The organism is Rhizobium sp. YAF28 (assembly GCF_052113285.1).
GTDB lineage: Bacteria > Pseudomonadota > Alphaproteobacteria > Rhizobiales > Rhizobiaceae > Rhizobium.
The window spans coordinates 607,063-721,453 of the sequence record NZ_JBFRCX010000001.1 but is presented as its reverse complement, the minus strand read 5'-3'; the positions used below and the strand labels follow the sequence as shown (position 1 = coordinate 721,453).

Annotated in this window: 101 protein-coding genes, 1 pseudogene and 1 riboswitch (1 of these 103 cut by a window edge); of the genes and pseudogenes, 54 read left to right on the top strand and 48 right to left on the bottom strand. The window is 61.4% G+C overall.

The window, feature by feature from the left end; translation table 11 throughout:
- From sufD to AB4Z13_RS03715, 5 genes are all read right to left on the bottom strand, one after another.
- A protein-coding gene (sufD, locus tag AB4Z13_RS03735) for a Fe-S cluster assembly protein SufD (RefSeq protein WP_442205848.1) crosses the window boundary here: on the bottom strand, positions 1-870 show its 5' portion. The gene continues 405 nt to the left of window position 1, outside the view; only the first 870 of its 1,275 coding nucleotides appear in the window; the start codon lies at positions 868-870; its stop codon lies off the left edge, out of view.
- A 23-nt stretch (positions 871-893) separates the two neighbouring features.
- Entirely contained in the window at positions 894-1,649 is a 756-nt protein-coding gene (gene sufC / locus AB4Z13_RS03730) for a Fe-S cluster assembly ATPase SufC (RefSeq protein ID WP_439015074.1), read from the bottom strand.
- Between the two features lie 80 nt (positions 1,650-1,729).
- On the bottom strand, positions 1,730-1,975 hold the full coding sequence (locus AB4Z13_RS03725; RefSeq protein ID WP_439015075.1) for a hypothetical protein: 246 nt from the start codon (positions 1,973-1,975) through the stop codon (positions 1,730-1,732).
- A 1-nt stretch (position 1,976) separates the two neighbouring features.
- On the bottom strand, positions 1,977-3,446 hold the full coding sequence (sufB, locus tag AB4Z13_RS03720) for a Fe-S cluster assembly protein SufB (protein ID WP_310388190.1): 1,470 nt from the start codon (positions 3,444-3,446) through the stop codon (positions 1,977-1,979).
- Between the two features lie 141 nt (positions 3,447-3,587).
- Positions 3,588-4,754: a cysteine desulfurase family protein gene (locus AB4Z13_RS03715; protein WP_442205847.1), complete on the bottom strand. Its 1,167-nt coding sequence runs from the start codon at positions 4,752-4,754 to the stop codon at positions 3,588-3,590.
- Between the two features lie 217 nt (positions 4,755-4,971).
- Between AB4Z13_RS03715 and AB4Z13_RS03710 the strand changes: the two genes are divergently transcribed.
- Positions 4,972-5,649 (top strand): alpha/beta hydrolase, encoded by a 678-nt coding sequence (locus AB4Z13_RS03710; RefSeq protein ID WP_113325620.1) that lies wholly within the window; start codon positions 4,972-4,974, stop codon positions 5,647-5,649.
- Here the strand turns inward: AB4Z13_RS03710 and AB4Z13_RS03705 are convergent.
- Positions 5,642-6,169, bottom strand: a complete 528-nt coding sequence (locus AB4Z13_RS03705) for a GNAT family N-acetyltransferase (RefSeq protein WP_442205846.1) — start codon at positions 6,167-6,169, stop codon at positions 5,642-5,644. The genes AB4Z13_RS03710 and AB4Z13_RS03705 overlap by 8 nt on opposite strands.
- Complete coding sequence (locus AB4Z13_RS03700) at positions 6,166-7,290, bottom strand: anhydro-N-acetylmuramic acid kinase (protein WP_442205845.1); 1,125 nt, start codon at positions 7,288-7,290, stop codon at positions 6,166-6,168. The genes AB4Z13_RS03705 and AB4Z13_RS03700 overlap by 4 nt, the downstream gene beginning before the upstream one ends.
- A 121-nt stretch (positions 7,291-7,411) precedes the next feature.
- On the opposite strand from AB4Z13_RS03700, the gene tyrS reads away from it, so the two are divergent.
- On the top strand, positions 7,412-8,668 hold the full coding sequence (gene tyrS, locus AB4Z13_RS03695; RefSeq protein WP_442205844.1) for a tyrosine--tRNA ligase: 1,257 nt from the start codon (positions 7,412-7,414) through the stop codon (positions 8,666-8,668).
- 60 nt (positions 8,669-8,728) lie between these two features.
- On the opposite strand, the gene AB4Z13_RS03690 is transcribed toward tyrS, so the two are convergent.
- Together AB4Z13_RS03690 and AB4Z13_RS03685 are read right to left on the bottom strand one after the other, a co-directional pair.
- The gene (locus AB4Z13_RS03690; protein WP_442205843.1) at positions 8,729-9,211 is read right to left on the bottom strand and encodes a GNAT family N-acetyltransferase; all 483 of its coding nucleotides are present in this window, start codon (positions 9,209-9,211) and stop codon (positions 8,729-8,731) included.
- Between the two features lie 34 nt (positions 9,212-9,245).
- The gene (locus AB4Z13_RS03685) at positions 9,246-12,638 is read right to left on the bottom strand and encodes a hypothetical protein (protein ID WP_442205842.1); all 3,393 of its coding nucleotides are present in this window, start codon (positions 12,636-12,638) and stop codon (positions 9,246-9,248) included.
- 119 nt (positions 12,639-12,757) lie between these two features.
- Between AB4Z13_RS03685 and AB4Z13_RS03680 the strand changes: the two genes are divergently transcribed.
- The 5 genes from AB4Z13_RS03680 (at position 12,758) to AB4Z13_RS03660 (ending at position 17,563) form a co-directional block, all read left to right on the top strand.
- A complete protein-coding gene (locus AB4Z13_RS03680) occupies positions 12,758-13,231 on the top strand; it encodes a peroxiredoxin (protein ID WP_439015082.1) in 474 nt (157 codons plus the stop codon).
- Positions 13,228-14,046 carry a ferritin-like domain-containing protein gene (locus AB4Z13_RS03675; protein WP_442205841.1) on the top strand — a complete coding sequence of 273 codons (819 nt, stop codon included), beginning with the start codon at positions 13,228-13,230 and terminating at the stop codon, positions 14,044-14,046. Before AB4Z13_RS03680 ends, AB4Z13_RS03675 begins: the two co-directional genes overlap by 4 nt.
- Positions 14,047-14,152: 106 nt before the next feature.
- Entirely contained in the window at positions 14,153-15,475 is a 1,323-nt protein-coding gene (locus AB4Z13_RS03670; protein ID WP_442205840.1) for a peptidoglycan DD-metalloendopeptidase family protein, read from the top strand.
- 98 nt (positions 15,476-15,573) lie between these two features.
- Positions 15,574-17,133 (top strand): DEAD/DEAH box helicase, encoded by a 1,560-nt coding sequence (locus tag AB4Z13_RS03665; protein WP_442205839.1) that lies wholly within the window; start codon positions 15,574-15,576, stop codon positions 17,131-17,133.
- A gap of 7 nt (positions 17,134-17,140) precedes the next feature.
- Positions 17,141-17,563: an NUDIX domain-containing protein gene (locus tag AB4Z13_RS03660; RefSeq protein ID WP_113321787.1), complete on the top strand. Its 423-nt coding sequence runs from the start codon at positions 17,141-17,143 to the stop codon at positions 17,561-17,563.
- On the opposite strand, the gene AB4Z13_RS03655 is transcribed toward AB4Z13_RS03660, so the two are convergent.
- Positions 17,564-17,881, bottom strand: a complete 318-nt coding sequence (locus AB4Z13_RS03655; protein ID WP_113321788.1) for a TfoX/Sxy family protein — start codon at positions 17,879-17,881, stop codon at positions 17,564-17,566. It lies immediately after the preceding gene.
- A gap of 29 nt (positions 17,882-17,910) precedes the next feature.
- On the bottom strand, positions 17,911-18,405 hold the full coding sequence (locus AB4Z13_RS03650) for a flavin reductase family protein (RefSeq protein WP_113185176.1): 495 nt from the start codon (positions 18,403-18,405) through the stop codon (positions 17,911-17,913).
- Positions 18,406-18,577: 172 nt separating this feature from the next.
- Between AB4Z13_RS03650 and AB4Z13_RS03645 the strand changes: the two genes are divergently transcribed.
- From AB4Z13_RS03645 to purB, 5 genes are all read left to right on the top strand, one after another.
- The gene (locus tag AB4Z13_RS03645; RefSeq protein WP_442205838.1) at positions 18,578-19,660 is read left to right on the top strand and encodes an ABC transporter substrate-binding protein; all 1,083 of its coding nucleotides are present in this window, start codon (positions 18,578-18,580) and stop codon (positions 19,658-19,660) included.
- A 57-nt stretch (positions 19,661-19,717) separates the two neighbouring features.
- Positions 19,718-20,395, top strand: a complete 678-nt coding sequence (gene rpe / locus AB4Z13_RS03640) for a ribulose-phosphate 3-epimerase (RefSeq protein WP_113321791.1) — start codon at positions 19,718-19,720, stop codon at positions 20,393-20,395.
- Positions 20,395-21,123 carry a DUF2259 domain-containing protein gene (locus tag AB4Z13_RS03635; protein ID WP_442205837.1) on the top strand — a complete coding sequence of 243 codons (729 nt, stop codon included), beginning with the start codon at positions 20,395-20,397 and terminating at the stop codon, positions 21,121-21,123. Before rpe ends, AB4Z13_RS03635 begins: the two co-directional genes overlap by 1 nt.
- A 2-nt stretch (positions 21,124-21,125) precedes the next feature.
- Positions 21,126-21,611 (top strand): hypothetical protein, encoded by a 486-nt coding sequence (locus tag AB4Z13_RS03630; RefSeq protein ID WP_310388224.1) that lies wholly within the window; start codon positions 21,126-21,128, stop codon positions 21,609-21,611.
- A gap of 62 nt (positions 21,612-21,673) precedes the next feature.
- Complete coding sequence (gene purB, locus AB4Z13_RS03625; protein ID WP_025668863.1) at positions 21,674-22,981, top strand: adenylosuccinate lyase; 1,308 nt, start codon at positions 21,674-21,676, stop codon at positions 22,979-22,981.
- Between the two features lie 45 nt (positions 22,982-23,026).
- Here the strand turns inward: purB and AB4Z13_RS03620 are convergent, their stop codons facing one another.
- Together AB4Z13_RS03620 and AB4Z13_RS03615 are read right to left on the bottom strand one after the other, a co-directional pair.
- Positions 23,027-23,488, bottom strand: coding sequence for a low affinity iron permease family protein (locus AB4Z13_RS03620; protein WP_442205921.1), 462 nt, complete (start codon positions 23,486-23,488; stop codon positions 23,027-23,029).
- 123 nt (positions 23,489-23,611) lie between these two features.
- Positions 23,612-24,415, bottom strand: coding sequence for a DUF2189 domain-containing protein (locus AB4Z13_RS03615; protein ID WP_442205836.1), 804 nt, complete (start codon positions 24,413-24,415; stop codon positions 23,612-23,614).
- A gap of 160 nt (positions 24,416-24,575) precedes the next feature.
- On the opposite strand from AB4Z13_RS03615, the gene AB4Z13_RS03610 reads away from it, so the two are divergent.
- From AB4Z13_RS03610 to AB4Z13_RS03580, 7 genes are all read left to right on the top strand, one after another.
- Positions 24,576-25,130, top strand: a complete 555-nt coding sequence (locus AB4Z13_RS03610) for an RBBP9/YdeN family alpha/beta hydrolase (RefSeq protein ID WP_007826223.1) — start codon at positions 24,576-24,578, stop codon at positions 25,128-25,130.
- A gap of 107 nt (positions 25,131-25,237) precedes the next feature.
- Positions 25,238-27,538 carry a putative bifunctional diguanylate cyclase/phosphodiesterase gene (locus AB4Z13_RS03605; RefSeq protein ID WP_442205835.1) on the top strand — a complete coding sequence of 767 codons (2,301 nt, stop codon included), beginning with the start codon at positions 25,238-25,240 and terminating at the stop codon, positions 27,536-27,538.
- A 231-nt stretch (positions 27,539-27,769) separates the two neighbouring features.
- Positions 27,770-28,534 carry a phosphoribosylaminoimidazolesuccinocarboxamide synthase gene (gene purC / locus AB4Z13_RS03600; RefSeq protein ID WP_007826228.1) on the top strand — a complete coding sequence of 255 codons (765 nt, stop codon included), beginning with the start codon at positions 27,770-27,772 and terminating at the stop codon, positions 28,532-28,534.
- A 15-nt stretch (positions 28,535-28,549) separates the two neighbouring features.
- Positions 28,550-28,792: a phosphoribosylformylglycinamidine synthase subunit PurS gene (gene purS / locus AB4Z13_RS03595; RefSeq protein ID WP_007826230.1), complete on the top strand. Its 243-nt coding sequence runs from the start codon at positions 28,550-28,552 to the stop codon at positions 28,790-28,792.
- 44 nt (positions 28,793-28,836) lie between these two features.
- Positions 28,837-29,388: an RNA 2'-phosphotransferase gene (locus AB4Z13_RS03590; RefSeq protein WP_442205834.1), complete on the top strand. Its 552-nt coding sequence runs from the start codon at positions 28,837-28,839 to the stop codon at positions 29,386-29,388.
- Positions 29,385-30,056 (top strand): phosphoribosylformylglycinamidine synthase subunit PurQ, encoded by a 672-nt coding sequence (gene purQ / locus AB4Z13_RS03585; protein WP_113321797.1) that lies wholly within the window; start codon positions 29,385-29,387, stop codon positions 30,054-30,056. The genes AB4Z13_RS03590 and purQ overlap by 4 nt, the downstream gene beginning before the upstream one ends.
- Before the next feature lie 23 nt (positions 30,057-30,079).
- Entirely contained in the window at positions 30,080-30,484 is a 405-nt protein-coding gene (locus AB4Z13_RS03580) for a hypothetical protein (RefSeq protein WP_113321798.1), read from the top strand.
- 8 nt (positions 30,485-30,492) lie between these two features.
- On the opposite strand, the gene AB4Z13_RS03575 is transcribed toward AB4Z13_RS03580, so the two are convergent.
- A complete protein-coding gene (locus AB4Z13_RS03575; protein WP_439015091.1) occupies positions 30,493-30,747 on the bottom strand; it encodes a DUF1127 domain-containing protein in 255 nt (84 codons plus the stop codon).
- Between the two features lie 80 nt (positions 30,748-30,827).
- Between AB4Z13_RS03575 and AB4Z13_RS03570 the strand changes: the two genes are divergently transcribed.
- The 4 genes from AB4Z13_RS03570 to AB4Z13_RS03555 all read left to right on the top strand — a co-directional run bounded on the left by AB4Z13_RS03570 (position 30,828) and on the right by AB4Z13_RS03555 (position 35,673).
- The gene (locus AB4Z13_RS03570; RefSeq protein WP_113321800.1) at positions 30,828-32,246 is read left to right on the top strand and encodes an aminotransferase-like domain-containing protein; all 1,419 of its coding nucleotides are present in this window, start codon (positions 30,828-30,830) and stop codon (positions 32,244-32,246) included.
- 125 nt (positions 32,247-32,371) lie between these two features.
- Entirely contained in the window at positions 32,372-32,944 is a 573-nt protein-coding gene (locus AB4Z13_RS03565; protein WP_113321801.1) for an acyloxyacyl hydrolase, read from the top strand.
- Between the two features lie 241 nt (positions 32,945-33,185).
- On the top strand, positions 33,186-35,420 hold the full coding sequence (purL, locus tag AB4Z13_RS03560) for a phosphoribosylformylglycinamidine synthase subunit PurL (RefSeq protein ID WP_442205833.1): 2,235 nt from the start codon (positions 33,186-33,188) through the stop codon (positions 35,418-35,420).
- Positions 35,421-35,439: 19 nt separating this feature from the next.
- Positions 35,440-35,673, top strand: coding sequence for a BolA/IbaG family iron-sulfur metabolism protein (locus AB4Z13_RS03555; protein ID WP_007826248.1), 234 nt, complete (start codon positions 35,440-35,442; stop codon positions 35,671-35,673).
- Positions 35,674-35,810: 137 nt separating this feature from the next.
- Here AB4Z13_RS03555 and AB4Z13_RS03550 read toward each other — a convergent pair whose 3' ends face one another.
- Positions 35,811-36,956, bottom strand: a complete 1,146-nt coding sequence (locus AB4Z13_RS03550; RefSeq protein ID WP_442205832.1) for a hypothetical protein — start codon at positions 36,954-36,956, stop codon at positions 35,811-35,813.
- 165 nt (positions 36,957-37,121) lie between these two features.
- Between AB4Z13_RS03550 and AB4Z13_RS03545 the strand changes: the two genes are divergently transcribed.
- The 5 genes from AB4Z13_RS03545 to hisC all read left to right on the top strand — a co-directional run bounded on the left by AB4Z13_RS03545 (position 37,122) and on the right by hisC (position 41,883).
- Positions 37,122-37,352, top strand: coding sequence for a hypothetical protein (locus tag AB4Z13_RS03545; RefSeq protein ID WP_442205831.1), 231 nt, complete (start codon positions 37,122-37,124; stop codon positions 37,350-37,352).
- Positions 37,353-37,657: 305 nt separating this feature from the next.
- On the top strand, positions 37,658-37,996 hold the full coding sequence (gene grxD / locus AB4Z13_RS03540) for a Grx4 family monothiol glutaredoxin (protein ID WP_007826252.1): 339 nt from the start codon (positions 37,658-37,660) through the stop codon (positions 37,994-37,996).
- 137 nt (positions 37,997-38,133) lie between these two features.
- The gene (locus tag AB4Z13_RS03535) at positions 38,134-39,381 is read left to right on the top strand and encodes a multidrug effflux MFS transporter (RefSeq protein WP_442205920.1); all 1,248 of its coding nucleotides are present in this window, start codon (positions 38,134-38,136) and stop codon (positions 39,379-39,381) included.
- A 130-nt stretch (positions 39,382-39,511) separates the two neighbouring features.
- A complete protein-coding gene (locus tag AB4Z13_RS03530; RefSeq protein WP_113324731.1) occupies positions 39,512-40,792 on the top strand; it encodes a multidrug effflux MFS transporter in 1,281 nt (426 codons plus the stop codon).
- 32 nt (positions 40,793-40,824) lie between these two features.
- Positions 40,825-41,883: a histidinol-phosphate transaminase gene (gene hisC / locus AB4Z13_RS03525; protein ID WP_442205830.1), complete on the top strand. Its 1,059-nt coding sequence runs from the start codon at positions 40,825-40,827 to the stop codon at positions 41,881-41,883.
- Between the two features lie 8 nt (positions 41,884-41,891).
- On the opposite strand, the gene AB4Z13_RS03520 is transcribed toward hisC, so the two are convergent.
- The 6 genes from AB4Z13_RS03520 to AB4Z13_RS03495 all read right to left on the bottom strand — a co-directional run bounded on the left by AB4Z13_RS03520 (position 41,892) and on the right by AB4Z13_RS03495 (position 46,880).
- Positions 41,892-42,716, bottom strand: coding sequence for an inositol monophosphatase family protein (locus tag AB4Z13_RS03520; RefSeq protein WP_310388255.1), 825 nt, complete (start codon positions 42,714-42,716; stop codon positions 41,892-41,894).
- A gap of 17 nt (positions 42,717-42,733) precedes the next feature.
- Positions 42,734-43,564: an inositol monophosphatase family protein gene (locus AB4Z13_RS03515; RefSeq protein ID WP_442205829.1), complete on the bottom strand. Its 831-nt coding sequence runs from the start codon at positions 43,562-43,564 to the stop codon at positions 42,734-42,736.
- 44 nt (positions 43,565-43,608) lie between these two features.
- Positions 43,609-44,475: a tRNA 2-thiocytidine(32) synthetase TtcA gene (ttcA, locus tag AB4Z13_RS03510; protein WP_310388258.1), complete on the bottom strand. Its 867-nt coding sequence runs from the start codon at positions 44,473-44,475 to the stop codon at positions 43,609-43,611.
- Positions 44,476-44,534: 59 nt separating this feature from the next.
- Entirely contained in the window at positions 44,535-45,464 is a 930-nt protein-coding gene (locus AB4Z13_RS03505) for a glutaminase (RefSeq protein WP_439017204.1), read from the bottom strand.
- Positions 45,465-45,534: 70 nt separating this feature from the next.
- Positions 45,535-46,152, bottom strand: coding sequence for a 30S ribosomal protein S4 (gene rpsD / locus AB4Z13_RS03500; protein ID WP_113324725.1), 618 nt, complete (start codon positions 46,150-46,152; stop codon positions 45,535-45,537).
- A gap of 197 nt (positions 46,153-46,349) precedes the next feature.
- Positions 46,350-46,880 carry a MarR family winged helix-turn-helix transcriptional regulator gene (locus AB4Z13_RS03495; RefSeq protein ID WP_442205828.1) on the bottom strand — a complete coding sequence of 177 codons (531 nt, stop codon included), beginning with the start codon at positions 46,878-46,880 and terminating at the stop codon, positions 46,350-46,352.
- A gap of 100 nt (positions 46,881-46,980) precedes the next feature.
- Here AB4Z13_RS03495 and AB4Z13_RS03490 point away from each other — a divergent pair, with 100 nt between their 5' ends.
- Positions 46,981-47,316, top strand: coding sequence for a cupin domain-containing protein (locus tag AB4Z13_RS03490; protein ID WP_113184648.1), 336 nt, complete (start codon positions 46,981-46,983; stop codon positions 47,314-47,316).
- A gap of 6 nt (positions 47,317-47,322) precedes the next feature.
- On the opposite strand, the gene AB4Z13_RS03485 is transcribed toward AB4Z13_RS03490, so the two are convergent.
- The 6 genes from AB4Z13_RS03485 to AB4Z13_RS03460 all read right to left on the bottom strand — a co-directional run bounded on the left by AB4Z13_RS03485 (position 47,323) and on the right by AB4Z13_RS03460 (position 54,580).
- Positions 47,323-48,837 (bottom strand): helicase HerA domain-containing protein, encoded by a 1,515-nt coding sequence (locus AB4Z13_RS03485; protein ID WP_439015098.1) that lies wholly within the window; start codon positions 48,835-48,837, stop codon positions 47,323-47,325.
- A gap of 109 nt (positions 48,838-48,946) precedes the next feature.
- The gene (locus AB4Z13_RS03480) at positions 48,947-50,122 is read right to left on the bottom strand and encodes an MFS transporter (protein ID WP_442205827.1); all 1,176 of its coding nucleotides are present in this window, start codon (positions 50,120-50,122) and stop codon (positions 48,947-48,949) included.
- A 97-nt stretch (positions 50,123-50,219) separates the two neighbouring features.
- Entirely contained in the window at positions 50,220-51,020 is an 801-nt protein-coding gene (gene murI / locus AB4Z13_RS03475) for a glutamate racemase (RefSeq protein ID WP_439015100.1), read from the bottom strand.
- Positions 51,001-51,831: an RNA methyltransferase gene (locus AB4Z13_RS03470; protein WP_439015101.1), complete on the bottom strand. Its 831-nt coding sequence runs from the start codon at positions 51,829-51,831 to the stop codon at positions 51,001-51,003. Before AB4Z13_RS03470 ends, murI begins: the two co-directional genes overlap by 20 nt.
- Positions 51,832-51,847: 16 nt before the next feature.
- Positions 51,848-53,884, bottom strand: coding sequence for an FUSC family protein (locus AB4Z13_RS03465; RefSeq protein ID WP_439015102.1), 2,037 nt, complete (start codon positions 53,882-53,884; stop codon positions 51,848-51,850).
- Between the two features lie 153 nt (positions 53,885-54,037).
- Positions 54,038-54,580 carry a hypothetical protein gene (locus AB4Z13_RS03460; protein ID WP_439015103.1) on the bottom strand — a complete coding sequence of 181 codons (543 nt, stop codon included), beginning with the start codon at positions 54,578-54,580 and terminating at the stop codon, positions 54,038-54,040.
- 189 nt (positions 54,581-54,769) lie between these two features.
- Between AB4Z13_RS03460 and AB4Z13_RS03455 the strand changes: the two genes are divergently transcribed.
- Both AB4Z13_RS03455 and AB4Z13_RS03450 read left to right on the top strand, forming a co-directional pair.
- Positions 54,770-55,981 (top strand): NADP-dependent isocitrate dehydrogenase, encoded by a 1,212-nt coding sequence (locus AB4Z13_RS03455; RefSeq protein ID WP_439015104.1) that lies wholly within the window; start codon positions 54,770-54,772, stop codon positions 55,979-55,981.
- Positions 55,982-56,529: 548 nt separating this feature from the next.
- The gene (locus AB4Z13_RS03450; RefSeq protein WP_113322769.1) at positions 56,530-57,159 is read left to right on the top strand and encodes a glutathione S-transferase family protein; all 630 of its coding nucleotides are present in this window, start codon (positions 56,530-56,532) and stop codon (positions 57,157-57,159) included.
- A gap of 124 nt (positions 57,160-57,283) precedes the next feature.
- Here the strand turns inward: AB4Z13_RS03450 and AB4Z13_RS03445 are convergent, their stop codons facing one another.
- The 3 genes from AB4Z13_RS03445 to recA all read right to left on the bottom strand — a co-directional run bounded on the left by AB4Z13_RS03445 (position 57,284) and on the right by recA (position 62,280).
- Positions 57,284-58,135 (bottom strand): AraC family transcriptional regulator, encoded by an 852-nt coding sequence (locus AB4Z13_RS03445; protein ID WP_442205826.1) that lies wholly within the window; start codon positions 58,133-58,135, stop codon positions 57,284-57,286.
- Positions 58,136-58,380: 245 nt separating this feature from the next.
- Positions 58,381-61,035 carry an alanine--tRNA ligase gene (gene alaS / locus AB4Z13_RS03440; RefSeq protein WP_113322766.1) on the bottom strand — a complete coding sequence of 885 codons (2,655 nt, stop codon included), beginning with the start codon at positions 61,033-61,035 and terminating at the stop codon, positions 58,381-58,383.
- 153 nt (positions 61,036-61,188) lie between these two features.
- On the bottom strand, positions 61,189-62,280 hold the full coding sequence (recA, locus tag AB4Z13_RS03435; RefSeq protein ID WP_113322764.1) for a recombinase RecA: 1,092 nt from the start codon (positions 62,278-62,280) through the stop codon (positions 61,189-61,191).
- Positions 62,281-62,509: 229 nt separating this feature from the next.
- Between recA and AB4Z13_RS03430 the strand changes: the two genes are divergently transcribed.
- Both AB4Z13_RS03430 and AB4Z13_RS03425 read left to right on the top strand, forming a co-directional pair.
- Positions 62,510-63,454 carry a carbohydrate kinase family protein gene (locus AB4Z13_RS03430; protein ID WP_310388286.1) on the top strand — a complete coding sequence of 315 codons (945 nt, stop codon included), beginning with the start codon at positions 62,510-62,512 and terminating at the stop codon, positions 63,452-63,454.
- A 30-nt stretch (positions 63,455-63,484) separates the two neighbouring features.
- Positions 63,485-64,411 carry a pseudouridine-5'-phosphate glycosidase gene (locus AB4Z13_RS03425; protein WP_007826295.1) on the top strand — a complete coding sequence of 309 codons (927 nt, stop codon included), beginning with the start codon at positions 63,485-63,487 and terminating at the stop codon, positions 64,409-64,411.
- 79 nt (positions 64,412-64,490) lie between these two features.
- Here AB4Z13_RS03425 and cckA read toward each other — a convergent pair whose 3' ends face one another.
- Positions 64,491-67,094, bottom strand: a complete 2,604-nt coding sequence (gene cckA, locus AB4Z13_RS03420) for a cell cycle histidine kinase CckA (protein WP_442205825.1) — start codon at positions 67,092-67,094, stop codon at positions 64,491-64,493.
- A 303-nt stretch (positions 67,095-67,397) separates the two neighbouring features.
- Here cckA and AB4Z13_RS03415 point away from each other — a divergent pair, with 303 nt between their 5' ends.
- Complete coding sequence (locus AB4Z13_RS03415; RefSeq protein WP_442205824.1) at positions 67,398-68,516, top strand: flagellar biosynthetic protein FliO; 1,119 nt, start codon at positions 67,398-67,400, stop codon at positions 68,514-68,516.
- 94 nt (positions 68,517-68,610) lie between these two features.
- Here AB4Z13_RS03415 and dksA read toward each other — a convergent pair whose 3' ends face one another.
- Positions 68,611-69,030: an RNA polymerase-binding protein DksA gene (dksA, locus tag AB4Z13_RS03410; RefSeq protein WP_007826301.1), complete on the bottom strand. Its 420-nt coding sequence runs from the start codon at positions 69,028-69,030 to the stop codon at positions 68,611-68,613.
- 277 nt (positions 69,031-69,307) lie between these two features.
- Here dksA and AB4Z13_RS03405 point away from each other — a divergent pair, with 277 nt between their 5' ends.
- The 5 genes and pseudogenes from AB4Z13_RS03405 to AB4Z13_RS03385 all read left to right on the top strand — a co-directional run.
- Positions 69,308-69,802 (top strand): SixA phosphatase family protein, encoded by a 495-nt coding sequence (locus tag AB4Z13_RS03405; protein ID WP_442205823.1) that lies wholly within the window; start codon positions 69,308-69,310, stop codon positions 69,800-69,802.
- A gap of 72 nt (positions 69,803-69,874) precedes the next feature.
- The gene (locus AB4Z13_RS03400) at positions 69,875-71,350 is read left to right on the top strand and encodes a YcjX family protein (RefSeq protein ID WP_439015109.1); all 1,476 of its coding nucleotides are present in this window, start codon (positions 69,875-69,877) and stop codon (positions 71,348-71,350) included.
- Positions 71,347-72,426, top strand: a complete 1,080-nt coding sequence (locus tag AB4Z13_RS03395; RefSeq protein WP_442205822.1) for a YcjF family protein — start codon at positions 71,347-71,349, stop codon at positions 72,424-72,426. Before AB4Z13_RS03400 ends, AB4Z13_RS03395 begins: the two co-directional genes overlap by 4 nt.
- Positions 72,427-72,637: 211 nt before the next feature.
- A complete protein-coding gene (locus AB4Z13_RS03390; protein WP_037102691.1) occupies positions 72,638-73,189 on the top strand; it encodes a hypothetical protein in 552 nt (183 codons plus the stop codon).
- A 293-nt stretch (positions 73,190-73,482) separates the two neighbouring features.
- Positions 73,483-73,695, top strand: a pseudogene (locus tag AB4Z13_RS03385) (hypothetical protein); the annotation flags it as partial.
- Positions 73,696-73,788: 93 nt separating this feature from the next.
- Here AB4Z13_RS03385 and folK read toward each other — a convergent pair.
- From folK to folP, 3 genes are all read right to left on the bottom strand, one after another.
- Positions 73,789-74,316, bottom strand: a complete 528-nt coding sequence (folK, locus tag AB4Z13_RS03380; protein WP_442205821.1) for a 2-amino-4-hydroxy-6-hydroxymethyldihydropteridine diphosphokinase — start codon at positions 74,314-74,316, stop codon at positions 73,789-73,791.
- Positions 74,297-74,665, bottom strand: a complete 369-nt coding sequence (gene folB, locus AB4Z13_RS03375) for a dihydroneopterin aldolase (RefSeq protein ID WP_113325672.1) — start codon at positions 74,663-74,665, stop codon at positions 74,297-74,299. The genes folK and folB overlap by 20 nt, the downstream gene beginning before the upstream one ends.
- A 139-nt stretch (positions 74,666-74,804) precedes the next feature.
- The gene (folP, locus tag AB4Z13_RS03370; protein ID WP_442205820.1) at positions 74,805-75,698 is read right to left on the bottom strand and encodes a dihydropteroate synthase; all 894 of its coding nucleotides are present in this window, start codon (positions 75,696-75,698) and stop codon (positions 74,805-74,807) included.
- Between the two features lie 102 nt (positions 75,699-75,800).
- Here folP and AB4Z13_RS03365 point away from each other — a divergent pair, with 102 nt between their 5' ends.
- Entirely contained in the window at positions 75,801-76,430 is a 630-nt protein-coding gene (locus AB4Z13_RS03365) for a DUF922 domain-containing Zn-dependent protease (RefSeq protein WP_442205819.1), read from the top strand.
- Between the two features lie 298 nt (positions 76,431-76,728).
- On the opposite strand, the gene AB4Z13_RS03360 is transcribed toward AB4Z13_RS03365, so the two are convergent.
- On the bottom strand, positions 76,729-77,049 hold the full coding sequence (locus tag AB4Z13_RS03360; protein ID WP_113325670.1) for a 2Fe-2S iron-sulfur cluster-binding protein: 321 nt from the start codon (positions 77,047-77,049) through the stop codon (positions 76,729-76,731).
- 310 nt (positions 77,050-77,359) lie between these two features.
- The gene (locus AB4Z13_RS03355) at positions 77,360-77,731 is read right to left on the bottom strand and encodes an Hpt domain-containing protein (RefSeq protein WP_113325671.1); all 372 of its coding nucleotides are present in this window, start codon (positions 77,729-77,731) and stop codon (positions 77,360-77,362) included.
- A gap of 463 nt (positions 77,732-78,194) precedes the next feature.
- On the opposite strand from AB4Z13_RS03355, the gene AB4Z13_RS03350 reads away from it, so the two are divergent.
- Positions 78,195-85,160: a hypothetical protein gene (locus AB4Z13_RS03350; protein ID WP_442205818.1), complete on the top strand. Its 6,966-nt coding sequence runs from the start codon at positions 78,195-78,197 to the stop codon at positions 85,158-85,160.
- A 180-nt stretch (positions 85,161-85,340) separates the two neighbouring features.
- Positions 85,341-86,207, top strand: a complete 867-nt coding sequence (locus AB4Z13_RS03345) for a D-alanyl-D-alanine carboxypeptidase family protein (protein ID WP_113325370.1) — start codon at positions 85,341-85,343, stop codon at positions 86,205-86,207.
- A 78-nt stretch (positions 86,208-86,285) separates the two neighbouring features.
- On the opposite strand, the gene AB4Z13_RS03340 is transcribed toward AB4Z13_RS03345, so the two are convergent.
- From AB4Z13_RS03340 to AB4Z13_RS03325, 4 genes are read right to left on the bottom strand one after another with little or no spacing between them, the layout of a single operon-like run.
- On the bottom strand, positions 86,286-86,900 hold the full coding sequence (locus AB4Z13_RS03340) for an ABC-type transport auxiliary lipoprotein family protein (RefSeq protein ID WP_007826825.1): 615 nt from the start codon (positions 86,898-86,900) through the stop codon (positions 86,286-86,288).
- Positions 86,901-86,923: 23 nt separating this feature from the next.
- Positions 86,924-88,294, bottom strand: a complete 1,371-nt coding sequence (locus tag AB4Z13_RS03335) for an MlaD family protein (protein WP_442205817.1) — start codon at positions 88,292-88,294, stop codon at positions 86,924-86,926.
- 9 nt (positions 88,295-88,303) lie between these two features.
- On the bottom strand, positions 88,304-89,155 hold the full coding sequence (locus tag AB4Z13_RS03330) for an ABC transporter ATP-binding protein (protein WP_113325372.1): 852 nt from the start codon (positions 89,153-89,155) through the stop codon (positions 88,304-88,306).
- A gap of 1 nt (position 89,156) precedes the next feature.
- Positions 89,157-90,326: an ABC transporter permease gene (locus AB4Z13_RS03325; protein WP_439017205.1), complete on the bottom strand. Its 1,170-nt coding sequence runs from the start codon at positions 90,324-90,326 to the stop codon at positions 89,157-89,159.
- 101 nt (positions 90,327-90,427) lie between these two features.
- Between AB4Z13_RS03325 and dgcA the strand changes: the two genes are divergently transcribed.
- Complete coding sequence (dgcA, locus tag AB4Z13_RS03320) at positions 90,428-91,411, top strand: N-acetyl-D-Glu racemase DgcA (protein ID WP_442205816.1); 984 nt, start codon at positions 90,428-90,430, stop codon at positions 91,409-91,411.
- Here the strand turns inward: dgcA and AB4Z13_RS03315 are convergent.
- Positions 91,363-92,583, bottom strand: coding sequence for an MFS transporter (locus AB4Z13_RS03315; protein ID WP_442205815.1), 1,221 nt, complete (start codon positions 92,581-92,583; stop codon positions 91,363-91,365). The genes dgcA and AB4Z13_RS03315 overlap by 49 nt on opposite strands.
- Before the next feature lie 193 nt (positions 92,584-92,776).
- The gene (locus tag AB4Z13_RS03310) at positions 92,777-93,589 is read right to left on the bottom strand and encodes a UDP-2,3-diacylglucosamine diphosphatase (RefSeq protein WP_439017206.1); all 813 of its coding nucleotides are present in this window, start codon (positions 93,587-93,589) and stop codon (positions 92,777-92,779) included.
- A 248-nt stretch (positions 93,590-93,837) separates the two neighbouring features.
- On the opposite strand from AB4Z13_RS03310, the gene AB4Z13_RS03305 reads away from it, so the two are divergent.
- Positions 93,838-96,150, top strand: coding sequence for an NADP-dependent malic enzyme (locus tag AB4Z13_RS03305; protein ID WP_442205814.1), 2,313 nt, complete (start codon positions 93,838-93,840; stop codon positions 96,148-96,150).
- Positions 96,151-96,198: 48 nt separating this feature from the next.
- On the opposite strand, the gene AB4Z13_RS03300 is transcribed toward AB4Z13_RS03305, so the two are convergent.
- On the bottom strand, positions 96,199-96,732 hold the full coding sequence (locus AB4Z13_RS03300; protein WP_113324483.1) for a ribonuclease H family protein: 534 nt from the start codon (positions 96,730-96,732) through the stop codon (positions 96,199-96,201).
- Between the two features lie 197 nt (positions 96,733-96,929).
- On the opposite strand from AB4Z13_RS03300, the gene AB4Z13_RS03295 reads away from it, so the two are divergent.
- Positions 96,930-98,012: a DUF2865 domain-containing protein gene (locus tag AB4Z13_RS03295; protein ID WP_442205813.1), complete on the top strand. Its 1,083-nt coding sequence runs from the start codon at positions 96,930-96,932 to the stop codon at positions 98,010-98,012.
- A gap of 29 nt (positions 98,013-98,041) precedes the next feature.
- Here the strand turns inward: AB4Z13_RS03295 and AB4Z13_RS03290 are convergent, their stop codons facing one another.
- Positions 98,042-98,896: a LysR family transcriptional regulator gene (locus AB4Z13_RS03290; RefSeq protein WP_439015120.1), complete on the bottom strand. Its 855-nt coding sequence runs from the start codon at positions 98,894-98,896 to the stop codon at positions 98,042-98,044.
- A 134-nt stretch (positions 98,897-99,030) separates the two neighbouring features.
- On the opposite strand from AB4Z13_RS03290, the gene AB4Z13_RS03285 reads away from it, so the two are divergent.
- Positions 99,031-100,575, top strand: a complete 1,545-nt coding sequence (locus AB4Z13_RS03285) for an MFS transporter (protein WP_442205812.1) — start codon at positions 99,031-99,033, stop codon at positions 100,573-100,575.
- Between the two features lie 17 nt (positions 100,576-100,592).
- On the opposite strand, the gene bluB is transcribed toward AB4Z13_RS03285, so the two are convergent.
- The gene (gene bluB / locus AB4Z13_RS03280; protein WP_442205811.1) at positions 100,593-101,294 is read right to left on the bottom strand and encodes a 5,6-dimethylbenzimidazole synthase; all 702 of its coding nucleotides are present in this window, start codon (positions 101,292-101,294) and stop codon (positions 100,593-100,595) included.
- 42 nt (positions 101,295-101,336) lie between these two features.
- Positions 101,337-101,526, bottom strand: a riboswitch (cobalamin riboswitch).
- A gap of 142 nt (positions 101,527-101,668) precedes the next feature.
- On the opposite strand from bluB, the gene AB4Z13_RS03275 reads away from it, so the two are divergent.
- Together AB4Z13_RS03275 and AB4Z13_RS03270 are read left to right on the top strand one after the other, a co-directional pair.
- Positions 101,669-103,093, top strand: coding sequence for a DHA2 family efflux MFS transporter permease subunit (locus AB4Z13_RS03275; RefSeq protein ID WP_442205810.1), 1,425 nt, complete (start codon positions 101,669-101,671; stop codon positions 103,091-103,093).
- A 241-nt stretch (positions 103,094-103,334) separates the two neighbouring features.
- On the top strand, positions 103,335-104,402 hold the full coding sequence (locus tag AB4Z13_RS03270; RefSeq protein WP_442205809.1) for a 3-deoxy-7-phosphoheptulonate synthase: 1,068 nt from the start codon (positions 103,335-103,337) through the stop codon (positions 104,400-104,402).
- A 57-nt stretch (positions 104,403-104,459) separates the two neighbouring features.
- Here AB4Z13_RS03270 and AB4Z13_RS03265 read toward each other — a convergent pair whose 3' ends face one another.
- Positions 104,460-105,293 carry a TolB family protein gene (locus AB4Z13_RS03265; RefSeq protein ID WP_442205808.1) on the bottom strand — a complete coding sequence of 278 codons (834 nt, stop codon included), beginning with the start codon at positions 105,291-105,293 and terminating at the stop codon, positions 104,460-104,462.
- A gap of 24 nt (positions 105,294-105,317) precedes the next feature.
- Positions 105,318-106,997, bottom strand: coding sequence for an NAD+ synthase (locus AB4Z13_RS03260; RefSeq protein ID WP_442205919.1), 1,680 nt, complete (start codon positions 106,995-106,997; stop codon positions 105,318-105,320).
- 201 nt (positions 106,998-107,198) lie between these two features.
- Between AB4Z13_RS03260 and AB4Z13_RS03255 the strand changes: the two genes are divergently transcribed.
- The 6 genes from AB4Z13_RS03255 to AB4Z13_RS03230 all read left to right on the top strand — a co-directional run bounded on the left by AB4Z13_RS03255 (position 107,199) and on the right by AB4Z13_RS03230 (position 114,035).
- A complete protein-coding gene (locus AB4Z13_RS03255) occupies positions 107,199-107,735 on the top strand; it encodes a DUF1003 domain-containing protein (protein ID WP_113324491.1) in 537 nt (178 codons plus the stop codon).
- A gap of 124 nt (positions 107,736-107,859) precedes the next feature.
- Positions 107,860-110,592, top strand: a complete 2,733-nt coding sequence (locus AB4Z13_RS03250) for an ATP-binding protein (RefSeq protein WP_442205807.1) — start codon at positions 107,860-107,862, stop codon at positions 110,590-110,592.
- 82 nt (positions 110,593-110,674) lie between these two features.
- Complete coding sequence (locus AB4Z13_RS03245; protein WP_442205806.1) at positions 110,675-111,220, top strand: transporter; 546 nt, start codon at positions 110,675-110,677, stop codon at positions 111,218-111,220.
- Between the two features lie 65 nt (positions 111,221-111,285).
- Entirely contained in the window at positions 111,286-111,924 is a 639-nt protein-coding gene (locus AB4Z13_RS03240; protein WP_442205805.1) for an ArsR/SmtB family transcription factor, read from the top strand.
- Positions 111,921-113,159 carry an MFS transporter gene (locus tag AB4Z13_RS03235; RefSeq protein ID WP_442205804.1) on the top strand — a complete coding sequence of 413 codons (1,239 nt, stop codon included), beginning with the start codon at positions 111,921-111,923 and terminating at the stop codon, positions 113,157-113,159. The genes AB4Z13_RS03240 and AB4Z13_RS03235 overlap by 4 nt, the downstream gene beginning before the upstream one ends.
- 84 nt (positions 113,160-113,243) lie before the next feature.
- Entirely contained in the window at positions 113,244-114,035 is a 792-nt protein-coding gene (locus AB4Z13_RS03230; protein WP_442205803.1) for an aminoglycoside phosphotransferase family protein, read from the top strand.
- Positions 114,036-114,391 lie beyond the last annotated feature (356 nt).

The following is a 114,391-nucleotide window of genomic DNA, read 5'->3' as shown; positions in this document are numbered from 1 at the left end:
AAGCACCATCGTTACGTCCGTGTGCGTCTCGGCGCCGAGCAGATTGATGCCGCGCAGCGTCAGATCGGCGCCCTCGCCCGTCACCTTGATATTCAGCTCCTGGCGCACCAGCTTGCCGCCGGCATTGATGACGAAGAGCTTCAACTTGGCGTCAGCGCCGAGATCGACGCGGATCTGGCCGAGATGCGTATCCTCAGTCCCCTGCTGCTGCAGGATGATCCAGGTCAGTTCCGTGCCCTGCCCGACCGTGATGTCACTGACATGCGACACGAGTGCGGCATTGTCGGTCACCGACTGGTGACGCTCGATGACGACACCCTTCACATTGGCGCCGAAGGCAACCGGTAGGCGGGTATGAATGTCGCCGCCGGCATGCACGAACTGGATTTCCAGCGGCTCTTCGAGCTCGGTGCCATCAGGCACGTCGATCACATAGCCGTCCTTGACGAAGCTGCCGTTGATGCGGCCGACCGCATCGTCGCGGCTGAGCGCGTCGAGATTGGCGGCGGCCGAACCGTCGGTCAGCTTTTCGGAATAGACCGAAACCGAAAGATCGCCGGCAGAAGCCTTGTGGACAGGCTTGCCCTGGATCACGGCAAGAACCGGAGAGCCGTCAACCAGCGGCTCCAGCGCTTCCGAGCCGGCGTCACCCGCCTGGGCCGGAATGTTGCGCAGCAGGTTCTTCAGGTCCGTATAGTGCCAGGCTTCGACGCGGCGCGTCGGCAGGCCTTCCCTCTTCAGGTCGTCGAGCAGCCGGTCGCGGAGCGCAGTGACCGCGCCATTGCCCGGCAGTTCGCCGATCTGCTGGTTGAACGCTTCGATCAGCGCCGCTTCGGCCACGGTCAGGCGGCTCGTCGTTTGCATGTTCATGGACGTCGTCCTTTCCGCCACGCTCAGGCTGCGGCGCCGATGATGTCGGCGTAACCGTTGGCTTCCAGCTCATGGGCCAGCGTCTTGTCGCCGGACTTGATGACCTGGCCCTTGTAGAGAACGTGCACGGTATCCGGCACGATATAGTCGAGCAGGCGCTGGTAGTGGGTAATGACGATAACGGCGCGATCTGGCGAACGCAGCGCGTTGACCCCATCGGCCACGACCTTCAGGGCGTCGATGTCGAGGCCGGAGTCGGTTTCGTCGAGCACGCAAAGCTTCGGCTCAAGCAGCGCCATCTGCAGGATTTCGGCGCGCTTCTTTTCGCCGCCGGAGAAGCCAACGTTCAGCGGGCGCTTCAGCATCTCGGTGTTGATCTGCAGCTTGGCCGCAGCGTCCTTGACCCGGCGCATGAAGTCCGGCGTCGTCAGCTCGTCTTCGCCGCGTGCCTTGCGCTGCTCGTTCATCGCCACCTTCAGGAACTGCATGGTGGCGACACCAGGAATTTCGACTGGATACTGGAAGGCCAGGAAGATGCCCTTGGAGGCGCGCTCGGACGGATCGAGCTCGAGGATGCTCTCGCCATTATAGAGAATGTCGCCCTCGGTGACTTCGTAATCGCTGCGGCCGGACAGCACATAGGAGAGCGTCGACTTGCCGGAGCCGTTCGGGCCCATGATGGCGGCAACTTCGCCGGCCTTCACCGTGAGGTTCAGGCCACGGATGATCTCGGTGCCATCTTCGGCGATGCGGGCATGAAGGTTCTTGATTTCAAGCATCTTTGGTTCCTGCGTTTGGTCTGCGTAGCTCATCGGAGCCTCGCGCAATTTCTAAGACATCTGCATAATTGTGCTCGGCGCTACCGCCAGAAGAAACGAATGACACGGAGAAACGCGACCGTTATGAGCCAAGGCCCTTCGAGAAATTCCGGGATATCCGGAAACATCTTTGCCGATTTTTCCATGCGCTGCCGGAGAAACATATAGGGCTGCTCCGGCGGCACTGCTGTCTCGTATCTTTGCTCGCGGGGGCCTATCTTCGACAGGATCTCTCCGCGCATATTCGTCAGGCGTTCAAGAATTCGCTTCTTGTCCGCCTCGCTCATGTCAGCCGACGCTGCCTTCGAGCGAGATGCTGATCAGCTTCTGCGCCTCGACGGCGAATTCCATCGGCAGTTCCTGCAGAACTTCCTTGACGAAGCCGTTGACAATCAGCGCGATCGCAGCCTCGGTCGGAATGCCGCGCTGCAGGCAGTAGAACAGCTGGTCTTCGGAGATCTTCGAGGTGGTCGCCTCGTGCTCGAACTGCGCCGTCGAATTCTTCGCCTCGATATAAGGCACCGTATGGGCGCCGCACTTGTCACCGATCAAGAGCGAGTCGCACTGGGTGAAGTTGCGTGCGTTCGAGGCCTTGCGATGGGCCGAAACCTGGCCGCGATAGGTGTTCTGCGAAACGCCGGCGGCAATGCCCTTGGAGACGATGCGGCTCGACGTGTTCTTGCCGAGATGGATCATCTTGGTGCCGCTGTCGATCTGCTGATGACCGTTGGAAACGGCGATCGAGTAGAATTCGCCTCTGGAGTCATCGCCACGCAGGATGCAGGACGGATACTTCCAGGTAATCGCCGAACCGGTTTCGACCTGCGTCCAGGAGATCTTCGAACGGTCGCCACGGCAATCGCCGCGCTTCGTGACGAAGTTGTAGATGCCGCCCTTGCCGTTCTTGTCGCCCGGATACCAGTTCTGGACGGTGGAATATTTGATCTCGGCATCATCGAGTGCGATCAGCTCGACCACGGCGGCGTGCAGCTGGTTTTCATCGCGCTGCGGCGCGGTGCAGCCTTCGAGGTAGGAGACGTAAGCGCCTTCCTCGGCAATGATCAGCGTGCGCTCGAACTGGCCGGTGTTCTTCTCGTTGATGCGGAAGTAGGTGGAAAGCTCCATTGGGCAACGCACGCCCTTCGGCACGAAGACGAAGGAACCGTCGGTGAAGACGGCCGAGTTCAGCGTCGCATAGTAGTTATCGGTCGTCGGAACGACGGAGCCGAGATACTTGCGCACGAGATCCGGCTGCTCGCGGATGGCTTCCGAGATCGACATGAAGATCACGCCGGCCTTCTTCAGCTCTTCCTTGAAGGTCGTGACGACGGAGACAGAGTCGAACACCGCATCGACCGCGATCTTCGGCTTCTGCACGCCGGCCAGGATTTCCTGTTCCTTCAGCGGAATGCCGAGCTTCTCGTAGACCTTGAGGATTTCAGGATCGACGTCTTCGATCGACTTCGGACCCGGCGTGCTCTTCGGCGCCGCGTAATAGTGGATCTCGTTGAAATCGATCTTCGGGTAGTCGACGCGCGCCCATGTGGGCTCGTCCATAGTCAGCCAGCGCTTGTAGGCTTCGAGGCGCCATTCGAGCATCCATTCCGGCTCCTGCTTCTTGGTGGAAATCAGGCGGATGATGTCTTCGGAAAGGCCCTTGGGTGCCTTGTCCATTTCGATGACGGTTTCGAAGCCGTATTTATACTGGTCCACGTCGATTTCGCGGACGCGATCGACTGTTTCCTGGACAGCAGGCATGTCACTCTCCAATCTCGCCGGATAAAAGGTCCGGCAGCTTGTCAGTGGGGCAATTACTTACCCCTGATGTAAGTGGCCAAAAGGGACTTTTCAGCCCTGTTGGCAAGTAGAAATTTGCGTTTCCGCAAGTTTGTGAGGCGTTCAGGCCGCCTCGCCCGCCAGCTTTCGCCGGGAGGCAATCTTGGCGAAGGCTGCAATCGCCCTGTCCACGTCTTCTTTCGTCGTCGAAAAGCCGAGCGACATGCGCAGAGCCCCGAGCTTCGGATCACGGCCCATCGCCGTCAGAACATGGCTTTCGCCGACCCTGCCGGAGGAGCAGGCCGAACCCGCTGAAAGTGCCACACCTTCGAGATCGAAGGCGATCTGACCGGTCTCCGCCTTCATGCAGGGAAGCGTGAAGAAGATGGTATTGGCAACACGCGGGCCGCCGGCGCCGTGGATGATGACATCGGGCGCTGCAGCGCGCATGCCGGCTTCCAACCGGTCGCGGAGTGCTGCAATCGCAGCATTGCGTTCTTCAAGGTTCTGCAGCGCGACTTCCGCCGCAGCCCCGAAACCGATCAGCGCCAGAGAATTCTGTGTCCCTGACCGGTGACCCTTCTCCTGCCCACCGCCGCGGATCAGCGCCTTCGGCATCAGCGCTTCGCCGCGGGTGACGAGTGCGCCGGCGCCCTTCGGGCCGCCGATCTTGTGGGAGGAAATGATCATGAAATCCGCGCCGATCTGCCCGATCTCGATCGGCAGCCGGCCGGCCGCCTGCACCGCATCGACCACGAAGAGCCCGCCATGCGCGCGGACGATCTTCCCCGCCTCTTCAACCGGCTGGACGATGCCCGTCTCGTTGTTGACGAACATGATCGCCACCATGGGCAGGCCCGCCGTCTTGTCGTGAGCATCGAGCAGGTCGGAAAGCGCTTTCAGATCGACGACGCCGGCATCCGTCACCGGAATCTCGGTCGTCCTGTCCTTCGGGAAACGGCCACCTTCGCGGACTGCCAAATGCTCGACGGCGGAATGATAGAGACGACCGAGCTTCAGCGGCGTGCGGCCCATGCTGAATTCTGGTGTCAGCACCATGTTGGCCGCTTCGGTCGCACCACTGGTGAAGATCACATTGGCGGGGTCGGACCCCGTCAGCAGCGCAATCTTGCGGCGCGCGCTCTCGATGGCGGCGCGGGCGGCACGGCCCTCGCCATGCACGGAATTTGGATTGCCGAACACGTCTATGGCGCGCATGATCGCGTCACGCGCTGCAGGGTGCATCGGCGATGTTGCGTTCCAATCGAGATAAAGGCGTGGCGGCGCCATTGTCTTCGGTCCTGCGCTTGACGAGCTTGCTTCGGGCGCGGCGGTGCATTTTTCTTGAAATTTCCGCCGGGCTTGCCTTATGACACGTTCCACGCTGCGTGGATCGCCATGCAAGTTTCGAATTGTTCTAAACTGCGTTTTAGAAAAGCTGACAACTGTCGTCAAGTCATGTTGTCGCCAAACGTGGCGTGAACGCGAAATAAAACCCGGAGTACCGATGCCCGAAGTTATTTTCAACGGCCCAGCCGGCCGTCTCGAAGGCCGCTACCAGCCCTCCAAGGAAAAAAGCGCACCGATCGCCGTCATTCTGCACCCGCATCCGCAGTTTGGTGGCACGATGAACAACCAGATCGTCTACCAGCTCTTCTACATGTTCCAGAAGCGCGGTTTTACGACACTGCGCTTCAATTTCCGGGGCATCGGCCGCAGCCAGGGCGAATTCGACCATGGTGCGGGCGAGCTTTCGGATGCCGCCTCCGCGCTCGACTGGGTGCAGAGCCTGCATCCCGATTCGAAGACCTGTTGGGTCGCCGGCTACTCTTTCGGCTCCTGGATCGGCATGCAGCTTCTAATGCGCCGTCCGGAAATCGAAGGTTTCATGTCGATTGCCCCGCAGCCGAATACCTATGACTTCTCGTTCCTGGCGCCCTGCCCGTCCTCCGGCCTGATCATCAACGGCGAATCGGACAAGGTAGCCCCCGAAAAGGACGTCAACGGCCTCGTCGAGAAGCTCAAGACGCAGAAGGGCATTCTCATCACCCACCGCACCGTGCCTGGCGCCAACCACTTCTTCAACGGCCAGGTCGACACGCTGATGGCCGAGTGCGAGGATTATCTTGACCGCCGCCTGAACGGCGAACTGGTGCCGGAACCGGCAGCCAAGCGCATCAGGTAACGGCCTGCCGCATGGCGGCCGTCATCTCGAATTCCACGCCCTCAACACCTTCGATAAAGATCGGCCCGCGCTCTCGCATGCCGATCTTTTTTAATACGCGCTGCGAGGTGAGATTGTCGGGGTGTGTAAAAGCGATGAAATGCGGCGCAAGATCTCTCGCGAAGAACCAGTCGGCAAGGCTTGCTGCGATTTCCGTTGCATAGCCTTTGCCCCATTCTCGGGCGTAGAAAGCATAACCCATCTCATACTCGCCGGTGTGGTAGATCGAGATCCCGGCACGTCCGATGAAGTGGCCGTCCTGTCGGCTGACAATTTTGTATTTCGTCGTGCTGTCACGCGCCTGCTCGGCAAGATATGTTCGCAGCCGCTCCTCGCACTTTTCGCGTGACCAGGGCGCTCCGCCAGACATGTAGCGTGTCGTCTCGATTGTCGAATGCAGGTCGTGGATCAGGTCGGCATCGCCGTCTTCCCACATCCGAGCGACAAGGCGCGGCGTTTCGAAAATGACTTCCCCGCTCATCTGGCCGGCTCCGCCAGCACACCACCGCTTGCCGGCTGGTTGACACCCGTCGTGCCGGGATAGGTGAGCGGCAGTCCCTCCAGCGAGCGCACGGCCAGATAGGCCCAGGCTTCCGCCTCCATCGCATCTCCGTCGAAACCGGCCTCTTCTGCAGTGATGACACGAGAACCGGTCTTCTCGGCCATATCGGCAAACTCCGCCATGATTGTCCCATTCAGCCGTCCGCCGCCGCAGACGATGTAGACCGAAGGGCTCTCGGGCAGATAGGAGGCGCATTTGACGATCGAGGCGGCAGCTACATGCGCAAGCGTGCGCGCGCCATCCTCCAGGCTCGCCTCGCCATCTGCCAGCGGATTGAAATCGCCACGGTCGAGCGAGCGCCGGATATTGCCCTTGAAGAACGGGCTGCCGAGATAACGGGCGGCAATATCGGGCACCACCTGTCCGCGCCCGGCGATCTCGCCGCCGGGGTCGTAGGTCTTGCCGGTCTGCATCTCCACCCACTGGTCGATCAGCGTATTGCCGGGGCCACTGTCGAAGGCGGCAATGCGGCCCTCCGCGCCGATATAGGTGAGGTTCGAAATGCCACCGATATTGACGAAGCAGACGGCCTGCCCTTCCTTCTGAAACCGGCCGGCAAGGGCGGCGTGATAGGCCGGCACCAGCGGTGCGCCCTGCCCGCCATGCACCATGTCATTGGCGCGCATATCATAGACAACGGGAATGCCTGATCGTTCGGCCAGAAGCTGCCCGTCGCCGATCTGGATCGTCAGCGCGTCGTCCGGCCGGTGCAGCACGGTCTGGCCGTGAAAGCCGAGCACATCGACATCACCGCTGCTAAGGCCAAATTTACCGAGAAATGCCGTAACGGCATCTGCATGACGTTCGGTCAGTTCGATTTCTATTTCACGCAGTTCGTGCGGCCGCGCAGTGCGATCGGTCAGCGGCCGGGCCAAATCCAGCGCGCGCTTCAGCCTCTCGCGAAAACCGCCGTCATAGGCCACCCCCAGGAACGGTCCGCGCTCGATGAAGCCTCGCCCGTCCGTCCGCAGAAGCGCCACATCGATGCCGTCCATCGAGGTGCCGCTCATCAAGCCGATCGCAGTCCTGACGATATCCATTGCGCCGCGAGCCTTTCATGCGATTCCCGGATGCACTTTTGGAAAAACAGTGCTAAACGCGCCGCGACGGTTCAACAAGCGTCAATCCCAAATCCCGTTCGACGTTCAAGAGACGAAGCCCATGTCCGAGTTCAAGTCCGATTTCCTCCGCACGCTGCAAGAGCGCGGCTTCATTCATCAGATTTCCGATGAAAGCGGCCTCGACGATCTCTTCGCCAAGGAAACCGTGACGGCCTATATCGGCTTCGATCCGACCGCACCCAGCCTGCACGCCGGATCGCTGATCCAGATCATGATGCTGCACTGGATGCAGAAGACCGGCCATCGCGCCATCTCGCTGATGGGCGGCGGCACCGGCATGGTCGGCGACCCCTCCTTCAAGGAGGAAGCCCGCCAGCTGATGACCGTCGATACGATCGAAGGCAACATCGCCTCCATCAAGCGCGTCTTCTCGAACTACCTGAACTACGGCGACGGTCCGAAGGACGCGCTGATGATCAACAATGCCGAATGGCTGCGCTCGCTGAACTATCTCGAGTTCCTGCGCGATGTCGGCAAGCATTTCTCGGTCAACCGCATGCTGTCCTTCGACAGCGTCAAGACGCGCCTCGACCGTGAGCAGTCGCTGTCCTTCCTGGAATTCAACTACATGATCCTCCAGGCCTATGACTTCGTCGAGCTTGCCAAGCGCTACGACTGCCGCCTGCAGATGGGCGGCTCGGACCAGTGGGGCAACATCGTCAACGGCATCGACCTCGGTCACCGCATGGGGACGAAGCAGCTCTACGCGCTGACCTCGCCGCTGCTGACCACCTCGTCGGGTGCCAAGATGGGCAAGTCGGCGACCGGTGCCATCTGGCTGAATGCCGACATGCTCTCGGCCTATGATTTCTGGCAGTACTGGCGCAACACTGAGGATGCGGACGTTTCTCGCTTCCTGAAACTCTACACCACCTTGCCGATGGACGAGATCGCCCGCCTCTCGGCACTTGCCGGTTCCGAGATCAACGAGGTCAAGAAGATCCTGGCGACCGAGGTCACCGCGATCCTGCATGGCCGCGAAGCAGCCGAACAGGCAGCCGAGACGGCCCGCAAGACGTTTGAGGAAGGCGGTCTCTCCGACAACCTGCCGTCTGTCGAGGTTCCGGCCTCCGAGCTCGACGCCGGCATCGGCCTCCTGTCGCTGATTGTCCGCGCCGGTCTTGCCGCCTCGAACGGCGAAGCCCGCCGTCACGTCCAGGGCGGCGCCGTGCGCATCAACGACCAGGCTGTCAGCGACGAGCGCAAGATGATCGGCAGCGGCGAAATCACCGCCGATGGCGTCATCAAGCTGTCGCTCGGCAAGAAGAAGCACATCCTGATCCGCCGCGCAGCGTAAACCGCGCCAGCGATGCCAAGAGAAAAGCCGGCCTTCCCGCCGGCTTTTTCTTTGCCTGTTTCAGGATAATGGCGGGGAAAACTTCTCCATCACGAAATTGTCGAGCTTCTGCCCGCGCTTTTCGACGGTCTGTTGCGTGACCACAACGAACCCCTTGCGCTCGAAGAATGGTCGCGCCGTCAGGCTCGCATGCGTGTAGATCCGCTCCATGCCTGATGCCAGCGTCTCCTGCTCGACGCGCGCCAGCAGCCGGCTCGCCACGCCGAGCCCCTGAAATTCGGGATGCACGAACATCATGTCCAGGCAGCCATCGGCGATGAGATCGGAGAAGCCGACCGGCTTGCCGTCAATGTCAGCTATCCAGGCCGGGCGGCTTATCCGGCGCTCGGCCCACTTGGCGGGATCTTCCACCTGCGCCCAGGCATTGATCTGCGCAGGCGAATAATCGCGCGACGAGACTTCGCGGATGGCGCGCAGGAAGATCTCGATCGTCGCGTCGCTATCCCCGGGCGTATAAGGCCGGATCAGGATGGAGTTCTGCACCGATAACCCCCAGCGATTTACTGGAACTAGCGATTTACTGGAATTCGAAGATCTGGCGGAAGACGCCGGGCGCGATCACCGAGAGCGGGTTGATCTGCAGGTTCGGCTGATCGAACTTGCCTGTCAGCTTGAAGGTGATGCCGATCAGGCCTCGGTCTGAACCATTGCCGAGGATGACGCCGATCAGCGGCAGCTCGGCAAACAGCCGGTTGAGGCCATAGGCCGGCATGAAGGTGCCGGTCATGTCCATGTTGCCCTTCGCATTGCGCACCACGCCCTGGAAGGTGGCGCCGATCTGGTCGCCGCGCAGGACGCCGTTTTCGATGGAGATTGCCCCGCCGCGCGAAACCACACGGGCAAAGCCGCGCTGGAAGCGCTGCGAGGAGGTATCGATATCGCGTTTGACGGCTTCGTTCAGCGTGCGCTGGTCTGAACCGACAGGTGTGGAAACGATCGAGCGCAGGCGCTGCTCGTTGACGATCGAGAAGCGGCGCACGTCGAGCGAGCCATCCCAGCCGCCGCCCGCATTGAGACGGATAGCCAGATTGAGAAGCCCGCCCTGCATATGCTGGTAAAGATCGGCAAAGCGCGAGACGGAGCCGGCATCGCCGCTGGTAATGTTGATGACACCGCCGCCCTGCATCTGACTGACGACCGCCTCACCGCTATCCGTGATGCCGGAGAAATTCAGCGATTGCAGCCGGCTGCCACTCATGGCGATCTGCGCTTGGAAATTACCGATCTTCTCGTCATTGAAGCCGATGATGTTCTGCAGCTTCGCCCGCACGCTCACGCTGCTGTTGTCGCTGCCGTCGCCATCGCTGTCCGAATCCGATTTCAGCCGGGCGATGATCGGTCGCGCATCGGCGCTGGCGCCGGATACGGAAATATCGAAGCCGCCTTTGCTGCGCTTCAGCGACAACCCGAAATCATCGAGGGAAGACAGTTTCACGCTATCGAAATCCGCCGATATCAGGCCGCTTTTGCCGATGGTGAGCGCCCCGGTCGCCCCGAAGCCATCCCCCTTCAGACGGAAATTCTTGACCTGCGTATTATCGGGCGGGCCGGAAACCTCGAATTCGGCATTGGCGGGAATACCAGTGCCCTTCGACCAGCCGATCCAGGGGAGGTCGAGCGATGCCTTGCCGAGATCGAGCTGCACGTCCTGCCGGTCTTCGTCGAGGCGCGTCAGTACCAGCTTGACGCTGCCGCCGAGGATGCCGGACAGGCCGGGCAGCAGCCTGTCGCGCTGATCGCCGTTTAGCGTTGCCGTGATCACGCGCTGCGGCTCGATGCCAGAAGATTTGTCGACGGGCTCCAGCATATCGATATCGGCGGAGACGCCATCGATGTCGGCCTTGCCCTTGACCTTCACCTGCTGCGGATCGGCATCGAGTGTGCCGTCGAGATTGGTGATGACACGCCCCGAGAACGGCTTGGCAAGCGCGACATCGGTGAGCTTCATCTGCGCCTCCCATTCGGGAGGCGGCGGGTTCTGCGAGGACAGAAGTCCGAAATGCGCCTGCACATGGGCGTCGATAGTGCCCTTAAGGTCGTCGGGCACAAAGCCTGCGCGCTGCAACACCTTGATCGGCTTGTAGGTCAGAAGCTCGCCCACCGCATCCGCCGAGCCTGAAACGGAAATGTCAGCATCTGCCATCAGCGGCTTGTCATAGACTGATGGCATCACGAAGGTGCCCGGCTGCACCGCCACCGAACGCCCGGATGGGAAATAGGAGGTGCCGCTCTTGAGTGAGATCGTAGCCTTTCCGCCCGTCAGGTCGAAATGCGCCGCAGTATCGCGCACAGGCGGGATCTCGCCGGCGACATTCAAGCGCGTACCGTCGATGTCGAAGGCGATGCGGAGCTGGTTTTCGTCGAGCCGCAGGCCCCGTCCTCCTGCCGCCTCATCCAGACGCCCTGGCGGAATGTAGACGGAAATGGAAGCATCGGTCACTACGCCGCCGAAGAGGTTTCCCAGCACCCAGACCCGCGCTTTGGACGCCATCCAGAAAGGCCAGAGCTGCTTGACCGCCGTCGTCTGCATCTGCTGCGACTGGCCGGCAAAACTGATCTCCGGTGATTTCTCGTTCAGCCGGATGTGCAGCGCCCCATAGAGGGAGCCGAGCGGCGAGGAAGCCACCATATTCGTGAACTGGAATTCGCGGCCGGCGACGAGATAGCGTCCGGTCGCCTGCAGATCGAAGGACAGCGGCTGCTCGCCGGAATTGGGTGCGGCCGTGCCGCCGCTGATCAGCGCGTCGATGCCGAACCCCTTGCCCGCATTCGGATCGAGCTTGTCGAGGTCGATCAGTGCGCCGCTGATCGGCAGAATGGTCGCGCCGAGATGCAGCTGCGATTTGGCGATCTCCAGCGTCTGCTTGTCGAAGTCATAGGCCAGATTGAGTTGCCCGTCCGTCAGCTCCTGAGAATCGCCGTCGACGTAGATGAGGCCTGGATCGAATTTGAGAGCCGCATTGAGCGATGGCTTGACGCCGTCGGCAGCTCTGACTGCGGAAATGGTGAGATCGCCGAAGGTATTGAGGCCCTGGCGGATCTCGCCCTGTTCGTTGCGCTTCAGTGTAAAGGGCGTCAGGTCGGCATGCGACAATGTGGCCACGAGCCGGGATGCGTGCCCGCCCGCCTGTTCGGTGATCACATTGAGGTCGGCCGCCTCGCCGTTGATGGAAATCTGGCCGCTCAATTGCAGCGAGTTCGGCCCGGCATGTTCAAAGGCGAGACTGTCGACGACGAGCGAAAGCGGCCCATTTGCCGTATCCGCGAGCTTGATATCGATGCCGGAGATGCGCACGGAGTCGGTGGCGCCGCGCTCGACGAAGTTTTCGAACAGGTCGAGATGCGAGAAGATCGTCTCCATTGCCGCTGGAATGGCATCGACGCGCAGGTCGTCAAGCTTGATGGGAGCGCTTGATGGAAGCAGCGACGTATCAAGGGCAATGCCGTCAGCTTCGACCGATGATACGGCGATGCGGCCGCGGAAGAGCTGCAGCGGATCGAGCGCCATGCGCATGGAGGATGTGGTGGAAAGATGCTGGCCGCTCTGCTGGTCGATCATGTTGACGTCGCGCGCTTCGAGCGCCAGCCGCAGGCCGGAGGTGAAGCGGATGACGGTGGAGCCGACCTCGGCGCGGTAGCGCGGCCCCAGCGCGCTGTTCAGCGCCGACTGCGCCTGCTGCGACAGCGGCGCGTCGATAATCCCGCTTTCGATGGTGAAGACGATCGCCGCCAGGATGAACAGGATCACCACGCAAAAGCCGCCGGTGACCTTTGCGGTGCCACGCATGCGCGAGCGCGGCGGCGGGCAATGCACGATCAGAGGATCCTCCACTTGCGCGGAAGGCAGGTTGTGCAACGCGACGATATCCTTCTTGCGAAACGTGACTTTTTCGCCGCGGATGGCTGACATGCGCCTTGGGAAACTCCTGAATCTGATTTGAACGGCTCTGGGCGGGACGCCGTTTCATCCACTATATAACCCGTCTGATATAGTATCCCTCCTAAACCCGGCAAAAGAAAGTTTTGAGAATGTCCGCTCCCGGTATTGGCTCTCCTGCTCCCGATTTCAGCCTCCCGCGCGATGGCGGCGGGCGCATTTCACTCTCGGATTTCCATGGAAAGCCGGTGGTTCTGTTCTTCTATCCCAAGGATGACACGACGGGCTGCACGACCGAATCGCTGGATTTCACGGCACTTGCCGGTGAGTTTGCAGCCGCCGGTGCCGCCGTCGTCGGAATGTCGCCCGATTCGGCCACCTGCCACGACCGCTTCATCAAGAAACACAAGCTGACGGTGGCACTCGCCTCGGACGAAGAGAAGACCGTGCTGCAGGCCTACGGTGTCTGGAAGGAAAAGAAGATGTACGGCCGCACCTTTATGGGCGTCGAGCGCACCACCTTCCTGATCCGCAGGGACGGCACGATTGCCACCATCTGGCAGAAGGTGAAGGTTGCCGGTCATGCCGAAACGGTGCTGGCAGCCGTCAGGAACCTCGCTGCGTGACGACCATCACCTCGCTGCGCGGCGGCGCGATCGATGCGATCCGCTCCGCCGATCTCGATCGCAAGACGGGGCTCGCGCAGGAAAGCGCTACCAGATGGTTCGCCCGGCGCATCTCGCTGCGCTCGCCGCTGGATGCTCCCTTGCCCGAGCGTCCCGGCCGGCCGGAAAAGCCGCTGCTGGTGCCGCCGACACAGGTCGGAAAACGATCGCTCCATACCGTTCATGGCCGCATCGCCCTGCTCCACGCGATCGCCCATATCGAGCTCAATGCCGTCGATCTCGCGCTCGACATCGTTGCCCGATTTGCCTCGGCGCATGTACCGAATTCCTTCTTCGACGGCTGGATGCAGGTGGCCTACGAAGAGGCCAAGCACTTCCGCATGGTGCGCAAGCGGCTCAATGATCTCGGCGCCGATTATGGTGATCTGCCCGCCCATGACGGCCTCTGGCAGGCGGCGCATTCGACCCGCAACGACCTCACAGCCCGGCTTGCCGTCGTGCCGCTCATTCTCGAAGCGCGCGGCCTCGATGTTACACCTGCGCTGCAGGCCAAGATGCGCGAGACCGGCGACCTCGAAAGTGCTGCCGTTCTCGACGTCATCTACAACGACGAGAAGGGCCATGTCGCCGTCGGCGCCAAGTGGTTTCGCTTCCTCTGCGCCCGCGAAAAGCGTGATCCTGCAAGGACGTTTCAGGAGCTGGTGCGCGCCAATTTCCGCGGTCCGCTGAAGGCGCCGTTCAACGATGTGGCCCGCGCCGAAGCCGGCCTGACCCCCTCCTTCTACCGCGCGCTCACCTCGACCAGCCAGAGTTGAGCGGCAAGCTCCAATAGGCCTGTGTAAACCGACTGTTAACCATAAAAGTATGTAATCATTTCCCAATGAGGCTGGGCGCTAAAAGCGAATCTTTGGGAGACCCTTCGTGACGAACGGACATCACAGTCGGGTCTTCGGCAAGAAGGCACAGGAACACGTCCTCATTCTTGCCAGTGGCGACAAGGTGCGTCACATGACGGTAAAGCCATGGATGGCGGCGCTAGCCTTCTGCTTCGTCGGCGTCTTTTCCATCGGCTATCTGCTCGCCACCTCCTACCTCGTGCTGCGCGACGATCTGATCGGCGCGACCATGGCCCGCCAGGCCCGCATGCAGCATGACTATGAGGATCGCATCGCCGCGCTGCGCGCCCAGGTCGACCGCATCACCTCTCGCCAGCTTCTCGATCAGCAGGTGGTCGAGGACAAGGTCGACAAGCTGATGGAACAGCAGATGGCGCTGACCTCGCGCCACGGCAAGCTCGATAACCTGCTCGATCGCGCCGAAAGCTCTGGGCTGACTGGCAAGAATGCGTCTGCCGCGGATGTGCCGGCGCAATCCTATGCGCCCGAGATCAAGGACAAACGCGCTTCGCTGACCGGCGGCGCACAGGCGATCGAAAAGATGCTGGCAGGCGACAACAAGCCGGCCGACGCCGAAACCCCCGACAATTCCACCCTTGCCTATGTTCCCGCTGAAGAAACCGTCGGCGATCGCGCCGACCGCATCTTTTCGAAGGTCACGCTCTCGCTGAAGACCGTCGAGCAGGACCAGAAGAACCGCATCGACCAGCTGACGAGCGACGCCGGCAACGCCGCCAATACGATTGAAGGCGTGCTCGACCGCTTTCATATCGCCGTTCCGGCTGAGACGATCGCCGCCAAGGAAGAAGAGGACAGCGCCGTTGGTGGTCCTTACGTCGAGCCCGAAAGCAACGACGATTTCAACAATTCGCTGGTGCAGCTCGATGGCGCGCTGACGCGTCTGGAAACGGTGCGCAGCACCGCCGAATCCCTGCCCTTCCGCAATCCGGCCATCGGCAAGGAAGTCACCAGCCCCTTCGGCAACCGGCGCGATCCCTTCCTCGGCCGGCTTGCTCTGCATTCCGGCATCGACTTCCGTTTCTCGCCGGGTGAAAGGATCCGCCCCACCGCGCCCGGCAAGGTGACCGCCGCCGGCTGGACCGGCGGTTATGGCAACATGGTCGAGGTCGATCACGGCAATGGCATTTCGACGCGCTACGGCCATATGTCGGAAATTCTGGTCAAGGTCGGCGACACGGTCGATCGCAACAATGTCATTGGCCTGGCCGGCAGCACCGGCCGCTCCACCGGTACGCACCTGCATTATGAGGTGCGTCAGGATGGACATGCCGTCGATCCGATCTATTTCATGAATGCCGGCCTTAAACTTGCCACTTATATAAAATAGCCGGACCGCAGTAACGAACGCTTCACCTCGCTCCTGGGGTGGAGCCGCTATTCCTTGACTTGCCGGCCGTTTAGGACTATGTCGCCCACCATTGCGGCATGCAATCCTGCCGACTCGCCAGAGACCGGCCGAACGGAACGGAAACAGTTTTCCCTTTGACGACATTTGCTGAACTTGGTTTGAGCCCCAAAGTGCTCTCCGCTGTTACTGATGCGGGCTACACCATCCCCACTCCCATTCAGGCCGGGGCAATTCCCTTCGCGCTTGAGCGCCGAGATATCTGCGGCATCGCACAGACCGGCACCGGCAAGACGGCATCCTTCGTTCTTCCTATGCTGTCGCTTCTGGAAAAGGGCCGCGCCCGCGCCCGCATGCCCCGCACGCTGATCCTGGAACCGACCCGCGAACTGGCCGCCCAGGTTGCCGAGAATTTTGAAAAATACGGCAAGAACCACCGCCTCAACGTCGCCCTCCTCATCGGCGGCGTTTCCTTTGAAGATCAGGATCGCAAGCTCGAGCGCGGCGCAGATGTTCTGATCTGCACCCCCGGCCGCCTTCTCGACCATTTCGAGCGCGGCAAGCTGCTGATGAGCGGCGTCGAAATCCTCGTCATCGACGAAGCCGACCGCATGCTCGACATGGGCTTCATCCCCGATATCGAGCGCATTGCCAAGCTGATCCCCTTCACCCGCCAGACGCTGTTCTTCTCGGCCACCATGCCGCCGGAGATCCAGAAGCTCGCGGATCGCTTCCTGCAGAACCCGGAGCGGATCGAAGTCTCCAAGCCGGCCTCGGCGTCGGTCACCATCACGCAGCGTTTCGTCGCCTCTCACGACAAGGATTACGAGAAGCGCGCCACATTGCGTGACCTCATCCGCGCTCAGACCGATCTGAAGAACGCGATCATCTTCTGCAACCGCAAGAAGGATGTCGCCGATCTCTTCCGTTCGCTGGAGCGTCACGGCTTCTCGGTCGGCGCCCTGCACGGCGACATGGACCAGCGCTCGCGCATGGCCATGCTTGCCAACTTCAAGGACGGCAACATCCAGTTGCTCGTCGCCTCCGACGTCGCAGCCCGCGGCCTCGATATTCCCGATGTCAGTCACGTCTTCAATTTCGACGTGCCGATCCATTCGGAAGACTACGTTCACCGTATCGGCCGCACCGGCCGCGCCGGTCGCTCCGGTGCTTCCTTCACCATCGTCACCCGCCGCGACCAGAAACATGCCGACGCGATCGAAAAGCTGATCGGCGAAAAGGTCGAATGGCAGAGCGGCGATCTCTCCTCTCTGCCCCCGGCCGAAGAAAGCCGCGACAGCGATCGCTCTCCCCGCCGCGCAAAGACTCGCGAGCGGGATAAGGATCGTGGCCGTGACCGCCGGTCTGCGAGTCATAAATCTGATATCAACGCCGAAGATAATGGCGTTGAAGTCGTGGAAGCAGCACCAGCAAGACCAGCAAGGGCCGAAACCGTGAAGAACGAGCGCAAAGCAGAACCGAAGCCACAGAACAACGCGCGCAACGGTCGGCAATATCCGGCGAATGATGACAATCGCGAGCGCCGCCGCCATCGCGACCATGACGACGGCCCGACGCCGGTCGGATTCGGTGACGATATCCCCGCTTTCATGCTGATCGCTGGCAACGCCAAGGTCTGATTGCCCGATGGGCAAGCCCGGCATCGATTTCCCAGGCTTCGGTGTAGGCCTGGTGATTTTGCGCGACGGCAAAATCCTCCTCTACAAACGCGTGCGTCCGCCTGAAGCCGGCTACTGGAATATCGTCGGCGGTAAGGTCGACCATATGGAGCCGGCTGAGGAAGCCGCGCGTCGCGAGGCGGAAGAAGAAACGGGACTGACCATCGGCCGCGTCGAGCGGATCGGCTTGACCGAACAGATCATCGAGGCCGACCGCCAGCACTGGATTTCCCTTCTCTATATCGCCCGCGATGTGGCGGGCGAGCCGCAGCTCACCGAACCCGACAAGCTCTCGGATTTCGGCTGGTTTGGCCTTGCCGACCTGCCTGAGCCGCTGTCGGCTTTCACCAGGGTCGCGATATCAGCTCTTCCAGCTGGCGAGTTGCGCTGATCATTCAGCCCGCAGCGCCGCTTCATAGGCAAGCCGCACCCAGCGCGCCATGACATCGGGATCGTCATAGGCCTCGTCGGGGATGCTCCAATAGGGCATCTTCACCGGAGTTCCCTTCTTGCCCTCGTAGAACCATTGGCTGGCGCCCGCCGCGGCAAATTCCGGTGCGCTCTCTTCATCGGCCTTCAGCAGGATTTCGTCGCGCACCTCGAGCGCCAGGATGCGGCCGAGATGGTAGATGCCCTTGCCGCCGAACATGCGCTTGATGGTGACAGGCCCAAGCGACTGAAACATTTCATCGATGCCGGCATTGTCCATGGCCTGTCCTCTTTCCTGCGCAGCCGAGCCTATATCGTGTGATAACCGCGGTTCAAATAAAGAAGCGCCGGGTGGATCTCGGTGAAGCGAACGGCAGCGACTTCGCCGAAGATGACGTTATGGGTCGGCATTTCCTTGATGTCGGTCACCCGGCAGTCGAAGACGGCAAGCGCATCGGCAAGCACGGGCGCGCCCGTTGCCAGCGTTTCGAAGCGGGCGCTCAAGAAACGATCTCCGTTTTCCAGATGCGTGCGGCCTGAAAAGGCATCGGCAACGCCCTGATGATGGGCGCCGAGCGAGTTCAGCGCGAAGATGCCGCTTCGCCAGAAGATCTCGTTCTTCGCATTGGTGTTGCTGAGGCAGACGAGAACGGAAGCCGGATTGTCGGACACCGAGCAGGCAGCCGTGATGGTGACGCCACGGCGGGCTTCACCGAGCGCCGTCGTCACGAGCTGCACATGGCCGGCATAGCGGCTCATGGCATCGCGATAGAGGCCGGGATCGATATGCTGCCTGTTCAACACATGCTTCTCCACAATCAGTGTCTTGTTTTTATTATTTCACCAATATGGCGGGCATCGGTTACCTTTTCTACAATGGCACCCTCTAAAAGCTGCAGAACACGCTTGTTTTTCTTTGACGATTGCCGCCGTGCGGATAAAAGGGCATGGACAAGACGAGAGACCTGCACCTTTCATGATGACCCTGCGTGTCATAGCCGCCCTTCTGTCGCTCATGGCGTTGACGGCCGAAGGCCGCGCGGCCGGCGTGACGATCGGCGTCGTGGCGCCGCAAGAGGGCACTTTCGCCTCGCTCGGCGCACAGATTTCCGCCGGCGCGAATTTTGAGATCCAGCGGGCGGGCAATACGGTCGTTCCTGTCAATGAGACCTGCCAGGACAATAGCGGCCAGGCGATCGCCGATGCGCTGATCGCTGCAAAAGTCCAGATCGCCATCGGCTTCCTCTGCAGCGAGACGCTGGAAGGCGCCCTGCCGAAGCTGAAGGACGCCAATATTCCCGTCATCACCGTGTCGGTACGCTCGCGCATCCTGATGGAGGATTCGCTGAAGAACGGCTGGCCCCTCTTCCGCCTCGGTCCGCAGGATAGTGATGAAGCCGCCAGGGTCATCCAGATCATCCTGCAGCAATGGACGGCGTCTCCGATCGCCCTCATCGAGGACGGCACGATCCATGGCCGCGAACTGACGGAAGCCGTGCGCAACGCACTGGAAGAAAATGGCCTGAAGCCTGTTTTCACCGACACCTACCGGCCGGGACAGGAACAACAGATCGGCCTCGTGCGCCGCCTGAAGCGGGCCGGCGCCACCAAGGTCTTCATCGGCGGTGACAGGAACGATGTCGCCATCATCGCCCGGGACGCCAAGGCTGAAAATATCCCGCTCGATATTCTGAGCGGCGACGCGATGCGGGCTGCAAACCAGCCGCTGGCGCTGGCTGATGGCGTAGGCGCCGTTGCCATTCCCGAATATGCGCTTCTGCCTGATGCGGCTGCGACCGTCGAGGCCTTGCGCGCAGCCGGAACCGAACCGGAAGGTTATGTTCTGCCGGCAGCCGCAGCCGCGCTGATTGCCGATCAGGCCGTCCAGGCAGCGGTGGCCGAAGGCAAGCCGGTGGCCGAAAAACTGATCGGAACGCAGTTCAATACGCCGATCGGCCCGGTCATCTTCACGCCGGCCCACGAACTGTCGCAAAATCCCTATCGTCTTCTCGAATGGCGCGGCGACACTTTCGTCCCGCCGGCCGATGGGACAGATTGACCTATTGAAATTTGCCGTGAGGCGCTCGCCGCTTCCGGTTGAGAGGAGACCGAGATCATGACGACACTGCCCATCCGCATCGCCCCATCGATCCTGGCGGCAGATTTTGCAAAACTCGGCGAGGAAGTACGCAACGTCACTGCGGCCGGCGCCGACTGGATCCATCTCGACGTCATGGACGGCCATTTCGTGCCGAACATCTCCTTCGGCCCCGATGTCATCAAGTCGCTGCGCTCCTATACGGATGCGACCTTCGATTGCCATCTGATGATCTCGCCGGCCGATCCCTATCTGGAGGCTTTCGCAAAGGCCGGCTGTGATCGCATAACCGTGCACGCAGAGGCCGGACCGCACCTGCACCGCTCGCTGCAGACGATCCGCCATCTCGGCAAGAAGGTCGGCGTCACCCTCAATCCGGCAACGCCGCTTTCGGTGGTCGAGAACGTGCTTGACGATGTCGACCTCATTCTCATTATGTCCGTCAACCCCGGTTTCGGCGGCCAGAAATTCATTCCGGCAATGGCAGACAAGATCGCAGCGGCGAAGTCACTCATCGGTGATCGCCCGATCGAGCTTGAGGTGGACGGCGGTGTGACGGTCGATACCGCGCCTGCCGTGGCAAAGGCCGGCGGCAATGTGCTCGTCGCCGGATCGGCAATTTTCAAGGGCGGCTCGGTCGAGACCTATCGCCAGGCCATTACCGCCCTTCGCAACGCGGCTGAGGGAGCTCGCTGATGACGAAGCGCATGTTCATGGGCGGGTTTTTCGCCGTCTTGCTGACCGGCATGGCGGCCATGGCCTCTGCTGGCGATATCGCCAATATGCAGCCTGTCGGCTTCTCCGCCGACGGCAAGGTCTTTGCCTTCCAGGAATTCGGCATGAAGGATGGCAAGATCCCCTATTCGGAGACCTATTTCATCAATACCGAAACGGGTGCTGATCTCGAGGGCACGCCCTTTCATCTGGAACTGACCGACAAGGATGCCGATCTGTCCAAGGCACGCCGCCAGAATCTGACGGCAGCCCGCCAGCAGATGGACAAGTACAACCTTCTGACCAATCCCGGCCTGATCGCCGCCTTCAACCCGCCGACCGAACTCGGCTCGCCGATGAAGACGATCCGTTACACGACAATCGCAAGTGACGGCCCGCCGCGGGGCGCCTATTCGCTGCTGCTCGGCGATGCCGAAGTCGCCAAGCCGGAAAGCTGCAAGGACGTCAACCGCGTCATCGGCTTCACCCTGCAGCTCATCGAGAAGGACGGTGCACCGAACCGCCAGCTGGTGCATGAGGACAAGTCGCTGCCGGCAGATCGCGGCTGTACTGTGGAATATCGCATGGGCGGCGCCCTCGTCTATCAGCCGGAATCGGGCAAGCCTGTCCATATCGCCCTCATCCTGGCGCTGAGCGCCTCTCCTGACGGCCGCAACGGCCGCTGGATCGCCGTTCCGGTTCACCCCTGAGAATGAACCGTCTGCGGGCGGCATGGCCGTCCTTATCAGAACTTTTCATCGGCGCCCCGCTCTGGGGCGTCCAGATGCTGATCTCCGCCATGGCGGGTCTCTATCTGCGCAATGGTATGGAGACGAGCCACGTGCTCGATCTCTCCATCCTCTATTTCGGCGGCGGGTTGCTCTCCTGGCCCTTTAACTTGCTTGCCGGGCGTTATCTTGCGCTCGGCCATCAGGCGGAGGCGCGTTTTGCCGCATTCTTCCTGGTGCTGACGATGGGCACGGTCCTGATGACGGCCTTTCTCTTCGCCATGGACTACCGGATTTTCTATTCCCGCTGGCATTCGCCGTTCGGCTCGGTCATCTGGATGTTCCAGTTTGTCTTTACCGGCGCCAGCGCCGTTTATCAGTTCCTTGTCCTTGGCCTGGGGCTGTTTTTGCCCCTCGGACTGGTCTGTCTTTTTGTCACTAGCCTGGCTCTTGCCAAACGCATGCGTTGAGATTGCCGGCCGTCTTTGCTACAGGGGCCGCAGCTACTGTCACGAAATGAAGGCGCTCGTCCATGATCCCTCGTTATTCCCGGCCCGATATGGTCGCCATCTGGTCTCCCGAAACCAAGTTCCGCATCTGGTTCGAGATCGAGGCCCATGCCTGCGACGCGCTGGCAGACCTCGGAGTGATCCCGAAGTCGGCAGCCGCCACCATCTGGGAAAAGGGCGGCAAGGCGACTTTCGACGTTGCCCGCATCGATGAGATCGAGGCCGTCACCAAACATGACGTCATCGCCTTCCTGACGCATCTTGCAGAAATCGTCGGCCCCGACGCCCGCTTCGTCCATCAGGGCATGACCTCCTCCGACGTGCTCGACACCACGTTCAACATCCAGCTCGTGCGCGCTGCCGATATCCTGCTCGCCGACATGGACCGTGTTCTGACAGCGCTGAAGACGCGCGCCTTCGAACACAAGGATACGATCCGCATCGGCCGCAGCCACGGCATCCATGCCGAGCCGACGACGATGGGCCTGACCTTCGCCCGCTTCTATGCCGAGATGAGCCGCAACCGCGCCCGCCTCGTTGCCGCCCGCGCTGAAATCGCGACAGGCGCCATCTCCGGCGCTGTCGGCACCTTCGCCAATATCGACCCTGTTGTCGAAGAGCATGTCTGCGCAGCACTCGGCCTCGTTCCGGAACCCGTTTCCACGCAGGTCATCCCGCGTGACCGCCATGCCATGTTCTTCGCCACCCTCGGTGTCATCGGCTCGTCGATCGAAAACGTCGCGATCGAAATACGCCACATGCAGCGCACCGAAGTGCTGGAGGCGGAAGAATTCTTCTCGCCGGGCCAGAAGGGCTCTTCGGCCATGCCGCACAAGCGCAACCCGGTCTTGACTGAAAACCTGACCGGCCTTGCGCGTCTCGTGCGCATGTCGGTCGTACCCGCGATGGAAAACGTGGCGCTCTGGCATGAGCGCGACATCAGCCATTCGAGCGTCGAGCGCGCCATCGGCCCGGATACCACTGTTACCCTCGACTTCGCGCTGAACCGTCTCGCCGGCGTCATCGAAAAGCTCGTGGTCTATCCCGAGAACATGATGAAGAACCTCGACAAGTTCCGCGGCCTTGTCCATTCGCAGCGCGTTCTCCTGGCGCTGACGCAGGCCGGCACCTCCCGCGAGGATGCCTATCGCCTCGTGCAGCGCAACGCCATGAAGGTCTGGGAACAGGGCAAGGATTTCCTCGAAGAACTGCTGGCCGATGCCGAGGTGCGCGCTGCACTCTCCGAGGCGGATCTCCGCGAGAAATTCGATCTCGGTTATCACACCAAGCATGTCGACACGATCTTCCGCCGCGTCTTCGGCGAAGCTTGATCGGCACAAGACAGGTCATGAGACGGCGCCCGTGAGGCGCCGTTTTCATTTTCGCTTCCGGGACGTAGTCGCCGGCGCAGCGCGCTTCTTTTTCTCCGGCTTGCCGATCGATGCATCGCCCGGCTCATCCGATATCTCACAAACCTCTGTCTCACCCCGGCCCTTAGCCGCCTTGGCCACCAGCAAGTCGAGGTGCTTGAGGTCTTCTTCGTCGAGATTTTCGATGCCGATGAAGCGGTTCTCGGCATGGCTCGTCAGGATGATTTCGTTGAGCTTTGCCTGGATGGCCCGCGTATCGCGTGTCTGCGCATTCTGCAGCACGAAGACCATCAGGAAGGTGATGATCGTCGTACCGGTGTTGATCACCAGCTGCCAGGTTTCCGAGTAGTCGAAGACGGGGCCGAGAGCAGCCCAGATAATGACGGCGATAAGCGCCAGAATGAAGGTCACCGGCTTGCCCGCCCACTCCGATATCTTGGTTGCGAAGTGGGCAAACACATGGCGTATGGTCACCTTGAAATCCTCCTTCGAAGTCGGCACAAGACAAACTCCGAGCAAGGTTCCGAGGTTCCGGGCTCTGTTGAAATTCCGGGGCATCGCGCAAATTCGCGACACCCCGGGATGTTGCCATTACATGGCTTCGCGGGCGATCAGCTTCCGGTAAAGATGCCAGGTCGCATGGCCGAGGATTGGGATGACGAGTGCGAGGCCGACAAAGAGCGGGATTGTGCCGATGACGAGCGACGCGGCAACGATCAGGCCCCAGAGCAATACCGGTATCGGATTGACGAAGGTTGCCCGGATCGAGGCGACCATCGCGGCCACCGCCCCGCAGTCCCTGTCGAGCAGCATCGGGAAGGTCACGACGGTGATCGCCAGTACGACGAACGCAAAGCCGAGGCCGACTAGATTACCCCACAGGATGAGCTGCATGCCTTCCGGCGTACCGAACACTTGCTGCAGGAAGAGCGACATGGAGCGCGGGAAGACCTCACCAAGAAGGCCTGCATAGATGGTTTGCGCCGTGACCAGCCAGACGGTGAAGATCCCGAACAGCAGGAGGCCGACGGCGATGATCGACGGCAAAGCCGGCGAATGGCGGACATCGAGTGCATGTTTCCAGGAGGAATCGAGTCCGGCCTCGCGCCGGCGGCTGATTTCGTAGAGGCCGATCGCGGCTATCGGGCCGATCAGCACAAAGCCCGACATCAGCGGAAAGATCATCGGTGCGAGATTGGCGCCCGAGCTCAGCATCGTCAGGAAGATACCGGCGATCGGATACATGAGACACAGGAAAACGTAATGCGAAGGCTTCTCGCGGAAATCCTCGAAACCCAGCCTGAGCGCGTCGAAGACGTCGGCTACGCTGATCCTGTTGACCACGGGCCGTGCGAAGCTCTCGCCAGCACCCGTCATGACATGAAATGTCGTCATGGCTTTCTCCTCCTCAGCCAAGATGAACCGGAGGCGAATGTGTCGGCAACAAGGGCCGACACGAGAACGCAACCGGCATAAAGCCACGTTAGCAAATTTTTTGAGCTAAGTCGCTCTTTCCCTTGACATCGCGGTTAAGCTTTCTCACATCGGCGGCACCATGAAAGCTTCAGACGCAGATATCCTCATCATTCCCGGCTATACCAATTCCGGCCCCGACCATTGGCAGAGCCGCTGGGAAGCAAAACTCAGCACCGCGCGCCGAGTCGAGCAGGCGGAATGGTCCAAGCCCGTGCGCGAGGACTGGACCGCGCGCATCGCCGAAGCGGTGAATGCCTCAACACGCCCCGTGGTGCTCATCGCTCATTCCCTCGGGGTGCCATCGGTGATCCACGCAATTCCGCTGTTTCAAAAGCGCGTAGCCGGCGCCTTCTTCGTCGCGCCGCCCGATGTTGCCAATCCGGATATCCGCCCGAAGCATCTCATGACCTTCGGCCCCTACCCGCGCGATCCGTTACCTTTCCCCTCGATTACGGTCGCCAGCCGCAACGATCCCTTCGGCACCTATGAGCATGCTGATGACATCGCTAACAGCTGGGGTTCTTTCCTTGTGGATGCGGGCGAGTCCGGTCACATTAACTCGGAATCCGGCCACGGCCCCTGGCCGGAAGGCACGATGGTCTTTGCCCAGTTTCTCAGCCGCTTGCCCGGCTGAGAAAGCCAAAAAATCCGGCATTTCCAGTGAATTAAGCGATCGCTTTCTAAGCATTTCTTAATGGAAAGACCGCAGACTGCGCTGACGCCAGAAAAGCGAGAGCGCCCGTGAAGCAAACCCACCCGCCAAAAGCCGCCAATGTCAGTTGCGACGAGCCGGCGGCCGATGGGTTCGCAAGCTACACCGACGATTCCGACATTGCGGAGCGCGAAAGCCGATGGAATTATGCGCTCGTTGGCTCCGGGCTCGGTGTCTGGGACCACAATTACCGCCTCGACAAGAAATATTACTCGCAGACCTGGAAGAGCATACGCGGCATGGCGCCGGATGAGGAGGCCGACGGCGACTACGAGGCCTGGCTGCAGCTCGTTCATCCCGATGATCGCGATTTCGTCGTCAACGCCATCGAGCGCCAGAATGCTGGCGACCCCGACTATCATGTCTTCCAGTATCGAGAGCGCCACAAGGACGGCCACTGGGTCTGGATCGAATGCCGCGGCGCACCCGTCGAGTGGGATGAGAACGGCGCTGCTCAGCGCGTCGTCGGCACGGACACGGACATTACCGCGCGCAAGGAAACCGAGGAGATGCTCGCGCAGCTCTCCCGCCGCCTCGACCTCGCTTTGCAGATCAGCGATATCGGCGTTTTCGAAGCCGATATCGATCACGGGACCGTCGAATGGGACGACCGCCTTATTGCCATCTACGGACTGAAGGATGCCGATCGTTTCTCGGCAGCCAATGCCTGGCTCAGCACTGTTCATCCTGATGATCGCGATCGCGTCAACGAAACCGTCGAAAGCAACGTCAACAACGAGACCGGCTTTCATCAGGAATTTCGTATCATCAGAGGCGATGGCGCCGAGCGCATCATCCGTGCCCGCTCGGCCTTCTTCGTCGACGGCAATGGCTGCCGCAAGCTGATCGGCGCCAATTGGGACGTGACGGAGGAAGTGGCGCTGCGCAACGAGTTGCGGCGCGCCAAGGATCTTGCAGAAGCACGCAACCGCGAACTCGAAGCCGCCAAGGAAAGCATCGAGCATCTGGCGTTCCATGATTATCTGACCGGCCTGCCGAACCGTCGCTATCTCGACAAGATGCTGGAGGAACTCTCCGCCCATTGTCGCGAGGAAGGTCTGGCGCTTGCCATCCTTCATATCGATCTCGACCGCTTCAAGCAGATCAACGATACGCTCGGCCACCGCGCCGGCGATTATATGCTCAAACATGCTGCCCGGGTGCTGCGCGATTCCATTCGCGGCACCGATTTCGTCGCGCGCATCGGCGGCGATGAATTCGTCGTTCTCTGCATCGTCGACACTCCCTCGAAGAAGATTGCCACCGTCGCCGAGCGCATCATCCGCGAGCTGCGCAAACCCATCAAATACGAGGGGCATGATTGCCGCTTCGGCGCCAGCATCGGCATCGCCATCGATAGCGGCCCCAAGCTCGACGAAAAGCAGCTCCTGCTCAATGCTGATATCGCGCTCTACCGGGCCAAGGGCTCCGGCCGCAACCGCCACGAATTCTTCTCCAATGCTGCACGCCGTACGATCCTGACGGCCAAGCGCCTTGCCGATGAAATCCTGATCGGCCTGGAGCGCAACGAATTCGTGCCCTTCTATCAGCCGCAGTTCGATGCCCGCACGCTCGATATCGCCGGCATCGAGACGCTGGCCCGCTGGCAGCATCCGGAACACGGACTGCTGGCGCCGGATCGCTTCCTCGACATTGCCGAGGATCTCGACGTCGTCTCGACCATCGATGCGCTGATCCTCGAACAGGCGATCGCCGACCGGAAAGCCTGGATCCGCGAAGGCCTCACCATTCCCCGCATCTCCGTCAATGTCTCCGGCCGGAGACTCTCCGATCCGCAGCTTGGCAAGAAGCTGCGCTCGCTGAAGATCGAGCCCGGCACGGTCTCATTCGAACTGCTAGAATCGATCTCGCTTGACGATTGCGACGAGGCGGTCACCGCCAATCTCAAAAAGCTGAAGAAGCTCGGCATCGACATTGAGGTCGATGATTTCGGCACCGGTCATGCCTCGATCGTCAGCTTGCTGCGGCTGAGCCCGAAAACACTGAAGATCGATCGCGAGCTGATCAGGCACCTGCCGCAATCGGCCGAGCAGCGCAAGCTCGTGCGTTCCATCATCGAGATCGGCCGCTCGCTGAATATTCTCGTCACCGCAGAAGGTGTCGAGACCGCCGATCACGTCCGCATCCTGCAGGAGCTCGGCTGCGACATGCTGCAGGGCTATGCGCTCGCCCGGCCGATGTCCGGCCTACAGTTCCCGGCTTTCATCCGTGGCGAAAGCTGGCGGCAACCGGAGGGTGAGGCTCGCGCACTGCAGAAGGATCTCCGCCATTCCGTGGGCCGGCCCATCTCCAAAGCAGCCTCCGGATAAAGACCTGTATAACCCCTCCGAGATTTTGCCTTCATTCCACCGTAAAGAAAAAGGCGGTAATCTTTCCTTGGCAAGATTTCGATTCTCATTGCGGTTTTCCCGCCCAAGGCCGGAAACCGGGGAAGGAGTGATAGGCGGATTGTGAAACTCTCTCTTTTCCTTTAAGGGGACGCCACGAGATCGATCCACGCGCGCTATCCCAAGAGCGCCAACAGCTAGAGAATAACCACAATGAACCGTCGCCGCCGTATCTACGAGGGCAAGGCAAAGATTCTGTATGAAGGGCCTGAACCAGGCACGCTGATCCAGTTCTTCAAGGACGATGCCACTGCTTTCAACAAGAAGAAACACGAAGTCATTGATGGCAAAGGCGTCCTCAACAACCGTATTTCTGAATATATCTTCAGCCATCTGAACAAGATTGGTATTCCCACCCACTTCATCCGCCGGCTCAACATGCGCGAGCAGCTGATCAAGGAAGTGGAGATGATCCCGCTTGAGATCGTCGTGCGCAATGTCGCCGCCGGCTCGCTCGCCAAGCGCCTCGGCATCGAGGAAGGCGTGGTCCTGCCGCGCTCGATCATCGAATTCTACTACAAGTCCGATGCGCTCGAAGATCCGATGGTCTCCGAAGAGCACATCACCGCCTTCGGCTGGGCCAATCCGGCTGAGCTCGACGACATCATGGCGCTTGCCATTCGCGTCAACGACTTCATGACCGGCCTCTTCCTCGGCGTCGGCATCCAGCTCGTCGATTTCAAGATCGAATGCGGCCGCCTTTTCGAAGGCGACATGATGCGCATCATCCTGGCTGACGAAATCTCGCCGGACAGCTGCCGCCTCTGGGATATCGAGACCCACAAGAAGATGGACAAGGACCTCTTCCGCCGCGATATGGGCGGTCTGCTGGAAGCCTATTCCGAAGTTGCGCGCCGTCTCGGTATCATCAATGAAAACGAGCCCGTGCGCGGCACTGGCCCCGTTCTGGTCAAGTAAAAGCAGGGAAAACAAGTGATCAAGGCTCGCGTCACTGTCACGCTGAAAAACGGCGTTCTCGATCCTCAGGGCAAAGCCATCGAAGGCGCGCTCGGCGCCCTCGGCTTCGGCGGCGTCGGTCATGTCCGCCAGGGCAAGGTCTTCGACCTGGAGCTCGAAGGCACCGACAAGGCCAAGGCCGAAGCCGACCTCAAGGCCATGTGCGAGAAACTCCTCGCAAACACGGTCATCGAGAACTACGCGATCGCGATCGACTGACGATCATAGGCCCGCCACGCGGCGGGCCTTCAGGATGAAGCGTCATGGAAGCAAAGCTGGAGACGGAAGTCTCGAAATTCATGAGCTATGTTTTGCGCCATGGGCCGGAAGCCGCAGGCCTGACGCTTGATGCCGAGGGCTGGGTATCCTTCGATGCATTCGAAAAGGCGGTGACGTCGAAATACGACATCTCCCGTGCCGATATTATCGGGATCATCGAGAACAACCCGAAGAAGCGCTTTGCACTCGTCGATAACAGAATTCGCGCCAACCAGGGCCACAGCGTCGAAATCGATCTTGCGTTGAAGGCGGTCCAGCCGCCTGCAATTCTTTTTCACGGTACGTCACGCGTGAACTGGCCCCTGATCGAGCGCGAAGGCCTGAAGAAGATGGAACGGCGCCACGTCCATCTCTCGGCGGATGTCGATACGGCCAAGATCGTCGCAACACGCCGCAAGGGCGACACTATTATCCTGCGTGTAGACGCAGCACGCATGTTTTCAGAGGGGCATTCTTTCTTTGTCTCAGACAATGGAGTATGGCTCGCCGAAAGCGTTCCAGTTCAATATCTTTCGCCAAACGCGGGGACCTTATGAAATCAGCCGTCGTTCAACTTCCGGGCCTCAACCGCGATCGGGACATGATCGCCGCTCTCACCAAGATTTCCGGTCAGCAGCCGGTGACGATCTGGCAGACGGAAACGGAAATCCCTGATGTCGACCTGATCGTCATTCCCGGCGGCTTCTCCTATGGCGATTACCTGCGCTGCGGAGCGATCGCTGCTCGCATGCCGGTCATGCAGGCGATCATCGAGAAGGCGAACAAAGGCGTGAAGGTGCTCGGCGTCTGCAACGGTTTCCAGATTCTGGTCGAGGCCGGCCTTCTGCCGGGCGCGCTGATGCGCAACGCCTCCCTGAAATTCGTCTGCCGCGAGATCAAGCTCGAAGTCGTCAACGCCGAGACGGATTTTTCCCGCGCCTATGAAAAGGGCCAGATCATCCGCTGCCCGGTCGCCCATCACGACGGCAACTATTTTGCCGACACGGAAACTCTCGCTGCCATCGAAGGCAACGGCCAGGTCGTTTTCCGCTATGCCGAAGGCACCAATCCCAATGGTTCGGTCAACGACATTGCCGGCGTTATGAACGCCAAGGGCAATGTGCTCGGCATGATGCCGCATCCGGAAAATCTCATCGAAGCCGCTCATGGCGGTTCGGATGGCCGCGGCCTCTTCGCCTCGGCGCTCGACGTCATCGCCGCCTGAATTCTGGCCGAAGAGCAAGATAGATGCACCCTCGCCTTTTCGCAGCCATCGCTAACGCTGCTGCCTTTGCCGGCCTTGCCGCACTCGTTGCTGCCTGCCAGTCCTCGACGCCTGCAAAGGGACCGGACCGCAGTGCGTTGTCGACGATGGAGCGTGTGGCGCTCGGCGCCAATGGTTGCTGGTTCAAGTCGGGCGATGCGGCTTTTGCGGCCTACAAGCTCGCACCGGAACTCAATTCCTTCTCCGGTCGTCCGCGCATTCTCGTCGTGCACAAGGGCAGCCCTGAAAGCCGGCCGCTGCTCGTCGTGCAGGCCGAAGGCAATCCGGCCAAGATGCAGGCGTTCGGCCCCATGATGTCCGAGCCGGTCGCCGGCCGCATCGCTGCCGATGTCACCCGCTGGTCGGGCGGCAATCGCGCCTGCAGCTAAGCTTTGGCTTAATCCCAGAAAAACGATTTGCTGACTTCGCGTGCGGCATCGGACCGCGACAGGCCGATATCCTTGAGTTGATCCGCTGTCAGTCCGCGCAACGCCAGGCGCCCCTCCCGCTTCTGTTGCCACAGAACGAAGACTGCCCACAGGCGGCCGAGCCGAGTCGTGGCCGGCGCCTGCCTCGGGAGGACAATTTCGTGTGGGCTATCGATAGAGACAATCGATACAATCTGGTTCTTCATTTGAGGTACAACGGACATCCTTGGCTCCTGTTGTTTCCGCTCTAGTGATTGTCACATAGTATTGACAGCAAGAGGGTGACAATCTATTCATTGTCACCATGACAAATTGGCTCCCAGATCTCTCGCAGGGCTCCGGCCCAGTCTATATGCGGCTTGCGGACAATATCGAATCCGCCATTGCTTCCGGCGCTTTGCCGGCGGGAGCCAAGCTGCCGCCGCAGCGAAATCTCGCTTATGACATCGGGGTGACAATCGGAACAATCGGCCGCGCCTATGCGCTGGTTCATGAGCGTGGCCTCGTCGCCGGTGAAGTCGGCCGCGGCACCTATGTACTCGATCGTGCCGATACGCCCCCGAGCGAACAGACGGATCCCCTTACCCTTTCGCTGAGCGGCACCCGCATTGCAGACGCCCCGGCAAACAAGCTCCGCTTCGACACGACCGCCGCCCCCGATCTTGGTCAGGGCAAGGTGATCGCCGGCATCATGGCCGAGATCGGCGAGCAGCATCTGGCGGAAATCTCCTCCTATTCACGCAGCTTCCCGCGGAACTGGTTCGAGGCAGGTCGTCTCTGGCTGGCGCGCAACGACTGGTCGCCGGAGGTCGAAAATGTCGTTCCGACGCTCGGCGCGCATGCGGCGGCAATTGCCGTCATCGCCGCCGTATCTGCACCCGGTGACAAGATCGTTTTCGAAAACCTCACCTATACGCAGGTCAGCCGCAGCGTCCGCCTGCTCGGGCGGCGCACGCTGACGGTCGAGTCGGATGAGAACGGCGTCATTCCCGAGGATTTCGAGCGGCTCTGCCAGCAGCAGCATCCGAAGCTGATCTTCCTGATGCCGACGGTCCACAATCCGACCCTTGCCATCATGCCCTATGAGCGGCGCGTCGCCATTGCGGATATCGCCAGACGGCATGGCGTGTGGATCATCGAGGACGATCTCTATGGCGGCATGGCGAATGACGCTACGCCGCTGCTTGCCGCAATCGCGCCCGATCGCACCTTCCTGGTCAACGGCCTGTCGAAATCGGTTGCTGCCGGCGTGCGTGGCGGCTGGGTCGCCTGCCCGCCACATTTCGCCCAGCGCATCAAGGTCACGCACAAGATGGTCACGGGCGGCCTGCCCTTCATTCTGGCCGAAACCTGTGCGCGGCTCGTCCAGAGCGGTAAGGCGCACGAGATCCGCAATGCAAGTGTCGTGGAGCTATCGGCCCGCGTGGGCCTCGCCCGTGAGGTCATGCGGGGATTCGATTTCGAATCCCACCCGCATGCGCCCTTCCTGTGGCTGAAACTGCCGGAACCCTGGCTGTCCGGCACCTTCAAGAATGCCGCCTTCCGCGATGGCGTGCTTGTCGATGACGAGGACGAGTTCAAGGCCGCGCGTGGCGAGAAGGTCTATCACCGCGTGCGCATCGGTTTCTCCTCGCCGAAGGATAGAAACGAGCTTGTGTCGGGTCTTATGATATTGAAACGCCTATTGGAAAATGGCGGCTCCGCCTATGACGGAGAGATCTGAACTGTTGCAAATTGGTGTCAGGATTGCGGAAAAAGCCACGATCCGAATGCGAGCGCTTTACCGTCGATACCTGCATGTTACCTCTTTCCCATTCCGCTGGTCGGGCGAGAATCAAGGGACAGCAGATGAAATCCGATTTCCGTTTAAGCCTGTCGAGTATCGCGTCGGTCGCAGTAATCGCCAGCAGCTTGGGAATGTCATCAGCGGCGCAAGCCGGAGACAAGATTTTCGACGAATTGCGCTTTGGCGCTTCCGCTTCCGTACAGGGCGGACATTCCCATGAAGATGGCGTTTTCCCCGAAATAACGGCCCTTTTCGATCCCTTCGGCTTTGAGCAGGCAACCGGCTGGAAGCAGCAGCTCATGCATCCGCGCGTCCATGTCGGCACCTCGATCGGCACGGCGGGTGAAGCCACGCAGTTCTTCGCCGGTTTCACCTGGACGGTCGACCTCAGCGACAAGATCTTCGCTGAAGCTGGCTTCGGCGGCGTCATCCACACTGGCGAGCTTCGCGATGACGACGACCACCCCGACCTCGGCTGTCGTGTGCTGTTCCACGAATATCTCGGCGCCGGCTATCGCTTCAACAGCAACTGGAATGTCATGGCGCAACTCGCCCATTCCTCGAATGCCAATCTCTGCGACGGCCCGAACGACGGCATGACCCGCGCCGGACTGATGGTCGGCTACAAATTCTGACGGGCCTCGCCCGTTAAAGACAGCATTGTGAAGCTTTTGATGCCTGCCCTCTGTTGACGGCAGGCATTTTCCTATCGCGCGCAATTCCTACTTAAGCTAAAGACACGGCAAACGCGCTAGGGCATGTCCGTTGTTCTTCGAATCTCGGTCATGGTCTATCTCTTTGTTTCACGCAATTCCGGACGCAAAACCGCTGCGCACTTTTGCTGGATTGCTCTAAGGCAGGGACTTTCGAGAGCTCATGACCATCCCAAACACTATCAAGATCACGCCGGAACTCATCGCCTCACACGGCCTCAAGCCGGATGAATACCAGCGCATTCTGGATCTGATCGGCCGCGAACCGAGCTTCACGGAGCTCGGCATCTTTTCGGCCATGTGGAACGAGCACTGCTCCTACAAATCCTCCAAGAAGTGGCTGCGCACCTTACCGACCAAGGGACCGCGCGTCATCCAGGGACCTGGCGAAAATGCCGGTGTGGTCGATATCGATGACGGCGACTGCGTCGTCTTCAAGATGGAGAGCCACAACCATCCGTCCTATATCGAGCCCTATCAGGGTGCGGCGACCGGTGTCGGCGGCATCCTGCGCGATGTCTTCACCATGGGCGCGCGTCCGATCGCTGCCATGAACGCGCTGCGTTTCGGCGAGCCGGATCATCCGAAGACACGCCATCTCGTTGCCGGCGTCGTGGCAGGTGTGGGCGGCTACGGCAATTCCTTCGGCGTGCCGACGGTCGGCGGCGAAGTGGAGTTCGATGCCCGCTACAACGGCAACATCCTCGTCAATGCCTTTGCAGCCGGCCTTGCCAAGTCGAACGCCATCTTCCTCTCGGAAGCCAAAGGTGTCGGCCTGCCGGTCGTTTATCTCGGCGCCAAGACCGGCCGTGACGGCGTCGGCGGTGCAACCATGGCATCGGCAGAATTCGATGAATCGATCGAAGAGAAGCGTCCGACCGTTCAGGTCGGCGACCCCTTCACCGAAAAGTGCCTGCTCGAAGCCTGCCTCGAGTTGATGAAGACCGGCGCCGTCATCGCCATCCAGGATATGGGTGCAGCCGGCCTCACCTGCTCGGCCGTCGAAATGGGCGCCAAGGGCGACCTCGGCATCCTGCTCGAACTCGACAAGGTGCCGGTGCGCGAAGAGCGTATGACCGCCTACGAGATGATGCTGTCGGAAAGCCAGGAGCGCATGCTCATGGTGCTGCAGCCGGAAAAGGAAGAGGAAGCCAAGGCGATCTTCGTCAAGTGGGGCCTCGATTTCGCGATCGTCGGCAAGACCACGGACGATCTTCGCTTCCGCGTCATGCATCAGGGTGAGGAAGTCGCCAACCTGCCGATCAAGGATCTCGGCGACCAGGCTCCGGAATATGACCGCCCCTGGCGCGAATCCGGCAAGCGTGCGCCCCTGCCCGCCAACCTCGTTGCAGCACCGGAAGATTACAACGAAGCGCTGCTGAAGCTCGTCGGCTCCGCCAATCAGTCCAGCCGCCGCTGGGTCTATGAACAATATGACACGCTGATCCAGGGCAACTCCCTGCAGCTTCCGGGCGGCGACGCCGGTGTCGTGCGCGTCGAAGGCCATCCGCTGAAGGCGCTGGCCTTCTCCTCCGACGTCACCCCGCGTTATGTCGAGGCCAATCCTTTCGAGGGGGGAAAGCAGGCGGTTGCCGAATGCTGGCGCAACATCACCGCGACCGGCGCCGAGCCGCTGGCGGCCACAGACAACCTGAACTTCGGCAATCCGGAAAAGGCCGAGATCATGGGCCAGTTCGTCGAGGCCGTGAAGGGCATCGGCGAAGCCTGCCGCGCACTGGACTTCCCGATCGTCTCCGGCAACGTCTCGCTCTATAACGAAACCAATGGTGTCGCGATCCTGCCGACGCCCACCATAGCCGGCGTCGGTCTGATGCCCGACTGGCGCAAGATGGCCCGAATCGGCAGCGCTGCCGAAGGCGACCGGGTTCTGCTGATCGGCACCGACGGCAGCCATCTCGGCCAGTCCGTCTATCTGCGCGATGTCGTCGGCAGCACCGAAGGCCCGGCACCCGAGGTCGATCTCTTCGCCGAACGCCGCAACGGCGATTTCGTCCGCTCGGTTATCCGTAACGGTCAGGCGACCGCCTGCCACGACATTTCCTCCGGCGGCCTCGTCCTGGCGCTCGCTGAAATGGCGATGGCGTCAGGCAAGGGTCTCAACGTCAGCCTCAGCGAAGGCAAGGGTGCGGCCCATGCCCAGCTCTTCGGCGAGGATCAGGCGCGCTACGTTCTGACCGTTCCGAAGGATGTTGCCGATTTCATCTGCGCCAACGCAGAAGGTTCAGGCATCCCCTTCCGCCGCCTCGGTACTATCAAGGGCGATGCCCTCGTCGTCGACGATCTGATTGCGCTGCCGATTCAGCAATTGCGCGATGCCCATGAATCGTGGTTCCCTGATTTCATGGACGGCCGCGGCGAGCTTGTCGCCGCGGAATGATGCGCAAGGAGTAACGATCATGGCCATGAAACCCGGCGATATCGAAGACATGATCAAGGCCGGGATTCCCGGTGCCAAGGTAACGATCCGCGATCTGGCAGGCGACGGCGATCACTACGCCGCCGAAGTCGTCGCGGAAGCCTTCCGCGGCAAGAGCCGCGTGCAGCAGCACCAGATGGTCTATGAGGCGCTGAAGGGCAATATGGGCGGCATCCTGCACGCTCTTGCCCTGCAGACCTCGGCACCGGATTGAAATGCTGGCTTCGGCCGACTGAAGATCTGAAACGAACAGGCCCGGCTGGAAGGCTTCTTCCGCCGGGTTTTTGTTTTGAAACGGAAGCGATGGCTCGAAAGTGATCGACGCCTCCTCACCTTTTCATTGCTGAGCTCTCAGGCCGGCAGCTTGTCCTGCTCGGGATAGGCAAAGACCGAGGCCGGCATCGGGCCTGCGGTCAGCAGCGTGAAATCGAAGGCGGATTTCTTGTCCGGCCCCAGCACATATTGGCGGTGCACGCGCAGCTGATCCTTACGGATCTTCTTGTAATGTTCAGGCGTCAGCATCTGCCGCACGCGGATATGGATCATGCTCGCCTGCGGCGCATCCGGATGGCCGGAAACGCTGACGACAGGCACCTTGTAGAAGTTGATCGAGTCCGTCAGGCACTGCACATCGAGCCAGAAAATATCCGGGCAACGCGCAATCAGGCCGACGCGCGAGCGCAAGGGCGTCGCCGACGATATCAGCGCGCATTGCAGGATCGCGCAGCCGAGCGTCGCAAACACCACGCGCTTGCCCTTGAAAACGTCAGGCTCCCGCTCCAACAGAATCCCGACGACATGCGCCGCGACGCTGGAGCCCATACTGTGCGAGGAGATGACATATTCATCGGCCTCCTCGTTGAGTGCCGCGCGCATCGAAGTCGCGCATTGTTCCAGCCAGTCGTTGAAAACAGGCCTGTCCATGCGTGCCAGCGCCACGGCCATTTCCCAATCCGCGAAGAGATGCAGCGTGTGGAAGCGCTCAGAGAACGGCAGGAAACCGAAGGTGAAGAAGATGGCCGCCAGCGGCGCGCTCCAGCCGACGTGCCAGCCGGGAAGTCCCAGCCAGTAATGCAGCGTCAGGATCTGCAGTGTGATGACGATTGCGAGCGCCGTCAGCAGGAAGGGAAAGAGGAAGAACAGGCCAAAGCGCCAGGCATGGCGGAAATAGCCGGCCATGCCGCCCTCGCGAACAACCTGCCAGAAGCTTGCAAAGCCCGCCGCGATCCGGCTTGCCGTATTGCCGGTGCGCAACCGCTGCACCAGCTCGTTATGGTCGAAGACATGGACGCGTGTCTGCGTCTGCCAGCCATCGGCGCCGGTGCCGACATCGAAGGAAACATACTGCCCGTCGACCGCAGCACCGGTCGCGACATTATAGCCCCAGACGAATGCGCTTTGCCTTGCGGTACGCTCGTACCGCGCCCGGTGCGCTGCGCCATCAAGCGGTTCGAATCCGGGGAAATGCAGAACAACCCGCTTGTCGACGAGTTTCATAGTGTTTTTCTTCTTTCAGGCGGGTTGAGTGCGCCGTTGTCAGGATGACGGGTTCGCCTGAAAATACGGCGAAAAACCGGATAAAACCTTCGAGCCGTCTTGCTAAGCGAACTCTTCCGGAATTCAATAGGTAAGGTGCGTTTCGATAGGGCTGAGGGGGATTTTGTGGCCAATCTCGTGAATGAACTGGTGTCAGGTGTCGTCAATAGCGTGCTGAAGGAAATCCTGAAGAAGACGACGGGCCGCACCACGACCAAGCGCAAGCGCCGTAAGGCAGCGTCTGCAACGACGAGCCGCACCGCCCGCAAGGCAACGCCGACGAGCCGTAAGCCTGCTCGCAAGCAGGTCAGCAAGCGCCGCACGGCGGCAGGACGCAGCAGGCAGCGCCGCGCCTAACTTTCTCCATCATAAGTTGCAATACCTGCATTTCTTCGAGGCAGGTGCATGAGCGGGTGCGATCTCGCCGTCATGACCGAAGTCTCGCAATGGGATTTCAGGCACTTCACCGATACCGAGATAGAACAGATCCGGGCTCACCTCAGCAAGGAGCCGTAACACAGCGGCAACAATGTGCGCCACAGAGTGTCGCGGATTGGTCTTTTTTTGGTTTTGGCGGCTGGAATTCCGGCTTCCACATGCTATCTAAAGAAAACGATTGAAACGGCGGGCCTTTAACCCGCCTGTTGAAAGGATTAGGTCCCATGAGCGGTATCAACGAATTCATCGAAAACGAGATCAAGAGCAACGACGTCGTCCTCTTCATGAAGGGCACGCCGCAGTTTCCGCAGTGCGGTTTCTCCGGCCAGGTCGTCCAGATCCTCGATTACATCGGTGTGGACTATAAGGGCATCAACGTGCTCGCCGATTCGGAAATCCGCCAGGGCATCAAGGATTACTCCAATTGGCCGACGATCCCCCAGCTCTACGTCAAGGGCGAGTTCATCGGCGGCTGCGACATCGTCCGGGAAATGTTCCAGGCCGGTGAGCTGCAGCAGCACCTCCAGGAAAACGGCGTCACCATTAAGACTGCCGTCGCCTGATCGGTCACCGGGCGTCCGTCCGGTTTCCAAATCTGTATCTTGAGTTCGAGGCGCTGCGCTAAGCAGCGCCTTGACCTGTTTATGGGAATTTCATTGTGACAGATTCATCACAAGCCATGTCCGCGGGTCGGCTGCCCATGGGCAAGCTCGAATTCATCGCGCTTGCGGCTTTCATGATGGCAGTCAACTCGCTGGCGATCGACATCATGCTGCCCGCACTGCAGCAGATCGGTGCCAGTCTCGGTGTCGAGAACGAAAATCATCGCCAATATGTCGTTTCCGCCTATCTTTTTGGCTTCGGCCTCGCGCAGCTTTTCTACGGTCCGCTTTCCGATCGCTTTGGTCGCCGCATTCCGCTCCTGATCGGCCTCTGTATTTACGTCGTTGCCGCCTTCGGTATCGCTGTCGTCCCGACCTTTGCCGGTCTTCTGGCGCTGCGCTTCATCCAGGGTCTTGGTTCCGCCGCGACCCGCGTCATTACTATTTCCATCGTCCGCGATGTCTACGGTGGTCGGCAGATGGCGGAAGTCATGTCGCTGATCATGATGGTCTTCATGGTCGTGCCTGTTATTGCGCCCGGCAGCGGCCAGATCATCATGCTCGTCAGCACCTGGCACATGATCTTCGTCTTCATCGGCACCATGGCGACGGCCGTTGGTATCTGGATGTATCTGCGCCTGCCGGAGACGTTGGATCCGGCTAATGTTCGCCCGTTCACGGCGCGCTCGATCCTGCAGGGCTTTGCGATCTTCCTGTCGAACCGTGTCGCCCTCTGTTACACCATTGCCAGCACGATCCTGTTCGGCGCGCTGTTCGGCTTCATCAATTCCGCCCAGCAGGTCTATGTCGGCATTTACGGGCTCGGCGTTTACGCTCCGGTCGCCTTTGCCGGCGTGGCGCTGTTCATGGCCTTCTCGTCCTTCATCAATTCGCAGCTCGTCGGCCGGTTCGGCATGCGCCGCCTGTCGCATGCCTCGCTCTTAGGCTTCAGCGCGTTGAGCTTCATCTGGATGCTCGTGCAGGTCTTCGGGCCGCAGCCGATGCCGTTCCCGATCTTCATCACCTTCTTCGCGCTGGTCATGTTCCAGTTCGGCTGGATCGGCTCGAACTTCAACTCGCTCGCCATGGAGCCGCTCGGCCATCTCGCCGGCACGGCTTCTTCGGTGATCGGCTTCATGAGCACGGTCGGTGGCGCATCGATCGGCGCCATGATCGGCCAGTCCTTCAACGGCACGGCGACGCCGATGATCGTGGGCTACTTCGTCGTCTCGTTGATCGGCATCGTTTTCGTGCTGATCGCCGAAAAGGGCCGGCTGTTCAGAGCGCAGCATGCGCCGCTGTCGAAGGACGCATCGCTTTCCAGCTTCACTGATATCGGACACTGATATCAGGCCCCATACCGGGACTGAAGCTCTCAGACACGTCAGGCGACGGGCATCCTGGTAGGAACCCGTCGCATCCCGCATTCATGCGGCCGCGTTTTCGGCCGTTCTTACGTCATTCAGGGGGATTCGAATGACTCCGACACATAAACCGCACACGGAAAACCAGGGCTCGGCCCGCATCGGCATGGGCTTTGTCGAGTTCGTGGTGACCATCGCCATCATGACCGCCAGCATCGCCATGGCGATCGACAGCATGCTGGCGGCTCTGCCCAGCATCGGCCATTCGCTTGGTGTGACCAACAGCAATGACACGCAGCTCGTTATCGGCGTGTTCTTCTTAGGCTTCGGCGCCTCGCAGATCATCTTCGGCAGCCTGTCGGATGCCTTCGGCCGCCGCAACATCCTGCTCGGCGGCCTGGCCTGCTATATCCTCGGCATGTTTGCGGCGGCCGCCACCGGCAGCTTCGAAATGCTGCTGATCATGCGTTTCGTCCAGGGCATCGGCGGCGCGGCCGTGCGCATCACCACCATGGCAATCGTGCGTGACTGCTTCGGCGGCCGCGAGATGGCCCGCGTCATGTCCTATGTCATGATCGTCTTCATGATCGTGCCGATCGTTGCCCCCTCGGTTGGCCAGCTGATCATTACCTATGCCGAATGGCACTGGATCTTCATCCTGCTCGGCATCGTCGCCTCGATCCTCTTCGTATGGGCGCTTCTGCGCCTGAAGGAATCCCTGCCACCGGACGAGCGTATTCCGCTCTCCTTCGCCGCTGTCGGCGACGGCTTCAAGACGGTTCTGACCAACCGTATCACCTGCGGCTACATGATCGGCTTGACCATGTTCACCGGCGTCATCAGCGCCTATGTGATCTCGGTGCAGCAGGTCTTCGGCGAGGTCTACGGCCTCGGCGACTGGCTGCCGATTGCCTTTGCGGCAACGGCGGGCGGCATTGCCGTTGCCAACTTCCTGAACGGCATGCTGGTGCGCAGCTTTGGCATGCGCCGTATCTCGCATGCCGCCATGCTGCTTTTCACCATCATCTCGGCAATCGGCTTCGTCGCGGCGCTTGGCGGCACGCCGGCCTTCTCCTTCTCCTATGCGCTCTTTTCGATCCTCCTGATGATGTTTGCCGTGATCGCTACCAATTTCACGGCCATCAGCCTGGAGCCGATGGGCAATCTCGCCGGCACGGCAACGGCCGTGACGGGCTTCGTGTCGACGACCTTCGGCGCCCTTCTCGGCGGCGGAGTCGGCCAGCTCTTCAACGGCACCGTCCAGCCGCTTTTCGGCGGCTTCGCGGTCTTCGGCGCCGTTACCGTCGTCATGGTGCTCTGGGCCGAAAAGGGCAAGCTTTTCACCCATCCCGGTGACAGCCCACAGATCGAACCCGGCGCCGTTCACATGTAATGCTGCTTGAGAGCTAAGACTAGAAGATCCCGATGAGCCGTTTCTGGAGTCCCATTGTTCAATCCCTGACGCCTTACGTGGCGGGCGAACAGCCCGTCATCGACGGCCTGGTCAAGCTGAACACCAATGAGAATCCCTACGGCCCATCGCCGCGTGCGCTGGCGGCGATCTCGAATGCGGTCAACGACACGCTGCGCCTCTATCCCGAGCCGACCGGTTTGAAGCTGCGCAAGGCGATCGCCGCAAGCCATGATCTCGATCCCGGCGAGGTCTTCGTCGGCAACGGCTCGGATGAGGTTCTGGCGCACACGTTCCAGGCGCTGCTGAAGCACGATCTGCCCCTGCTCTTCCCCGACGTCACCTACAGCTTCTACCCGACCTATTGCGGCCTCTACGGCATCGATTTCCGCGAGATCCCGCTCGACGAAAAGATGATGGTACGAACCGAGGATTACCGCCAGCCCTGCGGCGCGATCATTCTGCCGAATCCGAACGCGCCGACCGGCACCGCGCTGCGGCTCGCAGCGATCGAGGCGCTGATTGCGGAGCATCCGGATCAGGTCGTCGTCATCGATGAAGCCTATGTGGATTTCGGCGGCGAGAGTGCCATCCCGCTCGTCCGGAAATATCCGAACCTGCTCGTCATACAGACCTTCTCGAAATCACGTGGCCTTGCGGGCCTGCGCGTCGGCTTCGCCGTCGGTCAGCGGCCGTTGATCGACGCGCTGGAGAGGGTCAAGGACAGCTTCAATTCCTATCCGCTGGACAGGCTGACGCAGGCCGGTGCGGTTGCCGCCTGGGAAGATCAGGACTGGTTCAGGAAACATTGCGACCTGATCGTCGCAAGCCGCGAGCGGGTGACCGTGGGCCTTGGCGAACTCGGCTTCGAGGTCCTGCCCTCATCTGCCAATTTCGTCTTCGCCCGCCACGCCGAACGCGGCGGTGCGGAGCTAGCTGCAGAATTGCGCAAGCACGCGATCCTTGTCAGGCATTTCCGCAAGGAGCGCATCCAGGATTTCCTGCGCATCACTACCGGCACCGATGCCGAATGCGACAAGCTTCTGAATGCACTGAAGCAGATCCTTGCCTGATTTCAGGCTCAGACCGTGAAGACCTCACGGCGCAGGATGTCCCAGCTTTCCCTGTCCGGCGTGATCAGCAGGCCGCCGGTGACATGATGCGGCTGATAGGCCGAGCCGTCGAAGCGGGCGGCATAGGCGCCGGCTTCCTGGCTGATCAAAGTGCCGGCCAGATGATCCCAGGGCATCAGCTTGTTGTACATCAGGTAATGCACATGCCCGCCGGCAAAGGTGCGGTATTCATGGGCCGCACAGCGGTAATTGGTGAGGAAGCGCACCTTCGCGAGATTGCCGAGGATCTCTGCGCGCTTCTCCTGCGGCAGGTAGCCGGTAGAGGCCATGCCGACCATCTGGTCGAGCGCGACAGGCTCTGCGACCGTCAGCCGCTGTGCCTCGCCGTCTGGACGGCGCAGCCAGGCGCCGCCACCCTTCTCGGCCATGACCCAGTCGTCGCCCATCGGATCATAGATGATCCCGGCAACAGTCTCGCCCTTGGAGACAACCGACGCCATGACGCCGAAGGCGGGAATGCCTGACGCGAAGTTGAACGTGCCGTCGACGGGATCGACGACGATGGCGAGATCGGCACCTTCGAGTTTGTCGAGAAGTGCTGCATCGGCGGCAACCGATTCTTCGCCGATGAAGAGCGCTTCCGGCCAGAGGCGCGCGGCCTCGACTTTCATCATTCTTTCGGCCTGCTCATCGGCCTCGGTGACAAGGTCGGTCGCTTCCGTCTTGGCGCGCACGTCACTGCTGCCCAGCCGGCGAAAGCGCGGAAGGATCTCGGCTTTCGCTGCCTGCCGCAGGAGATCGGCAAGCTTCATCGTGTCTACGGCAGTCGTCATGGCACTTTCCCCTCGGTTTATCGGTGGCCGATGATTTCGCTGCGGATCATCTCCCAGCTTTCCCTGTCGGGAGCCGAGATGATGCCGCCGGAAATCTCGCCCGGTCTGTAAGGCGTTCCGTCGAATTTGGCCGTGTGGCCGCCGGCTTCCTGATGCGTCAGCACGCCGGCAAGATGATCCCACGGCATCAGCTTCGGATGGCCGATGAAATGCAGCTTGCCGGACGAGACCATCCAATATTCATAGGCCGAGCAGTTGAAGGCGAAGGTCATGCGGATCTTCGCCATGTTGCCGGCAACGCGCGAACGGTCCGGTTCCTCCATATGGCTGCAGGCCATGGCGCCGATCATGCGGTTAAGCTCGATCGGCTCCGCCACCTTCAGGCGGACAGGCTCGCAATCACGCTTCTGCTGGAAGGCGCCGGCGCCCTTGAGGGAAACGACTGCATCGCCAAGGGCCGGATCGTGAATGATGCCGGCAACCGTCTCGCCCTTGACGGTCACGGCCAGAATGGTGCCGAAGACAGGCAGGCCGGCCGCAAAATTGAAGGTGCCGTCGACCGGGTCAATCACGAAGGCAAGATCGGCATCGGCAAGCGCTGGCACGACGGAACGATCCGCCTCATAAGCTTCTTCGCCGACGATGAGGGCGCCGGGAAAGCGCTCGCGGATCGCCGCCGTCAGATAGGCCTCGGAGCGCAGGTCGGCCTGCGTGACGAGATCGACGGAAGATGTCTTTTCGGAAACATTGGCCGCAGCCGCATTGCGGAAGCGCGGCATGATCTCTTCTTCGGCGACATGCCGGAGGCAATCGCCGAGAAACTCTATGTCATTGTCTGAGAAAATCATTTTGGACTCGTTGCATGGATCTGCAGAGGCTCATAGCAAGTCCATTATGACGTTTGGGTGACGTTCAGCGCAGAAAAGTCGAAAAGTTTCGGATCAAGCAGATGCGATGGGTTCACATGCGCGAGCGCGCGCAGCATCGTGTCCTTGCGGCCGGGCATGCGGCGCTCGATATCGGCAAGCATGTCCTTCATCGCATTGCGCTGCAAACCGTCCTGCGAGCCGCAGAGATCGCAGGGAATGATCGGAAACTGCATGGCAGTCGCGAATTTCGCCATGTCGTCCTCGGCGCAATAGGCGAGCGGCCGCAGCACCATCAGGTTGCCTTCATCATTCAGAAGCTTCGCCGGCATGGCGGCGAGCCGGCCGCCATGGAAGAAGTTCATGAAAAAGGTTTCGAGAATGTCCTCGCGGTGATGGCCGAGCACGAGTGCATCGCAGCCCTCTTCCTTGGCAATGCGGTAGAGATTGCCGCGGCGCAGGCGCGAGCAGAGCGAACAGTAGGTGGCCCCCTCCGGCACCTTCTCCTTCACGATCGAATAGGTGTCGCGATATTCGATGCGGTGTTTGACGCCGATCTTGGAGAGGTATTCCGGTAGCACATGCTTCGGGAAGTTCGGCTGACCCTGGTCGAGATTGCAGGCGATCAGTTCCACCGGCAGCAGCCCGCGCCATTGCAGGTCGAGCAGCAGCGCCAGCAGCCCGTAGGAATCCTTGCCGCCGGAAATGCCGATCAGCCAGCGCTTCTGGTCCTTCAGCATGTCGAAGTCTTCGAAGGCCTGACGCACCTGCCGCAGCAGGCGCTTGCGCAGCTTGTTGAAGGAGACCGAAGGCGGCGCGTCGGCAAACAGCGTATGGCCGATGCCGGCTTCAGCCGTTTCCAGATCGTCGGCAATATTGGCTGCGATATTCATCTTCTTACCCGTCTGATGCGCGCGTCCTGCTTAGCAGAAAGCCGCAGGCCAACCCAGCCTCAATCGCCGAAAACCGACCAGCCGGTGCGGGCTGCCAGCATTTCCAGCGCCACGGCACCAAGCTGCGAATTGCCGACCTTGTTCAGCCCCGGCGACCACACTGCAATCGAGGCGATGCCCGGCGCCACGGCAAAGATGCCGCCGCCGACGCCGCTCTTGCCCGGCAGGCCGACATGATAGGCGAAATCTCCTGAGCCATCATAGTGGCCGCAGGTCAGCATCAGCGCATTGATGCGTCGCGCCCGCTTCGGCGACACCACCGAATGGCCGGTCAGCGGATTGCTGCCGCGCGCAGCCAGGAACAGACCGGCACGGGCCAGCTGCTCGCAGGTCATCGAAAGCGCGCACTGGTGGAAATAGACGCCGAGCACATGATCGACCGGATGGTCGAGATTGCGGTAGGAGCGCATGAAGTTGGCGAGCGCGAAATTGCGATAGCCGGTCGCCGTTTCCGAACGCGCCACCTTATCGTCGATGGTGATGGATTCATCGTCGGCGAGGTAACGTACGAAGCGCAGCAACTCGCCGATCGCCTCACGCGGCGCATGGCCGGCCATGACGACATCACTGACGGCGATCGCGCCGGCATTGATGAAGGGATTGCGCGGGATGCCATGCTCATGCTCGAGCTGGACGATGGAATTGAAGGCCGAGCCCGAGGGTTCGCGGCCGACCCGCTTCCACAGCCCCTCGCCCACCTTGCCGAGCGCCAGCGTCAACATGAAGACCTTGGAAATGCTCTGGATGGAGAAGGCGACCTCGGCATCGCCGACGCTGTAGACCTTGCCGTCGACGGTAATGATCGACATGCCGAACTGGTTCGGATCGATCTTGGCAAGTTCGGGAATGTAATCCGCGACCTTGCCCTCGCCGATGCGGGGCCTCAGCTCCTTGTAGATGCTGTCGAGGACTGCCTGCAAATCCATGATGGCTTCTCTCCAGAGAACAAAAAAGCCGCCTTGGAGGGCGGCTTTTCTGTATGCGAAAACGCCTCGCGTGTTAACGCGAATAGAATTCGACGACCAGATGCGGTTCCATGACAACCGGGTACGGAACGTCGGCAAGCGTCGGAACGCGTGCGAAAGTGGCAACCATCTTGTTATGGTCGACTTCGACGTAATCAGGAACGTCACGCTCTGCGAGCGAAACCGATTCCAGAACCGTAACGAGCTGCTTGGAACGTTCACGAACTTCGATGACGTCGCCGGCCTTGCAACGGTAAGAACCGATGTTGACGCGCACGCCGTTGACCGTAACGTGGCCATGGTTGACGAACTGACGGGCAGCAAAGACCGTCGGAACGAACTTGGCGCGGTAGACGATCGCGTCGAGACGGGACTCCAGAAGACCGATCAGGTTTTCCGAGGTATCGCCCTTGCGGCGGTCAGCTTCAGCGAAGATCGCGCGGAACTGCTTCTCGCGCAGGTCACCGTAGTAACCCTTCAGCTTCTGCTTGGCGCGCAGCTGCACACCGAAGTCGGAAAGCTTGCCCTTGCGGCGCTGGCCGTGCTGGCCCGGGCCGTATTCGCGGCGGTTCACCGGGGACTTAGGACGGCCCCAGATGTTTTCGCCCATACGGCGGTCGATCTTGTACTTAGACGATTCGCGCTTGCTCATCGTATTTCCTTTCAAAAAGTTAGGACGGTTTGTTGCCAAACCGCGCGAAGGAAACACGCCCTCCTTTGATCTCGTTTCCGAGACCCGACAGGATCTTTCCATTCGCGAACGGAAAAGATCCACGGGACATGTCAAATGAAACACCGGACATTGCTGCCCGGTGCTGGGGCGGTCTTTAGGGATAAGTCACAGGATTGTCAAACAGAATCTGCCGCAGCAAGCCCGTTCTCGCCCGCCCGTTCCAGCGAACCGGCAAGTTTGCGCAAGAGCCCGGCCAGCGCCCGACGCTCGTCCTCGTCCAGCCCTTCGAGATGGCCGAGTTCCCGCTTCATGTCTTCTCGGAAGGCGGCTTCGGCACGGCGGATGCCATCTTCCGTCAGCGCCACCTCGAAGCTGCGCTTGTCCCCGGCAGAGCGCTCGCGCCGGATGAGCCCGGATTTCTCCAGCCTGTCCAGCCGGTGCGTCAGCCCGCCCGAGGAGATCATCAGAAGACTGTAGAGCTCCGTCGGGATCATTCTGTATGGCAGCCCAGCGCGCCGAATCGTCGCTATCACGTCAAACTCCCCGCGATCGAGATCGAATTCCGAGAATGTCGCCTCGATGGATGGCCGCACCAGATTAGAGATCCGGTAGATGCGTCCGAGAATGCTCATCGGCGTCGTATCGAGATCGGGCAGCTCTTCCGCCCAGAGAGCGCGCAGCCGGTCGACATGGTCTCGCTTTTCCATGGTCACTCCAAAACTATCTTGACGAGAAGATAAATTGAGAAGATTATCTTCTCGTGAAGATAAATATAGCGAACCTGCAGCGTGATCCAAGGAGAAAATCATGTTCCATGTCATACCGCGTGAAAGCCAGCAGCAGTTCGCCAATCGCACCATCCGTTTCGAGGGCGGCGATTACGGCGCGCCGGTCTCGATCTTCCTGATCGACAACGAGCCTGGCCAGGGGCCGGACCTGCATGTTCACCCCTATACGGAAATGTGGATCGTCCGCTCCGGCAAGGCGCGCTTTACCGTGGGCGAAGAGACGCTGGAGCCCAACGTCGGCGATATCGTCATCGTCAATGCCGAGACGCCACACTGCTTCAAGAATGTCGGAACAACGCGGTTGGAGCTCACCTGCATCCATGCCAGCCCCGAAATCATTCAGAGCTGGGTGTGACGCGGTTTATTCGGCCGCGCTTTTCAGAAAGTCGCTATCAGGCGCATCGGCCGAGCCCGGTGCTGTCTCTGCCTGCAGGTCCGGAAAGGCAACGATGCGCTTGCCACTGAAATCCGTGTGCACGACGATGAGCCCCTGCTCCTCGAAATAACCGAGCAGCCGGCGCGCGCGCCTTGCCGAATGCGTGCCGTAAGCACGGGCGATACGAGCGTCCGAAGGGCAAGCCTCGCCGCCGATCGCAGCCTTCGCCATCATCAGGAAGACGCCCTGCAGATCGTCGGTGACGCCGTTCGACAGCGAAAGTGCCGTCGCCCACGCTTCGCCTGCCGCCATTTCGGGATCGACGCCAGAGCGCGAAACCGCAACGCGCCGTCGGAATTCCGGCAGCGACATCGGCGGACCGGGAACCCGGCGCATGCGCAGCCGCACCAGGAATTCCTGATAGAGTACCGCATCGGTCCGGAAGCCGGAGCCCGGATCGTCGAGGATTTCGGCGAGCACGCCGGCAAGCCGTTCCTCACGCTCTTCTGTCGAGATTTCCGGCTGGGCCACACGCGGTTCCGAAGCCTGCAAGGGGGCAGCCGATGGCGTCGAACGCGACAGCTCAGCCAGAATATCTGTGGTCGGGCGTGGTGCTGGCGGCGTACGCCGTACCATCGGCCGCTGGAATTCTTCCGGGTCGGGCGTGAAGATCAGGTCTTCCACGTCCTGCGGCGCATCCGGCAGCGGCATCAGTTTCGGGCTGGAAGAGCGCGCCGAGGTCTCGACATTGCCGATCTGGATCGGCAGCGGGCGGCGCGACAAGGCCGGGCCGAGCGCCACGAAATGACCGCGCTTGAGATCTCGGAACATTTCCGCCTGGCGGCGGTCCATGCCGAGCAGGTCTGCGGCGCGCGCCATGTCGATATCGAGGAAGGTGCGGCCCATCAGGAAGTTCGAGGCTTCGGCCGCGACGTTCTTGGCAAGCTTGGCAAGACGCTGCGTGGCGATGACGCCCGCAAGCCCGCGTTTACGTCCGCGGCACATCAGGTTGGTCATGGCGCCAAGCGAGGCCTTGCGCGCATCTTCCGACACGTCGCCGCCGACAGAGGGCGCAAACATCTGCGCTTCGTCGACCACGACGAGAACAGGATACCAATATTCGCGATCGGCATCGAACATGCCGTTGAGGAAGGCGGCAGCGGCCCGCATCTGCTGCTCGATATCGAGCCCTTCCAGCGTGAGAACGCAGGATACACGGTGCTGGCGGATACGGTTGGCAATGCCGGCAAGCTCGGCCTCGGTGCGCTCGCCATCGACGACGACATGGCCGTACCGGTCGGAGAGCGTGACGAAATCACCTTCGGGATCGATGATGACCTGCTGCACCCATTGGGCGGATTGTTCCAGCAGACGGCGGAGGAGATGCGATTTTCCGGAGCCGGAGTTGCCCTGAACGAGCAGACGTGTCGCCAGCAGCTCCTCGATATCGAGCGTCGCCGGAGCGCCGGACGCCAGTCCCATATCGATGCCAACCTGCACGTCCAATTCCCCTTACAAATTCCCGGCCCGTCTCTAGCAGATTCGCAGGCACTGTTGTCGTCAAACCGTCAAGAACCCACAGGGAAAGTCAGCCCTGGAAAATAGGTTTTTACACCGCCTCGCGCTCGACGAGGCCGCCCGCCATCTCCTTCTGCGTCGGGATCAGCAAACGGGTGCAGAGCAGGCTGACGAAAAGCGGTACCAGCAAGACCGCAAGCCCCACACGCAAGCCCAGGAGTTCGCCGAGAAAGCCGATAATCGGCGGCCCGATGAGAAAGCCGCTCAGGGCTGCGAAGGAAAGTGTCGCAACGCTTGACGCAGGCGGGCGATCGGTCAGCGAGGCGACGGCCGTCACCGCGAGCGGAAATCCGACCGAAACGCCGACACCGACTGCGGCAAAGCCGATGAGGGCAAGCGGCGTCGCTGGCGCAAAGAGAACGACGAGCATGCCGGCAAGCGAGGCGATGCCGCAGCCGCGGGCAATGGCAACCGCGCCGAAACGGCCTTTCATGTAATCACCGCTGAAACGCCCTGCCGCAACCATGAAAGCGAAAACCGAATATCCAAGGCCGGTTTGCGCGCCCTCGGCATTCATGACATCGCGCAGGTAGACCGCAGACCAATCGGCGATCGCACCTTCGGTCATCGTCACGCCGAAGACGAAGGCGCAGATCCCGAGCAGGGCAAGACTGGGCGGCTTGAAGCCGGTCTTTACCTGCGAATTCTCCTCGTGGTGACTTTCCGGCAATTTCGGCAGGCGCAGGCTGGCAATCAGCCCGGCCGGCAGGATGACGATCGCCGTGATCAGGATCGACCAGTGCGGTGAAAGCCCGATGGCTATGGCGCCAACGCCGATCAGGCTGCCGACCATGATGCCGAGGCTCCAGAAGCCATGGCAGCGACTCATGATGATCAGCCCTGTCGCCTTCTCCGTCACATCGGCCTCGACATTCATGCCAAGTTCCACCGTCGAGAGCGCGACCCCGACGATCATCAAGGCAAAGAATAGAAGCATGGCGCTGGGCGCGAAGGCTGGCAGTGAAACCACGGCAAGAAAGAAGATGAAACCATAGATGATCGCCATGCGCCCGCCGATGCGCGAGACGAGGCGGCCGGCAAACGGCAGGGTGATCAGCGTGCCGATCGGCAATCCCAGAAGGGCAACGGCGAGATCGGCGGTGCCGAGTTCAAGCTTCGCCTGGATATCGGGAATCCGCGGCAACCAGGCGCCAAAGGCTATCGGTTGCAGAAAGAAGATCAGCATGACAAGTCTTTGCAGCGGCACGGCGCATCCCTTTACATCTTGAGCGCCAAACCCGCTCGCGATTCCCCGCGGAGATCTTGCGCGATGAGACAGGTGAAATAAAGCGCGTAGTGCCTTCTCAGGCGCTGAGCCCGAAACCCTGCATCAGCCGCCGGGTGGCAAAATCGGGATTGCCTGATGTAAAGACGGCAAAGTCGAAATTATCGGGGTGAACGGCGTCCGCCACCTGCGGTACCAGCGTGCGGGCGCGCCGCGCAATGGCTTCCGCAGGGTCCAGCCAGTCCACCGGCCAAGGCGCCAGCCTGCGGAATAGATTGGCCATGAACGGATAATGCGTGCAGGCAAGCACCACGATATCTGTCTTGCGGCCGTCCTTATCGACGAAGCATTGCTCGATCTCGGCCGTCACTGCCTCATCGGAAACGGCATCACCCCGGATATAGGCCTCCGCCATGCGCGCCAGATTTTCCGAGCCGACCAGCCGCACATGGCATTGTTGCGCAAAGGACTGGATGAGGTCGCGCGTATAGGCGCGCTTCACTGTGCCGGGGGTCGCAAGCACCGAGACGAGGCCGGAGCGCGTGCGCTCGGCCGCAGGCTTGATCGCCGGCACTGTGCCGACGAAGGTCATCTGCGGAAAGGCGGCGCGCAGATCCGCACCGACCAGCGTGAAGGCCGTGTTGCAGGCGATGATGCAGACTTCCGGATCGTAGTCTTCGAGCAGCTTGGCGAAGAGGCTGATGATGCGCTCCTTCAGCGCCTGCTCTTCCCAGCCGCCATAGGGAAAGCCGGCATCGTCGGCGATATAGATGAAGCCGCGCTCCGGCATCAGCACGCGCGCCTCGCGCAGCACGGTCAGCCCGCCTATGCCGGAATCGAAGACGAGGACGGGTTTCAGCTCATTCGTCGGCGCTGTCATCGGTCGGGGCACCCTTGGCGGATCGAGTGGAACCGCCCTTGCGCGGACTGTCGCGCGAAAAACGGTCGAGGGAGGAGATGACGCCGCGCAGCACGCTGATTTCCTGTTCCGTGAATGCCCGGCGGGAGAGGACTGCGCGCAGGTTGTCGACCATTTTCGGCTTTTTCGAGGGCGGATGGAAATAGTTGCGGGAATCGAGCGCCTCTTCCAACTGGTCGAACAGGCCGAAGAGCTGCTCCTTGGTGGAGGGCCGTTGTTCAAGCGCCTGGAACGGCACCGCCTCCAGATCCTCCATGCCCGATTTCATCCATTCATAGGACATCAAGAGCACCGCCTGGGCGATGTTGAGCGAGGCGAAAGCCGGATTGACCGGAAAGGTGACGATCTCGTCGGCAAGCGCGACTTCCTCGTTGGTCAGCCCCCAGCGCTCGCGGCCGAACAGGATGCCTGTCGCCTCGCCTGCCTGGAACCGGCTGCGCAGGTTTCCGGCGGCAAAGACAGGGGAGCGCACCGGCTTGTAATTGTCGCGGCTGCGTGCCGTCGTCGCATAGACGAAGTTGAGATCGGCAATCGCCTCTTCCAGCGTGGGGAAGACCTTCGTGCCCTCGATCACGTGATCGGCCTTGGAGGCTGCGGCCTGCGCCTTCTCGTTCGGCCAGCCGTCGCGCGGATTGACGAGGCGCAGATCGGCCAGGCCGAAATTCGCCATGGCGCGCGCCACCATGCCGATATTCTCGCCCATCTGTGGCTCGACCAGAATGATGACCGGCCCTTCGGCCAGAAGTTGACGCTCGCTGTTGGTGCCCGCCATGTGCCTATATGTCTTCCTATTCCTGATTTACGGGCGCAATAGCTTTGCCGGCTGCAAACGGCAAGTCCTGCGTCTCCGTTGGGTAGAGCCGCTCCAGCGTCGAGCCGATCATTTCCACCGCCAGGCGAGCGCCCTCCCGCCAGAGCGGCAGGTGCCGGCCGGTCGGCCGCATCTGCTTTCGGGTGATGAGAAAACACTCTGAGCCGCGCGGCGCAACCGCGTCCAGCATGCTGATATCGGCAGCGATCCTGCGTTTCAGATCGTCATCGACGGCATCGACCGTGTGGTTTCGTGCCAGAATGCGCGACCAGTACGTGACCGACAGGAAGATTGCCAGTGTCTGGCGGATCTGTCCCGGCTTGGTGACAATGGACCAGGTAGAGCCGAGCGGGCGTGCGGCGAGCGTTATGTCGCGGTAGCAGGCATCGACCTTCTGCGAGATGACGATGAGTTCAGGCTGGCTCTTCTTGTCCGATACGGCCGATAGCAGCTCCTTCAGGGCCTCGAACCACTTGGCGACCGCCGTATCGAGCGCACCGCGCGTGCGCGCCGGCAGGACGAGGAAGGCGACCAGCGTTCCCGCAACCGCACCGATGACGGTTTCCTCAAGTCGCAGCTTCAGGAGATCGAAGGTCAGGACACCCATCATGCCATAGACCAGGCAAAGCACGATCGAGATGAAGAAGGTCATCGTCGCATAGGAAATCTGCAGGAAGTAGAAAGCAAGGAAAACGCAGGCGACCGAAACCAATAGCGCAATCGCCAAATGATGGGTCAGCAATGTCGCGAGCACCAGGCCGAAGGCAATTCCGAGCAAGGTACCGATCGATCGCTGCAGCGCCTTGATGGCAGTGTCACCGCGCGAATTGGTGTTGGTGAAAACAAGGAAGGAGGCGAGCACCGCCCAGAACCAGCGCTCGCGCGACAAGGCGAGCCCGAGCGTCATGGCAATCGCCGCCGCCAGCGTGATCTGCAGGGCCGAGCGCATCAGCGGGTTTCTGAACGAAAAATCGATGGTGGCAGGTGCGCTGGACTCTTCAATCGAGGCGATCTCGGCGAAATCCGACCTGCGTCCGGCATCGATCGTTTCTGCGAGCTGCCTGCGCGCAGCTGCGAGCCAGAGGAGCGCACGTGCCGTCTCTCCCTGCGGCTGGCCCTCCATGTCGGCGACCGCCTTCTCCTCAGCCGAAAGCACCGCCTTGTCATCTTCGATCACGGCATGGACGAGTGCAAAGGGCGGCGCACTCTGATAGCTCAGCACGATGGCGCTTTCCGTCGCCAGATGCGCATCGAACAGCCGGATCGCCAGTTCCGCGGCCGGTGCGGAAGCGCCATCGAAGACGCCGCCCGGCGGACGCGGAATGAAGCTCTCGGCCATCAGCACCACTTCCTTCAGCCGGTCTTCCAGCTGGCGCAGTTCCTGCCGGTCGGCCTCATCGACCTTTCCATCTGCTGCAAGGGCGGCAAGCTTGAAGAGGATCTGGTTGATGCGGCCCCGCACGCTCTCCAGTGAGCGCAGCAGGTCGCGCCGCCAATTGTCGGGCAAAAGCACCGCCCTCACCCAATGGCTGACAAGCGCCGAGACAACAGGGCCGATCAAGACGACAGGCAATTCCCCGATCGTCGGGTGGAAGTAGGAACCCAGGAAATAGGAGGTGAAGGCGAACATGCCGATAGCAAAGCCACGCGGGCCATAAATGCGCGCAGATGAGGCCAGGAAGATCACCACGAGGAAGATGAAGTCCGAAAGGTAGCGCTGTGATTCAAGCGCGGCTGCGATGCCGACGACGACGAGGCTTGCAAGACAGCCGAGCAGCCTTGTGATGAGCTGGCGCGTCGAGCCCTTATCGCGCACCGCGACCCCGCCTTCGATCGACAGAACGATTCCGAGACCATAGGACGCGATCGGCAGCGGCACGATGAGCATGTGGATCAAAAGCAAGATTGCGAAGGAGAGCACGATCGACAGCGTGACGCGCGTGCCCATGCGCAGGCGCGAAAGCGCCGGGTCATTGGCAAGCAGCCAGTCTCGGAACTCAAAGCCGGAAATCACCCTTGCCAGTCCTCATGCGCGCCGGATGTGGCGAACCCGAGAGCGAGATACCGCCGCCCCAGCAAAAATCAAATCACACCAACATGATGATTGCCAAGTGTCATCAGCCACCCTGGCGTTCGCCGGAGTCGCCAATCGGTGACCTCATCAGGGTCATTCGCCGTTGGCGATTTGCACCATGGCTTCCTTGAGCGAGATCGGCCCCTGCCCCTCTTCGCCCTGGATCATGATATCGTCGATGACGGGTTTGCCCGCTTCCTCGATCACCTCGAAACGCACGGTCGTGAAGGCGTCTCTGTTGGGTGTGCCTTCCATGCAGGTCGCAGCCTTGAACTTCACCGTCACCTCGGTCGTGCCATTTGTCGGCTGGCCGCTTTCGATGGAGAGGTCCTGCAGCGGGCAGGCATCCTGACCGTTGACGATTACGTCATAGTCGAAGGGCGAAATGCCATCCTCGTCGGCCGCCGGATTCTTGGCGGCGTCCTTGTATTTGTCGCCGAAGTCCTTGCTGTACATCCGCGCGAGCCTGCTTTCTTCGAAAATATCGATCCAGTCACTGACATCGCTCGCCCAGTTCTTCTTCGTGTCGTCAATGATTTCCTTGACCGGCGCGGTCGCGTCGGCCGCAAGCGAAACGCCCGTCAGGACGGACGAGGCGGCAATGAGGCCGGCGAAGAGAACGGCGATCTTTTTCATGGCAAAATGTCCGGGACTCGGGAGCTTATGTGGCGGAGGTTAGCCATTTTCCCGCTCTTGGCAATGGCGGCAAAAACGTCACGTCCCTGCCCGTTCTGCTTTGCGTTCCCGGCTCACAATGCTATAGCGCTCCGGACCCACATCACCCACCCGGGGCATAGTCCCTTCCTAAGCTTACGAGGCAGATACATGAAGAAGATCAAGGTCGCCAATCCCGTCGCCGATCTCGACGGCGATGAAATGACTCGCATCATTTGGCAGCTCATCAAGGACAAGCTGATCCATCCGTATCTCGACCTCGACATCGACTATTTCGACCTTTCGGTTGAAAACCGCGACGCCACCAACGACCAGGTAACGGTCGATGCCGCCAACGCGATCAAGAAGTACGGCGTCGGCATCAAGTGCGCGACCATCACCCCGGACGAAGCCCGCGTGAAGGAATTCAACCTCAAGGAAATGTGGAAGAGCCCGAACGGCACGATCCGCAACATCCTCGGCGGCGTCATCTTCCGCGAGCCGATCATCTGCCGCAACGTTCCCCGCCTCGTTCCGGGCTGGACGAAGCCGATCGTCGTCGGCCGTCACGCTTTCGGCGACCAGTACCGCGCAACCGATTTCAAGTTCCCCGGCAAGGGCAAGCTGACGATCAAGTTCGTCGGCGAAGATGGCACCGTCATCGAGAAGGAAGTCTTCAACGCGCCGGGCGCCGGCGTTGCCATGGCCATGTACAACCTCGATGAATCGATCCGCGAATTCGCCCGCGCCTCGATGATGTACGGCCTGATGCGCAAGTGGCCGGTCTACCTGTCGACCAAGAACACCATCCTCAAGGCCTATGACGGCCGCTTCAAGGACATCTTCGAAGAAGTCTTCGAGACCGAATTCAAGGATCAGTTCAAGGAAGCCGGCATCACCTACGAACACCGCCTGATCGACGACATGGTCGCTTCCGCTCTCAAGTGGTCCGGCGGCTACGTCTGGGCCTGCAAGAACTACGACGGCGACGTCCAGTCCGACACGGTTGCCCAGGGCTTCGGCTCGCTCGGCCTGATGACCTCCGTTCTCTTGACGCCCGATGGTAAGACGGTTGAAGCCGAAGCCGCGCACGGCACGGTTACCCGCCACTACCGCCAGCACCAGAAGGGCCAGGAAACCTCGACGAACTCGATCGCTTCGATCTTCGCCTGGACCCGTGGTCTCGCGCACCGCGCCAAGCTCGACGACAATGCCGAACTCGCCAAGTTCGCTGCAACGCTCGAAAAGGTCTGCGTCGACACCGTCGAAGCCGGCTTCATGACCAAGGACCTGGCGCTGCTCATCGGCCCCGATCAGCCGTGGCTCTCCACCACCGCTTTCCTCGACAAGATCGACCAGAACCTGCAGGCCGCAATGGCCTGAGCCCTGCTCGGATAGAAATCGAAAAACCCGGCCTTTGTGCCGGGTTTTTTGTTGTCAGGCGAAATTGCTTTCCGTCTCTAAATTAGCAGTTACTTTAAAAAGTAAGCTTCGCGTAAGTTGCAAGGCCTATTCAGCTACTCGCTACAGCATCGGCCCGAAAATCGGAATCGATTTTCGGAAAGCCTGATGCGTAGATTCAAAAAACTAGAGCGTCCTTAGTGCGTCCAAATGGACGCACGGCGCTCTAAGCATGGAGGTTCTGATGGCCAAGAAGAGTTTTGTCCCCGAATTTCTGCAGCTTGTAAGGCTCCTCGCGCGACGCGAGGGCCAGGATATGATTGTTTTTTATCTTGATCTTGCTTTGCTTGAGACCCAGACCCAGCACTACAATCAGCGCTGGCGGTGCCCTCCCGGCCGGACTGCTGGAGTTGACGCGCCGCCGGCGACAGAGGTCATCCCTCGCGCGGCCGTGAAGACGCCCCCTTCTCCGAGGGTTGAAATCTCCCGCGCCAGCGCTACGAAAAGAGCATGGGAAAGAGGAGAGCAGGATGACCGAGGAAATCACCTTCTACACGAACCCGATGTCGCGCGGCCGGATAGCGCGGTGGATGCTGGAAGAAACCGGCGTGCCATATCATACCGAAATCCTGACATTCGGCGGGACGATGAAGGGCCCGGACTATCTGTCCGTCAACCCGATGGGCAAGGTGCCGGCGATCCGTCATGGGAAGACGATCGTGACGGAATGCGCGGCAATCTGTGCGTATCTTGCGGACACGTTTCCGCAGGCAAGGCTCGGCCCGCAGCCCGATGAGCGGGCCGATTACTACCGCTGGATGTTCTTCGCCGCCGGGCCGCTGGAAGCTTCCGTCACGCTGAAGGCGCTCGGCTTCGAGATCCCGCAGGAGCGGCTGCGCATGGCCGGCTGCGGCTCCTTCGGTGACGTCATGGGCACGCTGGAGAAGGCGGTTTCGGCCGCCTCCCCCTATATTGCCGGAAGCCGCTTCACGGCGGCTGACGTCTATGTCGGCTCGCATATCGGCTGGGGTCTCGCTTTCGGCAGTATCGAAAAGCGCCAGGCTTTCGTCGATTATTTTGGCCGCCTCGCCGAACGCGATGCCTACAAGCGGGCAACGGCGCTGGACGACGAAGCGGCGAAAGCCATGCAGGCGGCCTGAAAGCAATTCCAGCAAAAGTGCGTAGCGGTTTTGCGTCCGGAATTGCGTAAGAACAAAAAAAGAACAATTCCAGCAAAAGTGTACAGCGGTTTTGCGTGCGGAATTGCGTAAAGAAAAGAGCTGATCAGGCTAGAGGCATGTAGATATCCGTCCGCAGCTCGGTCGGCGCGACCTCGCGCGGATTGTTGAGATATTCCTCGAACATGAGGCGATCCCGGATCTGCCGGCCGGATGCCGGCAGCCACTGGGCGTAGAGCCATTGGTAGGCCTTGTACATATCGGCATAAGGCCCCTTGTGATGCAGCACGGCATAGTCGCCGCCCTCCACCACGCGCCGCTCCAGCGGTGCGTTGGCGGTCGTCTCTTCGCCGACCGCGACACAGGCGACGGAGCGCAACTTCTCGGGCTGCACGAGATCGGGATCGTCGAGATAGACGCCGATCATTCGCATATCGGGTTTTGCCAGCCCGCGGGCATAGAGCGTACCGAACAGCGTCTCGAAGGCCTTGCCGATCTCCATATAGGAGCCGGTATGGGGAACGCCGACCAATTCGAGCGGCGGGATGGTTTTCAGGCTTACGTCAAACATGGCTTTCGCCTTTCCGGAGATTAAGGGTTCGAACTGCGTGTGGCTTCCCTCTTTCCGGTAGCGTGCCGGCGGCATTCCATAGACCGATTTGAATATGCGGTTGAAGGACTGGAGATTGGGATAGCCTGATCGCTTCGCAATCTCGGCGACCGCCAGTTCCGTGCGGACGATATCGCCCGCCGCGCGATGCAGCCGCAGCCGCTTGACGGTTGCCGCCAGCGTCTCGCCGTAAATCGCCCGATAGATCCGGTGCCAGTGATAGCTCGACAGGCAGGCGATTTCGGCCAGCCGCTCCATATCCAGATCCTCGTCCAGATGATCGTGGATATAGGCCGAGACCCGTCTCAGACGGTTCTCGTAGAGCGCCCATGCCGTTTCACCCACCATGTCAAACCTCGTGCTATTCGATCGGCTGCAGCAAACCATAGCCTGATTTGACAAATCCTGCTGACTTGCCGGGAAACGCAAGCGGCCTGCTCTTTCGTCATCCTCGGGCTTGTCCCGAGGATCTACAGCGGATCACAGCAGATCCTCGGGACAAGCCCGAGGATGACGTTGAGTTAAAGGCGGCGTTCGCCCAAAACAAAAGGCGGGAACATGTCCCGCCTTTGCATTCAATCCATGTCAGAAATTCAGCCTGCCAGCGCAGCTGCAACAGCCTCAAGCGCCTCGTCAGCCTTGGCTCCATCAGGGCCGCCGGCCTGCGCCATATCAGGACGACCGCCGCCACCCTTGCCGCCGAGCGCTGCGGAGGCAACGCGCACCAGATCGACGGCACTGAAACGATCCACGAGATCGGGCGTCACGGCGACGACAGCACTTGCCTTGCCATCTTCGGACACGCCGATCAGCGTCACCACGCCGGAGCCGATGCTGGCTTTGCCGTCATCGGCAAGCCCCTTGAGATCCTTCGGATCAACGCCGGCCACGGCCTTGCCGAGGAACTTGACGCCGGCGACGTCGCGCACAGCATCGGCAGAGCCGCCCTGCCCGCCGCCCATGGCGAGCTTGCGCTTGGCATCGGCCAGTTCCTTTTCGAGCTTGCGGCGCTCGTCCATCAGTGCCTCGACGCGCGACAGCACTTCCGACGGCTGCACCTTCAGCGAGGCGGCAAGCGTCTTCACGCGATCGTCCTGTTCGGCGAGATATTCGCGCGCCGATTCACCGGTCACCGCTTCGATACGGCGAACGCCGGCGCCGACGGCGCTTTCGCCGAGGATGCGCACGAGCCCGATCTGGCCGGTCGCCGACACATGCGTGCCGCCACAGAGCTCGACCGAATAGGGCCTGTTGGCCTTGGCACCATGCAGACCCGTACCCATCGAAACAACACGCACTTCATCGCCATACTTCTCGCCGAACAGCGCCATGGCGCCTTCCGCGATGGCATCATCGACGCTCATCAAGCGGGTCGTCACGGGCGCATTCTGCAGAATGATCTCGTTTGCCATTTCTTCGACGACCTTGAGTTCTTCCGCCGTCATCGGCTTCGGATGCGAGACGTCGAAACGCAGGCGCTCGGGAGCGACCAGCGAACCCTTCTGGGCGACGTGGGTGCCGAGCACTTCACGCAGCGCCTCATGCAGAAGATGAGTTGCCGAGTGGTTGGCGCGCAGGCGCGAGCGACGTGCATGATCGACCGTCAGCACGACCGCATCACCGGCCTTGATCACACCTTCAATGACCGTACCCAGATGCACGAACAGGCCTTCACCCCTCTTCTGCGTATCCGAAATCTCGATCTTGCCGTGGTCGGACGAGATCACGCCCGTATCGCCCATCTGGCCGCCGGACTCGCCGTAGAATGGCGTCTGGTTGACGACGACCTGCACCTTGTCGCCGGCCTTGGCTTCGTCGGCAACGGCGCTGTCCTTGACGATCGCCTGGACGACGCCTTCAGCCGTTTCGGTGTCGTAACCGAGGAATTCGGTCGCGCCGTGTTTTTCCTTTAGCTCGAACCAGACGGTTTCCGTGGCCTTCTCACCGGAGCCGGCCCAGTGCGAACGTGCCTCGGCCTTCTGGCGCTCCATGGCATCGGTGAAGCCGGAGATATCGACGCCGATTTCGCGGGCGCGCAGCGCATCCTGCGTCAGGTCGAGCGGGAATCCGTAGGTGTCGTAGAGCTTGAAGGCGGTCTCGCCATCCAGCATGTCGCCCTTGGAAAGGTCGGTGGTCGCGTCTGACAGAAGTGACAGGCCACGCTCCAGCGTCTTGCGGAAGCGGTTTTCCTCGAGCTTCAGCGTTTCGGAGATCAACGCCTCGGCGCGCACCAGTTCCGGATAGGCGCGGCCCATCTCCTGCACCAGCGTCGGCAGCAGCTTGTACATCAGCGGTTCCTTGGCGCCGAGAAGCTGTGCGTGGCGCATGGCGCGGCGCATGATACGGCGCAGCACATAGCCGCGGCCTTCATTCGATGGCAGCACGCCATCGGCGATCAGGAAGGCCGAGGAGCGAAGATGGTCGGCGATGACGCGGTGGCTGGCGCTGCCCTCTGCCTTGGCACCCATCGTATCCTCGATGGTGCCGATCAGCGTGCGGAAGAGGTCGGTGTCGAACACGCTTTGCACACCCTGCAGAACGGCAGCCATGCGCTCCAGGCCCATGCCTGTATCAATCGACGGGCGCGGCAGCGGGTTGCGAACGCCGGGCTCGGTCTGCTCGAACTGCATGAAGACGAGGTTCCAGAATTCCAGGAACCGGTCGCCATCTTCTTCCGGCGAGCCGGGAGGGCCGCCCCAGACATTCTCGCCCTGGTCGATGAAGATTTCCGAGCACGGGCCGCAGGGGCCGGTATCGCCCATCTGCCAGAAATTGTCAGAGGTCGGGATACGAATGATCTTGTCGTCGGAAAAACCGGCGATCTTCTTCCACAGCGTCGCGGCTTCCTCGTCCTCGGAATAGACCGTCACCAGCAGGCGGTTCTTCGGAAGGTCGAAGCCTTCGGTGACCAGCTTCCAGGCAAACTCGATCGCATTCTCCTTGAAATAATCGCCGAAGGAGAAGTTGCCGAGCATCTCGAAGAAGGTCAGGTGGCGTGCAGTATAGCCGACATTGTCGAGATCGTTATGCTTGCCGCCGGCGCGTACGCACTTCTGCGAGGTCGTTGCCGTCGAATAGGGACGCTTTTCCAAGCCGGTAAAAACGTTCTTGAACTGCACCATGCCGGCATTGGTGAACATCAGCGTCGGGTCATTGCGCGGCACGAGCGGGCTCGATGGAACGACCTCATGGCCGTTCTTCTTGAAGTAGTCGAGGAAGGTCGACCGGATATCGTTTACACCGCTCATTTCATGCCCTTCGATGCTGCCAGCAGGCAGGTAAAATTAAATCCATCGGCTTTTATCGTTCGACCTTGCCACTGTCCAGCAAACAAACAAAACCGGCCGCATTCTCGTGAGAGAACGCGGCCGGTGCTGAATTGCCTCAGCGGTCAGGGCGAATTACATGTCGGCGGCATCACCTGCGTCGTCGCCGGCATCAGGGCCGCCGTTCTGCAGGAAGCGGTCGGCAATCAGGCCGGCGTTCTGGCGCAGCCCCGTCTCGATCTCGCGGGCGAGATCCGGATTGTCGCGCAGGAAAATCTTGGCGTTTTCGCGGCCCTGGCCGAGGCGCTGGCTGTTATAGGAGAACCAGGCGCCCGACTTCTCGACGATGCCGGCCTTGACGCCGAGGTCGATCAGTTCGCCGGTCTTGGAGACACCTTCGCCATACATGATGTCGAATTCGACCTGCTTGAAGGGAGGCGCCATCTTGTTCTTGACGACCTTGACGCGCGTCTGGTTGCCGATCACCTCTTCGCGCTCCTTGACCTGGCCGATGCGGCGGATGTCGAGGCGGACGGAGGCATAGAACTTGAGCGCGTTACCACCCGTCGTCGTTTCCGGTGAGCCGAACATGACGCCGATCTTCATGCGGATCTGGTTGATGAAGATTACCATGGTGTTCGACTTGGAGATCGAAGCCGTCAGCTTGCGCAGCGCCTGGCTCATCAGGCGGGCCTGCAGGCCCGGCAGGCTGTCGCCCATTTCGCCTTCGATTTCGGCGCGTGGCGTCAGCGCGGCGACCGAGTCGACGACGAGGACGTCAATGGCGCCGGAGCGCACCAGCGTATCGGTGATTTCAAGCGCTTGCTCGCCGGTGTCTGGCTGGGAGATCAGGAGGTTCTGCAGATCGACGCCGAGCTTGCGGGCATAGACAGGATCGAGAGCGTGTTCGGCGTCGACGAAGGCGCAGATGCCGCCCTTCTTCTGCGCTTCGGCAATGGTCTGCAGCGCGAGCGTCGTTTTACCAGAACTTTCCGGACCGTAGATTTCGATGATACGGCCCTTCGGCAGGCCGCCGATGCCGAGCGCGATATCGAGGCTGAGCGAACCCGTAGAAACCGTTTCGATCTCGACGATACTCTCGTTCGAGCCGAGTTTCATGATCGAGCCCTTGCCGAACGACCGCTCGATCTGTGAGAGTGCCGCTTCGAGCGCCTTGCTTTTGTCCACCGATTTGTCCTCTACGAGCCGCAATGAATTCTGAGACATTCGATCCACCTTTAGGTTATTGACGCTGCTCAAGCAATGTCGCCGCTGATGCGAAGTTTGTACCTGATTTGTTCTTATTTCGCAATAGGGTTGCAAATAATTGAAAGAAAAAGGTAAAACGGCCTGTGTTCTATTTTTGTTTTATCGATGCAAAGCAACGCCTTAGTGCGCCGCCTGCGCTGAACGCCGGCGTTCTTGCCGCTATTCGATTCGTCTGGGAGCAGCAGAAATGAGCGGCAAGATTCTCGTTCTCGGCGGCGCCCATATCGATCGCCGCGGCCGCATTGCCGGCGAGACGGCGCCAGGCGCCAGCAATCCAGGCACATGGTTCGAGGAACCGGGCGGCGGCGGCTTCAATGCGGCCCGCAATCTGGCGCGCCTCGGCTTCGACGTGACGATGATTTCGCCGCGCGGTGGTGACCCGATCGGCGAGATGGTGAGCGAAGCGGCCGACTTTGCGGGTATAGACGACCGCCCCTTCGTCTTCCTCGATCGCAAGACGCCGAGCTACACGGCGATCATCGAGAAGGACGGCAATCTGGTCATCGCGCTGGCGGACATGGAGCTTTACCGCTTCTTCGTACCGCGGCGGCTGTCGATCCGCTGGGTGCGCGACGCCTTTGCCGCCACCGATTTCATTCTCTTCGACGCCAACCTGCCGGAGGAAACGGCGGCCGCGATCGTCGCAAGGGCAAAGGCGCTCGGCAAGCCGGTGGCGGCTATTGCCATTTCGCCGGCCAAGGTGGTGCGCCTCCTGCCCTGCCTCGAAGACATCGACTACCTTTTTCTCAACGAGGCAGAGGCTGCGGCGCTCATCGGTCTGCGGCCGGAAGATGCCGACGCATGGCCGTCCCTGCTCGCTGACATCGGCGTCACCGGTGCGGTCGTCACCCGTGGCAAGCGCGAGCTTGTCGCCTTCAAGGATGGCCGTGCGCTCGTCCTGCAGCCGCCGATTTCGGAGACAGTGGCCGATGTCACGGGGGCTGGAGATTCGCTGGCAGCCGGCACGCTCTCGGCCCTCATGCTCGGCCTGCCGCTGGAAGAGGCGGTTCGCCATGGCACGGCGGCAGCCGCCCTCACCGTCCAGTCGCGGCACGCCGTGAACGAAAATCTTTCACCCGAACTGCTGCGCAACATGCTTTCGCTTGTCCCGGCGGCGAGAATTCTGCAATGAAGCGGCAACACCGATAAACGGATACGGATCATGACCAAACCCTTCTCGCCCCTGCTGCCGATCTCCTACTCGAAGGAAGTGGCCGCCGCCAAGCAGCGCGGCGCCCCTATCGTGGCACTCGAATCGACCATCATCACCCATGGCATGCCCTATCCCGGCAATATCGAGATGGCGCGCAGCGTCGAATCGATCATCCGTGATCAGGGTGCGGTTCCCGCCACCATCGCCGTTATCCACGGCACGCTGCATATCGGCCTCGAACCCGCCGAGCTGGAGCAGCTCGCCAAGGCAAAGGATGTCATGAAGGTATCGCGCGCCGATATCGCCTTTTCGATCGCCGAGCGCCGCACCGGTGCGACGACGGTTGCCGCGACGATGATTGCGGCGGCGCGTGCCGGCATCAAGGTGTTTGCGACCGGCGGCATCGGCGGCGTGCATCGCGGCGCTGAAGAAACGTTCGATATCTCGGCCGACCTCGAAGAACTAGCCCGCACCGGCGTCATCGTCGTCTGCGCCGGCGCCAAGGCGATCCTCGATATTCCAAAGACGCTGGAAGTGCTGGAAACCCGCGGCGTGCCGGTCGTGACCTATGAAAGCGACGAATTCCCGGCCTTCTGGTCACGCTCATCGGGCATTCGCAGCCCGCTGACGCTGAACAGCCCGGCGGCGATCGCCAATTTCCAGACGACGCGCGAACAGCTCGGCATTGACGGCGGCATGCTGATTGCCAACCCGGTTCCGGAAGCTGACGAAATCGCCCGCGAGGAAATGGAAATCTACATCGAGCGTGCGCTTGATAGCGCCGAGCGTGACGAAATCACCGGCAAGGCGGTAACACCTTACCTGTTGAGCACGATTTTCGACCTGACCGATGGTCAGAGCCTGAAGACGAATATTGCGCTGGTGGAGAACAATGCGCGGCTTGCGGCAGAGATTGCCGTGGCGCTTGGCGAGTAAGCCACCATCTGGCGGGCCGGCCCCGCCAACGATCCCTCGCGGAATGACTTGAGGGGCGCAAAAGCGCCCCTTTATCATATCAGCTATCCAGCGTCTCTTTCACCGCCACAGCCAGCTGCTTCAGAGAGAACGGCTTCGGCAGGAAGCCAAACTTCGCTTCCGGCGGTAGGTTGCGGGCGAACGCATCCTCTGCGTAACCGGACACGAAGATGAACTTCAGATCCGGATAGTTCTTGCGCAGCTCGCGCAGCAGCGACGGCCCGTCCATTTCAGGCATCACCACGTCGGAGACGACGATGTCCACCTTGCCTTCGAGCTCCTCCATGATCTCGAGGGCCTCGACGCCGGAGCCAGCCTCATGGACCGTATAGCCACGCGTCTCCAGCATGCGCTTGCCACCGCGCCGCACCGCTTCTTCGTCCTCTACAAGCAGGATGACGGCTGAGCCCGTCAGGTCTTCCGGCTGCTTCGGCTGGACGAGTTCCACAATCTGCGCGCCACCGGTCGCAACGGCCTGATCGGCGGCTTCCGCTTCCGCAGCGACTGCCGGTTCGACGATATGGCGCGGCAGGAAGATACGGAAGGTCGTGCCCTTGCCGACTTCCGATTCCGGCTGGATATAGCCGCCGGACTGCTTGACGATGCCGTATACCATGGCAAGGCCGAGACCTGTGCCCTTGCCCACGTCCTTGGTCGTGAAGAAGGGCTCGAAAATCTTGTCCATGATCTCGGGCGCAATGCCGGTGCCAGTGTCGGTCACCTCGATCAGCACCATGTCTTCATGCGGCATGTAGGAATAGTTGAAGGCGGCAACTTCCGCTGCCGGCAGATTGCGGGTGCGCAGCGTCAGCGTGCCGCCATCCGGCATGGCGTCGCGGGCATTGACGCAGAGATTGATCAGAACCTGCTCGAATTGTGAAAGATCGGTTTTGACAGGCCAGAGGTCGCGGCCATATTCGACATCGAGCTTGACGTTGGTACCGGAAATCAGCCGGTCGACCAGCATGCGCAGGTCGCCGACGACATCGGTCAGGTTCAACACCGTCGGCCGCATCGTCTGCTTGCGCGAAAAGGCGAGAAGCTGGCGTACGAGCACCGCCGCGCGGTTGGCATTGCGCTTGATCTCTATCAGATCGGCGAAGCTCGCATCGGCAGGTCGCGCCTGCAGTAGCAGATGGTCGGAAGACAGCAGGATTGCCGTCAGCACGTTGTTGAAATCGTGCGCGATGCCGCCGGCAAGCGTGCCGACCGCATTCATCTTCTGCGTCTGCGCCATCTGCGCTTCCAGCGCCTTCTGCTCGGTCACTTCCACCGCATAGACGATAGCCGCCTCTTCCGGCGCCTCGTCACTCTGGTCGATGACTGCGTTCACATAGAAGCGGAAGAAGCGTGCGTCATCGGTCGGCGTGCGGGAATCGATCGGTGGGATGTCGCCCTGGCGATCCTTGGCGGCGGCGAGTGCCGCGGCAAGCTGCGGCCGGTCGCTGTCCTGCACGATCGTTTCCATCAGCGCGCCGCGCTCCAGATCGTCACGCGAGACAATATTGGAGAAAAGCTTCAGGAAAGGCGCATTGGTGCGCAGAATCTTGCCATCGCCATTTACCGAAGCGATCGCCATCGGAGTGTTGTTGAAGAAGCGCGTGAAGCGCATGGCGGCTGCTGATGCCGACTGGCCGTTCTCACTGTCCTTGTCACGCGTCAGCACGATCGTCCGGCTCTCGCCGGGCGCTCCGTCACGCATGGAGGTGACGCGGTGGATGATCTGCACCGGCAGGCTCTGGCCGTTCGATTTGCGCAGGTCGAGGTCCAGCGTCACGGTCTTCTTCAGCCCCGGCTCGGCCTGTACCGACTGGATCAGCGCCAGCCCCTCACCCGCGACGAGATCGCCGATGTTCATCGAGCCCGGCATGAATTTGGTGAGATCGAGACCCAGCCATTCCGCAAGCGTGGCGTTCAGATAGAAGATCTCGCCCTTGCGCCCGGCGGAGAAGAAGCCTGCCGGAGCGTGGTCGAGATAATCGATCGCGTTCTGCAACTCCTTGAAGAAGCGCTCCTGGTCCTCACGCTCGGCGGTGATATCGATGATCTGCCAGATCTGCAGCGGCTTGCTGTCGCCCTCTTCCGGCTTCAGGAGCCGCGCTTTCAGGCGATACCAATGCGCGCCGGCGTTGCTTCCGGGGCCAACGGCCCGCAGCAGGCGGAATTCTTCGCGCCCCTCCCGGCCCTCGCGCAACCCGTTCACCAGCCGGTAGAGCGCCTCGTTCGATTCGCGGTGGCGCGAAAGCAGCGTTTCAAGTGTCTGCACCTCGGTCGCCTTGCGTGCGCCGGTCAATGCGCCATAGGCGGCATTGGCATAAACGACGCGGCCCTTCTCGTCAGTGATCAGCGTCCCGTCGGGATGGCCGTTCAGGAAAGCGCGCGCCAGGCTGTCTGACTGGCGCTGCGGCATGACCTCGATGAAGCCGATGACGGAGGAGACGAGAAAGAAGATGCCGACCATGGCGAGAACGCCGAGACAGCCGAGCACCAGCTCGTTGCCGAGCGAATCCTTGAAGAAGACGAAGGCCGCGGCCGCCGCAATCAGCACGATCGCCAGCAGGATGATGCGTATCGCCGTGCCAGAACGCCCCCCACGATCCACGAGCGGCGCGTTATAGTCGTCGACCTGACGCGATTTCGTCATCTATTCCTCGCATAAGCCCTTCCTGCCGCGCTCGTAACATCGCTACGAAGCAGGAATCAGGCAGTCTTTCCTTCTTATCAACTTGCTGCGCCCGCAAAAACAGCAGGTTTCGTCAGACTGCTTGAATTCACAGGCAAACGCGCCAATTTGCCCGTAATCCCGCCGGTGCCGCAGCGAGCGCCCGGCCAAATAGTTGCACAACACGAAATCGCGTTCGCCGGTGACTGGACAGACCCGCCGGCTCTTGCCTAAGGAACGGAAAAGTCGTCTGTTGTGCCATAATGCGAAATGGAGTGAGTGCCTATGTTCGATGATGTTGTAGGGGCTTACGGTAGCCGCTTCCTGCTTGCCGCCGGTGGCGTCGGCATTGCCCTCATCCTGCTCATCGCCGTTCTGTGGTTCCTGCGCGGCCGCGCGCCCTCGCCTTTCGTGCGCGGTGGTCGCAACCGTCAGCCGCGCCTTCAGGTGCTCGATGCCGCCGCCGTCGATGCCCGCCGTCGCCTGGTTCTCGTGCGCCGCGACAATGTCGAACATCTCGTCATGATCGGCGGCCCGACCGATATCGTCATCGAAAGCCGCATCCTGCCGGAAACCGAAGCCGAAACCGCTGCTGAGTTCCGCCCACAGCCGGTCGAGGAGCGTGCTGTCGCTCAGGAGCGTGCAGCCGTCCAGCCGCGCCGCGAGCCGCCGCCGAAGCCAGTCGCCGCCCCCGTCGCACCACCTGTGGCGGCAAGCGCCGAACCTGATTTCGAACCCTACAGCCCGGCACCTGCTCCGGTCATCGTCCCGGTCATCGCCCCGCCTGCAGAGCCGGTTCGCCAGCGCCCCGAACCTTCGGTCGCTCCGGCAGTCGCGCCACCCATGTCTGCCCAGCAGTTGCCTGCACAGCAGATGTCGAGCCAGCAGGCTCCCGCGCCACAGGTCTCTGCTCCGCCGCTCACAGCCGAGCGCGACGGCCCGCAGCGGATGTCGCAGCTTCAGCCGCGCCAGCCCGAACGCCCCGCTCCGCAACCCGTGCCCGATGCCGCTAGCGCCGCAGATATCCTCGATGCAGCCCGCCAACGGGTGTTGCCGCAGCAGCGCATCGAACCGGAAGTGTCCACTCCGCCGGCCCAGAGCATTCCCGCCGTTTCGCGCGGCGCTCCAGTCGCGACGGAAGATGGCGGTTTGCAATCGGCTGCCATCCGCCGCGATTTCCAACGCATCCTCGATGATGAGATATCGGCCAATCCGGCTGCCGAGCGGGTGGTTCCCGTACCCAATTCGCAGCAGGCACGGCCTGCCCCGCAGCCCGGTTCTCCTCAGCCCGGCTCAATGCCGCGTCGTGACCCCGATATGGCACCGATCACGGGTGCGGATGCCGCACTTCAAAAGGAAGTCGCCCGCATCTTCGGAGAAATGAGCGTCAATCGCGACAAGTAAAAGCCGGAGCCATATGGTCCCAGAGCAAAGGGCAGCAAAACAAAAAGCACCGCGATCGTCTCGCGGTGCTTTTTCATTGCCGGTCCGGAAGTGATTATTCGTCCCGGTAAACCTTTTCGCGGCGCTCGTGGCGTTCCTGCGCTTCGATCGACAGCGTGGCGATCGGGCGGGCGTCGAGGCGTTTCAGGCCGATCGGCTCGCCGGTTTCCTCGCAGTAGCCATACGTGCCATCCTCGATGCGCTGCAGGGCTGCGTCGATCTTGGAGATCAGCTTTCTCTGACGGTCACGGGCGCGAAGTTCAATCGCCCGGTCGGTTTCGGAGGATGCACGATCTGCGAGATCAGGGTGATTTGCGCTTTCCTCAGCCAGGTGGTCGAGTGTTTCGCGCGCTTCTCTAAGGATATCGTTTTTCCAGGCAACCAGCTTGGCTCTGAAATAAGCGCGCTGGTTCGTATTCATGAACTCCTCGTCTTCCGAGGGAACATAATTGCTAAGATCGATCTTCTCACTCAACGCGATTCTCCTGAAGAACATCTCATCTGGCCGGGTGTATATCCCATGCGCTATCCGCGATTCAAGCCAAATAAGACAGGTAAACAGATTTTTAAATCTGTCATAAATTTGAGCTAACAGTCTATTTTCGCATCATTATTCCGAGCAGCGTTTTTTGCTTGGCCTTCAAAGCGCCGTGTTGGGACGCCCCTTTTGCGCTCTTGGAAGCCTGTGGACGGTTGACGTTGCGGGATCGCAACCGCTACTGAAAAGGCTCCGTTCGAAGCTGGATTTGCCCATGGCCGCCCTCCTGCCTCCACCCCATCGGATCTACCTCCTGCGTCATGCCGAAGCCGCCTGGGCCGAGCCCGGACAGCGCGATTTCGACCGCCCGCTGAGCCAAAAGGGTTTCGGCGATGCCGAGATTGTCGCCGACCGCGCCGCCGATAAGGGCTACCGTCCGGACATCCTGATAAGCTCGACCGCGCTTCGTTGTCGCGACACCGCCGAGGCCGTGCATCGGGCCATGGGCGAAACGCTCGACATGCGCTTTGTCGACACGCTCTATAACGCCTCGGTCGATACCTATCTCGAAATCATCGATGCGCAGGATGTGGGGAGCGTCATGCTCGTCGGCCATAACCCGACCATGGAGCAGGCCCTATCGGCGCTGATCGGCCAAAAGGCTATGGCAGCCTCTGTGCCGAAAGGCTTCCCGACAGCCGGTCTCGCTGTCATCAGCTATGTCGCTACGACTTCGGCATGGCGTCTCGTCGATTTCGTCATCGACTGAGCTTTCGCGTCGCTTCTTTTTCGGGCAGCGGCCCCTTCCTATATTGCAGGCAGTGCCATCAGGGATTCCGATTTGCCGCCACGCCTGACATCCTTTGCCGACGATGCGCTGATCGCGCTGGACAATCTTGCAGACCGCGCCAGCGGTCTCGTCAATCCGACCATCCGGCTCGGCGTCACCGGCCTTTCCCGCTCCGGCAAGACGGTCTTCATTTCTTCGCTGGTCCACAATCTTCTGCACGGCGGCCGGCTGCCGCTCTTCGAAGCGGTTCAGTCCGGTCGGGTGTCGGCAGTCCGCCTGGAGCCGCAGCCAGATGATGCCGTGCCGCGCTTTCAGTACGAGGATCATATCCGCGCGCTGGTGAAGGAGCGTATCTGGCCGGATTCCACCCGCGCGATTTCCGAGCTGCGCATCACGCTGGATTATCAGAGCGCCAGTTCCTGGACGCGCATGTTTTCGCCCGGCCGCCTGTCGATCGATATCGTCGATTATCCCGGCGAGTGGCTGCTCGACCTGCCGCTGCTCGGCAAGGATTTCCGCACCTTCAGCGAGGAAACCATCGCCCTTGCCGCAACCGGCATCCGCGCCGAGCTGTCGAGCGCCTGGCTGGCGCTGACGAAAGCGACGGATATCACCGCTTCTGCCGATGAAATGGTCGCCCGCGATCTCGCCACCAGCTTTGCCGATTATCTGAAGGCCTGCAAGGCCGACGAACGCTCGCTTTCCACGCTTCCGCCCGGCCGCTTCCTGCTGCCAGGCGATCTCGACGGGTCGCCTGCGCTGACCTTCGCCCCGCTTGCCCTGCCCCCAGATGGAAAGCCGGAGCGCGGCTCGCTCTGGGCAATGATGGAGCGCCGCTACGAGGCCTATAAGTCGGTGGTAGTCAAACCCTTCTTCCGCGAGCATTTTGCCAGGCTCGACCGGCAGATCGTGCTGGTCGACGCGCTGCAGGCAATGAACCGCGGTCCGGAAGCCGTGCAGGATCTGGAGCGCGCCCTGACCGACGTGCTCGCCTGCTTTCGCCCCGGCAGCAATTCAATCCTGTCGTCGCTGCTCGGCCGGCGCATCGACCGTGTTCTGGTTGCTGCCACCAAGGCGGACCATCTGCACCACGAAAGCCACGACCGGCTGGACCGGCTGACACGCCGCCTCGTCGACCGCGCCATCGATCGCATCGGCATGGCCGGCGCCGGTATCGATGTCATGGCGCTCGCCTCCGTGCGCGCCACGCGGGAGGCCACCGTGCGTCGCGACGGCCACGACCTGCCCGTCATTGTCGGAACACCCATGGCCGGTGAAAAGATCGCAGGTGAAATCTTCGACGGTGAGCGCAAGACAGCGATCTTCCCCGGCGATCTGCCGGAAAATCCCGAATCTCTCTTCGAGCGCATCGAGGCCGGCGACGTGTCGGTCGAGCTGCCCGACGTCAATGTCGTGCGCTTCCGCCCGCCGCAGCTCGAGGAAACCGGCGGCGGCATCAAACTCTCCGTGCCGCATATCCGCCTCGACCGCGCCATGCAGTTCCTGTTCGGAGACCGCCTCGCATGAGCAAGCCGCCGATCGACCAGCCCAATCAGCCGCGTCGCGCCCCCGCCGCCTTCACCTTTGAGGAGGAGAATGCGGCGCCCGAAACGCCACGGGCCGAGCGCCGCAAGCCCGCTAGCTTCTCAGGCGAGGTGGTGCTGACGCCGGATGAGGAAGATCCCTTCCTCAATCCTGAGCAGGATCTGAGCCCGTTGCCGGTCGCTACCCCGCGCAAGCGGCGCACCTCCTTCGCCAGCATCGCCGCCGGCGCTTTCGGCATTCTGCTGTCGCTCGCCTTCGGCCTCTGGACCGACCGGCTGATCCGCGATCTCTTCAGCCGCGCCGACTGGCTGGGTTATGCCGCGCTTTCCGTTCTCGCGATCGGCATCCTCGCCGTCATTGCAATCGTCATCAGGGAGACGGCGGGCATGATGCGGCTTGCCGCGGTGCAGACCATCAAGGCTGAAGCCGATGCTGCGATTCTGGAAACGCGGCCCGCCAAGGCGCGCGCGGTCGTCGCCCGCCTGACAGGCCTGCTCGGCAACAAGCCGGAAACCGCCAAGGGCCGCGCCACGCTGAAAGAGACCGAAGGCGAGGTCATCGATGCTCCGCACCTGATCGCGCTTGCCGAGCGCGAACTGCTTGCGCCGCTGGATCGTCGGGCACGTGCGCTGATCGTCAATTCCTCCAAGCGGGTATCGATCGTCACGGCCGTCAGCCCACGCGCCATCGTCGACCTGCTCTATGTGCTCTATGAGGCTGCCCGCCTGATCCGTGCCATGGCCGAGCTCTACGGCGGCCGTCCCGGCACGCTCGGCATGCTGAGATTGATGCGCGATGTGCTCGCTCACCTTGCCGTGACCGGCTCGATTGCTGTCGGCGACAGCCTTGTTCAGCAGGTGCTGGGCCATGGGCTCGCTTCCAAGCTTTCGGCCCGACTCGGCGAAGGCGTCATCAACGGGCTGATGACGGCGCGGATTGGCATTGCCGCCATGGATCTCTGCCGTCCGCTGACTTTCCGGGCGCTGAAACGGCCGGGAATCGGCGATTTCATCGGCGACCTGACGCCATCGATGACGGCACGCAACGGTAACCCCTGAGCAAAAAGCCGAATTTCGACATATTTAGGCCTTCTTACTTAGGGTACAAAAAATTCAAGCGGATTCAATGCGCTAAAGGCGCAACCGCAGAATCCTTACCTTGCGAAAGCCCTGTATTTCCACGCATTTCAGCGTCCCGGAAAGAAAGCATTAACCATTCTCCGGCAAAACTTCAGACCAGTTCCCGAGTGGTGTTTGCGAAGGAAAATCCATGTACTCGCGCAAGTTTCTTTTTGTATGCGGCCTGGCCGCCGCGGCATTGTCTCCAGTGGCAGACGTCGCTTCCAACGCCACTGCCGCAACCCGCGACAAGGCCTTCTTCGAATCCGTCGCCGGCACCTGGAAGGGTCCTGGCGAAATCGTCGCCGGCAAGTACAAGGGCACGAAATTCACCTGCAATCTCGTCGGTTCTCCGGCCGATGATTCCTCCGCCGGTATCAAGCTCGACGGCACCTGCCGCGTCGGCGTCTTCAAGCAGCCGATGAGCGCTGTCATCTCGCAGTCCGGTTCCACCTACAAGGGCAAGTTCCTCGATGGCGCCGAAGGCAAGGGCCTCGATATCATTTCCGGCGCCGTTACCGACGATACCGTCGTCGTTGGCATCAATCGCTCCAAACTAAACGGCGCGATGATTGCCCGCGTTCGCGACGACAAGACCATGAACGTCACCGTTTCGGTCAAGGTCGAAAGCCAGATGGTTCCGGTCATCGGCCTGACGCTGACCCGCCAGGTCGACGAAATGGCTGTTGGTTCAATCCAGTAAGCTAATCATTCGGAATATACTTTCCTGAGGCGGCGGTTTTCCGCCGCTTTTAGTTTGGCTGCTAGCGTCTGAAGGCCCGCGAAGACGGGCCTTTTTTCTGTTGATCTCGGTTTTCCTATTGTTTGCAAGAGTGGCTTGAGTGCCGCCTCGATAAGAGAACCACTCATGCGTTCCCTACCTTCATATTTCGTGATGGCATCGGGATCATTTCCCGCCACGCAACGTTCATTGTAGACGGCAGGGCTTGTCCCTGCGCAGCCACGGAGGCGAAGGACATGAACGCAACCAACGCGGATACGGAAACCAGGAGCCTGAAGCTCGCCAAGGAATATCTGCGCCTCGGCGGACACCGCCGCTGCAAGATCGACGATAACATCACCACTGTGCGCCAGTGGGAGAAGGATCCGCCGGAGGCCGAACGCTTCTGGCAGGAGCAGGTGCAGCCGCTTTCTGCAGCTGACCGCAAGCAGGTCGAGGACTTCCTGCCCAGCATCAATTCGCCCTGAATGCTTGAAGCTTCAGGTCTGACGCCCGATAACTGGATCCAACTCTGCATTGATATGCAGCGGATGTTCGCAGTCTGCGCTTGGTGGCCCCCTTTAAGTCTTGCGCCACCAGTCGCGGCTTTCGTCCGCGATCTCGATCCCCGCAATGTCGGCGTCGGCTAGCCAATCGGCCACCGCCCTGCCCCGGACCATGAATTCGGGCGCGATATCCGCAAGCGGCATCAGCACGAAGCCCCGCTCCGTCATGCGTGGATGCGGCAGTTCCAGCCGCGGCGCGTCCTGCGTGACGCCCTCATAAGTCAGCACATCGATATCGAGCGTGCGCGGTCCCCAGCGCTCGATGCGCTCGCGCTTCATCTCCCGCTCGATCGACAGGCAGAGATCAAGAAGCGCTTCCGGCGCAAGCCGTGTTTCCACCGCCGCGCAGGAGTTGAAGAAATGGGACTGGTCGGTCTTGCCCCAGGGCGGCGTGCGGTAAAGCCGCGAGACAGCCGCCACCCGGCAGTCCGGATGGGCGTCCAGCACCGCAAGCGCTGATGCCATGGACTTGACCGGATCGCCGATATTGCCGCCGAGGCCGAGCGTTGCGAGACGGAATGGATTATCGGGTACGATGCTCAACGGTCACCTGCACGAAATCGAGCACGCCAGGGATCGGCGCATTCGGCTTGCGCACCGTGATCTTGGCCCTGATGATCTGCGGGAATTTATTACAAAGACCCTTAGCAATATCGAACGCCAGCGCCTCGATCAGGTAACGCCGCTTGCCGACGACGATCTCTTCGATGATGGTGAAGGCGGTGCCGTAGTGGACAGTCTCATCGATGGAATCGTTTTCCAGTGCGCTGCCCGCTTCCACCTCCAGTTCAGCATCCACGAAGAAACGCTGACCGAGGAATTCCTCCTCGGCATGCACGCCGTGGCGGGCGAAGAAGGCGCAGTTCTGCATCAGGATCGTATAGGTACTCATGACGGCCTCCCCCTAAAGCATGTCGCGCAAAAGTGCGTAGCGGTTTTGCGACAACGACATGCGTAAAACAAAGACTTCAAGCATGTCGCGCAAAAGTGCGTAGCGGTTTTTGCAATAATGACATGCGAAAAACAAAGACTTAAAGCGTGGCACCCGGATCTGATGGATCGTGACACGCTTTCGAAGCGTCGTTCCGGGCGGCCAGCATAGCATCGGCTACGGCAAGCGCATCCCTGTTGATTGCGACATTGTGTACCCGGAAAACAGCCGCCCCCTGCAGCCTGAGAAGCGCGCTCGTCGCCGCCGTCGCCGCATCGCGCTCCGCCGGCTCCCGGCCGGTGACGGCGCCGAGGAAGCGCTTGCGCGACGTGCCGGCCAGAAGCGGCAGGCCGAAGCGGTGCAGCTCTTCGAAACGCGCCATCAGTTCCAGATTTTCCTTCGGCGTCTCCTTGGCAAAGCCGAAGCCGGGATCGAGCACGATGCGGTCACGCAGGACACCGGCAGCGGAAGCGATCTCCAGCGAACGCTCGAGAAAAAAGACCTGGTCATCGATGATATCGGCAAGCTTCTGCCGGTCGCGGCCCGTATGCATGATGCAGAGCCCCGCCCCGGTCTCAGCCGACAGCGTGGCGATTTCAGGCTCCTTCTGCAGACCGAAGACGTCGTTGACGATATGGGCGCCGGCACTGATGGCACGCCGCGCCGTTTCCGCGCGATACGTATCGATGGAAATCAGGGCTTGCGTGCGTCTGCTGAGCGCCTCGATGACGGGCAGTACGCGCGCCTGTTCCTCCGCCGGGCTGACGGAGGCCGCGTCCGGCCGAGTCGACTCACCGCCGATATCGAGGATTTCAGCGCCGTCTGCGACCGCCTGCAGCGCGTGCTCGACGGCCCTGTCGACCGTGTCGTAGCGCCCGCCGTCGGAGAAGGAATCCGGCGTCACGTTGACGATCGCCATGATCACTGAGCGCTTGTTGAGCTCGATCTCTCGACCATGGGCCACACGCCAGAAACTGCTATCGAGCTGTTTCACCAGTCTAATCCCGTCGCTAGCCAAAAAAGCCGCTATCCGATATTGCTCTTGCGGTGGCTATGCCCCAAGCTCCGCCAAACTTCAACACAGGTTCAGTTCAGAATGCCGCTTGCGTTGCGTTATATGCGCCTTCCCATCGCCTTTTCCATGATTGCCTTTTTCCTCTGCGGCCCCGCGGCTGCCGAAGTCGTTGCAACGAAAAGCTATTCCTATTTCGATATCAAGGGAAAGACGGCCGACGAGCTGGACGATGAGCTGAGCCGCCGTGGCCCTACGGCGAACGGCTCCTCCGCTCGCCATCCCGGCGCCACCAAGATCCGTTTCGGCGGCGAGGCCACTTATATCCAGGACAATGGCCGCTGCCGTGTCGGCAATGTCAAGGTCACCGTCCACACACAGATCATCATGCCGCGCTGGAGCAACCGCAAGGGCGCGAGCCGCGAGCTGTCGATGATCTGGGATGCGCTGTCGAGCGATATCAGGCGCCATGAGGAGCGCCATGCCGAGATCGCCCGCACTCAGGCGCGTGCCATGGAACGTGAACTCAAGGCGCTGCCTTCGCGGCGCAATTGCGAGGCCATGCAGGAGCTCGTTTCGGATGTGTCGGCTCGCGGGGTAGAGGAGCACGACAAGTTGCAGGCCCGATTCGATCGCGTCGAGGCGGTCAATTTTCAGAATCGCATGCTGCGACTGCTCAACAACAGACTCAAGGGCAAGGGCGGCGAAAGATAAGCTCTTTTTGCCCACAAGGCGAGCAAAGAACGTTAGCTGCCCAATGAAACTTGTGCGAAGCTTGTGGAACTCCCAGCCTTTTACCGGTCATTTTTCATTCTGGTGGACTCAACCGGAACGCGGTAATATGACTATATTCGAAAGTGCAGTAAGGCAGCTGGCTTTCGTGACTGTGTTCTCCTGGCGCGTTCCGAAGCCGCGGGTGTTCCTCCCTCATCCGTAGGTAATGCGCCCGCCTCGCCTCGCCCGCCTCCGGCGTGCGAGGCTCTCTTTTTGGAAAGAGTTGCGGTTTTGGGAGTTAAGCCTGCCGTTCCGGCACGTGCACGGTGAGCCCGTCCAAGGCAGCCTTCATCCTGATCTGACAGGAAAGACGCGAGGTCGGGCGCACGTCGAAGGCGAAGTCCAACATATCCTCTTCCATCGCTTCCGGCGGGCCGACGATCTCAGTCCACTGCTCGTCGACATAGACGTGACAGGTCGCACAGGCGCAGGCGCCGCCGCATTCGGCCTCAATGCCGGGCACGGAATTGCGGACCGCATTCTCCATTACGGTGGAGCCTTGATCGACGTCGAGATCGAAGCGCGTTCCGTCAAAGGCGACGATGGTAAGTTTGGGCATCAGGATTAGGTTCCGGTCTTTCGTAGTAGATGGGCGGATTTTCTTCCGACAATTCGGCGCGTCAGTCAACATTGCCTGATCGCCCGGAGATTCGCAGATCGGCTAGGGTTGCGCCATTCTCTATGCGTCACGGGAGAAGTCGCAAAAAGACCCGCCGTTCCGCTATGGAACAGCGGGCCTACAGTATCGGTCAGAAAATCGGGATCGATTTTCGGAAAGCCTGATGCGTAGATTTAGAAAAAATTGAGCCTGTATGTGCGTCAAAATGGACGCACATACAGGCTCAAGGTCAGCCCAAACCTGTCCTGCCTTATCCGCGGCAGAGTTTCAGAATGAAATTCTCGGCGTCGACGACGGCTGCACCCAACGCTGCCATGGCGGTCGCGTCGCCATTGTTCTCTTCGACGGCTTCCGCCGATTGCGAAACCCGGAAGGCGCCGACTGAGCTTGCGGCTCCCTTCAGGCGGTGTGCCGCAGCACCGACCCTGGCAGACTCGCCGCTTGCAATGTCCTGCAGGCAGGCGCGCGCCTGGCGCGCAAACATCTGGAGAACTTCGATTTCCACCGTCTTGTCGCCCATCGTCTGGCGCGCAAGATGAACGAGGTCGATCGGCCTGATCTTGGAGGGCGAAGGCCCCGTGGAATTGTCAGGTGCTTCGAATGCGATACTCACTGCTGCCATTTGCCAATTCTCCCGTCTTATATCGTCCGCGCTTGCTACTGTTGTGCGGTCGGAGAATGGCGATCCCGTTAAATTCCGGCGCATTCGGGGCGAAAATCTAACCATATGGTTAACGTCCCTTAAATATCGCTAAAATATCGGCTTTTAGGCCGCTTCCAAAATTTAAAGGTGTTAACAACGGGTTAAGAGGGATGGAAACGCAAGGGTTCATTAATTGTGTAGGCAGCCCAGATGTGTCACTACGATACTGTTGAGGCGGGCTCATGCCGCGCGCCTTTGCCGACAGAGTGGATAATGGTAGTGTTTTGATACCTTTCGTTTGAAAAATCGGCTATCTACTCTGAAATGACATGCTTATCCGTCCGTCTTGGATGGAAGGCTGGCACGGCAAAGGTTCTTTCCGGGCAAAGGCGGCTGCCCGGATGCGCTGCCGGACTGGCCGGGAATTGCGAGGCATATCGGAATGGCGAATAACAAGTACAATGAATCGATCGAGGACAAGGCGTTCAAGGCATTGGACGAGGCGCTTCAGATCGATTTCGGCCAGGAGAACGTGCCGTCTCGCCGCGGCAACGCGCCCCACGCCCCGGAGGCTAATGTGACTGACCCATCCAATGCCCGTAATCAGTCCCAGGAAGAGGCACAGCGCCGCCGCGGCCGCTCTGGCCGTACAGGCGATCAGCAGGCGCCGCGGGCACCGGCCTTCGCCCCGGCCAATGATGCCAGCCGCAATTCGCCCGCTTCGCTTCTGAAGTCGCTGGAAAACGGCTCCAGCCGCCCTGCCCTGCGCACGGCCGCTCTCGTTTCCATCCTGTGGGTCATCATCGGCCTCGGGTTGATGTTCATGCTCTATGCGCCGCAGATCTCGCAGATCCGCTCGCTGACCGATCTTGCCGCCCTGCCGGGCGTGATCGCCGGCATTGTCGGCATCATCGTGCCGGTCATGATGTTCTATGCCTTCGCCATCATGATCTCGCGCGCCCAGGACATGCGCAACGCCGCCCGCTCCATGGCTGAAGTTGCTCTGCGCCTTTCCGAGCCGGAAACCATCGCGTCTGAACGCATCATGACGGTCGGCCAGGCCGTGCGCCGCGAAGTCTCGGCGATGAATGAAGGCATCGAGCGCACCATTGCGCGCGCTTCGGAACTCGAAACGCTCGTACATTCCGAAGTGAATGCGCTGGAGCGTTCCTATGCAGATAACGAACTGCGCGTGCGCGGCCTTGTGCATGAGTTGGGCTCCGAGCGCGAAGCGATCGTCAATCATGCCGACCGCATCCGCTCCTCGATCGCCGGCGTTCACGATCAGCTCAAGGAAGAACTGTCGCTCGCGACGGAAGAGATCGCTATCCGCCTTGCGACCTCGGGCGAAGCCTTCGCCTCGTTGATCGATACGCGCGCTGCGGCGATCATGGAGAAGTCGGACAGCGCCATGCAGTCGCTCGGCACGCTGCTGGCCGCCAAGACCGATACGCTGCTCCATACGCTGACTGCATCCGGCCTTGCGATCGGCAATGAATTCGACAACCGCCTCGACGCGCTGACCAACACGATCAACGAACATGGCGAGCGCCTGCTCACGCAGTTCGAGACACGCGCCTCGACGATGGATGCCAGCACCGAGCGCTTGAACGCCGCCCTTCAGGAGCGCACCCAGCAGCTCAATGAAATCCTGGTTTCCCGCACCCGCGAGATCAATCAGAGCCTGACATCAGGCGAACGCACGATCGGCGGCACGCTCGACGACGTGCTCTCCAGGCTGAATGCCGCACTCGACGAAAAGGGCGCCAGCTTCCGCCAGAGTCTGCAATCGACAGCCGACGATGCCGTCATGGATCTCGACGTGCGGTCCGGCTTCTTCGAGGAACGCCTGCAGACGACCGTCGCCCAGCTTTCGACCGCCTTCGACGAACGCGTCGCCGAATTCACCGACGCTTTCGACAAGCGCTCCGGCTCGCTCGACACCAAGCTCATCGAAAGCCTCACCCGCATCAACGAAACGCTGTCGGGCAACGCGGATTCCATTGAAGGCATTCTCAATACCAATATCGAGCGCCTCGGCACGTCCATGAGTGAGCAGTCGCTGGCGCTGGCGACCGCCTTTGCAACCGGCCAGGAAGTGCTGGATAGCACGCTTGCCGACCGTGCGGGGGAAATCACCTCGGCGCTGTCTACCCGTACCGGTGAACTCGGCTCGGCGCTGAGCAACGCCACGTCGGAAATCTCGCTGGCGCTCGCAGCTGGCACCTCCGAACTGCAGAACAACCTCGCTGCCCGGGCAGCCGAATTCCGCGATACGCTGCAGACGACCACGACCGAACTCACCACTGCCGTCGACAGCGGCACCGAAAGGGTCACAGGGGCATTCGGCGGTCGCGCCGAAGAGCTGAGCATCGTTCTCGCCGCCCGCGCCGCCGAAATCACCGATGCGCTGAAGACTGCGCATACCGGCATCGACAGTGTGATGGCCGAACGCGGCGGAGCGCTGATCGGCGCGCTCGCAGACCACCACGCCCGCTTCGACGAGGCGCTCACGAGCCGTTCCGAAGCCATCATCAATACTGTCTCGGGCACGCATGACCGTCTCGCCGAAACCCTCGACGAGAAGGCGATGGCGCTGGCGATCTCGCTGAACGAGACGCAGTCGCGCATCGAAGACACGCTCTCGACCCATTCGGAATCGCTCATCAATGCCGTTTCCGGCACCAATGACCGCCTCTCCGAGACGCTGAAGCAAAACCAGACCCGTATCGAGGATACGTTCGCGGCCCGGTCCGAGTCTTTCCTCAGTGCCATCTCCGGCACGCATGACCGCCTCTCCGATACGCTTGACGAAAAGGCAATGGCGCTTGCGATCTCGCTGAATGAAGGCCAGGCCCGTATCGAGGATACGCTTGCGACCCGCTCGGAGGCCATCATCGATGCCGTCTCCGGCACGCATGACCGCCTCTCCGATACGCTCGATGAAAAGGCAATGGCGCTTGCGATCTCGCTGAATGAAGGCCAGGCCCGCATCGACGATACGCTTGCCACCCGTTCGGAGGCACTGCTCAGCGCAGTTTCCAGCACGCATGACCGTCTCGCCGAGACGCTCGATGAAAGGGCGATGGCGCTCGGCATCTCGTTGAACGAAACGCAGTCGCGCATCGAAGACACGCTCTCGACCCATTCGGAAGCGTTGATCAACGCCGTCTCGGGCACGCATGACCGCCTCGCTGAAACGCTCGACGAGAAGGCCATGGCGCTCGGCATTTCGCTGAACGAGACGCAGTCGCGCATCGAGGATACGTTGTCGACCCATTCGGAGGCGTTGCTTAACGCCGTGTCAGGCACGCATGACCGCCTCTCCGAAACGCTCGACGAAAAGGCAATGGCCCTTGCCATCTCGCTGAACGAAAGCCAGAGCCGCCTGGAAGACACGTTGACAGCGGGCACTGATGCTCTCGTCCACGCTGCCACCGGCACGCATGACCGGATCGCCGCATCACTCGGCGAAAGCCAGCTCCGCATCGAGGAAGCGCTCACAAGCCGCGCCGAATCCATCGTCAATGCCGTCACGAATAGCGCCGACCGCCTGTCCGATACGCTTGACGAAAAGACCATGGCGCTCGCCATTTCGCTCGACGATGGCCAGAGCCGCTTCGAATCCGCGCTCGAAAACCGCAGCAACTCCATTATGGATACCGTTGCCAATGCCGAAGAGCGTGTTGCCGGCGCCTTTGCCGACCGCACGGAAGCGATCCGCGCCGCCTATACGGATAATCAGGCACGTCTGGAAACCGCGCTTGCCGAGCACACCTCCACCCTGTCCGAAGCCCTCGATGCCGGCAGCGCCCGCATGGAAGGCATCATCGGCAGCATGACGGGCCGCATCGAGGATGGCCTCACCGACGCCCAGCAGCGTATGGCCGCCCTTGCCAACGATGCCGCAAGCAACGTCGAAGGTGGGCTCGCCGCCGCGCATGACCGCATCCGCACCACGCTTGACGACCGCACCAATGCCATCACGCTGACGCTGACTGAGGCTCATAACCTCATCAACGACACGCTCTCCGAACAGGCGACCTCGATCGGCACGTCGGTTGCGACGAGCATCGGCATGCTCGAAATGTCGCTGGAAGATCGCGAGGCCGCGATCCGCACTGCGATCGATAAGAGTGCACAGTCGCTTGAGGATCGCATGCGCGAAGGTGCCGGCCAGATTGCCGGTCGCTTCCAGGAAGCCGCCAACACGATCTCGCGTTCGGCCGCCGATTTCTCCGGCCATCTCGACCACTCCGTCGACAACCTCACGGGCCGCTTCACGGAGACCGGCACCCGCGTCGAATCCAGCCTTGCCGCCATCGAGGCCCGTATTGCCGATGGTGTCGGCGGCGTGGCCGACAAGGTTGATGCTGCAGGCAGCCATCTCTCCGGCCTGCTGGATGACAGTATCTCCCGTCTGGGTTCGATCGGCGACGACACAGCCCAGCGCATCGCCGCAACGCTCGGCAACAGCGCCGCAAACCTGACCCAGGCACTCGACAGCCGCACCGCCAGCCTGACGGAAGCTTTCGACGGCCGCGCCGCCAGCCTGACGGATGCGCTGCATGCCGGCAGCGCCAACCTCACCCAGGCCCTCGACAACAGCAGCGCCAACCTCACGCATGCTCTCGACAGCCACAGCGCCAATCTCACCCAGGCTCTCGACAGCCGCCGGGCACATCTTGCCGAAACACTCGACAGCGGCAGTGCGAACATGGCCCAGTCGATCGACGGCCGGACCTCGGCCCTGAGTGACATGATGGATCGCGGCACCGCGCGCATCGAAGAGCGTCTCTCCACCATGGACCGCGCTCTGACCGTCGGTCTCGATGCCGTCAACCGCACGATCGAAGGCAAGGCAGCCGGTCTTGCTGCCAGCCTGCGCAACGCCGTTGCCGAAGCTGCCGAAGGCATGGATGGCGAAGCCACCAAGTCCTCGGAACTGCTGAGCCGCACCGGCCAGCAGTTCGCCGAAGCCATGGACGAGCGCTCCTCGCAGATCGTCAACCGCGTCGCCGAGGCACAGAGCCGCCTCGCCGGCCAGGCTGCCGCCGTTGCCCAGACCTTCTCCGAGGCCGGCAACGTCATCGTCAACAAGGTGGCGGAAGCAGAAAACATCGTCAGCAGCCAGGTCAGCGCCATCAATCATGCGCTCGCCGATGCCGGCCAGACGCTGGAAGCGCATGGCAATTCGATCCGCTCGACGCTGACCGATGCCGGCAGCCAGATCACATCCAGCATGGCCGAAGTCGACCGTGCGCTGGAAGCCCGCAGCAGCATCATCCGCTCCAGCCTGGAGCAGCGTGCCCGCGAAATCGACACCACACTCACCGATATCGACAAGGCGCTGGAAGCACGCGGCAATTCGATCCGCACAACGCTCGACGAGCGCACCCGCGACTTGAACTCCATGCTTGCCGGCCGCTCCACCGAGCTGACGCGCATTCTGGATGAGACGGCACGGCCGATCATCGACCGCTACACCGACGCCGGCCAGGAAGCTGCAGCCCGCATCACCGCGGCAGCAAGCCTCAGCGCCGAGCGCCTGCGTGCGGAAAATGAAGTGCTCACCCAGGCCGTCGCCGCCCGGGCCGAAAATGTCGCCAATGCCGTCGCCGCCATCGAGAACAGCCTGACGAACAACGTCAACGGCCTTGTCCAGCGCCTGTCGGAAAGCAGCGCGGCCATGTCCATGATGATGACGCGTGCCGCCGATCAGCTGAGCGGCGTCGACAGCCGCCTCGGCGACACGACCACGCGTTTCACGGACTCTGCAGCCAAGGCTGCCGAAATGGTCTCCGCTTCGACCCGCCTTCTCGAAGGCAAGGTCGATCGCCTGTCGGATATATCAGGCCAGACGCTCGCCCAGGTCGGCGGCATCATCGGCCGCTTCGACGACCATTCGAAGGTTCTCGGCCAGGCCTCGCAGCTTCTCGCTGCCGCCCAGTCCGGCCTTGTCTCGACGCTGGAAGAGCGTGAGACCGCCCTGCAGACTTTGGCAACCGGCCTCGTGCAGCGTTCGGGTGAGATCGAAAAGACCATGCGCGGCCTCGGCGGCATGATCGAGATGGTCTTCGAACGTGCCGAGCAGCGCTCCAACCAGGTCACCGGCACATTGCGCCAGAGCGTACAGGCCTCGTTTGCCGATATCGGACGTGTGCTTTCGGATACCGAGAAGCGCGCCGAGGAAGCAGCGTCCAACATGCGCGAAGCGATCAACCGCGCCGGCGAGGAAGCCAATGCCACGATCGACACCAGCTTTGCCAATGTCGAGCGCCGCTCCGGCGACCTCACCAACCGCCTGCGTGGCGGCCTGACGGCCTCGCTCTCGGACGTCGAGCGCATGCTCGGCGAAGCCGGACGCGCCTCCGACAGTGCAGCACAGAACCTGCGTGAATCGCTCCGCGATGCGATCGACGACGCTGTCGGCCGCTTCTCGGGAGCAACGGAAGATATCCGCCGCTCCGCAACCGATATCCGCAGCGAACTCGACGCCACCCGCGCCGAGCTGAAGCGTGGCGCCTTCGACCTGCCGGAAGAAGCCAAGGAAAGCGCGTCCGCCATGCGCCGCGCCGTCGCCGAGCAGATCAAGGCCCTGCAGGATATTTCGCAGATCGTCGGCCGCTCCAGCCAGCGTCTGGAACTCTCCGAGCCCGTTGCCCGCACGCTTGCCCAGGCTGAGCCCGCTCAGCGTGTCACCCAGCCGGTGATCCCGACGGCGCCTGCCCCGCAGCCCGCACCGACGGCACGCCAGTCGATCGAATCCATGGGCCTGCGCGGCACCATCGCCCCGACCCCGGCAGCAGCACCCGCACCAACTCCAGCTCCGCAGCGTCCGGTCGCTCAGGCTCCCCAGCCGGCTCCGGCCCCCGCTCCGGTCAGGCAGGAAGCTCCGCGCACGGAAGCCACCAGCGGCGGCTGGATCAGCGATCTTCTGCGCGGCGCCTCGCGTGAAGAGACCGAGGAAGCATTGCGTGCCGCCCCGGCCCGTCCGGCAGCGGAAGCCGCCGCTCCGGCCCCTGCTCCCGCCCAGCGCGCCAATGACAGCCGCAACCCGCGCCATGTCGTTGAATCGCTGAATTCGCTCTCGGTCGATATCGCCCGCGCCATCGACCACGACGCCTCGGTCGATCTGTGGCGCCGCTACCAGCGCGGTGAGCGCGACGTCTTCACCCGTCGCCTCTACACGCTGAAGGGCCAGCAGACTTTCGACGAGATCAAGCGCAAGTACGATCGCGAGCCGGAATTCCGCACCGCTGTCGACCGCTATATCGGTGATTTCGAAAAGCTGCTCGCCGATGTCGCCCGCACCGATCCGAACCGCACGGTTACGCAGTCCTACCTCACGTCGGATACTGGCAAGGTCTATACGATGCTTGCCCACGCGGCGGGCCGGTTGAACTGAGTTGTCGGATGGAAGCCTGACATGGTGAGACAAAAGGGGTCATCTGTGGATGGCCCTTTTTTATTGCCCCGGCTCCTTCAATCCGTCACAAACATCCCTGATCCGCATGCACCACGGGGCAGTCCCCCATCAGACCATCACCAAGCCAATTGCTTGCCACGACAGAGACCGTAGACATTGATGACCAAGACGACTTCCCGGCTCATGGCCGCCGCCCTCTCGTCCGCATTTCTTTTGGGCATGTTCATTCAGGCCGAGGCCGGCCAGGCAAGCTTCCTCGTGGACGTGCAGACCGGCCAGGTTCTGGAAGCGTCCAACCAGGACGATCTGAACTATCCGGCATCGCTGACCAAGATGATGACGCTCTATCTCACCTTCCAGGCGCTGCATGACAAACGCCTGACCTGGGATCAGAAGATCACCATGTCTGAAAATGCCGAGAGCAAGGAGCCCTTCAAGCTCGCTGTCGGCGCCGGCCGCAAGGTCACGGTCAAGGAGGCTGTCGAAGCCATCGTGGTGCTGTCGGCCAATGATGCGGCCGTGGCCCTTGCCGAACAGCTCGGGGGCTCCGAACAGGCCTTCGGTACGATTATGACGGATGAGGCCCATCAGCTCGGCATGAAGGACACCGTCTTCAAGAACCCGTCGGGCCTGCCGGATCCGGCGCAGGTCACCACGGCACGCGATATGGCCACACTCGGCGTGTCGCTGATGCGAGACTTCCCCGAAGAGTTCAAGCTCTTCTCGATGCGCGGCTTCCAGTTTCGCGGTATGAAGCTGCGCGGCCATAACAACCTGATGTACCGCTACAACGGCGTCGACGGCATCAAGACCGGCTTCACCGACGCATCGGGCTACAATGTCGTGACATCCGCAGCGAAGGACGGCCGCCGCGTCGTCGGTGTGGTCATGGGCGAAAAGACCGCCAGCCTGCGCGACGACAAGATGGCCGGCCTGCTCGACAGCTACCTGCCCTCCGCTTCGACCGCGACTGCATCCGCGACAGGCGGCAACCCGACGATGACGGATGCCCAGCCGACCAAGTAAGTCGTCCAGACAAGCCAGGAACGAATAAGGCCCGAAACCGTCTGACGGTTTCGGGCCTTATCTCTATAAAGACAAGGTTTAGATCGACGTCAGCGTCCAGCCAACAATCTGGTCGGTGACCGATGTAAAGGCACGGCCTAGTCCCTTCACGAAACTCACGTTGTCGCCGCCGGCCGGAGCAGTGGCCCGGAAGACCTGCTGGGCACGCACTGTGCCGTTTCGATCGTTGAGGATCTTGGCGGAAATCTCCACCACAGCCTTGTTGCCAGACGCTGCGTCGATCTCGAAGGAGCGGATGTCGGTCACGAGTTGATAGTCGATCGCCAGTCCCTGCCCCGGCTTTCCAACGCCGCCAAGCTTGCCGGAATTCTCGAAGGCCTGGACGAGCTTCGATTGCACCATCCGCGGCAGCGTATCGCTCCACTGAGAGCGTGACAGATACTGGATTTCCGAGGGCGAAACGCGGATGACGATCTGGTCGCTGTTCAGCGCCTTCAATGCCGTCGGATCGGCAATCAGGATCTGCTTGCTCTTGGCCGACGGACCGGTGCCATCGACCGTGGCTGCCGAGAGATCATAGGTGTCGTTCTTTGCCGTCGTTCCGCAGCCTGCAAGAAGCGCTGCCGTTAGCGGCAAAATAATCGCCGTTCCACGGATCCAGGAACGGCGCGACATCACATGCGATAGACCCATATTACGCTACCCCTGACCTCTGTTTAGCGCCGCGTGCGCCCGTCATATTGCTTGACCGTCGGTCCGCCGAAAATGATCCGCTGCGGATTCTGGTCGAAATTGCTGATGGCATTGTTGAGATTGTTCGCCGTGCCGCGCAGCTCGTTGACCAGCGTCTGCACGTCACTCAGGCCACTGCCCGAGAACCGCTGCAGATTGTCGGCGATCGGCCCGATGCGCGTATTGACGTTGTCGGCGACCTTCTTGAAGGATTCGAGCGTCGCGCGCGCCTCGGTGAACAGCGAATTCGTATTGTCGGAGCCGAGCAGCGCATCGACCTTGATGAGGATGCCGTCGACGCGCGTCGACGCCGAGTTCAGCTTGTTCGCCATCTGCTGGACGTCCTGGATCGTCTGGTCGATATCCTTGCGGCGGTCAGCGACCGTGGTGGTCACGTCGCGGATCGACGCGACGGCGGCGCGCGCATCCTTCGTCGCCTGGGCGATATCGTCGACCGAACCCTTGACCTTGTTGGCGTCGATGGCGGCGACCAGCGTATCGACGCGATCGAGCGTCACCTGCGCCTTCTTGCCGAACTCGTTGTAGGTCGTCACCGTCTGGTCGACTTTGGCGACCAGACCCTTAAGATCACTCGAGGCATCGGCCACGTCGCGGCTCACCTTCTCGGCATTGCTCAGGATCGTATTGATCTTTTTGGCATCGACCGCCTTCACTAGGTCCTCGACAGCCGCAAGCGTCGAGTCCACCCGGCCCGAGACGTTGCGCACCGTATTGGAGAGATCGCCGACGCTCTGCAGGAAGCTGTCGATATTGCCGGAATTCTTGGCAAGCGCATCCGAGAAGGTTTCTGCATTCTGCAAGGTCTTGGTCAGCGGCCCGCGCGCATCGCGCACAAAGCCCTGCACGTCGCCGACAGCGTCATTAGCGCGGTCGAGGATCTTGTCGGCGGTTGCGAGCAGGTTGGTGACACTCGACTGGTCGGCGACGATCACGGCGCGCTTGCCGCTTTCCAGCGCCTGCTGGAGAATGTTCTTGTCTTCCTTGCGGCCACCGGAAAGCTCGATATAGGCAGCACCGGTCAGGCCCTGGATTTCAAGGGCGGCCTTGGTGGACGGATAGATCGGCGCATCCGAGCGCACTTCGGTAAAGGCTAGCGAGTATTGCGGATCGTCGGCATCGATGGAGAGAGACTGCACCGAGCCGACCTGGATGCCGTTGAATCGAACAGGCGAACCGACGCTCAAACCGTTGGCGGAGCCGGGAATGCGCACGATCAGCTCGGCCATCGGCCCGCTGCGGCCATATTCCGCCATCCAGTAGACGAAGCCGAATGCGGCTGCGATCACCAGAACGGTGAAAAACCCGACGATCGTGTAATTGGCTTTGGTTTCCATCGTCTCCGGTCACTTCCCGCTGTCATGCTGCGCTCGGGCCGCCGGCGCGTCGTCCTGCGGCACGATCGAACGCGCGCGCTTGCCCTTGAAGTAGGCCTGAACCCACGGATCGTCGTAGGCCAGCATGTCGTCGATCGTTCCTTCCACCATTACCCGCTTCTTTCCAAGCACGGCAATACGGTCGCAGACCGAAAACAGGCTGTCGAGGTCGTGGGTCACCATATAGACGGTTAACCCCAGGCTATCGCGCAGATTGGCGATCAGCTCGTCGAATTCCGCAGCACCAATGGGATCGAGGCCCGATGTCGGCTCGTCGAGGAAGACGAGTTCGGGATCGAGCGCCAGTGCGCGGGCGAGTGCTGCACGCTTGATCATGCCGCCCGACAGCTCCGACGGATATTTGTCGGCCGCATCGGCTGCGAGCCCCACCATGCGGATCTTCAGATGCGCCAGCTCATCCATCAGCGAAGCAGGCAGATCGAGATATTCGCGCATCGGCACCTGGATATTCTCCTTCACCGTCAGTGAGGAGAAGAGCGCGCCCTGCTGAAAGAGAACGCCGAGACGCATATCGAGTGCATTGCGCTCCGGCTCGTCCAGCTCGTCGAAATCCTGCCCGAGAATCTTGATGGTGCCGGAACGGCGCGGCAGCAGGCGAAGCACGGTGCGCATCAGCACAGATTTGCCGGTGCCGGAAGCGCCGACGAAGCCGAGGATCTCACCGCGATAGATATCGAGATTGAGCTTGTCGAGCACGACCTTGGGGCCGAAAGCGACTGTGACGTCGCGCGCCGACAGCACGACATCCCGATTGCCGTTTTTGCTCGTTTCGATCGGTTGCTGATCCACGTCGTCCGCCATGTCAGAAATCGATCGCTGCATAGAACATCGCAAAAAGCCCGTCCATCAGGATGACGACGAAAATCGCCTTCACAACGGAGGCCGTCACATGCTGGCCGAGCGATTCGGCACTGCCGCCGACCTTCAGGCCCTCGACAGCTGCGACGATGCCGATGACGAGCGCCATGAACGGCGCCTTGATCATGCCGGCCAGTATGGTCGAAAGCGTTACGGCCTCATGCAGGCGCGACAGGAAGGTTGCGAATGTAATACCCGAATAAAGATAGGCAACGGCGGCGGCACCGGCCAGCGACGCAAAGTTGGCAATCACGGTCAGAAGCGGCAGCGCAACGGTCAGCGCCACCAGCCGCGGGAAGATCAGCACGCCGATCGGGTTGAGGCCCATCACCTTCAGCGCGTCGACCTCTTCACGCATCTTCATTGAACCGATCTCGGCGGTGATCGCGCTACCCGATCGGCCGGCGATCATGATGGCCGTCAGAAGCACGCCGATTTCTCGAAGCTGCAGGATGCCGACGAGGTCGACGACGAAGATTTCCGCACCGAAATAACGAAGCTGGAAGGCGCCCTGCTGCGCGATGATCGCGCCGATCAGGAAGGACATCAGCAGGATGATCGGAACGGCGCGCACGCCCATATGGTCGATCTGGTTGACGATCGAAGCCGGCGAAACGCCGCTGCCGCGGCCGAATTTCATCTGCGCGCCGCGCACCGCCGAACCGAGGATATACATGGAAGCGGCGACATTGTCCCAGACGTCGAGGGTCATCCGCCCGATCGGTGCGAGGATGCGCTCGACGATCGAGAGCTTCTCCTTCTGCTCGGGCTCCTGCTTTTCAGGCTCCTTGGAGAAGGTGGCGATCAGCTCGTCGATATGCTCGTTCGTACCCTCGAAATGAACCGGTCGCCCCGCCTCTTCCTGCTGTTTCTTTAGCCGGCAAAGCAACCAGATGCCGGCTGTGTCGATATCGGTGACATCGGAGAGATCGAGCGTCAGGTCGCCGCTCTTGTTGCGCGACAATTTCTCGAAATCCTGCAGGACGAGATGGATGTTGGCGCTGCGCCAATTGCCTTCAAGATGCACAAGCTGGCCCGAGCCTCCGGCTCGGTCGTCCACATGCAGCGAGGCGGCGTTGCGTTTCTCGGACTTCAAAATACTTGTGTCTTTCAATGCTTGCAGCGACAGTCCCGACTCGCGAACATAATATTCGCCGCCCGGCGCGTTAATATACAGAAGCAACGCGCAATTTCCATGCTCGCAGGAGAGCAAATATGCCGCGCCACCTTGATATCCAGATGAATTCATTCCCGATTGCGGGAACTTTCACCATCGCGCGCGGGGCAAAGACCTCAGCGGACGTGATCACCTGCACGCTGGCGGAGGGAGGCGCCAGGGGTTTGGGCGAATGTGTGCCCTATCGCCGCTACGGCGAGACGATGGAAAGCGTCATGGCGCAGATCGAAGCGGCCCGCCCGCTGATCGAGGACGGCATTTCGCGGGCCGGATTGCTGCATGCCATGCCGCCGGGAGCAGCCCGCAACGCCGTCGATTGCGCGCTGTGGGATCTCGAAGCCAAGCTTACGGGCAAGAGCGTCGCCTCGCGGCTCGATCTGCGCAAGCTGAAGCCGCTGACCACGGCCTATACGATCTCGCTCGGCGAACCCGATGTCATGGCGGCCCAGGCCCGCGAGCATGCGCAGCGCCCGCTCCTGAAGGTCAAGGTCGGCACTGACGATGACGAGAGCCGCATTCGGGCTGTGCGCGCCGCCGCGCCCGATTCCGCCATCATTCTCGATGCCAATGAAGGCTGGCCGGAAGACCGGCTGGAACATCACCTGCGCATCGCTGCCGAAGCCAATATCGCGCTGGTAGAGCAGCCGCTGCCGGCCGGACGCGACGACATGCTGGCCGAGATTGCCCGCCATGTACTCATCTGCGCCGATGAAAGCGTCCACCACACCGGCGACCTTGCCAGCCTTGCCGATCGTTACGACGCGATCAACATCAAGCTCGATAAAACCGGTGGCCTGACGGAAGCGCTGGAAATGAAGGAAGAAGCACAACGGCTTGGCTTCTCGATCATGATCGGCTGCATGGTCGGCACATCGCTGGCGATGGCGCCTGCCGTGCTTTTGGCGCAGGATGCCGATTTCGTCGACCTCGACGGTCCGCTGCTGCTTGCCCGCGACCGCGAGCCCGGCCTGAATTATGCCGGCTCTCTCGTATTTCCGCCGGAAGCCAGCCTCTGGGGCTGAAGGTAATAGGCGATGATGACGAGGGCGAGCCCAAAGGCGGCGACACAGGCCATGACATAATAGCTGTCGAGGCCGAGCGCGGAATAGATATAGCCCGAAGCGATCGTCATAAGGCCCGAGGCCATGCCGATATAGAAGAAATAGGCACCCTGGGCCGAGGCTTCCTGCGTCTCCTGCACCGTCGCGACGATGCGCCGTTGCACGCCGGTATGCACGAAAGCATAGGTGAAGCCGTGCAGGCATTGCAGCATGAAGAAGCCGATAAAGCTGGTCTCCGTCGGGAAAAACACCCAGCGGCAGATGCTGACGGCGCAGCCGAAGCGGATCAGTGTCCAGGCATTGAAGCGGCGGTTGAGGCGCCGCGACAGGAAGAACACCGTCACCTCAGAGGCCACCCCCGCACTCCAGAGCATGCCAACTTCGGCGCCCGAAAAGCCGAGCTGGTGCCAGTAGATCGATGAAAAGGCGTTGAGCAGCGCATGGCTTGCCTGCTGGATCGAAACGCCGAGCAGCAAAAGCAGCAGATGCGGCTCGCGCAGCCCGCTGCCCGTAGTCGCCGGAAGATTGATCGGCTGGCCGCGCCGCCGTGTCGGCCCGATACGGGGACAGAAGACCGCCATCGTAATCGTCAGCACGAAGCCGAAGATCATCACGGGCAGCACCATGCCGCCACCCCGGCGCCCGACCAGCTCGCCGCCGGTGAGCGTCGAAATAATGAAAGCGATCGAGCCCCAGACGCGCATGGAGCCGTAATCAAGCCCCCAGCGGCGCACACCCGAAATCACGATCGATTCGACGACGGGCACATAAGGGGCGAAGGTCGCGCCCTGTAGCGCAAAGACGATCAGCACCGGCCAGAAATTGCTTGTCCAGTAGAGCGCAATCGCCGTCAGCAGCGAGAGGATGCCCGACCATAGGAGCACATGCGCCCGCTCCTGCATGCGGTCGGCAAAGACCGCCACGATCGGCGCCACGAGAACGCGCACCACCATCGGTACGGCGAGGATCGTGCCGATCTGATGATCGTTGAACTGATGAGTCGCAAGCCAGACGGGGAAGAAGGGCAGGACGATACCGTTGACCAACAGCGGCGCACTGTAACAAAGCGCGCTAAGCTGCCGGAAGCGCGGCGGCGCTCCCTCACCCATCGAGGGATTTTGTGCGGGAATCATGATGGACCTGAAGGAAACTGTGCGTTGCCTAACACATCCCATCAAACACGACTATGGCGAGAAATAGCCCGATCGAAACGATACGGATATAAATCGAAACGATTTAAAAAATAAATAGGGCCTGTCGCCTGATGGCAACGGCTAAATTCATGATGCACCGGCGGAGACCGCCGATGCGGTACGCACACATTATTCAGGCAGCCTGCGGGGCGAGATCGCCCTCTTCCAGCAATTCGACCGATGTCAGTGCTGGCACGTTGCTGGTCAGCGCACGCCAGGTGATGAGTTCGAACGTGCCGTCTTCATGCTCGACGATCGCCGTGCAGCTTTCGACCCAGTCGCCGGTATTGATGTAGCGGATGCCGTCCATATCCTCGATCACGGCGTGATGGATATGGCCACAGATGACGCCGTCGGCGCCGCTCTTGCGGGCTTCCTCGGCAACCACACGCTGGAACTCGCCGATGAAGTTGACGGCGTGTTTAACCTGCAGCTTGGCCCAGGCCGAGAAGGACCAGTAGGGCATGCCGAGGTGGCGGCGGACCGCTGCGAGCACGATGTTGATGCGGATCGCCGTGTCGTAGGCCCAGTCGCCGAGATAGGCGAGCAGACGAGCGTTGCGCACGACGACGTCGAATTCGTCGCCATGCAGGATCAGGTACTTCTTGCCGTCGGCGCCGTCATGGATGATGCGCTCGACGACCTCGATGCCGCCGAAATGCATGCCCGGAAAGGCGCGCAGGAATTCGTCGTGATTGCCGGGAATATAGACGACGCGCGTACCCTTGCGCGCCTTGCGCAGGAGCTTCTGGACCACGTCGTTGCAGACCTGCGGCCAGTACCAGCTGCGCTTCAGGCGCCAGCCATCGACGATATCACCGACGAGGTAGATCGTGTCTGCCTCGTGGTATTTCAGGAAATCCAGCAGGAAATCCGCCTTGGCGGCTTTCGAGCCGAGATGCACATCGGAAATGAAGAGGGTGCGGAAGCGCCGAGGTTCCATCATGTCTGTCACAAGCCTTTCCGCTCGTGTCCCATCGTTCTTCGTCTGGTCTTCCAAAATCAGACTCGTGTATCAGGAAGATGACAAACCGCAGGAAAGGCCTGCAAAGCCGTTCAATCCACCGGCCAATGTCAGCTCCCCGTTACCATCAGGTCAAAAAGTTCAGCTGCGGCTATTTCCGTACTGTTCCGACCGGTCGATTGATGTATGGAGGAGTCTTCAAAAGACTTCGAACAACGCTGGAGGCGGCGATGGATCACCAGGAAAAATCCAAATCGGAAAAGAATTTGACGGGCGGCAGCCTCGACGAGCAGGCGCTTTTCTTCCACCGCTATCCACGCCCCGGCAAGCTGGAAATCCAGGCGACCAAGCCGCTCGGCAACCAGCGCGATCTGGCGCTCGCCTATTCTCCGGGTGTCGCCGCTCCCTGCCTCGCCATCCGTGACAATCCGGAGCAGGCTGCCGACTATACGTCCCGCGCCAATCTCGTTGCCGTCATCTCCAACGGCACCGCCGTGCTCGGCCTCGGCAACATCGGCCCGCTCGCCTCCAAGCCGGTCATGGAAGGCAAGGCCGTCCTCTTCAAGAAGTTTGCCGGCATCGACGTCTTCGATATCGAAGTGGATGCGCCAGATGTCGATCAGATGGTCGCTACCGTCGCCTCGCTCGAGCCGACCTTTGGCGGCATCAACCTTGAAGACATCAAGGCCCCGGAATGCTTCCGCATCGAGAAGCAGCTGCGCGAAAAGATGAAGATCCCGGTCTTCCACGATGACCAGCACGGCACCGCAATTATCGTCGCAGCCGCCATCCTCAACGGCCTGGAACTCGCCGGCAAGAAGATCGATGAGGTCAAGATCGTCGCGTCAGGCGCCGGTGCGGCAGCCCTTGCCTGTCTCAACCTGCTGGTGACGCTCGGTGCCAAGCGCGAAAACATCTGGGTCCACGATCTAGAAGGCCTCGTCTATGAAGGCCGCGTCGAGCTGATGGACGAGTGGAAGGCGATCTACGCCCAGAAGAGCGACACGCGCACGCTCGCCGAAAATATCGGCGGCGCTGATGTCTTCCTCGGCCTCTCCGCCGCCGGCGTCCTGAAGCCGGAACTGCTGGCGCAGATGGCCGAAAAGCCGCTCATCATGGCGCTTGCCAACCCGACGCCGGAAATCATGCCGGACCTCGCCCGCGCTGCCCGCCCGGATGCGATGATCTGCACCGGCCGCTCGGACTTCCCGAACCAGGTCAACAACGTCCTCTGCTTCCCCTATATTTTCAGGGGTGCGCTGGACTGTGGCGCCGAGACGATCAACGAGGAAATGAAGATGGCGGCCGTGCGCGCCATCGCGGCCCTCGCCCGCGAGGAGCCGTCGGACGTTGCTGCCCGCGCCTATTCCGGTGAAACCCCGGTCTTCGGCCCCGACTATCTCATCCCCTCGCCCTTCGACCCGCGCCTCATCCTTCGCATCGCGCCTGCTGTCGCAAAGGCTGCTGCCGAAAGCGGCGTCGCCCGTCGGCCGATCACCGATTTCGATGTCTATCTCGACCATCTGAACCGCTTCGTCTTCCGCTCCGGCTTCATCATGAAGCCGATCTTCACGGCGGCAAAGACGGCAGAGCGCAAGCGCGTCGTCTTCTCGGAAGGTGAAGACGAGCGCGTGCTGCGCGCCGCCCAGGTCCTGATCGAAGAAGGCATTGCCGAGCCGATCATCATCGGCCGCCCGCAGGTCATCGAAACGCGCCTGAAGCGTTACGGCCTGCGCATCCGCCCTCTGTCGGATTTCGAGGTCATCAACCCCGAGGACGATCCGCGCTTCCGCGAATATGTCGATCTCTATCTGCAGCTGGTCGGTCGCCGCGGCGTCATCCCGGAGGCAGCGCGCACCATCGTTCGTACCAACACGACCGTCATCGGTGCCCTGGCGCTGAAGCGCGGCGAAGCCGATGCCCTGATCTGCGGCCTCGAAGGGCGTTACGAGAAACACCTCCGCGACGTGCGCCAGATCATCGGCAAGCGCCCGAATGTGCGCGACTTTTCCGCGCTCAGCCTGTTGATCTCGCAGCGCGGCGCGACCTTCTTCACCGACACCTATGTGACCTTCAATCCGACGGCCGAGGAAATCGCCGAGGCGACAGTGCTGGCAGCTGAGGAAATCAAGCGCTTCGGCATCACCCCCCGCGCTGCCCTCGTCTCCCATTCGAACTTCGGCTCGCGCGAATCCGAAAGCGCCACCAAGATGCGCAATGCGCTGCAACTGGTGCGTGAAGCGGCTCCTGATCTCGAGGTCGACGGCGAAATGCACGGCGAAAGCGCGATCTCTGAGGAGCTGCGCCGCCGCGTCATGCCACACACGACGCTGCATGACGAAGCCAACCTGCTGGTCTTCCCGAACCTCGATGCGGCCAACATCACGCTCGGCGTCGTCAAGTCGATGACCGACGGCCTGCATGTCGGCCCGATCCTGCTCGGCACCGCAATGCCGGCCCATATCCTGGCGCCGTCCGTCACGTCTCGCGGCGTGGTCAACATGGCAGCCCTTGCTGTTGTCGAGGCATCGCAGCCGGCGTAAGCCGCGCTGCGGCCGTCTGCGAAGCGACGGCCGTTGGCTTCCGGCATATCAGGCACGCCGTATGGATCGGCGTCCCTGATCCGACAGCTCGTCGGCGCGTTCGTTACCTTCAATGCCGGAATGGCCCTTGCACCAGGCAATCGCTATCAATGGATTCTGGGATAGCGCGATATCGACGGCTTTCCAGAGTTCCGCATCCGAGATCGCCCGGTTTCTGGCCTTGCCACCTGGGTTGCTTTTCTTCCAGCCATTGTTCCTCCAGATAGGACGCCAGCTGTTGCAGCCGTCTACGGCGTAGACGGAATCGGACCAGATGACCGCTGCCACGCCCTCTGCTGTGCGGCTGATCCAGATTGCCGCCTCGAGCACTGCAGTCAGTTCCATCGCATTGTTGGCGGAATCTTCTACGCCGCCGAAACCGGACGCGATTTCCACGCCATCGCGGTAGGCGACGAAGGCCCACCCGCCGTGCCGCGTACCGGGCTCATAACAACCGTCCACGAAAACGTGAAGGCCGTGTCGGGGTTCCGGTTTTACCGGTGTCGTTGAGAGAGAACGAATCTCGTCGGAAATTCCTGTCATATCAGCCGTTTAGATATCAGCGGGCTCCCGCGTAGCTGCGGGAGAGATGGGAGTGGAAGCATAGGGCTTGCTGGATAAGATCGCAAAAATGCGCTAGGAATTACTTCGAGCTTATTAAGGGAAATACGTTAAGACAAAGCGCGGTCGGTTGAAGCCGCAATTGACCGATAGATACTTTCTCATTCCGGGACGACGTCGTGAAGCGCCGAAACCTGTCTCTCCTCTTCTTTCTGGCATTTGCGGTTCCGGCAGCCGCTGAGACCAATGCGATCTGCGAGGATCTGCGCGGGCGTCTTGCCGATCTGCCGCAATCGATCGGCACGAATGGTGCCGAGATGCGCCAATATGCGGGCGCGCTTGCCGAACAGAACCTGGAATTGCGCAAGGTGCGCGGCGATCTGCGCCGCTACGGCTGCACGTCGGGCAGCATGGTCGTCGTCGGCGGCGAAAATGCCGGCTTCTGTGGGGAGCTTGAGCAGTCCGAAGCCAAGATGGTGGACAATATCCGCTACCTGCAGGACCGCCGCAACGAGTTGCGCCAGGGTGGTGCCGATCCGGCCCGCGAGGGGCTGATGGCCGCACTCGAAGACAATGGCTGCAACAGCGACAGCTTTAGCGAACCTGCGCAAGGCGATGCCTATGCCACGGCTCCTTCCATCGAGGAGCAGGCCATGCGCGGCGACACCTTCATTCCGCTTGGCGGCGGCGAGCGTTACGGCCTGCCGCGGGCGGAAATGCTCTCGCCCGTCAGCACCATCTGCGTACGCACCTGCGACGGTGGCTTCTTCCCGATCAGCAATAATGCAACCTCGGTCGATTTCGGCCGCGATGCCGCGACCTGCGCCAAGATGTGCCCTGGTGTGGAGACGGAGCTCTATTACCGCGACATCTCCAGCGCCGAAGCCTCGAACATGATCTCGACGGCAACGGGCGCCCCCTATGGCGCGATGAAGAATGCCTTCGCCTACAAGACCCGCGCACCCGGCGAAAAATCCGCCTGCTCCTGCAATCTGACCGCCTATTACGAGGAAATGCGCAAGAGCCAGGCAGCCTATGCGCCGGCGCCTGAGCCGAAGGGTTCGATCACCACGATCCATACAGACGCACCGAAGGCTGTGAGCGCCCCGCCCGCCCCGCAGGCGCAGGTGCCGGATCGTCCCTACGACCCCGCCAGCAACAAGGTGCGCCAGGTTGGCCCGCAATTCCTGGCCGGCGATCAGGGCAAGATCGATCTCACCAATCCGGCGACATCAGGCCCGCAGCCCCAACAACAGCAATAACCACGATATCGGCAGTCGAAATCGCATCTTCAGTTTGACGAGCGATGCTCCCGGAAGGCTGCCGCCAGTGTGCGCAGCGCCGCACGCGACTTGGCATCCGTCAGTGTCGAATGCAGCACGACCTCGGAGGATGGCAGCGCTGGCAGGCCGAAGCGCTCGCTGACCTCGATCGTGCCGACGGGCGCCAGACGATGGGAGAAGGTCGAGACGGCAAGCCCGGCTGAAACGGCTGCTGTCACAGCCGAAGAGCCTCCGCCGAGGAAGACTTCCGCCCAGGGAATACCGGCCGCATCGAGCGCTCGGGTGCAGACATCCCGCACCTTGCAGTTGGGCGACAGTGCTGCAAGACGCAGCGGTTCGCCGTGGCGATATTCGAATTGCGGCGTTGCAAACCAGCCGAAATGCTCTGGTGCCAGAACCTCGCCATCGCGCCGGTCCTCATCCCGACGGACGATCGCCGCATCCAGGTCGCCGCGATCGAAGGCGGCGAGCAACTCGCAGGAATTGTCGAGCCGCACCTCGATCGTCAACCCCGGGTCATGGGCATTGAGGCGCGCAAGCAGCGTCGGCACTTCCGGGCCAGCGACATGGGCCGCAATGCCCAGCCTGAAATGACGGCGCGACGAGGAAAGTGCCGCGACCGCACGGTCATGGGCGGCGAGGAATTCCCGTGCGGCATCAAGAAATACCGCCCCCTGTGCCGAAAGCCGCACCAGCCGCGGCGTGCGTTCGATCAGCCGATGGCCGAGCCGCTCCTCCAGCCGTTTGAGCTTGACGCTAATCGCTCCTTGCGTGCTGCCGAGCTCATTGGCGGCGCGGGTGAAGCTCTTGTTCTCGGCGATCGTCACGAAAGCCTGAACGGAATCGACATCGAGCATGGTCATTGGATCTATCCGAAATTGTTGTGTCTGAAATAGTCAATCATCCAATTCTGTAATGATCAAGCTCTGCTTATGCTGACGCAAATGGACGACAACGGATGTCACCCTTGTAAGTCTCAACGTCGAAAGGCCAAAGCATGACCTCTGCCTCACCTCAATCCTCACGTATCAGAGGCATCGTCGCCCTGATGGCGGCCTGCCTCTCCTCACTGATGTTCGGCCTTGAAATATCGAGCGTACCGGCAATCCTGCCGACGCTGGAAAAGGTGCTGCATGCCGATTTCAGCGCGCTGCAATGGATCATGAATGCCTATACGATCGCCGTGACGACGGTGCTGATGGCCGCAGGCACATTAGCCGATCGCTACGGCCGCAAGCGCGTCTTCCTGATCGGCATTGCCGCCTTTGGCCTCACCTCGCTGATTGCCGGCCTTGCTCAGGATGTTTCGCTGCTAATCGTTGCTCGCTTTCTGCAGGGTATGAGCGGCGGCGTGATGCTGATCTGCCAGGTGGCCGTCCTCTCCCATCAATTCCCGGAGGGCAGAGCCCGCAGCATGGCCTTCGGCTGGTGGGGCATCATCTTCGGGATCGGCCTCGGCTTTGGCCCGATCATAGGCGTTGCGATCGTAGCAGCCGCCGGCTGGCAATGGGTCTTCCTCATCCATGCCGTGCTGGCAGCCGTGACGGTGGCCCTTGCCGTAACGGGCGTTGAGGAATCGCGTGACCCCGCTGCAGGACGGCTCGATATGGCCGGAATTGTCACCCTTTCGCTGGCGGTCTTCTGCCTCGCTTTCTTCATCACCCAGGGTCCGGCTCTCGGCTTTGCCAGCCTTGCCGCGCTTGCCACTATCGGACTTTCCGCGGCAAGCCTCGTCGCCTTCATCTTCGCCGAGAGGCTGAACCCGCGACCGATGTTCGATGCCTCGGTCTTCGGCATCCGCGCCTTCTCGGGCGCCATCATCGGCTCGGCTGCCATGAATATCAGCTTCTGGCCCTTCATGATCTATCTGCCGATCTGGTATGAAGCCGGTCTCGGTTATGGCAGTGTGGCCGCGGGTCTGGCGCTGCTTGCCTATACGCTGCCGACGCTCGTCGTACCGCCGCTCGCCGAACGGCTCATGCTGCGCTATCGGCCGGGCATCATCATTCCCGGCGGCCTTTTCACCATCGGGCTCGGCTTCCTGCTGATGAAATCAGGCAGTGCCGCCGCCGCGCCAAGCTGGCTGACGATGCTGCCCGGCGCGCTGCTTGCCGGCATCGGGCTTGGCTTCACCAACACTCCGGTCACCAATACGACGACAGGCGCTGTCTCCAGCGATCGCGCCGGCATGGCTTCCGGCATCGACATGAGCGCCCGGATGATCTCGCTCGCCATCAACATCGCCGTCATGGGCTTCATCCTGTTCAGCGGCGTGCTCTCCCACCTCAAGAGCACCTTGCCAACCTCGACGGATGCCGGCGACCTGCGCCTGCTCGCCGAACGGATCTCCGCCGGCAACATTGCCTCCCTGCCAGACATTCCGGCCGGGACGGTGCATGATGCGCTCGTCGCAGGCTTCGGCGGCGTCATGCTCTATGGCGCGATCGGCGTCTGGCTTCTGGCCGCCGCAAGCTTCCTCGTCTTTGCCCATCGGAAGACGCCGGCCTGCGCCAAGGATTGCGGCACCCAGCCGGCAGAATGATGCACACCCGCGCCGGCTCAGACCGGCGCGGCCTCGCTTTCCACCTGCCCCCAGCCATCATGGAAAACCAGCTCTTCCAGCGCCATCCGCTGCCGCCAGCCTTTGACCGCCAGTTCCGGCTTATCATAGAGCCGGTCGACGAAGCCGGCGCAGAGCCAGGCTACCACCTCGATATGATTGGGAATGCCGAGGATCTCCTTCAGGTCACCCTCGCGAAAAATGCTGACCCAGCCGATGCCCACCCCTTCGGCTCGTGCCGCAAGCCACAGGTTCTGGATGGCGCAGACGGTGGAATAGCTGTCCATGCGCGGATTATGTGTGCGCCCCAGCACCACGCTGCCGCTGCGGGTTGGATCGCAGGTCACGCAGATGCCGAGCGGCGCCTGGACAATGCCTTCGAGCTTCAGCGAACGGTATTGCTCCTGCCGCTTGCCGTCGAACATGCGGGCCGCTTCCTCATTCGCCTTGAGGAAGGCATCGCGTACCCGCGCCCTCACCTCGACGCTCTTCACCAGAATGAAATTCCACGGCTGCATGAAGCCGACCGAGGGCGCGTGATGCGCGGCGGTCAAAAGCCGCGTCACGAGATCATCCGGCAAGGGGTCGGGCAGGAACTGGCTGCGCACGTCACGCCGCGTCATGATTGCGTGATAGACGGCCTCGCGTTCGGCCGCAGAAAAGCTGGATGCCGGGCAAACGGCATCATCAATGGGTCGCATCGTCAAATCCCCAACAACGCAACCGCCCGCCGTCCGCGCGGGTTGGGTCTATCTTGCCAGGCCGGTCTTCTGACTTGGCGTCATCCGCTTGGCCGCCGCCTTCCCGGCCTTGCGGCCAGTGGCATTCTATGCGGCAAGCGTCGGCCTTACAGCGTTGGGCACGTTCCGGTCTTGCACCGGATTCCCGATTCTCCCGCTTGTGAAAGCGGGCACCTGACGGGTGATCTATGGCGCGGAAACGGCATGGCGGCAAGCTGCATGCGACATTCATTTCGTGGACAGGCTGAAAATGCTGGCCTAGAACGAGACCCGACGCCGCTGGCGCCGAATCCCCTCTCATTGCCTTCCGGTTGCCCGTGTCCCGCCTAACACCAATGATCCTTGCGGTCGCCCTGTTCATGGAACAGATGGATTCGACCGTGATCGCCACCAGCCTGCCGGCGATTGCTGCCGATATAGGCACTTCGCCGATCGCGCTGAAACTTGCGGTAACGAGCTACCTCGTGGCGCTCGCAATCTTCATTCCGATCAGCGGCTGGATGTCGGATCGCTTCGGTGCACGCAACATCTTTCGGCTCGCGATCTTCGTTTTCATGGTTGGCTCGGTCGCCTGCGCATTCTCCAATTCCATCGCCGCCTTCGTCATTTCCCGCCTCATCCAGGGTGCCGGCGGCTCGATGATGACGCCGGTCGGGCGATTGCTCCTGGTGCGCGGCACGCCACGTCACCAGTTGGTGAATGCCATGGCATGGCTGACCATTCCGGCGCTGATCGGCCCGATCATGGGCCCGCCGATCGGCGGCTTCCTGACAACCTATCTCAGCTGGCACTGGATCTTCTGGATCAATGTGCCGATCGGCATTATCGGCATCGTCCTCGTCACCCGTTTCCTGCCGGCCGTCGAGCCGCGAAGCCCGAAGCCGATGGATTTTCCGGGCTTCTTCCTGTCGGGTATCGGCTTTGCCGGTTTCGTGTTCGGCCTCTCGGTCATCAGCCTGCCCGCCGTTCCCGTCATCTACGGCTATGTCACTGTGGCCGTCGGCGTCCTCTCCGGCATTCTCTATTTCGTGCATGCCAGGCGCACCTCGCATCCGCTGCTCGACCCCAAGATGTTCCGCTACCCGATGTTCCGGGCGGCGATCCTCGGCGCCTCGAATTTCCGCATGGGCCTCGGCGCGCTGCCCTTCCTCATGCCGCTGATGCTGCAGCTCGGCTTCGGCCTGACGCCGCTGCAGTCAGGCTCGATCACCTTCATCAGCGCTCTTGGCTCCATGGGCTCGAAATTTGCAGCCACCCGCACCTATAACGCCTTCGGCTTCCGCAACGTCATCGCGCTGACGACCTTCCTCGCGGCGATCTTCCTCGGCGTGAACGGCTTCTTCACTGCCGAAACGCCGATGTATCTCATCATGGGCTCTCTTCTTGTCGGCGGCCTGTTGCGCTCCATGGCCTTTTCGGGCGTCAATGCCATGGCCTTCGGCGATGTGGACGAGGCCGACAGCAGTCAGGCGACCGCCATCAATGCGGTGGCGCAGCGCATCTCCATGGCCATGGGCGTTGCGGTTGCCGGTACGATCCTGGAAATCTCCTCGAGCTTCCATGGCGGCAAGCTTTTGGTCTCGGATTTTCATATCGCCTTCTTCATCGTGGCGGCGATATCAGCACTTGCCTGCATCACCTTCCTGCGCCTGCCTGCCAATGCCGGCGAGGAGCTGACGACACGCCGCCACAAGAACAGACATGCCGAGACGGCAGAACCGGAAGAGGCCCAGGGACAGGCAATAGCGGAGAGCCGCTGAAAACTTCACGGATCTGTCGTTTTTCCTCACAGATTCTACGTGACAATTCCGATCGGCATGGCTACATAAGCCGCATGTCGATTTCGTCCGTTTACGCATCGCGATTTTATTCGTACCGCTGCTTCCAGCGGATGCGGGTCTGTGCGTAACCGAAACTAACGCGACGACAACCCGAACAGCCGCTAGTCAACCTGGCGGCTTTTTTGTTCCGCCACGGTATGACCAAACAGGAGAGCATACCGTGACTGACACTATTGATGATCTGCGCATCGTCGAGATCACCCCGCTGACCAAGCCTGCCGATATCCTTTCGGAAATCCCGCGTGACGCCGCTGTTACCAAGACAGTAACCAGCACGCGCGACATGATCCACAATATCCTGACCGGTCAGGACGACCGGCAGCTCGTCATCATCGGCCCCTGCTCGATCCACGATCCGGCAGCCGCCCGCGAATATGCCGGCCGCCTCATGGAGCAGCGACGACGTCTCTCCGGCGATCTCGAAATCGTCATGCGCGTCTATTTCGAAAAGCCCCGCACCACCGTCGGCTGGAAGGGCCTGATGAACGACCCGCATCTCGATGGCAGCTACCGTATCGAGGAAGGCCTGCGCCTCGCGCGGCGCCTGCTGCTCGACATCAACGCCATGGGCCTGCCGGCCGGTTGCGAATTCCTCGATACGATCACGCCGCAATATATTGCCGATCTCGTCAGCTACGGCGCCATCGGCGCGCGCACGACCGAAAGCCAGATCCACCGCCAGCTCGCCTCGGGTCTCTCCTGCCCGATCGGCTTCAAGAATGGCACGGATGGCAGCGCGCGCATCGCACTCGATGCAATCATGGCGGCCTCCCAGCCGCACCATTTCCCGGCTGTCACCAAGGATGGACAGGCAGCGATTGCCTCCACGCGCGGCAACGAGGACTGCCACATCATCCTGCGTGGCGGCAAGCGGCCGAACTATGAGGCAGCTGACGTGCAGGCTGTCATCGCCGAAGCCGTCAAGCTCGGCGTCGACCCGCGCATGCTGATCGATGCCAGCCACGCGAACAGCAACAAGGACCCGATGAACCAGCCGAAGGTCGTCCATGACGTCGCCGGCCAGATCCTTGCCGGCAACCACCACATCAAGGGCATGATGATCGAGAGCAACCTCGTCGCCGGCCGCCAGGATCTCGTTCCCGGCAAGCCGCTCGTCTACGGCCAGTCCATCACCGATGGCTGCATCGGCTGGGATAAGTCCGTCGAGGTGCTCGAGGATCTGGCCAAGGCCGTCCGCGACCGCCGCAAGGCAGCCGTCGCAGCCTGAGTGGCCGCATCAGTCGCGGCGGGCAAACCCCGCCGCGTCATCCTTCAATGATGATGATCAGGCTTTGGCCGGAAAATACCGCACATAGGCGAATTCCTCGCCATCCGGTGACCAGTTCGGCACGTTGATCGTGCCCTGCCCGCCGAAGAGCTCGAACAGCTCTGTCAGGTTGCCGCCGTCCATGTCCATCATGCGTAGCCTTACGTTGAGATCGCGCGGATGGTCGAAGATATCGGGGTCGTAGGAGAGGATCAGAACCTTGTCGTTGTTGGGCGACGGATGGGCGAACCAGTTGCCGTAATTGTCTGATGTCACCTGCTGGAGACCCGTGCCGTCAGGGTGGATGCGCCAGATCTGCATCAGGCCGGTGCGGCTGGAGTTGAAATAGATCCACTGCCCGTCGGCCGACCAGTCCGGCCCGTCATTGCGGCCTTCTCCATGCGTCAGCCGTTTCTCCTCGCCGCCTTTGACCGAGATCGTGTAGATATCGAAGAGATCGTTGCGGATGCCGCAATAGGCAAGCTCGCGCCCATCGGGCGACCAACCATGCCAGTAGGACGGCAGGTTCTTGGTGATCAGCCGCGGCTTGCCGCCCTCGATCGGCAGGATGTAGATCGCCGATTTGCCGAACTCGGTCTTGTCGGAAATGACGATCTCTTCGCCATCGGGTGAAATGCCGTGGTCATTGTTGCAATGGACAGCAAAGCCGGTATCGACCTTCTCAACGAGATCGCTGCCGTCGAGCCGCAGGCGGTAGAGCAGCCCGTCGCCATTGATCAGCAGATAGGCACCGTCGCGTGAGAAATTCGGCGCCTCCACCAGCGCCTCCGTCTGCCAGACGACGCGGCTTTCGCCTCTCCTGACGTTGTAGATTTCGACAGAGCTGCGCATCTCGTCCTCTCCCAGATGAGTTTTCTATCGATCCCGGAACCGGTTGGTGATCGGGTAGCGCCGGTCGCGGCCGAAATTCTTCTTGGTGATCTTCACGCCCGGCGCCGACTGGCGGCGCTTGTATTCGGCGAGATAGAGCAGATGCTCGATGCGGTGGACCGTCTCGACATCATGGCCGCGCGCCACGATCTCCTCGACCGCCATCTCCCGCTCGACAAGGCATTCGAGTATGTCGTCCAGAACAGGATAAGGCGGCAGCGAATCCTGGTCCTTCTGGTCGGGGCGAAGCTCGGCCGACGGCGCCTTGTCGATGATGTTTTGCGGAATGACCACGCCCGAGGGGCCGAGCGCATCCGGCGGCACATTCTCGTTGCGCCAGCGGGCCAGCGCATAGACCTGCATCTTGTAGAGATCCTTGATCGGGTTGAAGCCGCCGTTCATGTCGCCGTAGAGCGTCGCATAACCGACCGACATTTCCGACTTGTTGCCTGTCGTGACCACCATCGAGCCGAACTTGTTGGAGATCGCCATCAGGATGGTGCCGCGTGCACGGCTCTGCAGGTTCTCCTCGGTGATACCGCTGTTCGTGCCCTCGAAGAGGCTCGACAGCGCCGAGGAAAAGCCCGTCACTGGTCCCTCGATCGGCACGATATCGTAGCGGCAACCGAGCGCCTTGGCGCAATCGGCCGCATCCTTCAGCGAGTCTTCGGACGTATAGCGATACGGCAGCATGACCGTGCGCACCCGTTCCTCGCCGAGCGCATCGACGGCGATTGCCGCGCAGATCGCCGAATCGATGCCGCCCGAGAGGCCGAGCACGACATTCTTGAAGCCGTTCTTGTTCACATAGTCGCGGAAACCGAGCAGGCAGGCGCGGTAATCGGCCTCCTCGCTCTCGGGTATGCGCGCCATCGGCCCTTCCGAGCAGTGCCAGCCGTTTTCTGTCCGCTTCCAGGTCGTCACCGCAAGGGCCGTCTCGAACTGGCTGAGCTGGAAGGCGAGCGACTTGTCGGCATTGAAGGCAAAGCTTGCGCCGTCGAAGACGAGCTCGTCCTGGCCGCCGAGCTGGGCGGCATAGACCATCGGCAGGCCGGTCTCGATCACCTGCTTCAGCACCACCTGATGGCGGATATCGACCTTGCCGCGATAATAGGGCGAGCCATTCGGCACGAGCAGGATTTCCGCGCCGCTTTCGGCGAGCGTCTCGCATACACCGAGATCGCCCCAGATATCTTCGCAGATCGGAATGCCGATGCGCACGCCGCGGAAATTCACGGGTCCAGGCATCGCGCCCTGGTCGAAGACGCGCTTCTCATCGAACTCGCCGTAATTCGGCAGGTCGATCTTGTCGCGCACGGCAATCACCTTGCCGCCGTCGAGCACGGCGATGGAATTGTAGCGGCCCGTCTCGTCCTGGCGTGGAAATCCAATGACGATGCCCGGTCCGCCATCGGCGGTATCGGCCGCAAGGCTTTCGACCGCCGTCCAGCAAGCGCGGATGAAGGCCGGCTTCAGAACCAGATCTTCCGGTGGGTAACCGGAGATGAAAAGCTCGGTCATCATCAAGAGATGCGCGCCCTGCCGCGCCGCATCGGCGCGCGCCTCACGCACCTTGGCAAGGTTTCCGGCGACATCGCCCACCGTGGGGTTCAGCTGGGCGATGGCGATGTTGAAGGTCTGGGAGAGAGCGTTTTCCTGTGTCATGTCATTCATTTAATCCGCCCCTTCGTGCACCGCAATAAGCCGCTTCAAAAGCCGTAGCGATCTGCGGCGAAAATTTGATGAAGGGTGGCCCCATCGCTCTGCCTATCCCTCTGTTTGTCTTGCGCGACGCCGATACGCATTGCAATTTGCGGCGACGGCGGAATACTGCGCGCCAATTCGATCCACTCCCGGGACAATGCCATGTATAATCTTCCGAATTTCGTCCACCTGCATTTCGGCAAGCCGGCCGAAGAACTGGGTGACATCGAAAAGCGCGTGCTGGCCAAGGCACATGAGCGCAAGATCATCTCCACCGACGTCAACGCCGCCATTGCCGCCGAATCCTCCTTCGGCGAGCGGTTGGCCGATGGCATCGCCCGTGTCGGCGGCTCCTGGTCCTTCATCCTGGCCTTCCTCGCCTTTCTCGTCGTCTGGACCATCATCAACACGGTCATCCTTTTTTCCCGCGCCTTCGACCCCTATCCCTTCGTATTCCTGAACCTCATCCTTTCCATGCTTGCGGCTATCCAGGCGCCGATCATCATGATGTCGCAGAACCGGCAGGCCGAACGCGATCGTTTCGAGGCCGCCAAGGATTATGAGGTGAATCTGAAGGCCGAGCTTGAGGTTCTGTCGCTGCATCAGAAGATCGATATGCGTGTGCTGACGGAACTGACTGCGCTGCGAGAGGATGTCTCCCGCCTGAACGCCATCCTTGCTGAGCGCGGGCAAGCTTGAGCCCGCTAAAATAGCACGGCCTTAAACGTCTGAAATCTCGTCGCAATTCCAGCCCTGTCACCGCGTTTCATTTGACAGGGAGCAGGCATTTAGCCAACCTGCGGCCATCACGCAGGGAGCATGCTTGGAAGAAGAGCTTCAGTTCGGTGCATTTTCGATAGTGCCCGCCAGGCGCAGCCTGTTGCGGGAAGGGTCTGCCGTGCCTCTCGGCAGCCGCGCCGTCGATATCCTGCTGTTTTTGCTCAATCATCCGGGCGAGCTGAAGACCAATGCGGAGATCGTCAGGCAGGTCTGGCCGGATACGTTCGTGGACGAGGCCAATCTGCGCGTCCACGTCTCGGCCCTGCGCAAGGCGCTGGGCGACATCAAGCGCGAACCTCAATTCATCACCAACGTGCCCGGCCGCGGCTATACCTTCATCGCGCCCGTCAATCGCCGCAGCAATGGCGCAGCGCCCGTCGCTCGGCAGACACTCCAGAAATTTCGCCCCGAACGCCTGCCCGCCCGCATCTTCGGCCGTGAACAGACGATCGCGGCCGTGACCGGACAGCTGACCAAGGGCCGTCTCGTGACAATCGCCGGCCCTGGCGGCATCGGCAAATCCACCGTTGCCCGCGCCGTGATTGCGCGCGGCAGCTTCGATGGCGAGATCGTCTGGATCGACCTGTCGGAAGTCGCGACCGGAAATCTCGTGCCGACGGTCGTGGCGTCTGCACTCGGCATCCTCTCGCGCAGCGACGATATCGCAGTGGAGATCGCCGCCCATTTGCAGCCGCGCAATGTCCTGCTCGTGCTCGACAGCTGCGAGCATGTGGTGGGCGATATCGCCAAGCTCACCGAAGACCTGCTGGCGGAAGCGCCCGATCTGCATATCCTCGCCACCAGCCGCGAGCCGCTGCGCGCCGAAGGCGAACGTGTCCACCGTCTGCTGCCGCTCGACCTGCCCTTGTCTGCCGTGACAGCAGAGGCTGCTCTGGCCTCGCCCGCCGTCCAGCTTTTCGTCGAACGCGCCGATGCCTGCCTCGGCGGTTATGAGCTGACGGACGGGGACGCCGCCGATGTCGTCGATATCTGCACGAGGCTCGATGGCATTGCGCTGGCAATCGAGCTTGCCGCTGGCCGGCTGGAGGCGATGGGCATCGCCGCCCTCTCCCGCTCGCTCTCCGACTGCTTCCGGGTATTGACGCGCGGCCGACGCACGGCGCTGCCCCGCCACCAGACACTGCGCGCCACGCTCGACTGGAGCTACCTCATCCTGTCGCCGGAGGAGCAGCAGGCGCTGCGCGAACTCTCCGTCTTCCGCGGCCGCTTCAGCAGCGGGGCCGCAGCCGCGGTCCTTTCCGGCACCGAACCCGGGGATTTGCTGGCCGCCCTCGTCGCCAAATCGCTGGTCGTCGTCGAGACAGCGACCGACGAAACGTTCTACCGCCTGCTCGATACGACCCGCCTCTATGCCGGCGAAAAGCTTGCGGCCTCGGGCGAACTGCCCGATGTCATGGCCCGCTTCTCCGCCTGTCTCTCTAGCGCGCTCGAAAGCGCCGAACAGGATCTCTATGCCGCCTCGCCGGAGGAATGGCCTGATGATTTCGCCCAGCAGGTGCCGGGCCTGCGCGCAGCCCTGGACTGGGCCTTCGGTCCATCAGGCGGCGATGCGCTGCTCGGCGTACGCCTGACGGTCGCCGCCCTGCCGCTTTTCTTTCGCCTGTCATTGCTTGACGAGTGCCTGGCGGCCCTCACCCATGCAATAACCTTCCTCGATGCCCGCCCCGGCCTTGACGAGAAAAGCCGCATGAAACTCTATGCCGCGCTCGGCTGGCCGCAGCTTCGTGCCACCAATGCACCCGAAGACGGCGTTGCCGCCTGGACGACGGCCTGGCGGATCGCCGAGGAACTCGGCGATGTCGATCACCAGCTGCGCGCCATTTGGGCGCTTTGGGTCGATGTGCTGAACCGCGCCGAGCCTCGCCAGGGACTGGAGCTGGCGGAACGCTTCGCAGCCCTCGCTCCGTCCAACGCCGATCCGACCGATGTCATGATCGGCAGGCGCATGAAGGCTGCTACGCTTCACTGGCTCGGCCGCCACGGCGAGGCCCGCCAGGAGCTTCTGGCGATGCTTGCCGACTACGAGCATGTGCCGCAGGCCCGCCATTCCGTCCGCTTTCAGTTCGACCAGCGCGTGACGGCGCGTATCATCATCGCCCGCTGCCTCTGGATATTGGGCGACGAGAAGGCCGCGCTGAAGGAGGTCGAAGAGACAATGCGCTACGCCTGCGATATCGGCCATAACTATTCGATCAGCAATCTTCTCGCCCAAGCCGTCTGCCCGCTGGCGCTTCTCTCCGGGAACGACGGCGAAGCGGCTGCCGCGATCCGGCTTCTGCGTGACCATACCAAGGCCCTGTCGCTCGATGTGTGGCACACCTATGCCGACGGCTTCGAAGCGGAACTACGTCTGCGGGACGGCGAATACCGGCTCTGCCTCGCAAAGCTGCGCCCGGCGATGGACATCCTCGATCTTGCCGGCTTCAACCTTTTCCGCACTTACTTCCAGTCCATCGAGGCGCAGGCCCTGTCAGGCCTCGGTCAACATGCGGAAGCCCATGCGGTGATCGATAGCGCCTTGGAGCATGGCGATGCCTCGGGCGAACGCTGGTGCCTGCCCGAACTCCTGCGGGTGAAGGCAATGGTCACCGCAAAGGGACAGAGCCCGGAAGGGCTGGACGCCGCTTCAGCCATCCTCGAGGCGGCACGCGTCGCCGCAAGGCAGGATGGCGCGATCGGCTGGGAACGCCGCATCAACGTCGATCTCGAAGCCCTCGGCCATGAACCGGCGCAGCTTTCGGGCACGGCCGGCTAAACCCGTTTACACCGATTTACAACGATCAACTCGTCCGCTTCTCGTTGTCTGTGCATCATTGCTCCCCAAGAGGAGGATGCCCATGGACGGCCAAATACCCATCCGTTTTCTGATCATTCTCGCTGCGGATGGAGATAACAGCGAGGTCAGGATCGCGCGCCTCGCACCCGCCTACTATCTTTTCAAGGATGCACCGGCAGAAGTCGTCCTCGCGACACCATCAGGCGGCTTCGCCGATCTGACCAGCGAGTTCCGCCAGACCGTCCATCAGAGCGTCCATAAGGAGCCTACTGTCGGACGTTTCCTCACCGACCGCGCCGCACGCGACGATCTCGCCGATACTCTGCGCCTCGACCAGATCGTGACAGAGGATTTCGACGCCGCCTTCTGCATCGGCCTTTCCGGCCCGCTCTGGTCCGCCGAGGGCGTCGCAGCCACGATCCGTGCCTTTCTGACATCGGGCAAACCGGTCGCCGTCATTCCCGGCCGGCGTCTGGACATAACACCCGAAGGTGCCGCCACCGGCCTGCTGATCCTCGGCGACTGCGAAGCGTCCCCGCTGCTGTCAGCCCATGCGCTTCTCAAGGTCGTGCTGGAAGGCCGCAAGAAAGTGACGTCGGCGGGCTGACAGTCTACAGTCACATATGCAAAGAAATCTTTGCAAAGATTCATTTGCGGTACTAAGCTGCCGCTATGAAAACACCTGTTCCTACACCTGCGTCATCTACATTCCGCAACGTCAGCCGGGTCGTTCCCGACGTCACGGCGCTGAAGGCGCTCGCCCATCCGGTGCGCCTACGTATGCTCGGTATGCTGCGCATCGATGGTCCCGCAACGGCAACGCAGCTCGCGACCCGGCTCGGGCTCAACAGCGGCGCGACGAGCTATCACCTGCGCCAGCTTGCCCAGTATGGTTTCATCGAGGATGCGCCGGGGCCATCCCGTCGTGACCGCTGGTGGAGGGCATGCCACGAGATCACCTCGGTGCCGCCGGCGGAAAACGAAGGCGAGGCTTTCGATATGGACGTCGCCTTCACGCAGGCGATCCTCTCCCTGCAGGTCGATCAGATGCAGAAGGCAGTCGAGGAATATGCCGAGCTGCCGCTCGCATGGCGGAAGGCCAGCACCGCAAGCGACATCATCATTCCGCTGACTTCTGACAAGGCCGAAGCCCTGACGAAGCGGCTGAACGACCTCCTCATGGAAGCGATGCGCGAGGCCCCGCCCCTCGGCGAGCCACTGCCATCAGGCACAGTGCCTTTCACTGTCATGCTGCACGCCTTTCCCTATCCGGGCCGCCTGCCGCATGACGAGGAAGAGAGCGAGCCATGAGCCGCCGCAGTCCCTTCGTCGCGCTCGCGGTCGCCGAAACGCTTTCCATTTCAGGCACGCGGCTCTCCAGCGTCGCCATCCCCTGGCTGGTGCTGAGCACGACCGGCAGTCCCGTGCTGACCGGCCTCGTCGCCATGATGGAGATGCTGCCCTATGTCGTCGCCAAGGCGCTCGGCGGCCCCCTGATCGACCGCCTTGGCCCGAAGCGCATCGCCATCATCTGCGACAGCGCCTCGGTGATCGCCGTCGGGCTCGTGCCCGTGCTGCATCTTCTCGGCCTGCTCACCATGCCGATCCTGCTGCCGATCGTCTTCGCCATGGGCGTGCTGCGCGGTCCTTCGGATGCCGCCAAGCAATCCATGGTCCCCGACATTGCGGAACTCGCCTCGGTGCCACTGGAACGCGTGACCGGCGTCGCTGGCGCCATCGAGCGCCTGGCATCGGCCGCAGGCGCGGCTGGCGCCGGCGCGCTGATCGCCCTTGTCGGACCAAGCCAGGCGCTAGCCGTCAACGCCCTCACCTTCGCCGCCGCCGCCGTGGTCGTCGCAGCCGGCATCCCCCAATTGCGGCGCGCTCCGAAGCCCGAAGCAACCGGCATCGCCGTCTATGGCCGTGAACTCGCGGAAGGCTGGCGCTTCCTGCGCCGCGATGCGGTACTGGTCGCAATCGTGCTGATGGTGGCAACCACTAATCTGCTCGATCAGGCCTTTGGCGCCGTCTTGTTGCCGGTCTGGACGCAGACCTCGGGCCATGGTCCGGCCCTGCTCGGAACCATGTTCGCCGTTTTCTCCGGCGCCTCGATTATCGGCGCCGTGATTGCTGCCATGATCGGCGAGCGCCTGCCGCGCCTTGCCGTTTACACGGTCGCATTCCTGCTGACTGGCTTTCCGCGCTTTCTGGTCTTTGCGGTGGAAACGCCGCTTGCGCTCATTTTTACGACGCTCGCCATTGGCGGCTTTGCCTCGGGCTTCCTCAATCCCATCCTCTCGGCCGTGCTCTTCGAGCGCACGCCGAAGAATTTGATAGGCCGCGTCACATCGCTGAATGCCGCGCTCTGCTGGGCGCTCCTCCCCTTTGGCGGGCTTGTCGGCGGCGCGTTGGTCGATGCCTGGGGCCTTTCAACCGCATTGCTTCTGACAGGTCTCGCCTATCTCGCCGCCACGCTCGCTCCCTTGGCGCACAGCAGTTTCCGTGGCTTCGACAAGCGGCGGATCGCCGACGCCAGCCCCTCCTAAGCAGACTGCCGAACTGTTCGTGGGCAACCCTGTCTATTTCCGCTATCTGGTTGCAAGTGCGATCATGGCTCTGGGGGAGCAAGGATGCCGACATCAGATGACGAAACGCCACTCGCAGGTGGTAATATCAATGCCGGCGTCGTCAGGGTCGCCGATACGGTACGCCGTTCAATGAGCCCCAATAGCCGGAACGTGCACAGGCTGCTGAAGCAACTGGAACGGTGGGGTTTTGCCTATGCGCCTCGTTTCCTAGGTATCGATGACAGCGGAAGAGAAATCCTCTCTTACATGGCAGGCACGGCGATGATCCCGGAGACGCTCTGGGAGAATACCGCTGCCCTCACCGAATCCGCCACAATGTTACGGAAGTTGCACGATGCGACCCGAAGCCTGGACTTCGTCCCCGACGGCAATTGGGCCTATACCTACCCTCTTGCCGAACGCAATGACGTGATTTGTCACAATGATTTTGCGCCCTACAACATGATCTTTCGGGATGGTCTCCCGGTCGCGATCATCGATTTCGACCTCGCAGGTCCGGGGCCGCATCTGCGAGACCTCGCTTACCTCGCCTATTGGTTCGCACCGCTTTCTTTTTCCTCCGAAGACCTAGCCGAACCCTCGGCCCGCGACCTTGCCAATGGTAGCAGCCGACTGAAGCTGCTCTGTTCAGCCTATGGCACCAGAGACTATGTCGGCCTGCTCGATATGGTCCTAGAGGTGCTGAACCACATGGGGGACGAGACGGCGGTTGCGAAGATGGTCGGTCGGGACGCGGCAACCAGGCTGCAAGAGGGCGGACACTTCAATCATTGGAAGAAGGAGGCCAGCTCTTTCAACGAGAACCGGCCGGTCATCTGGCGCAATCTGCAATGATCGCTTCGGGCAATCCAGTTTGCTGATCTTCTGAAGGCGGTAATCCCGCTAGCGCCGGCAGCTTCGAGAATAAAAAGCTTGCGGATAACATACTGTCTTCATGAGGTTAGTACGTCTAATGGCGCATTGCCGTCATTTTTGCTTTGCATCAATTTACGACGGTTAACTCGTATCGCTGCCGGAAGTGAGTCAGCTTGTTCTCGTCGAAGAGGCGCGGAGAAGCCCGCAAGGAGGCAAGCATGCCACACGGAGGCGATCATGAGTGAACGCAGCATTGCACTGACGGCGAATGCCACACGGCGGGACGTTCTTCTGGCAGGAGGCGCCGCCATTGCGGCCATCGCCCTGCCGAAAGC

What these genes read in the sequence shown, in the direction of transcription:
- sufC (WP_439015074.1), bottom strand. Translation starts at nt 1,649, where the DNA reads ATGCTTGAAATCAAGAACCTTCATGCCCGCATCGCCGAAGATGGCACC.
- AB4Z13_RS03725 (WP_439015075.1), bottom strand. Translation starts at nt 1,975, where the DNA reads ATGAGCGAGGCGGACAAGAAGCGAATTCTTGAACGCCTGACGAATATG.
- sufB (WP_310388190.1), bottom strand. Translation starts at nt 3,446, where the DNA reads ATGCCTGCTGTCCAGGAAACAGTCGATCGCGTCCGCGAAATCGACGTG.
- AB4Z13_RS03715 (WP_442205847.1), bottom strand. Translation starts at nt 4,754, where the DNA reads ATGGCGCCGCCACGCCTTTATCTCGATTGGAACGCAACATCGCCGATG.
- AB4Z13_RS03710 (WP_113325620.1), top strand. Translation starts at nt 4,972, where the DNA reads ATGCCCGAAGTTATTTTCAACGGCCCAGCCGGCCGTCTCGAAGGCCGC.
- AB4Z13_RS03705 (WP_442205846.1), bottom strand. Translation starts at nt 6,169, where the DNA reads ATGAGCGGGGAAGTCATTTTCGAAACGCCGCGCCTTGTCGCTCGGATG.
- AB4Z13_RS03700 (WP_442205845.1), bottom strand. Translation starts at nt 7,290, where the DNA reads ATGGATATCGTCAGGACTGCGATCGGCTTGATGAGCGGCACCTCGATG.
- tyrS (WP_442205844.1), top strand. Translation starts at nt 7,412, where the DNA reads ATGTCCGAGTTCAAGTCCGATTTCCTCCGCACGCTGCAAGAGCGCGGC.
- AB4Z13_RS03685 (WP_442205842.1), bottom strand. Translation starts at nt 12,638, where the DNA reads ATGTCAGCCATCCGCGGCGAAAAAGTCACGTTTCGCAAGAAGGATATC.
- AB4Z13_RS03680 (WP_439015082.1), top strand. Translation starts at nt 12,758, where the DNA reads ATGTCCGCTCCCGGTATTGGCTCTCCTGCTCCCGATTTCAGCCTCCCG.
- AB4Z13_RS03665 (WP_442205839.1), top strand. Translation starts at nt 15,574, where the DNA reads ATGCAATCCTGCCGACTCGCCAGAGACCGGCCGAACGGAACGGAAACA.
- AB4Z13_RS03660 (WP_113321787.1), top strand. Translation starts at nt 17,141, where the DNA reads ATGGGCAAGCCCGGCATCGATTTCCCAGGCTTCGGTGTAGGCCTGGTG.
- AB4Z13_RS03655 (WP_113321788.1), bottom strand. Translation starts at nt 17,881, where the DNA reads ATGGACAATGCCGGCATCGATGAAATGTTTCAGTCGCTTGGGCCTGTC.
- AB4Z13_RS03645 (WP_442205838.1), top strand. Translation starts at nt 18,578, where the DNA reads ATGATGACCCTGCGTGTCATAGCCGCCCTTCTGTCGCTCATGGCGTTG.
- rpe (WP_113321791.1), top strand. Translation starts at nt 19,718, where the DNA reads ATGACGACACTGCCCATCCGCATCGCCCCATCGATCCTGGCGGCAGAT.
- AB4Z13_RS03635 (WP_442205837.1), top strand. Translation starts at nt 20,395, where the DNA reads ATGACGAAGCGCATGTTCATGGGCGGGTTTTTCGCCGTCTTGCTGACC.
- AB4Z13_RS03630 (WP_310388224.1), top strand. Translation starts at nt 21,126, where the DNA reads ATGAACCGTCTGCGGGCGGCATGGCCGTCCTTATCAGAACTTTTCATC.
- purB (WP_025668863.1), top strand. Translation starts at nt 21,674, where the DNA reads ATGATCCCTCGTTATTCCCGGCCCGATATGGTCGCCATCTGGTCTCCC.
- AB4Z13_RS03615 (WP_442205836.1), bottom strand. Translation starts at nt 24,415, where the DNA reads ATGACGACATTTCATGTCATGACGGGTGCTGGCGAGAGCTTCGCACGG.
- AB4Z13_RS03610 (WP_007826223.1), top strand. Translation starts at nt 24,576, where the DNA reads ATGAAAGCTTCAGACGCAGATATCCTCATCATTCCCGGCTATACCAAT.
- purC (WP_007826228.1), top strand. Translation starts at nt 27,770, where the DNA reads ATGAACCGTCGCCGCCGTATCTACGAGGGCAAGGCAAAGATTCTGTAT.
- AB4Z13_RS03590 (WP_442205834.1), top strand. Translation starts at nt 28,837, where the DNA reads ATGGAAGCAAAGCTGGAGACGGAAGTCTCGAAATTCATGAGCTATGTT.
- purQ (WP_113321797.1), top strand. Translation starts at nt 29,385, where the DNA reads ATGAAATCAGCCGTCGTTCAACTTCCGGGCCTCAACCGCGATCGGGAC.
- AB4Z13_RS03580 (WP_113321798.1), top strand. Translation starts at nt 30,080, where the DNA reads ATGCACCCTCGCCTTTTCGCAGCCATCGCTAACGCTGCTGCCTTTGCC.
- AB4Z13_RS03575 (WP_439015091.1), bottom strand. Translation starts at nt 30,747, where the DNA reads ATGTCCGTTGTACCTCAAATGAAGAACCAGATTGTATCGATTGTCTCT.
- AB4Z13_RS03570 (WP_113321800.1), top strand. Translation starts at nt 30,828, where the DNA reads ATGACAAATTGGCTCCCAGATCTCTCGCAGGGCTCCGGCCCAGTCTAT.
- AB4Z13_RS03565 (WP_113321801.1), top strand. Translation starts at nt 32,372, where the DNA reads ATGAAATCCGATTTCCGTTTAAGCCTGTCGAGTATCGCGTCGGTCGCA.
- purL (WP_442205833.1), top strand. Translation starts at nt 33,186, where the DNA reads ATGACCATCCCAAACACTATCAAGATCACGCCGGAACTCATCGCCTCA.
- AB4Z13_RS03555 (WP_007826248.1), top strand. Translation starts at nt 35,440, where the DNA reads ATGGCCATGAAACCCGGCGATATCGAAGACATGATCAAGGCCGGGATT.
- AB4Z13_RS03550 (WP_442205832.1), bottom strand. Translation starts at nt 36,956, where the DNA reads ATGAAACTCGTCGACAAGCGGGTTGTTCTGCATTTCCCCGGATTCGAA.
- grxD (WP_007826252.1), top strand. Translation starts at nt 37,658, where the DNA reads ATGAGCGGTATCAACGAATTCATCGAAAACGAGATCAAGAGCAACGAC.
- AB4Z13_RS03535 (WP_442205920.1), top strand. Translation starts at nt 38,134, where the DNA reads ATGGGCAAGCTCGAATTCATCGCGCTTGCGGCTTTCATGATGGCAGTC.
- AB4Z13_RS03530 (WP_113324731.1), top strand. Translation starts at nt 39,512, where the DNA reads ATGACTCCGACACATAAACCGCACACGGAAAACCAGGGCTCGGCCCGC.
- hisC (WP_442205830.1), top strand. Translation starts at nt 40,825, where the DNA reads ATGAGCCGTTTCTGGAGTCCCATTGTTCAATCCCTGACGCCTTACGTG.
- AB4Z13_RS03520 (WP_310388255.1), bottom strand. Translation starts at nt 42,716, where the DNA reads ATGACGACTGCCGTAGACACGATGAAGCTTGCCGATCTCCTGCGGCAG.
- AB4Z13_RS03515 (WP_442205829.1), bottom strand. Translation starts at nt 43,564, where the DNA reads ATGATTTTCTCAGACAATGACATAGAGTTTCTCGGCGATTGCCTCCGG.
- ttcA (WP_310388258.1), bottom strand. Translation starts at nt 44,475, where the DNA reads ATGAATATCGCAGCCAATATTGCCGACGATCTGGAAACGGCTGAAGCC.
- rpsD (WP_113324725.1), bottom strand. Translation starts at nt 46,152, where the DNA reads ATGAGCAAGCGCGAATCGTCTAAGTACAAGATCGACCGCCGTATGGGC.
- AB4Z13_RS03495 (WP_442205828.1), bottom strand. Translation starts at nt 46,880, where the DNA reads ATGGAAAAGCGAGACCATGTCGACCGGCTGCGCGCTCTCTGGGCGGAA.
- AB4Z13_RS03490 (WP_113184648.1), top strand. Translation starts at nt 46,981, where the DNA reads ATGTTCCATGTCATACCGCGTGAAAGCCAGCAGCAGTTCGCCAATCGC.
- murI (WP_439015100.1), bottom strand. Translation starts at nt 51,020, where the DNA reads ATGACAGCGCCGACGAATGAGCTGAAACCCGTCCTCGTCTTCGATTCC.
- AB4Z13_RS03470 (WP_439015101.1), bottom strand. Translation starts at nt 51,831, where the DNA reads ATGGCGGGCACCAACAGCGAGCGTCAACTTCTGGCCGAAGGGCCGGTC.
- AB4Z13_RS03460 (WP_439015103.1), bottom strand. Translation starts at nt 54,580, where the DNA reads ATGAAAAAGATCGCCGTTCTCTTCGCCGGCCTCATTGCCGCCTCGTCC.
- AB4Z13_RS03455 (WP_439015104.1), top strand. Translation starts at nt 54,770, where the DNA reads ATGAAGAAGATCAAGGTCGCCAATCCCGTCGCCGATCTCGACGGCGAT.
- AB4Z13_RS03450 (WP_113322769.1), top strand. Translation starts at nt 56,530, where the DNA reads ATGACCGAGGAAATCACCTTCTACACGAACCCGATGTCGCGCGGCCGG.
- AB4Z13_RS03445 (WP_442205826.1), bottom strand. Translation starts at nt 58,135, where the DNA reads ATGGTGGGTGAAACGGCATGGGCGCTCTACGAGAACCGTCTGAGACGG.
- alaS (WP_113322766.1), bottom strand. Translation starts at nt 61,035, where the DNA reads ATGAGCGGTGTAAACGATATCCGGTCGACCTTCCTCGACTACTTCAAG.
- recA (WP_113322764.1), bottom strand. Translation starts at nt 62,280, where the DNA reads ATGTCTCAGAATTCATTGCGGCTCGTAGAGGACAAATCGGTGGACAAA.
- AB4Z13_RS03430 (WP_310388286.1), top strand. Translation starts at nt 62,510, where the DNA reads ATGAGCGGCAAGATTCTCGTTCTCGGCGGCGCCCATATCGATCGCCGC.
- AB4Z13_RS03425 (WP_007826295.1), top strand. Translation starts at nt 63,485, where the DNA reads ATGACCAAACCCTTCTCGCCCCTGCTGCCGATCTCCTACTCGAAGGAA.
- cckA (WP_442205825.1), bottom strand. Translation starts at nt 67,094, where the DNA reads ATGACGAAATCGCGTCAGGTCGACGACTATAACGCGCCGCTCGTGGAT.
- AB4Z13_RS03415 (WP_442205824.1), top strand. Translation starts at nt 67,398, where the DNA reads ATGTTCGATGATGTTGTAGGGGCTTACGGTAGCCGCTTCCTGCTTGCC.
- AB4Z13_RS03405 (WP_442205823.1), top strand. Translation starts at nt 69,308, where the DNA reads ATGGCCGCCCTCCTGCCTCCACCCCATCGGATCTACCTCCTGCGTCAT.
- AB4Z13_RS03395 (WP_442205822.1), top strand. Translation starts at nt 71,347, where the DNA reads ATGAGCAAGCCGCCGATCGACCAGCCCAATCAGCCGCGTCGCGCCCCC.
- AB4Z13_RS03390 (WP_037102691.1), top strand. Translation starts at nt 72,638, where the DNA reads ATGTACTCGCGCAAGTTTCTTTTTGTATGCGGCCTGGCCGCCGCGGCA.
- folB (WP_113325672.1), bottom strand. Translation starts at nt 74,665, where the DNA reads ATGAGTACCTATACGATCCTGATGCAGAACTGCGCCTTCTTCGCCCGC.
- AB4Z13_RS03365 (WP_442205819.1), top strand. Translation starts at nt 75,801, where the DNA reads ATGCCGCTTGCGTTGCGTTATATGCGCCTTCCCATCGCCTTTTCCATG.
- AB4Z13_RS03360 (WP_113325670.1), bottom strand. Translation starts at nt 77,049, where the DNA reads ATGCCCAAACTTACCATCGTCGCCTTTGACGGAACGCGCTTCGATCTC.
- AB4Z13_RS03355 (WP_113325671.1), bottom strand. Translation starts at nt 77,731, where the DNA reads ATGGCAGCAGTGAGTATCGCATTCGAAGCACCTGACAATTCCACGGGG.
- AB4Z13_RS03350 (WP_442205818.1), top strand. Translation starts at nt 78,195, where the DNA reads ATGGCGAATAACAAGTACAATGAATCGATCGAGGACAAGGCGTTCAAG.
- AB4Z13_RS03345 (WP_113325370.1), top strand. Translation starts at nt 85,341, where the DNA reads ATGACCAAGACGACTTCCCGGCTCATGGCCGCCGCCCTCTCGTCCGCA.
- AB4Z13_RS03340 (WP_007826825.1), bottom strand. Translation starts at nt 86,900, where the DNA reads ATGGGTCTATCGCATGTGATGTCGCGCCGTTCCTGGATCCGTGGAACG.
- AB4Z13_RS03335 (WP_442205817.1), bottom strand. Translation starts at nt 88,294, where the DNA reads ATGGAAACCAAAGCCAATTACACGATCGTCGGGTTTTTCACCGTTCTG.
- AB4Z13_RS03330 (WP_113325372.1), bottom strand. Translation starts at nt 89,155, where the DNA reads ATGGCGGACGACGTGGATCAGCAACCGATCGAAACGAGCAAAAACGGC.
- dgcA (WP_442205816.1), top strand. Translation starts at nt 90,428, where the DNA reads ATGCCGCGCCACCTTGATATCCAGATGAATTCATTCCCGATTGCGGGA.
- AB4Z13_RS03315 (WP_442205815.1), bottom strand. Translation starts at nt 92,583, where the DNA reads ATGATTCCCGCACAAAATCCCTCGATGGGTGAGGGAGCGCCGCCGCGC.
- AB4Z13_RS03310 (WP_439017206.1), bottom strand. Translation starts at nt 93,589, where the DNA reads ATGATGGAACCTCGGCGCTTCCGCACCCTCTTCATTTCCGATGTGCAT.
- AB4Z13_RS03305 (WP_442205814.1), top strand. Translation starts at nt 93,838, where the DNA reads ATGGATCACCAGGAAAAATCCAAATCGGAAAAGAATTTGACGGGCGGC.
- AB4Z13_RS03300 (WP_113324483.1), bottom strand. Translation starts at nt 96,732, where the DNA reads ATGACAGGAATTTCCGACGAGATTCGTTCTCTCTCAACGACACCGGTA.
- AB4Z13_RS03290 (WP_439015120.1), bottom strand. Translation starts at nt 98,896, where the DNA reads ATGACCATGCTCGATGTCGATTCCGTTCAGGCTTTCGTGACGATCGCC.
- AB4Z13_RS03285 (WP_442205812.1), top strand. Translation starts at nt 99,031, where the DNA reads ATGACCTCTGCCTCACCTCAATCCTCACGTATCAGAGGCATCGTCGCC.
- bluB (WP_442205811.1), bottom strand. Translation starts at nt 101,294, where the DNA reads ATGCGACCCATTGATGATGCCGTTTGCCCGGCATCCAGCTTTTCTGCG.
- AB4Z13_RS03275 (WP_442205810.1), top strand. Translation starts at nt 101,669, where the DNA reads ATGATCCTTGCGGTCGCCCTGTTCATGGAACAGATGGATTCGACCGTG.
- AB4Z13_RS03265 (WP_442205808.1), bottom strand. Translation starts at nt 105,293, where the DNA reads ATGCGCAGCTCTGTCGAAATCTACAACGTCAGGAGAGGCGAAAGCCGC.
- AB4Z13_RS03260 (WP_442205919.1), bottom strand. Translation starts at nt 106,997, where the DNA reads ATGACACAGGAAAACGCTCTCTCCCAGACCTTCAACATCGCCATCGCC.
- AB4Z13_RS03255 (WP_113324491.1), top strand. Translation starts at nt 107,199, where the DNA reads ATGTATAATCTTCCGAATTTCGTCCACCTGCATTTCGGCAAGCCGGCC.
- AB4Z13_RS03245 (WP_442205806.1), top strand. Translation starts at nt 110,675, where the DNA reads ATGGACGGCCAAATACCCATCCGTTTTCTGATCATTCTCGCTGCGGAT.
- AB4Z13_RS03240 (WP_442205805.1), top strand. Translation starts at nt 111,286, where the DNA reads ATGAAAACACCTGTTCCTACACCTGCGTCATCTACATTCCGCAACGTC.
- AB4Z13_RS03235 (WP_442205804.1), top strand. Translation starts at nt 111,921, where the DNA reads ATGAGCCGCCGCAGTCCCTTCGTCGCGCTCGCGGTCGCCGAAACGCTT.
- AB4Z13_RS03230 (WP_442205803.1), top strand. Translation starts at nt 113,244, where the DNA reads ATGCCGACATCAGATGACGAAACGCCACTCGCAGGTGGTAATATCAAT.